At 62.1% G+C, this 112,956-nt stretch carries 115 protein-coding genes, 1 tRNA gene and 2 pseudogenes (2 of these 118 running past the window's edge); 58 read left to right on the top strand and 60 right to left on the bottom strand.

All coding sequences use genetic code 11. The annotated features are described in order from the left end of the window. From J2753_RS06740 to J2753_RS06725, 4 genes are all read right to left on the bottom strand, one after another. A protein-coding gene (locus J2753_RS06740) for an AAA domain-containing protein (RefSeq protein ID WP_209491157.1) crosses the window boundary here: on the bottom strand, positions 1-140 show its 5' portion. Its footprint begins 2,134 nt before the window's first position; the window shows 140 of its 2,274 coding nt (coding positions 1-140); the start codon lies at positions 138-140; its stop codon lies beyond the left edge, outside the window. Positions 141-229: 89 nt separating this feature from the next. Continuing rightward, the gene (locus tag J2753_RS06735) at positions 230-1,312 is read right to left on the bottom strand and encodes a hypothetical protein (protein WP_209491156.1); all 1,083 of its coding nucleotides are present in this window, start codon (positions 1,310-1,312) and stop codon (positions 230-232) included. A gap of 53 nt (positions 1,313-1,365) precedes the next feature. Continuing rightward, a complete protein-coding gene (locus J2753_RS06730) occupies positions 1,366-2,403 on the bottom strand; it encodes a zinc-dependent alcohol dehydrogenase family protein (protein WP_209491155.1) in 1,038 nt (345 codons plus the stop codon). A 127-nt stretch (positions 2,404-2,530) separates the two neighbouring features. After that, positions 2,531-3,508 carry a deoxyhypusine synthase gene (locus J2753_RS06725; protein WP_209491154.1) on the bottom strand — a complete coding sequence of 326 codons (978 nt, stop codon included), beginning with the start codon at positions 3,506-3,508 and terminating at the stop codon, positions 2,531-2,533. Between the two features lie 133 nt (positions 3,509-3,641). Between J2753_RS06725 and J2753_RS06720 the strand changes: the two genes are divergently transcribed. From J2753_RS06720 to J2753_RS06705, 4 genes are all read left to right on the top strand, one after another. Next, on the top strand, positions 3,642-4,142 hold the full coding sequence (locus J2753_RS06720) for a GNAT family N-acetyltransferase (RefSeq protein WP_209491153.1): 501 nt from the start codon (positions 3,642-3,644) through the stop codon (positions 4,140-4,142). 61 nt (positions 4,143-4,203) lie between these two features. Then, complete coding sequence (locus tag J2753_RS06715) at positions 4,204-5,184, top strand: ABC transporter ATP-binding protein (RefSeq protein ID WP_209491152.1); 981 nt, start codon at positions 4,204-4,206, stop codon at positions 5,182-5,184. Then, positions 5,177-5,965, top strand: coding sequence for an ABC transporter permease subunit (locus J2753_RS06710; RefSeq protein WP_209491151.1), 789 nt, complete (start codon positions 5,177-5,179; stop codon positions 5,963-5,965). Before J2753_RS06715 ends, J2753_RS06710 begins: the two co-directional genes overlap by 8 nt. Further along, entirely contained in the window at positions 5,962-6,780 is an 819-nt protein-coding gene (locus J2753_RS06705; protein WP_209491150.1) for an ABC transporter permease, read from the top strand. Before J2753_RS06710 ends, J2753_RS06705 begins: the two co-directional genes overlap by 4 nt. Here the strand turns inward: J2753_RS06705 and J2753_RS06700 are convergent. The 5 genes and pseudogenes from J2753_RS06700 to J2753_RS06680 form a co-directional block, all read right to left on the bottom strand. Further along, complete coding sequence (locus J2753_RS06700; RefSeq protein WP_209491149.1) at positions 6,777-7,172, bottom strand: helix-turn-helix domain-containing protein; 396 nt, start codon at positions 7,170-7,172, stop codon at positions 6,777-6,779. The genes J2753_RS06705 and J2753_RS06700 overlap by 4 nt on opposite strands. 62 nt (positions 7,173-7,234) lie before the next feature. Next, a pseudogene (locus tag J2753_RS14745) lies at positions 7,235-7,473 on the bottom strand (sulfite exporter TauE/SafE family protein); the annotation flags it as partial. A 9-nt stretch (positions 7,474-7,482) separates the two neighbouring features. Next, positions 7,483-7,941, bottom strand: a complete 459-nt coding sequence (locus J2753_RS06690; RefSeq protein ID WP_209491147.1) for a DUF6691 family protein — start codon at positions 7,939-7,941, stop codon at positions 7,483-7,485. Positions 7,942-8,008: 67 nt separating this feature from the next. Continuing rightward, positions 8,009-8,527, bottom strand: a complete 519-nt coding sequence (locus J2753_RS06685) for a YeeE/YedE family protein (protein ID WP_209491146.1) — start codon at positions 8,525-8,527, stop codon at positions 8,009-8,011. Continuing rightward, the gene (locus J2753_RS06680) at positions 8,527-9,705 is read right to left on the bottom strand and encodes an MBL fold metallo-hydrolase (protein WP_379810434.1); all 1,179 of its coding nucleotides are present in this window, start codon (positions 9,703-9,705) and stop codon (positions 8,527-8,529) included. Before J2753_RS06680 ends, J2753_RS06685 begins: the two co-directional genes overlap by 1 nt. Positions 9,706-9,904: 199 nt before the next feature. Here J2753_RS06680 and J2753_RS06675 point away from each other — a divergent pair, with 199 nt between their 5' ends. Further along, complete coding sequence (locus J2753_RS06675; protein ID WP_209491144.1) at positions 9,905-10,147, top strand: sulfurtransferase TusA family protein; 243 nt, start codon at positions 9,905-9,907, stop codon at positions 10,145-10,147. Next, the gene (locus tag J2753_RS06670) at positions 10,144-10,713 is read left to right on the top strand and encodes a DsrE/DsrF/DrsH-like family protein (protein WP_209491143.1); all 570 of its coding nucleotides are present in this window, start codon (positions 10,144-10,146) and stop codon (positions 10,711-10,713) included. Before J2753_RS06675 ends, J2753_RS06670 begins: the two co-directional genes overlap by 4 nt. A gap of 9 nt (positions 10,714-10,722) precedes the next feature. Here J2753_RS06670 and J2753_RS06665 read toward each other — a convergent pair whose 3' ends face one another. Continuing rightward, positions 10,723-11,283: a class I SAM-dependent methyltransferase gene (locus J2753_RS06665; protein ID WP_209491142.1), complete on the bottom strand. Its 561-nt coding sequence runs from the start codon at positions 11,281-11,283 to the stop codon at positions 10,723-10,725. A 90-nt stretch (positions 11,284-11,373) separates the two neighbouring features. On the opposite strand from J2753_RS06665, the gene J2753_RS06660 reads away from it, so the two are divergent. From J2753_RS06660 to J2753_RS06645, 4 genes are read left to right on the top strand one after another with little or no spacing between them, the layout of a single operon-like run. Then, entirely contained in the window at positions 11,374-12,492 is a 1,119-nt protein-coding gene (locus J2753_RS06660) for an MBL fold metallo-hydrolase (protein ID WP_209491141.1), read from the top strand. Beyond that, positions 12,492-13,085 carry a class I SAM-dependent methyltransferase gene (locus J2753_RS06655; protein ID WP_209491140.1) on the top strand — a complete coding sequence of 198 codons (594 nt, stop codon included), beginning with the start codon at positions 12,492-12,494 and terminating at the stop codon, positions 13,083-13,085. Before J2753_RS06660 ends, J2753_RS06655 begins: the two co-directional genes overlap by 1 nt. 46 nt (positions 13,086-13,131) lie before the next feature. Further along, positions 13,132-13,524, top strand: a complete 393-nt coding sequence (locus J2753_RS06650; RefSeq protein WP_209491139.1) for a DUF302 domain-containing protein — start codon at positions 13,132-13,134, stop codon at positions 13,522-13,524. A 6-nt stretch (positions 13,525-13,530) separates the two neighbouring features. Then, a complete protein-coding gene (locus J2753_RS06645; RefSeq protein ID WP_209491138.1) occupies positions 13,531-14,238 on the top strand; it encodes a DUF2270 domain-containing protein in 708 nt (235 codons plus the stop codon). Here the strand turns inward: J2753_RS06645 and J2753_RS06640 are convergent. The 5 genes from J2753_RS06640 to J2753_RS06620 all read right to left on the bottom strand — a co-directional run bounded on the left by J2753_RS06640 (position 14,235) and on the right by J2753_RS06620 (position 17,145). After that, positions 14,235-14,681 (bottom strand): arsenate-mycothiol transferase ArsC, encoded by a 447-nt coding sequence (locus tag J2753_RS06640; RefSeq protein ID WP_209491137.1) that lies wholly within the window; start codon positions 14,679-14,681, stop codon positions 14,235-14,237. The genes J2753_RS06645 and J2753_RS06640 overlap by 4 nt on opposite strands. A 6-nt stretch (positions 14,682-14,687) precedes the next feature. Beyond that, complete coding sequence (gene arsB / locus J2753_RS06635) at positions 14,688-15,740, bottom strand: ACR3 family arsenite efflux transporter (RefSeq protein WP_209491136.1); 1,053 nt, start codon at positions 15,738-15,740, stop codon at positions 14,688-14,690. Next, entirely contained in the window at positions 15,737-16,120 is a 384-nt protein-coding gene (locus tag J2753_RS06630) for an ArsR/SmtB family transcription factor (RefSeq protein WP_209491135.1), read from the bottom strand. Before J2753_RS06630 ends, arsB begins: the two co-directional genes overlap by 4 nt. Before the next feature lie 65 nt (positions 16,121-16,185). Then, positions 16,186-16,731: a hypothetical protein gene (locus J2753_RS06625; RefSeq protein ID WP_209491134.1), complete on the bottom strand. Its 546-nt coding sequence runs from the start codon at positions 16,729-16,731 to the stop codon at positions 16,186-16,188. Positions 16,732-16,833: 102 nt separating this feature from the next. Continuing rightward, positions 16,834-17,145, bottom strand: coding sequence for an ASCH domain-containing protein (locus J2753_RS06620; RefSeq protein ID WP_209491133.1), 312 nt, complete (start codon positions 17,143-17,145; stop codon positions 16,834-16,836). A 158-nt stretch (positions 17,146-17,303) separates the two neighbouring features. On the opposite strand from J2753_RS06620, the gene J2753_RS06615 reads away from it, so the two are divergent. After that, positions 17,304-17,651, top strand: coding sequence for a thioredoxin family protein (locus J2753_RS06615; RefSeq protein WP_209491132.1), 348 nt, complete (start codon positions 17,304-17,306; stop codon positions 17,649-17,651). 78 nt (positions 17,652-17,729) lie between these two features. After that, the gene (hflX, locus tag J2753_RS06610; RefSeq protein WP_209491208.1) at positions 17,730-19,052 is read left to right on the top strand and encodes a GTPase HflX; all 1,323 of its coding nucleotides are present in this window, start codon (positions 17,730-17,732) and stop codon (positions 19,050-19,052) included. Between the two features lie 26 nt (positions 19,053-19,078). Here hflX and J2753_RS06605 read toward each other — a convergent pair whose 3' ends face one another. From J2753_RS06605 to J2753_RS06595, 3 genes are all read right to left on the bottom strand, one after another. Further along, positions 19,079-20,326: an erythromycin esterase family protein gene (locus tag J2753_RS06605; protein WP_209491131.1), complete on the bottom strand. Its 1,248-nt coding sequence runs from the start codon at positions 20,324-20,326 to the stop codon at positions 19,079-19,081. Between the two features lie 99 nt (positions 20,327-20,425). Further along, entirely contained in the window at positions 20,426-20,980 is a 555-nt protein-coding gene (gene moaC / locus J2753_RS06600) for a cyclic pyranopterin monophosphate synthase MoaC (protein ID WP_209491130.1), read from the bottom strand. Then, positions 20,973-22,418: an NAD(P)H-hydrate dehydratase gene (locus J2753_RS06595; protein WP_209491129.1), complete on the bottom strand. Its 1,446-nt coding sequence runs from the start codon at positions 22,416-22,418 to the stop codon at positions 20,973-20,975. Before J2753_RS06595 ends, moaC begins: the two co-directional genes overlap by 8 nt. Positions 22,419-22,502: 84 nt before the next feature. Between J2753_RS06595 and J2753_RS06590 the strand changes: the two genes are divergently transcribed. Further along, positions 22,503-23,345, top strand: a complete 843-nt coding sequence (locus J2753_RS06590) for a hypothetical protein (protein ID WP_209491128.1) — start codon at positions 22,503-22,505, stop codon at positions 23,343-23,345. Between the two features lie 6 nt (positions 23,346-23,351). Here J2753_RS06590 and J2753_RS06585 read toward each other — a convergent pair whose 3' ends face one another. Then, a complete protein-coding gene (locus J2753_RS06585; RefSeq protein ID WP_209491127.1) occupies positions 23,352-24,746 on the bottom strand; it encodes a LamG-like jellyroll fold domain-containing protein in 1,395 nt (464 codons plus the stop codon). 298 nt (positions 24,747-25,044) lie between these two features. Next, positions 25,045-25,923, bottom strand: coding sequence for a fumarylacetoacetate hydrolase family protein (locus J2753_RS06580; protein ID WP_209491126.1), 879 nt, complete (start codon positions 25,921-25,923; stop codon positions 25,045-25,047). An 85-nt stretch (positions 25,924-26,008) separates the two neighbouring features. Here J2753_RS06580 and xacF point away from each other — a divergent pair, with 85 nt between their 5' ends. The 7 genes from xacF (at position 26,009) to J2753_RS06545 (ending at position 32,224) form a co-directional block, all read left to right on the top strand. Next, positions 26,009-27,448, top strand: coding sequence for a 2,5-dioxovalerate dehydrogenase (gene xacF, locus J2753_RS06575; RefSeq protein WP_209491125.1), 1,440 nt, complete (start codon positions 26,009-26,011; stop codon positions 27,446-27,448). 84 nt (positions 27,449-27,532) lie between these two features. Further along, the gene (gfo6, locus tag J2753_RS06570) at positions 27,533-28,612 is read left to right on the top strand and encodes a D-xylose 1-dehydrogenase Gfo6 (RefSeq protein WP_209491124.1); all 1,080 of its coding nucleotides are present in this window, start codon (positions 27,533-27,535) and stop codon (positions 28,610-28,612) included. A gap of 86 nt (positions 28,613-28,698) precedes the next feature. Next, positions 28,699-29,274, top strand: a complete 576-nt coding sequence (locus tag J2753_RS06565; RefSeq protein WP_321168787.1) for an LURP-one-related/scramblase family protein — start codon at positions 28,699-28,701, stop codon at positions 29,272-29,274. A gap of 60 nt (positions 29,275-29,334) precedes the next feature. Further along, positions 29,335-30,204 carry an MBL fold metallo-hydrolase gene (locus J2753_RS06560; protein WP_209491123.1) on the top strand — a complete coding sequence of 290 codons (870 nt, stop codon included), beginning with the start codon at positions 29,335-29,337 and terminating at the stop codon, positions 30,202-30,204. A gap of 80 nt (positions 30,205-30,284) precedes the next feature. Further along, positions 30,285-31,457 carry a mandelate racemase family protein gene (locus tag J2753_RS06555; RefSeq protein ID WP_209491122.1) on the top strand — a complete coding sequence of 391 codons (1,173 nt, stop codon included), beginning with the start codon at positions 30,285-30,287 and terminating at the stop codon, positions 31,455-31,457. A gap of 92 nt (positions 31,458-31,549) precedes the next feature. Continuing rightward, the gene (locus tag J2753_RS06550; RefSeq protein ID WP_209491121.1) at positions 31,550-32,005 is read left to right on the top strand and encodes a ferritin-like domain-containing protein; all 456 of its coding nucleotides are present in this window, start codon (positions 31,550-31,552) and stop codon (positions 32,003-32,005) included. Between the two features lie 33 nt (positions 32,006-32,038). Continuing rightward, positions 32,039-32,224: a hypothetical protein gene (locus J2753_RS06545; protein WP_209491120.1), complete on the top strand. Its 186-nt coding sequence runs from the start codon at positions 32,039-32,041 to the stop codon at positions 32,222-32,224. Positions 32,225-32,740: 516 nt separating this feature from the next. Here the strand turns inward: J2753_RS06545 and J2753_RS06540 are convergent. The 11 genes and pseudogenes from J2753_RS06540 to J2753_RS06495 all read right to left on the bottom strand — a co-directional run bounded on the left by J2753_RS06540 (position 32,741) and on the right by J2753_RS06495 (position 43,708). Continuing rightward, complete coding sequence (locus tag J2753_RS06540) at positions 32,741-33,532, bottom strand: SDR family oxidoreductase (protein ID WP_209491119.1); 792 nt, start codon at positions 33,530-33,532, stop codon at positions 32,741-32,743. 186 nt (positions 33,533-33,718) lie between these two features. Then, the gene (locus J2753_RS06535) at positions 33,719-34,738 is read right to left on the bottom strand and encodes a proline racemase family protein (RefSeq protein WP_209491118.1); all 1,020 of its coding nucleotides are present in this window, start codon (positions 34,736-34,738) and stop codon (positions 33,719-33,721) included. A 47-nt stretch (positions 34,739-34,785) separates the two neighbouring features. Next, positions 34,786-36,855, bottom strand: a complete 2,070-nt coding sequence (locus J2753_RS06530) for an archaea-specific SMC-related protein (RefSeq protein ID WP_209491117.1) — start codon at positions 36,853-36,855, stop codon at positions 34,786-34,788. A 62-nt stretch (positions 36,856-36,917) separates the two neighbouring features. Further along, on the bottom strand, positions 36,918-37,532 hold the full coding sequence (gene rdfA, locus J2753_RS06525) for a rod-determining factor RdfA (RefSeq protein WP_209491116.1): 615 nt from the start codon (positions 37,530-37,532) through the stop codon (positions 36,918-36,920). A gap of 81 nt (positions 37,533-37,613) precedes the next feature. After that, positions 37,614-37,813: pseudogene (locus J2753_RS14740) on the bottom strand (hypothetical protein); the annotation flags it as partial. 416 nt (positions 37,814-38,229) lie between these two features. Beyond that, on the bottom strand, positions 38,230-38,577 hold the full coding sequence (locus J2753_RS06520) for a cupin domain-containing protein (RefSeq protein WP_209491115.1): 348 nt from the start codon (positions 38,575-38,577) through the stop codon (positions 38,230-38,232). A gap of 151 nt (positions 38,578-38,728) precedes the next feature. Further along, complete coding sequence (locus tag J2753_RS06515; protein ID WP_209491114.1) at positions 38,729-39,352, bottom strand: hypothetical protein; 624 nt, start codon at positions 39,350-39,352, stop codon at positions 38,729-38,731. Between the two features lie 63 nt (positions 39,353-39,415). Further along, positions 39,416-40,606, bottom strand: coding sequence for a M24 family metallopeptidase (locus tag J2753_RS14625; RefSeq protein WP_209491113.1), 1,191 nt, complete (start codon positions 40,604-40,606; stop codon positions 39,416-39,418). An 80-nt stretch (positions 40,607-40,686) separates the two neighbouring features. Further along, positions 40,687-41,703 carry an ABC transporter ATP-binding protein gene (locus tag J2753_RS06505; protein ID WP_209491112.1) on the bottom strand — a complete coding sequence of 339 codons (1,017 nt, stop codon included), beginning with the start codon at positions 41,701-41,703 and terminating at the stop codon, positions 40,687-40,689. Beyond that, entirely contained in the window at positions 41,696-42,763 is a 1,068-nt protein-coding gene (locus tag J2753_RS06500) for an ABC transporter ATP-binding protein (RefSeq protein WP_209491111.1), read from the bottom strand. The genes J2753_RS06505 and J2753_RS06500 overlap by 8 nt, the downstream gene beginning before the upstream one ends. A 39-nt stretch (positions 42,764-42,802) precedes the next feature. Continuing rightward, a complete protein-coding gene (locus J2753_RS06495; protein WP_245334494.1) occupies positions 42,803-43,708 on the bottom strand; it encodes an ABC transporter permease in 906 nt (301 codons plus the stop codon). A 178-nt stretch (positions 43,709-43,886) separates the two neighbouring features. Between J2753_RS06495 and J2753_RS06490 the strand changes: the two genes are divergently transcribed. After that, a complete protein-coding gene (locus J2753_RS06490; protein WP_209491109.1) occupies positions 43,887-45,620 on the top strand; it encodes an ABC transporter substrate-binding protein in 1,734 nt (577 codons plus the stop codon). Between the two features lie 118 nt (positions 45,621-45,738). Further along, positions 45,739-46,680, top strand: a complete 942-nt coding sequence (locus J2753_RS06485; RefSeq protein WP_209491108.1) for an ABC transporter permease — start codon at positions 45,739-45,741, stop codon at positions 46,678-46,680. Positions 46,681-46,779: 99 nt separating this feature from the next. Here the strand turns inward: J2753_RS06485 and J2753_RS06480 are convergent, their stop codons facing one another. Further along, positions 46,780-47,469, bottom strand: coding sequence for a DUF1028 domain-containing protein (locus tag J2753_RS06480; protein ID WP_209491107.1), 690 nt, complete (start codon positions 47,467-47,469; stop codon positions 46,780-46,782). 135 nt (positions 47,470-47,604) lie between these two features. Continuing rightward, positions 47,605-48,825 (bottom strand): M24 family metallopeptidase, encoded by a 1,221-nt coding sequence (locus J2753_RS06475; RefSeq protein ID WP_209491106.1) that lies wholly within the window; start codon positions 48,823-48,825, stop codon positions 47,605-47,607. A gap of 384 nt (positions 48,826-49,209) precedes the next feature. Between J2753_RS06475 and J2753_RS06470 the strand changes: the two genes are divergently transcribed. After that, positions 49,210-49,989 carry a 2-amino-3,7-dideoxy-D-threo-hept-6-ulosonate synthase gene (locus J2753_RS06470; RefSeq protein WP_209491105.1) on the top strand — a complete coding sequence of 260 codons (780 nt, stop codon included), beginning with the start codon at positions 49,210-49,212 and terminating at the stop codon, positions 49,987-49,989. 195 nt (positions 49,990-50,184) lie between these two features. Here J2753_RS06470 and J2753_RS06465 read toward each other — a convergent pair whose 3' ends face one another. Both J2753_RS06465 and J2753_RS06460 read right to left on the bottom strand, forming a co-directional pair. After that, entirely contained in the window at positions 50,185-51,366 is a 1,182-nt protein-coding gene (locus J2753_RS06465) for an NAD(P)/FAD-dependent oxidoreductase (protein ID WP_209491104.1), read from the bottom strand. Positions 51,367-51,459: 93 nt separating this feature from the next. Continuing rightward, complete coding sequence (locus J2753_RS06460) at positions 51,460-53,043, bottom strand: aldehyde dehydrogenase family protein (RefSeq protein WP_209491103.1); 1,584 nt, start codon at positions 53,041-53,043, stop codon at positions 51,460-51,462. Between the two features lie 662 nt (positions 53,044-53,705). Between J2753_RS06460 and J2753_RS06455 the strand changes: the two genes are divergently transcribed. Both J2753_RS06455 and J2753_RS06450 read left to right on the top strand, forming a co-directional pair. After that, a complete protein-coding gene (locus J2753_RS06455) occupies positions 53,706-54,491 on the top strand; it encodes an IclR family transcriptional regulator (RefSeq protein ID WP_209491102.1) in 786 nt (261 codons plus the stop codon). A gap of 337 nt (positions 54,492-54,828) precedes the next feature. Continuing rightward, on the top strand, positions 54,829-56,520 hold the full coding sequence (locus tag J2753_RS06450; RefSeq protein ID WP_209491101.1) for a DUF885 domain-containing protein: 1,692 nt from the start codon (positions 54,829-54,831) through the stop codon (positions 56,518-56,520). A 651-nt stretch (positions 56,521-57,171) separates the two neighbouring features. Here the strand turns inward: J2753_RS06450 and J2753_RS06445 are convergent. Beyond that, positions 57,172-57,921, bottom strand: coding sequence for an IclR family transcriptional regulator (locus tag J2753_RS06445; RefSeq protein ID WP_209491100.1), 750 nt, complete (start codon positions 57,919-57,921; stop codon positions 57,172-57,174). 142 nt (positions 57,922-58,063) lie between these two features. Between J2753_RS06445 and J2753_RS06440 the strand changes: the two genes are divergently transcribed. The 3 genes from J2753_RS06440 to J2753_RS06430 are packed head-to-tail and all read left to right on the top strand — an operon-like array spanning position 58,064 to position 62,116. After that, a complete protein-coding gene (locus J2753_RS06440) occupies positions 58,064-59,140 on the top strand; it encodes an ABC transporter substrate-binding protein (protein ID WP_209491099.1) in 1,077 nt (358 codons plus the stop codon). 34 nt (positions 59,141-59,174) lie between these two features. After that, a complete protein-coding gene (locus J2753_RS06435; RefSeq protein WP_209491098.1) occupies positions 59,175-60,266 on the top strand; it encodes an ABC transporter ATP-binding protein in 1,092 nt (363 codons plus the stop codon). A 41-nt stretch (positions 60,267-60,307) separates the two neighbouring features. Continuing rightward, positions 60,308-62,116 carry an ABC transporter permease subunit gene (locus J2753_RS06430; protein WP_209491097.1) on the top strand — a complete coding sequence of 603 codons (1,809 nt, stop codon included), beginning with the start codon at positions 60,308-60,310 and terminating at the stop codon, positions 62,114-62,116. Between the two features lie 126 nt (positions 62,117-62,242). On the opposite strand, the gene J2753_RS06425 is transcribed toward J2753_RS06430, so the two are convergent. Genes J2753_RS06425 through J2753_RS06415 form a run of 3 tightly spaced genes read right to left on the bottom strand, consistent with a single transcriptional unit; the run spans position 62,243 to position 65,760 of the window. Next, complete coding sequence (locus tag J2753_RS06425) at positions 62,243-63,415, bottom strand: metal-dependent hydrolase family protein (RefSeq protein ID WP_209491096.1); 1,173 nt, start codon at positions 63,413-63,415, stop codon at positions 62,243-62,245. After that, entirely contained in the window at positions 63,415-64,578 is a 1,164-nt protein-coding gene (locus J2753_RS06420; RefSeq protein ID WP_209491095.1) for a M24 family metallopeptidase, read from the bottom strand. The genes J2753_RS06425 and J2753_RS06420 overlap by 1 nt, the downstream gene beginning before the upstream one ends. Before the next feature lie 3 nt (positions 64,579-64,581). Further along, complete coding sequence (locus tag J2753_RS06415; RefSeq protein WP_209491094.1) at positions 64,582-65,760, bottom strand: M24 family metallopeptidase; 1,179 nt, start codon at positions 65,758-65,760, stop codon at positions 64,582-64,584. 137 nt (positions 65,761-65,897) lie between these two features. Here J2753_RS06415 and J2753_RS06410 point away from each other — a divergent pair, with 137 nt between their 5' ends. Genes J2753_RS06410 through J2753_RS06400 form a run of 3 tightly spaced genes read left to right on the top strand, consistent with a single transcriptional unit; the run spans position 65,898 to position 68,124 of the window. Then, positions 65,898-67,004 carry a M24 family metallopeptidase gene (locus J2753_RS06410; RefSeq protein WP_209491093.1) on the top strand — a complete coding sequence of 369 codons (1,107 nt, stop codon included), beginning with the start codon at positions 65,898-65,900 and terminating at the stop codon, positions 67,002-67,004. A gap of 59 nt (positions 67,005-67,063) precedes the next feature. Further along, on the top strand, positions 67,064-67,903 hold the full coding sequence (locus J2753_RS06405; RefSeq protein ID WP_209491092.1) for a proline dehydrogenase family protein: 840 nt from the start codon (positions 67,064-67,066) through the stop codon (positions 67,901-67,903). Between the two features lie 50 nt (positions 67,904-67,953). Next, complete coding sequence (locus J2753_RS06400; RefSeq protein WP_209491091.1) at positions 67,954-68,124, top strand: hypothetical protein; 171 nt, start codon at positions 67,954-67,956, stop codon at positions 68,122-68,124. A 283-nt stretch (positions 68,125-68,407) separates the two neighbouring features. Here the strand turns inward: J2753_RS06400 and J2753_RS06395 are convergent, their stop codons facing one another. The 11 genes from J2753_RS06395 to J2753_RS06345 all read right to left on the bottom strand — a co-directional run bounded on the left by J2753_RS06395 (position 68,408) and on the right by J2753_RS06345 (position 78,813). Next, entirely contained in the window at positions 68,408-68,845 is a 438-nt protein-coding gene (locus J2753_RS06395; RefSeq protein WP_209491090.1) for a type II toxin-antitoxin system VapC family toxin, read from the bottom strand. Next, positions 68,846-69,109, bottom strand: a complete 264-nt coding sequence (locus J2753_RS06390; protein WP_209491089.1) for an AbrB/MazE/SpoVT family DNA-binding domain-containing protein — start codon at positions 69,107-69,109, stop codon at positions 68,846-68,848. It abuts the gene before it with no gap. A 251-nt stretch (positions 69,110-69,360) separates the two neighbouring features. Beyond that, positions 69,361-70,725 (bottom strand): geranylgeranyl reductase family protein, encoded by a 1,365-nt coding sequence (locus J2753_RS06385; RefSeq protein WP_209491088.1) that lies wholly within the window; start codon positions 70,723-70,725, stop codon positions 69,361-69,363. Positions 70,726-70,805: 80 nt separating this feature from the next. Further along, positions 70,806-72,014, bottom strand: a complete 1,209-nt coding sequence (locus tag J2753_RS06380) for an ABC transporter permease (RefSeq protein WP_209491206.1) — start codon at positions 72,012-72,014, stop codon at positions 70,806-70,808. Between the two features lie 56 nt (positions 72,015-72,070). After that, on the bottom strand, positions 72,071-73,162 hold the full coding sequence (locus J2753_RS06375; RefSeq protein ID WP_209491205.1) for an ABC transporter permease: 1,092 nt from the start codon (positions 73,160-73,162) through the stop codon (positions 72,071-72,073). Between the two features lie 35 nt (positions 73,163-73,197). After that, positions 73,198-74,760 carry an ABC transporter ATP-binding protein gene (locus J2753_RS06370; RefSeq protein ID WP_209491087.1) on the bottom strand — a complete coding sequence of 521 codons (1,563 nt, stop codon included), beginning with the start codon at positions 74,758-74,760 and terminating at the stop codon, positions 73,198-73,200. Positions 74,761-74,825: 65 nt separating this feature from the next. Next, positions 74,826-75,911, bottom strand: coding sequence for a BMP family lipoprotein (locus tag J2753_RS06365; protein ID WP_245334493.1), 1,086 nt, complete (start codon positions 75,909-75,911; stop codon positions 74,826-74,828). Positions 75,912-76,234: 323 nt separating this feature from the next. Next, the gene (locus tag J2753_RS06360) at positions 76,235-77,215 is read right to left on the bottom strand and encodes a PLP-dependent cysteine synthase family protein (RefSeq protein WP_209491086.1); all 981 of its coding nucleotides are present in this window, start codon (positions 77,213-77,215) and stop codon (positions 76,235-76,237) included. A gap of 68 nt (positions 77,216-77,283) precedes the next feature. Continuing rightward, positions 77,284-77,577 (bottom strand): DUF5798 family protein, encoded by a 294-nt coding sequence (locus J2753_RS06355; protein WP_209491085.1) that lies wholly within the window; start codon positions 77,575-77,577, stop codon positions 77,284-77,286. 47 nt (positions 77,578-77,624) lie between these two features. Next, positions 77,625-78,551 (bottom strand): D-2-hydroxyacid dehydrogenase, encoded by a 927-nt coding sequence (gene ddh, locus J2753_RS06350; protein ID WP_209491084.1) that lies wholly within the window; start codon positions 78,549-78,551, stop codon positions 77,625-77,627. 31 nt (positions 78,552-78,582) lie between these two features. Continuing rightward, the gene (locus J2753_RS06345; RefSeq protein WP_209491210.1) at positions 78,583-78,813 is read right to left on the bottom strand and encodes a hypothetical protein; all 231 of its coding nucleotides are present in this window, start codon (positions 78,811-78,813) and stop codon (positions 78,583-78,585) included. An 80-nt stretch (positions 78,814-78,893) separates the two neighbouring features. Between J2753_RS06345 and J2753_RS06340 the strand changes: the two genes are divergently transcribed. Continuing rightward, positions 78,894-79,136 (top strand): hypothetical protein, encoded by a 243-nt coding sequence (locus J2753_RS06340; protein ID WP_209491083.1) that lies wholly within the window; start codon positions 78,894-78,896, stop codon positions 79,134-79,136. Positions 79,137-79,165: 29 nt separating this feature from the next. Here the strand turns inward: J2753_RS06340 and J2753_RS06335 are convergent, their stop codons facing one another. Next, the gene (locus tag J2753_RS06335) at positions 79,166-80,422 is read right to left on the bottom strand and encodes a CobW family GTP-binding protein (RefSeq protein ID WP_209491082.1); all 1,257 of its coding nucleotides are present in this window, start codon (positions 80,420-80,422) and stop codon (positions 79,166-79,168) included. A gap of 89 nt (positions 80,423-80,511) precedes the next feature. Between J2753_RS06335 and J2753_RS06330 the strand changes: the two genes are divergently transcribed. The 3 genes from J2753_RS06330 (at position 80,512) to J2753_RS06320 (ending at position 83,758) form a co-directional block, all read left to right on the top strand. Continuing rightward, positions 80,512-80,808, top strand: coding sequence for a hypothetical protein (locus J2753_RS06330; protein WP_209491081.1), 297 nt, complete (start codon positions 80,512-80,514; stop codon positions 80,806-80,808). Next, the gene (locus tag J2753_RS06325; RefSeq protein WP_209491080.1) at positions 80,808-81,800 is read left to right on the top strand and encodes an ArsA family ATPase; all 993 of its coding nucleotides are present in this window, start codon (positions 80,808-80,810) and stop codon (positions 81,798-81,800) included. Before J2753_RS06330 ends, J2753_RS06325 begins: the two co-directional genes overlap by 1 nt. An 80-nt stretch (positions 81,801-81,880) precedes the next feature. Then, entirely contained in the window at positions 81,881-83,758 is a 1,878-nt protein-coding gene (locus J2753_RS06320) for a carbon starvation CstA family protein (protein ID WP_209491079.1), read from the top strand. Positions 83,759-83,804: 46 nt separating this feature from the next. Here the strand turns inward: J2753_RS06320 and J2753_RS06315 are convergent, their stop codons facing one another. Further along, positions 83,805-84,431: a hypothetical protein gene (locus tag J2753_RS06315; RefSeq protein ID WP_209491078.1), complete on the bottom strand. Its 627-nt coding sequence runs from the start codon at positions 84,429-84,431 to the stop codon at positions 83,805-83,807. 116 nt (positions 84,432-84,547) lie between these two features. On the opposite strand from J2753_RS06315, the gene J2753_RS06310 reads away from it, so the two are divergent. Further along, positions 84,548-84,769, top strand: a complete 222-nt coding sequence (locus J2753_RS06310) for a hypothetical protein (RefSeq protein WP_209491077.1) — start codon at positions 84,548-84,550, stop codon at positions 84,767-84,769. Between the two features lie 30 nt (positions 84,770-84,799). Here the strand turns inward: J2753_RS06310 and J2753_RS06305 are convergent, their stop codons facing one another. The 3 genes from J2753_RS06305 to J2753_RS06295 all read right to left on the bottom strand — a co-directional run bounded on the left by J2753_RS06305 (position 84,800) and on the right by J2753_RS06295 (position 86,252). After that, positions 84,800-85,117, bottom strand: a complete 318-nt coding sequence (locus J2753_RS06305; protein ID WP_209491076.1) for an antibiotic biosynthesis monooxygenase — start codon at positions 85,115-85,117, stop codon at positions 84,800-84,802. Between the two features lie 25 nt (positions 85,118-85,142). Then, positions 85,143-85,874 carry a fumarylacetoacetate hydrolase family protein gene (locus J2753_RS06300; protein WP_209491075.1) on the bottom strand — a complete coding sequence of 244 codons (732 nt, stop codon included), beginning with the start codon at positions 85,872-85,874 and terminating at the stop codon, positions 85,143-85,145. A 90-nt stretch (positions 85,875-85,964) separates the two neighbouring features. Then, the gene (locus tag J2753_RS06295; RefSeq protein ID WP_209491074.1) at positions 85,965-86,252 is read right to left on the bottom strand and encodes an acylphosphatase; all 288 of its coding nucleotides are present in this window, start codon (positions 86,250-86,252) and stop codon (positions 85,965-85,967) included. 91 nt (positions 86,253-86,343) lie between these two features. Here J2753_RS06295 and J2753_RS06290 point away from each other — a divergent pair, with 91 nt between their 5' ends. Next, positions 86,344-87,771 (top strand): phosphomannomutase, encoded by a 1,428-nt coding sequence (locus J2753_RS06290; protein WP_209491073.1) that lies wholly within the window; start codon positions 86,344-86,346, stop codon positions 87,769-87,771. Positions 87,772-87,810: 39 nt separating this feature from the next. Here J2753_RS06290 and J2753_RS06285 read toward each other — a convergent pair whose 3' ends face one another. After that, positions 87,811-88,233, bottom strand: a complete 423-nt coding sequence (locus J2753_RS06285) for a CoA-binding protein (protein ID WP_209491072.1) — start codon at positions 88,231-88,233, stop codon at positions 87,811-87,813. Between the two features lie 38 nt (positions 88,234-88,271). Continuing rightward, on the bottom strand, positions 88,272-88,880 hold the full coding sequence (locus J2753_RS06280; RefSeq protein WP_209491071.1) for an RAD55 family ATPase: 609 nt from the start codon (positions 88,878-88,880) through the stop codon (positions 88,272-88,274). A gap of 272 nt (positions 88,881-89,152) precedes the next feature. On the opposite strand from J2753_RS06280, the gene J2753_RS06275 reads away from it, so the two are divergent. The 3 genes from J2753_RS06275 to J2753_RS14735 all read left to right on the top strand — a co-directional run bounded on the left by J2753_RS06275 (position 89,153) and on the right by J2753_RS14735 (position 90,004). Beyond that, positions 89,153-89,227: transfer RNA gene (locus tag J2753_RS06275), tRNA-Arg, on the top strand. A gap of 175 nt (positions 89,228-89,402) precedes the next feature. After that, positions 89,403-89,648: a hypothetical protein gene (locus tag J2753_RS06270; protein WP_209491070.1), complete on the top strand. Its 246-nt coding sequence runs from the start codon at positions 89,403-89,405 to the stop codon at positions 89,646-89,648. Then, complete coding sequence (locus J2753_RS14735; RefSeq protein WP_209491069.1) at positions 89,648-90,004, top strand: hypothetical protein; 357 nt, start codon at positions 89,648-89,650, stop codon at positions 90,002-90,004. The genes J2753_RS06270 and J2753_RS14735 overlap by 1 nt, the downstream gene beginning before the upstream one ends. 161 nt (positions 90,005-90,165) lie before the next feature. On the opposite strand, the gene J2753_RS06260 is transcribed toward J2753_RS14735, so the two are convergent. Further along, entirely contained in the window at positions 90,166-91,449 is a 1,284-nt protein-coding gene (locus J2753_RS06260) for an amidohydrolase (protein ID WP_321168786.1), read from the bottom strand. Positions 91,450-91,558: 109 nt separating this feature from the next. Between J2753_RS06260 and J2753_RS06255 the strand changes: the two genes are divergently transcribed. Together J2753_RS06255 and J2753_RS06250 are read left to right on the top strand one after the other, a co-directional pair. Then, the gene (locus J2753_RS06255) at positions 91,559-93,106 is read left to right on the top strand and encodes a Na+/H+ antiporter NhaC family protein (RefSeq protein WP_209491067.1); all 1,548 of its coding nucleotides are present in this window, start codon (positions 91,559-91,561) and stop codon (positions 93,104-93,106) included. Beyond that, positions 93,103-93,342 (top strand): DUF7513 family protein, encoded by a 240-nt coding sequence (locus J2753_RS06250; protein ID WP_209491066.1) that lies wholly within the window; start codon positions 93,103-93,105, stop codon positions 93,340-93,342. The genes J2753_RS06255 and J2753_RS06250 overlap by 4 nt, the downstream gene beginning before the upstream one ends. Positions 93,343-93,393: 51 nt before the next feature. Here the strand turns inward: J2753_RS06250 and J2753_RS06245 are convergent, their stop codons facing one another. Then, positions 93,394-93,720, bottom strand: a complete 327-nt coding sequence (locus J2753_RS06245) for an uS10/mL48 family ribosomal protein (RefSeq protein ID WP_209491065.1) — start codon at positions 93,718-93,720, stop codon at positions 93,394-93,396. Positions 93,721-93,840: 120 nt separating this feature from the next. Between J2753_RS06245 and J2753_RS06240 the strand changes: the two genes are divergently transcribed. The 16 genes from J2753_RS06240 to J2753_RS06165 all read left to right on the top strand — a co-directional run bounded on the left by J2753_RS06240 (position 93,841) and on the right by J2753_RS06165 (position 111,941). Continuing rightward, the gene (locus tag J2753_RS06240; protein ID WP_209491064.1) at positions 93,841-94,299 is read left to right on the top strand and encodes a bis(5'-nucleosyl)-tetraphosphatase; all 459 of its coding nucleotides are present in this window, start codon (positions 93,841-93,843) and stop codon (positions 94,297-94,299) included. 3 nt (positions 94,300-94,302) lie between these two features. Next, on the top strand, positions 94,303-95,376 hold the full coding sequence (locus tag J2753_RS06235; protein ID WP_209491063.1) for a DUF5787 family protein: 1,074 nt from the start codon (positions 94,303-94,305) through the stop codon (positions 95,374-95,376). Between the two features lie 233 nt (positions 95,377-95,609). Then, a complete protein-coding gene (locus J2753_RS06230; protein WP_209491062.1) occupies positions 95,610-96,545 on the top strand; it encodes an HNH endonuclease in 936 nt (311 codons plus the stop codon). Positions 96,546-96,746: 201 nt separating this feature from the next. Beyond that, positions 96,747-97,760, top strand: coding sequence for a tyrosine-type recombinase/integrase (locus tag J2753_RS06225; RefSeq protein ID WP_209491061.1), 1,014 nt, complete (start codon positions 96,747-96,749; stop codon positions 97,758-97,760). 192 nt (positions 97,761-97,952) lie between these two features. Then, positions 97,953-100,049, top strand: coding sequence for a hypothetical protein (locus J2753_RS06220; RefSeq protein ID WP_209491060.1), 2,097 nt, complete (start codon positions 97,953-97,955; stop codon positions 100,047-100,049). 588 nt (positions 100,050-100,637) lie between these two features. Continuing rightward, positions 100,638-101,150: a hypothetical protein gene (locus J2753_RS06215; protein ID WP_209491059.1), complete on the top strand. Its 513-nt coding sequence runs from the start codon at positions 100,638-100,640 to the stop codon at positions 101,148-101,150. Continuing rightward, a complete protein-coding gene (locus J2753_RS06210) occupies positions 101,147-103,222 on the top strand; it encodes an ATP-binding protein (protein ID WP_209491058.1) in 2,076 nt (691 codons plus the stop codon). Before J2753_RS06215 ends, J2753_RS06210 begins: the two co-directional genes overlap by 4 nt. Then, the gene (locus J2753_RS06205; RefSeq protein WP_209491057.1) at positions 103,219-103,365 is read left to right on the top strand and encodes a hypothetical protein; all 147 of its coding nucleotides are present in this window, start codon (positions 103,219-103,221) and stop codon (positions 103,363-103,365) included. Before J2753_RS06210 ends, J2753_RS06205 begins: the two co-directional genes overlap by 4 nt. A gap of 111 nt (positions 103,366-103,476) precedes the next feature. Continuing rightward, positions 103,477-103,665, top strand: a complete 189-nt coding sequence (locus J2753_RS06200; RefSeq protein ID WP_209491056.1) for a hypothetical protein — start codon at positions 103,477-103,479, stop codon at positions 103,663-103,665. Positions 103,666-104,212: 547 nt separating this feature from the next. Then, positions 104,213-105,757, top strand: coding sequence for a PKD domain-containing protein (locus tag J2753_RS06195; protein WP_209491055.1), 1,545 nt, complete (start codon positions 104,213-104,215; stop codon positions 105,755-105,757). Between the two features lie 80 nt (positions 105,758-105,837). After that, the gene (locus J2753_RS06190; protein WP_209491054.1) at positions 105,838-107,394 is read left to right on the top strand and encodes a hypothetical protein; all 1,557 of its coding nucleotides are present in this window, start codon (positions 105,838-105,840) and stop codon (positions 107,392-107,394) included. Continuing rightward, on the top strand, positions 107,391-108,251 hold the full coding sequence (locus J2753_RS06185; RefSeq protein WP_209491053.1) for a hypothetical protein: 861 nt from the start codon (positions 107,391-107,393) through the stop codon (positions 108,249-108,251). The genes J2753_RS06190 and J2753_RS06185 overlap by 4 nt, the downstream gene beginning before the upstream one ends. A 2-nt stretch (positions 108,252-108,253) precedes the next feature. Next, positions 108,254-109,189, top strand: coding sequence for a hypothetical protein (locus J2753_RS06180; RefSeq protein WP_209491052.1), 936 nt, complete (start codon positions 108,254-108,256; stop codon positions 109,187-109,189). After that, positions 109,186-110,313, top strand: coding sequence for a helix-turn-helix domain-containing protein (locus J2753_RS06175; protein ID WP_209491051.1), 1,128 nt, complete (start codon positions 109,186-109,188; stop codon positions 110,311-110,313). Before J2753_RS06180 ends, J2753_RS06175 begins: the two co-directional genes overlap by 4 nt. 147 nt (positions 110,314-110,460) lie before the next feature. Continuing rightward, the gene (locus J2753_RS06170; protein WP_209491050.1) at positions 110,461-111,375 is read left to right on the top strand and encodes a hypothetical protein; all 915 of its coding nucleotides are present in this window, start codon (positions 110,461-110,463) and stop codon (positions 111,373-111,375) included. Positions 111,376-111,632: 257 nt separating this feature from the next. Next, a complete protein-coding gene (locus J2753_RS06165; RefSeq protein WP_209491049.1) occupies positions 111,633-111,941 on the top strand; it encodes a hypothetical protein in 309 nt (102 codons plus the stop codon). A 32-nt stretch (positions 111,942-111,973) separates the two neighbouring features. Here J2753_RS06165 and J2753_RS06160 read toward each other — a convergent pair whose 3' ends face one another. Next, positions 111,974-112,956, bottom strand: the 3' portion of a protein-coding gene (locus tag J2753_RS06160; protein ID WP_209491048.1) for a helix-hairpin-helix domain-containing protein. Its footprint extends 295 nt past the window's final position; the window shows 983 of its 1,278 coding nt (coding positions 296-1,278); its start codon lies beyond the right edge, outside the window — the gene reads right to left on this strand; its stop codon occupies positions 111,974-111,976.

Below are 112,956 nucleotides of genomic sequence, written 5' to 3'. Positions count from 1 at the left end.
GCTTCGAGGCGTTCGCGGGCGGCCGCGACGGGTGGTTCGTCGACGCCGGCGGGCAGCGAGCCGATACCGGGTGACGCGAGGAGGGCGGGGTCGTCGACGGCGAGGAACGCGGAGACGGCCGCATCGAGCAGGTCCGACATTCGTGTCACACTGCGCCGTCATCGGTGAAAAACTATCCGTCGCCGGCGACCGCCTCCGAAGGGCCGTCGATGGCCGCTTTCGCGGCGCCTCAGACCCCGAACCCCTCGTGTGCGTCGGACGCGGGACTCGCGATGGGGCTTCGTGGAAGCTCGGGGGGCAGCGACGACTCGTTGTAGACGCTCGGCGCCAGATCGTTCGGGCCGTCAGGGTAGAACAGCGCGGCGAGCTCCTGGGCCTGCCCGCGGCCGACCGAGAGTTCGAACTGGCCGCCGCCGTAGAGGGTGATTCCCTTCGCCAGCGCCCAGTGGATCGTCCGGAGCAGCGACTCGACGGTTCCGAATCGGGAGGGTTTGACGTTGAGCCACGACGGCACCCACGGCCGGGAACGCACGTCGTCGAGGCCGTGGATCGGGCTATCCCACGAGACACGCCCCTCCTCGCCCGCGAAAATCGGCCGCGTTTCGTCGGTCAACCGCGGGTCCTCAACGACGGCGTCGGGGAACCCCTCGACGATCCGGCGGTAAAAGTCGGGGTCGGCCTCAGTGTCCACGTCGGTGCCTTCGTAGTGGCCCTTCAGGTCGACGATCCGGACGGCGTCGCGGGCCCGGAGGTCGCGGATGAGGTCGTCGCTCCAGTCCTCTGTCGGATCGAGTTTGAAGCCGATCCCGGGCGATCTGGCCCGAATATCGTCGACGCGGTCGGCGCTCGGCGGGGTGCCCAGCCGCGTGCTGGCGACGAAGCGAACCGGCTGGAGTTCCCGTTCGAGGAGCGCCGGCAGCGTGGTGCGGTTCTGCCGGAGCGCGAGATCCAGCGCCGCGGACTCGACGGCCCAGCGCCGGTAGTCGTGTGAGTCGGCCCGTTCAGGTCCCTCGCCCGGGAACAGGTCCACCTCGTCGAGCGCCGCGGAGAACTTCCCGAACGTAAACGAGCCGGTGGGGACGTTGAACCGCCCGTCGGCGATTGCGTTCGCGAGGCGGTGGTGGTCCTCGGCGTCATAGGTTACGTCCTCGCCGCGACCGGTTTCACCCTCGCCCGAGAGCGCGAGCACGGTCGTGAGGCGGGTGAAATCGGACGACGTGTCCTGCTCGAACTGCTCGAACGCCAGCCCCTCGACCGTGAGTGGGAGATCGGCGACGTGGCGGTACGCGGGCGGGACGGGGGAGTCGGCCATATCCGACGGTAGGCGCAGGCGGACAAAACTCCGGCGGCGATAGGGGCCTCGCCTTAGGCCGTCACCAGCACCTTCACCGCCTCTCGCTCGTCCATCGAGCGGTAGCCCTCGTCGATATCTTCGAGATCGACCTCCTTGGTGAACACCGGCGAGGGGTCGAGCGTGCCCTGCAGTACGTCGTCCATCAGGTCCTCGATGTACGAGCGAACCGGGGCGACGCCGCCCACGAGGCTGACGTTCTTCCGGAACGCGGTAGTGAGGAACTCGGCGTCCTCGACGCCCTCCGGGACGCCGACGTAGCCGACGGTGCCGCCCGGCCGAGCGACCTCGAAGGCGGTTTCCATCGACGACTCGGCGCCGACGCACTCCAGCACGTGGTTCGCGCCGCCGTTGGTGAGTTCCGTTGCCTGCTCGATGGCTTCCTCGCCACGGGCGGCGATGGTGTCGGTCGCTCCCAGCTCTTCGGCGATTTCGAGGCGGTCCTCGTGGTGGCCCATCGCGATCACGCGCTCGGCGCCGAGGCGTTTGGCGGCGGCGACGCCACACAGCCCCACCGCGCCGTCGCCGATCACGACCGCGGTGTCGCCGGCTTCGACGCCCGCGCTGACGGCGGCGTGGTGGCCCGTGCACATCACGTCCGTCAGCGGGAGCAGTGAGCGCAGCGTCTCCTCGTCGTCGGCGTGGCGCTCGGGCACGCGGACGAGCGTCCCGTCGGCGTGTTCGGTGTGGACCTTCTCGGCCTGCGCGCCGCTTTCGGGCCCGGTCCATCCCCCGCCGTTCACACAGGAGGTGTGCAGGCCCTTCCGGCAGAACTCACACGAGCCACAACTGGTCGAGAAGGGGCCGAGCACGCGGTCTCCGGGTTCGATGCTGGTCACGTCGTCGCCGACGGCCTCGACGATGCCCATCGGCTCGTGGCCGATTCCGGTTCCCTCCTCGCGGTCCTGATAGCCCCGGTAGGGCCAGAGGTCCGAGCCACAGACCGCGGTATGGGTGACGCGTACGACCGCGTCTGTCGGGCTCTCGATTTCGGGTTCGGGGCGGTCCTCGACCCGGATGTCGCCTTCGCCGTAGAACACTGCGGCGTCCATGCTCGTTGGTGGCGTCGGCGCGCGCAAAAAGTCGTCCCTACCGGGCCACCTGAGACCTCACACAGTCACGGCAACACGCTCGGTGCTCGCGACACGCAGGTCGCGAGCGCTCGCGAGCCGTGACTGGCTAGTTGTCGGCGAACGCGCCCGCCACCAGCAGTGGGAACACGAGCGTCGCCTCGGCCTGCACCTGCGTGTAGTTGGTCTCCTCCTCCTTGATCTTCCCCCAGGAGACGGCCTCGTTCGGCGGCGCGCCCGAGAGCGAGCCGTCGCCCTCCATCCCGGTGGAGATGTAGACGGCGTAGTCGGCGCCGCCGCGGAAGAGGTTCGTCATGATCGCGTGGTGTTTGGGGACGCCGCCGCCGACGACCAGCAGGCCCGTGGTGTCCGCGAGCATGCCGTTCTCGATCAGGTCGTCGTAGTCGGCCATGATCTCGATGCCGATGTCGGTGTCGTGCTGCTTGCGGTAGTAGTAGAGGAAGTTCCCGACCTCGGCGTCGTTGAGCGCCGGGCAGTAGATCGGCACGTCGTTGTCCGCGGCCTGCTTCAGCACGGAGTCGGGGTCGTCGAGGGTCTTCCCGAGTTCCCGCGAGAACTCCGTCGGCGTGCGGACCTTCTCCTCGGCGAAGAAATCGTCGAAGAAGTCATACAGATACTCCTCGAGCCAGACGTAGCGGTCCGAGGGGACATAGATGTTGCCGAGGCGGTTGATCCCCTCCTCGCGGAGTTCGGCCTCGTCGGCGTCCCACTCGCCCATCTTGAACGGCTTCTGGGTCTTGATCACGTCCTCGGTCAGCGACCCCGAGGTGGTGATGAGCACGTCGACGTACCCCTCACGAACGAGGTAGGCGACGACCTCGCGCAGCCCCGAGGAGATGATGTTCGAGGTGAGCGTGAGGTAGATCTGGGCGTTTTCCTCCTGCATCTGCTTGGCGATGTCGACGGCTTCTGCGAGGTGGGTCGCCTGGAAGCCGGTGGTCGCGTAGGCCTCGAGCATCTCGCCGAGGTCGAACTCGCCGCGGAAGTCGTAGCCGCGCACGTCCTCGCCGGTGATGTCGGCCTCGCTGCCGGGGACGACGTGTTCGTGGCTCTCGTCTTCGTCCATACCGACGGTAACTGGGGCGGACTCTTGAACTGCGTGGGTTGGCCCGGCGTCGACGCCACACCCTCGCTAGCGCCCACCTGTGTGCTGCTGCCGCGAAGGGAACGCCGATAGGCGCCAGCCCCCTACCCCGGGTGTGAGCCTCTCCATTCGCCGTTTCGAGCCAGCCGACCGCGACGCCGTCGACGCGACCATCGAGGCCGCCCTCCGCCACGCCGACGCCTACTTCGAAGACGTGCCCGAACTGGAAGATGACGACATCCTCGCGGAGTACGTCGATCCCGGCGGGGAGTTCCTCGTCGGCGTCCTCGACGGGGAGATCGTCGCCACCGCCGCGTTCCGCCCGCCCAAAGGCGTCGTCACCGAGTTCGTCGACGCCGAGGGGACGGCCGAACTCAAGCGGATGCACGTTGACCCGGATTATCACCGCGAAGGGATCGGCCGGTCGATGTATGACGAACTCGAGGCCCGCGCCCGCAAGCGAGGCGTCGAACGGTTCGCACTCTCCACGACCGGCCGGCAGGAGCCAGCCCACGCGTTCTACGAGGCAAACGGTTTCGAGCGCGTGGGATCGACGACCGCCGACGTGGTGGCGACGACGCTCGAAATCCACGTCTTCGAGAAGTCCTTCGACTGAGCCGCCGGCTGTGGCACGCCCGGCGGTATCTTGATGCCGCTGCTGGCCCGAGTTCAGCACGATGCCGGCGATCAACACGGACGACCTGACCAAGTCCTACGGCGACGTACGTGGGATCGAGGACCTCTCGTTCGACGTCGAGGAGGGCGAGGTGTTCGGCTTTCTCGGCCCCAACGGCGCCGGGAAGACGACGACCATCCGGACGCTCATGGGGTTCCAGTCGCCGACGAGTGGGTCGGCGACGGTGCTCGGTGCCGACGTGACGGACGTAGACGCCCTGCGCGAGGCCCGCTCCCGAGTGGGCTACCTCCCCAGCGAACCCGGCTTCGACGAGCGCGTCACTGGCCGTCGACTGCTGGAGTACCACGGCGCGCTCCGGGGCGACAGCCGTAGCGACGAACTGCTGGAGCTGTTCGACCCGCCGCTCGACCGCCCCGTCGGCGACTACTCACGCGGGAACCGCCAGATGCTCGCCATCGTCATGGCGTTCATGCACGACCCGGATCTGCTGATCATGGACGAGCCCACCTCCGGGCTCGACCCGCTGAAACAGGAGACGTTCCTGGAGTTCGTGCGCGCCGAGCGCGAGCGCGGGACGACGTTTTTCTTCTCCTCGCACGTGCTGAGCGAGGTCCGGAAAGTCTGTGACCGCGTCGGGATCATCCGCGAGGGGCGCCTCGTCGAACTGTCGACCGTCGAATCGCTGCTCTCCCGCAGCGGCAAGCGGGTGCGCACCACCGTCACGGGCGGTCTCGAGGACGGCGCGTTCGAGATTCCGGGCGTCCACGACCGCACGATCAGCGGCCGGGCGTCGACGCGCGAGGGAAGCCGGGAGTCGACGCGGGGGGACGAACGGGCATCGACGACCGTCTCGTTCACCTACACCGGGGCGTACGACCCGCTGCTCGACCACCTCCGGCAGTTCGATCTGCAGGACCTCTCCATCGAGGAGGCGCCACTGGAGGACGTGTTCATGCGGTTCTACGACGCCGAAGCGGACGAGGCCGTCGAACGCGTCGAGGGGGAGACCGAGGATGTTTGACACCGCACGCTACGAGGCCGAACGGCGGTTTCCCGGCTCGCTGGTGCTCGCCGGCGGATTCGCGGCGTTCGCGGGCATGATGACGCTGATCGCGCCGGGGCTGCTGGGCGACGTGGATCTCGAGGCGATCATGGAACAGCTACCGCCAGGGATGGCCGAGGCGTTCGATCTCACTGCGATGGGCACCATCGAGGGGTTCCTCGCCATCGAGCTGTACGAGTTCCTCTGGCTGGTGGGCCTCGGCGCGTACATCGCGTACAGCGCCGGGAGCACCATCGCCGGCGACGTGGAAACGGGCCGGATGGATACGCTGCTCGCGGCGCCCATCTCCCGGGAACGACTCCTCACCGAGAAGTATCTCGCACTCCTGACGCCGATTCTGCTGGCCAACGTCACGGTGTTCGTGACGGTATTCGCCGGTTCGCGGTTCGTGGGCGAACCGATTGCCGCGGCGGACCTGCTTGCGGTCCACGCGCTCTCGATCCCGTACTTCTGCTGCTGTGGCGCGTTCGGGATGCTGGCGTCCGTCCTGACAACTGAGCGTATCGTCGCCGAAGGCGTCGCCGCCGGCGGCGTCGTGGGTGCGTTCCTGCTCGAAACGGTCGCCTCGGGCGCCGGCCAGTCGTGGCTGGGGGTACTCTCCCCGATGCGCTACTACGACCCGCTCACGATTCTGACCGTGAGCGAGTACGACCTCTCGGGTGCGGGGGTTCTGGTGGGCGCGACAGCCGTGCTACTAACTGCTGCCGCCGCATGGTTCCGGGAGGTGGATCTCCCGTGAGCGCCGGCGGCCCCAAGCGACAGTCAGCGCTCCTCACCGTCACACGCTTCGAAGCCGAGCGCCGCCTGCGGACGACGGCTATCGCCGGCGCCGCGCTCGCAGCATACGGCATCCTCTTTGTCTGGGTCGGCCCGGATCTGGCCGGCGGCGAGGGGATGCAACAGCTACTGGACGCGATGCCGCCGGTGCTGAACGCGCTGCTGGGGTTCGAGAGCCTCGCCTCGCTGGAGGGGCTGCTCGCCGGCGAGTACTACACGTTCGGCTGGCTCGTCGGCCTCGCGGGCTACATCGCCTACAGCGCCGCTGGGTCGGTGGCCGGCGACGTGGAAACGGGCCGGATGGACACCCTGCTCGCGGCACCCGTCTCGCGGTCGAGCGTCCTGCTCGGGAACTATCTCGCGCTACTGGTGCCGATAGTCGGCGTCAACGTCATCGTCGCGCCCATCCTGTACGTTGCGTCGGCAATCGTCGGCGATCCGCTCGCCGTTGATCGGCTGGCGGCGCTGCACGCGCTCTCGATCCCGTACCTGCTCTGCTGGAGCGCGATTGGACTGCTGCTCGGGGTCGTGTTCCGGCGGAGTCGGGTGGCCGGCCGGATCGCGCTGGGGCTCGTGTTCGGCGCGTGGCTGGCAGAATCAGTGCTCGCGGTGTCGGACTTCTCGGTGGCGGGTGCCGTGCTCCCGGCGTACTACCTCGACCCCTCGGCCGTGCTCGTCGACGGCGAGGTGGACCTGCTCGCCGCGGGCGTGTTGCTGCTCGCGACCGCGGCGTTCGTCGGTATCGCTCGGCAGCTGTTCACTCGGCGTGATCTCTAGCTCTCGGCGGCCGCTGGCTCGTCGGCGTACTTCTCGCCGAACTCGCCGATGAGTTGGCCCATCTTCGCGTACCAGTCGTTGAGCGTGCGCTGCATCTCCCCCGCGATCTCCTCGGCGTCGCGCGGATGGTAGACGTGGTGGTACCCCCCCTGCTCGTAGTTCACCTGCTCCTTCTGGAGGAAGCCGGCGGTGAGCAGGCGCTGGACCGAGCGATAGGCCGTCGAGCGCTCGCGGTCGACGGCGTCGGCGATCTCGTCGACGGTCAGCCCCTCCCCGCGCTCGTTCAACAGCCGGAACACTTCCTTGTCGATCGCCTTCAGGTCGTGGAAACACTCCAACAGCCCCTCACACTCCATGTCCGAACGGAGCATCTCCTGCATCGAGTCGGCCATTCTTACCGGAGCGTAGCGGTCCGGCACTCAAAAACGTTTGCAAAATTGGCACAATACTGCCCTTACGGGGTCGTCAGCCGGCACCACGTGCCGGTTTCGTCCCCGCGGAGCCGACACACCGCCGCGAGCACTACCGCGACGCTAACCAGCAGCGCCGCGCCGGTGATGAGCGCGGTGCTCAGGGTGTTGAGCGCCTCGATTCCGTCCACGGACCGAGCTTGTTCGCGGCGACAGCGACGCTGCCTGCGAGCAGCATCGCGGCGAAGTAGCCCCCGATCTCGCTTTCCTCGACGAGATTCGTCACGGGGGATCAGGCAGTAGAGCGGCGCGAGCGGAGGTAACCCTGGGCGTACGCACCGAGGAACATCCCGGCGATGGCCCAGAGGATCGGCAGGTTCCCGATCCCGACACTGGCGTAGGCGGCGCCGGGGCAGATACCCGAGATCCCCCAGCCGACGCCGAAAACGACGCCGCCGACGACGACGTTCCGGTCGAACTCCTTCACGCGGCGGGTGTACTCGCTGCCGGTCAGCGGTGCAGTGCTGTCGAGTCGCGTCGCGACGGCGAAGACGATCCCCGTCACGACAGCGGCGCCGCCCATCACGAACAGCAGGCCGAAGTCCTCGAACTGGAGGAAGTCGAGGACGACTTCCGGGCGAGCCATCCCGCTGATCGCGAGGCCGAGTCCGAAGATCAGCCCGCCGGCGTAGATGACCGGCAGGAACAGCGGGTGTCGGTCGTCCGGTCCGCCGTCAGTCGCGTCGCTCACGTGTCGCTCCCTCCGGTCGCCCCCGTTCGCGCGTTTCGAGACCCTCGCTCCGCTCGCGTCTCGCGGCTCACGGCGCCACCCCCGTGGCCTGCACCAACTGCGCCGTCCCGATAGCGAACGTCAGGAACGTTGCGACGTTCACCAGCGACGTGTTCGACATGGAGCCGACGCCACAGACGCCGTGGCCGGACGTACAGCCCTTGCCGAGCCGGGTGCCGACGCCGACGAGGACGCCGCCGCCGAGCAGCCGCCACCACTCGACATCCGTCGTCCACACGCCGGGGTCCATCGTGGGAACGACGGCCGGCCCGAGCGCGAACGCCCAGAGTGCGGCGCCGCTGACGATTCCGGCGGTGAACACCACCCGCCAGCCGCGCGACTGGATGTACTTGAACCGATTGAAGCGGTCCACGTCAGAGACGTACGACAGCGACGACTCGAGGAAGGTGCTCGCGCCGGCGATGATCCCCGTCGCGAGGTAGATCACCGAGGCGCCGGCGCCGACGAGGAGGCCGCCGAGCAGATACGGCAGCATCCCTCGGGGGAAGAGATCACCGACCGCGAGCAGCGGTGTGAGCGCCGTCATCAGTCGGTCATCGCCTCCTCGCTCGCGGCGCAGTTGTTCGGCCCGAGTTCGAGTTCGAACGCCGTCTCGTCGTCGGGCGCCTCGCGGCCGAGGTTGGCGGCGATGATCTCCTCGTAGTTGGCCGGGCGGGGCGGCATTCCCTTGACGATGAACTCGACGAAGGGCTCCTCGTCCATCGTGAGTGCGTCCATGCGATCCACGAGGTCACCCAGTTCGGCGGTGTAGCTGCCGTCGTCGTTCGCCGTCGCCGACTCGCTGAAGTGAGCCGGCGCGATGACGGTGTCGTCGGGCAGCGGCAGCACCTGCTCCTGCAGACTCTCGTAGAGCGTGCGGGCGGCGTCTTTGGCGGCATCGGGATCCTCGAGGTCGGGGCGGGCGACGCTCTCGGTGAACAGGCCGTCGCCGGTGAACAGAACGTCCCCCACCTTGTAGGCGGTCATCCCGGTCGTGTGGCCGGGCGTGTGGAGCACCTCGATATCGGTGTCGCCGACGGTGATGGTGTCGCCGTCGCCGACCGTCTCGTACTCGCGGTCGTACTCGACGCCGCGGTCGTCGGCCGCCTCCGGGAGCACCGGCGTCGCACCCGTCTCGGCGGCGAGGGCGCGGATCCCGGAAACGTGGTCGGCGTGGATGTGGGTGTCGAGCGCGTAGGTGAGGTCGACGCCGAGGGCCCGGGCGTCCTGTACGTACTCGTCGGTGAACGCCCGGAGCGGGTCGATCACCGCGGCCTCGTCACCGTCGGCGACGAAATAGGCCAGACAGCCACTCGACGGCCGGCGGTACTGCGCGACCGTAGCGTCCGCGTCGACGTCCAGTTCCTGGTACTCGTAGATGCGTGCCCAGCCCTTCATCCCGCGTTCGAGGTGGTCCACGTCGTAGCCCGCCTCTTGGAGGTTCTCGGCGATCATCTCGCTGGAGCCACCTTTCGCACAGAGGACGGTGATCTGTCGATCTTCGGGTAGCTGCTCGGCGAGCGCTTCGGGGATCCCGTCGAGGAGCTCGAAGTACGGGTAGTTCACGGTCTCGGCGCCCTCGATGCGCCACTCCGCGAAGTCGCTCTCGGAGCGGACGTCGAGGAGAAACACGTCCCCGTCGGGCTCGTCGATGCGGTCTTTCAGCGCTTCGGGCGTGATCGACGCGACCGTCGCGTCGGTCGTGGGTTGATCGGACATCGTCACTCACGACTATTCGACTGCCCCAGATAAGGATTTGGATAGAAATTCGCAAACCAAGCAAGACCATTTCGGACACGAGACGGGGAAAGACGCGTATACGTGAACTCAGTTCGTTTATCGCTATACAGTAATGCCTCGTTCACGAACATTCACCGATGTGCTTTTACCGCCGAACACAATATTGGGCGATGAAGTCAAAACCATGACCGAGTACGAGATCACCGAGACCCTCGACGTGAAAGGAGAGAACTGCCCGATGCCCGTCGTCAAGACCAAACAGGCCGTCGACGACCTCGACGGCGACGAGGTGCTGGAAGTGCTCGCCACCGACCCGGGGAGCATGAGCGACCTCGGCGGCTGGGCCGACAGCACGCCCGGCGTCGAACTCCTCGAGCAGGAGGAGGGCGAGGACGTGTTCAAGCACTACGTCCGGGTGGCCGAATGAGCGCCGAAGAAGCCGGCGGCGACGCCGACGACACGCCCTCGCGCGCGGAACTGGCCGCGCGCGTCGAGGAGTTAGAGGAGTCCCTCGCAGCCATCGAAGACGACGGCGGCAAGAAGATGTCCATCATCGCCACGAAGGGGACACTGGACATGGCGTACCCGCCGCTGATCCTCGCCAGCACCGCGGCCGCGTTCGGCTACGACGTGACCGTGTTCCACACGTTCTGGGGGCTGGATGTCCTCCACGAGGAGCACTCGAAGAGCCTCCAGATGAGTTCGGTCGGCAACCCCAACACGCCGGTTCCCAACGCCATCGCGGCGCTGCCCGGGATGGATCGCCTGACCACGCGCATGATGGAGGGCCGCATCGAGGACAACGACACGGCCACCATCGAGGAGCTGCTGGAGACGAGCCTCGAGATGGGTGTCGAGTTCCAGGCCTGTCAGATGACCATCGACCTGATGGACTACGACGAGGACGACTTCTTCGACGGCGTCACCACCGGCGTCGGCGCGGCGACGGCCGTCCAGGACATGGCCGAGGCCGACATCCAACTGCTGATCTAGCGACTCCGTTCACGGCGCCCGAACGACGAGCAGGAACGTCTCGGGCCGACTGGCCCTGAACTCCACCTCGAAGCCGCCGGCTTCGAACCGTTCGACTGCTTCCTCGAGACTGTAGCGCTCCGCCAGCGGCGGCCCCGCCGCGCCTTCGCCCTCGGCGGTCCAGTCGGCGACGGCGACACGCCCGTCAGCGGCGACGACGCGCGCGAGTTCGTCGATAGCCGCCTCGCTGGCGAACTCGTGGTAAGTCATCGTCGAGAACGTGCCGTCGAGTTCGCCGTCGTCGAACGGGAGGTCGGCGACGCCCGCCGTCACCAGTTCGACGTTCTCGGGGAGCCCCTTCTCCCGGTAGAACTCGTGCATCTCCGCCTGCACGTCGACGCCGTACACTGTCCCGGCGCGGGCGGCGATCTCAGTGGTGTAAAAGCCCGTGCCGCTCCCCAAGTCCGCCAACGTCTCCTCGCTTCCGGGGTCGACGGCCCAGACGAGTTCCTCCAGCGAGAGATATCGGTAGCGCGTGGCGGCCTCGTCCAGCGACGCCGCCCGCTCGTGGTCGAACGTGTGGAATCCCATGGTTCGTGGGCGGCCCGCGAGCGATAAATCACTGCCGAAGGGGCCCACAGGAACAGATTTATAGATCCGTCTTGCATAGTCTTCTACGAAATGAACAATACTGTCTCGCCGGACGAAGTCGCTCGCCGGATTCAGGACCCCGACGACGACCTGTTCGTCCTCGACGTCCGCAACGAGGCGGACTACGAGGAGTGGCGGATCCCGGGAAGCACGAACGTCCCCGTGTACGACGACCTGCTCGACCACGAGTTCGGGTCGCTCGAAGCCCATCTCGACAACCTCCCCGAAGACCGCGAGATCGCGATCATCTGCGTCGGCGGCGTGACCTCCTCGCGGGCCGCGGCCGTGCTGCAGGACCACGGATTCGACGCGAAGTCGGTCGCTGGCGGGATGAACGGCTGGGGCCGCGTCCACCAAGCCTACGAGATCGGCGACGCGGACGGCGTCGTTCAGATCGTCCGGCCCGGGACTGGCTGTCTCTCGTATCTGGTCCACGACGGCGACGAGGCGGTCGTCGTCGATCCGAGCCAGTTCCTCGACGTGTACGTCGACGCCGCCGTGGCGCGTGACCTCGACATCGTCGGCGTCGCGGACACGCACGCCCACGCGGACCACGTCTCCGGTGGCCCGGATCTGGCCGCGGAGCACGAGGTGCCGTACTACCTCCACGAGGCCGATATGGCCGAGCGCGACGACGTGAGGAGCGTCGCCGACGGCGACTCGATCCCTGTCGGCCAGCGTGACCTCGACGTGGCCTATACGCCCGGCCACACGCCGGGTAGCATCTCGTTCCGGTTCGGCGGGACAGTTCTCTCGGGGGACACGCTGTTCCTCCGGAGCGTCGGCCGGCCCGATCTCGAGGACAGCGCCGAGGACGCCGTCCGGGCGGCCGCGGGCGAACTGTTCGACAGCCTCACCGGCCTGCTCGCGCTCCCGGACGGCACACTCGTGCTCCCCGGCCACTTCTCCGAGGAGACGCACCGGCCGCTCGCGACCGAGTTGGGCGCCCTGCGGGATGAGGCGACCAACGAACTGTTCAGCTACGCTGCCGAAGGCGACCGGACGGCGTTCGTCGAGACCATCGTCGAGAGCCTCGCCGACGAGCCGGCAAACTACAACCGGATCAAGCAGATCAACTGGGGCCGAGAGGAGGCGGGGGAGGACGCCGAAGCGCTCGAACTCGGCCCGAACAACTGCGCAGCCAACTGATGTCCGACCGGTTCCAGAACACCGCCCAGCCGGATCGGGACTGGTGGGAACAGCTCTGGCCCGGCCCCGAACGCGTCGTCGAACGACTCGGCGTCGAACCGGGCGACCGCGTCGTCGATGTCTGTGCGGGCGACGGCCTGTTCACGCTGGCGCTGGCCGAGCGGACCGACGGAGCCGTGTACGCCGTCGATATCGACGCCGGCCTGCTTGCGTCGGTGTCCGAGCGCGCGGGGGAGCGCGGTTTAGCGGTCGAGACCATCCGCGCTGATGCGCGGGACCTCGGCGACGCCCTCCCGGTGCCGGTGGAGTTCGCCCTGCTGGCCAACACGTTCCACGGCATCTCGGAGCAGGAGGCGTTCGCCGAGACTGTCCGCGAGGTGCTCACCGACGACGGACGCTTCGCCGTCGTGAACTGGCGGGACCGCCCGCGGGCCGAGACCACCGTGCTCGGGGAGGAACGCGGACCGCCGACGGAGCGACGGATGAGCGCCGAAGCGACACTCGAGGTCTGTGCCGCAGCAGGGTTCACGCTCGATGAAGTCGTTGACCTCCCACCGTACCACTACGGCGCGGTGTTCCGCCCCGAACCCTGACCGGTCGGACGCAACACCTAAGGGGCCAACCGCAGTATTGTGCGTTATGTCCTATACTCTGGACGTGACGGTCGACGGGACGTTCGACAACGTGGTCGACGAGACGGTCGACGCGCTGGAAGAGGAGGGGTTCGGCGTCCTCTGTGACATCGACGTTCAGGCGACGTTGGCGAAGAAACTCGACGCCGACTTCCGCAACTACCGGATCCTCGGCGCCTGCAACCCGCCGCTGGCCAAGCAGGCCCTCGAAACCGAGACGCGACTCGGCGCGCTGCTGCCCTGTAACGTGATCGTCTACGAGACCGACGACGGCGACGTGGGCGTGAGCGCCGTCGATCCGGGGGAGCTGCTCTCGGTCGTGGACAACCCCGAACTGGACGAGGTTGCCACGGACGTGGGCGAACGCTTCGAGCGCGTGCTCGGGGAGCTCGGCGCCTGATCGACGATGAGCGACGACGCCCCGCCCGAGGTCGATCCGACCGATCCCGAGTACCGCAACGTCGGCGAGGGGCTGTTGGACGAGGAGATGGGCCCGAGTTCCGCCATGGCCCACCTCTACCGCGGGGAGGTCCACCGGATGAAGTTCTGGCGCGAACGGCTGGACCGCACCACGCGCTGGGCGGTCATCGTCGTCGCGGCCATCGTCACCTGGGCGTTCTCCAGCCCGGACAACCCCCACTACGTGCTGCTCGTCGGCGTCGCCACGCTCGGCATCTTCCTGACTATCGAGGCCCGGCGCTACCGCGGCTACGAGATCTGGCGCAGCCGGGTCCGGATCATGCAGGAGAACGTCTGGGCGTACGGCCTCGACCCCTCGGTCGGCGTCGCCGACGAGGCCTGGCGCGAGAAGCTGAGCCGTGACTACCGGACGCCGACGCTGAAGATCAGCGCCGAGGAAGCACTCGCCCACCGCCTGCGGCGGATCTACCTCCCGCTTTCGGGGGTCGTACTCGCCGCGTGGTTGATCCGGGTGACGGCCTTCTCGAGCGAGCCGTTCCCGGCGAGCGCCGCGGTCGGGATGATCCCCGGCACGGCGGTGACCGCGGCCGTGGGACTCGTCTATCTCGCAGCAGTCGTCGTCGCCTGCCGCCCCCGGACGTGGCACGCGAAAGGGGAGCTTCGGGCTGAAGAGCTCCGAAAACGGAACCGTTAGTCCGCGAGTTCGTCGAACAGCGCGGCGACCCGTCGCTGGATCTCGTCCCGAATTTCTGCGACCGCTTCTGGCGAGCGACCGTCCGGGTCATCGAGCCCCCAGTCCCGGCTCTCGCCGCCCCAGCCGGCGGGACAGACGTCCTCGGCGGAACAGCCCATCGTGATAACGTAGTCACTCGCCCGCAGATCGTCGACGGTCACCTCTCGGGGCGTACGGTCGGCGAGGTCGATCCCCACCTCGGCCATGGCGTCGACGACTTCGGGGTGGACGTGCTCGGCGGGGCGGGTGCCGCCGGTGAGCAGGTCGAACTGGTCCGCAAGGCCTCGCTCGGCGTGCTCCCGCTGGGCAAAGGCGTAGGCCATCTGGGAGCGACCGGCGTTCTGAACACAGACGAAGCCGATGCGGGTCGGTTCGGCAGTGGGCTCAGTGGTGGTGTCGGACATGATGGATCAGTCGCCCGTGACGGGAGAAGTGACGGTGGCGCTCTCGGGGAACAGCCGGGACTTCGTCACCAGCGCGACGCGGACGAGTGCGAGCATCACCGGCACCTCGATCAGCGGGCCAACGACCGTCGCGAGCGCCACGTCGCTGGCGACGCCGAACACCGCGACGGCGACGGCGATGGCGAGTTCGAAGTTGTTCGAGGAGGCGGTAAACGCCACGCTGACGCCCTCGGTGTAGGAAAAGCCCAGCAGCGCGCTGGCGCCGTAGGCCAGCGCCCAGAGGCCGGCGAAGAAGATCAGCAGCGGCACCGCGATCAGCACGATCTCGCCGGGGTTGGCGACGATGTAGTCGCCCTTCAGCGCGAACATCACGACCACCGTGAACAGCAGGCCGAGCAGACCGAGCGGGCTGATCCGTGGGATCAGCCGGCCGTAGTACGCCTCCCGGCCGATGGTCCCGAAGGCCACCTTCTGGGTCAGGTAGCCCAGAATCAGCGGCAGGCCGAGGAACACGCCGACCATCTGGGCGATCAGCGACATCGAGACGTCGACGGCCGTGCCGCGCATCACCGTCAGGAAGAGGAAGGCGTAGGGGACAAACAGCGCGATCTGGAGCAGGCTGTTGACGCCGACACAGACCGCACAGAGCTCCTGATTCCCCGCTGCGAGTTCGTTCCAGATCAGCACCATCGCGATACACGGCGCGATCCCGACCAGAATGAGGCCCGTGATGAACTCCGGGCGCCCGCCGAGGAACGTCGTCGCGAGGCCGTACATCACGAACGGCGCGATCAGCCAGTTGAACGCCAGCGTGAGCGCGATCTCCGTGCGCGCGGTTCGGGTGACCGTCGGCACGCGCTCGTAGTCGATCTCGGCCATGATCGGGAAGATCATCACGAACAGCCCCACGGCGATGGGGAGGCTGGTGCCGTGCCACGTCACGGCGTTCAGCACCTCGACCGCGCCCGGGGCGAACCGGCCGACGGCGACGCCAAGCACCATCGCCAGTCCGATCCAGACGGTCAGGTAGCGGTCGAGAACGCCCAGTGAGTCGCTCACGCGTCGCCCTCCTGATCGACGACGGCGAGCAGGTCCTCAGCGAGGTCGGTGCTGCGGTAGTAGCGCCAGTTGCCCTCCTTGCGTCGGCTGGCGAGGCCGGCGTCGACGAGGTCCGCGAGCGCGTGACTGACCGCGCTCTCGCTCACGTCGACCAGCGGGTCGAGTTCACAGACACAGAGGTCGCCCTCGGCCGCCGAGAGCAGGCGGGTCAGTCGGTGTCGGGTGTCGTTGCCCAGCGCGGCGAAGGCGTCGACGCCGCCGTCCCCCGCGGCGTCGGCCAACTCGTCGAGTTCGGCGAGTCGCTGCTCCACGTCGGCGTCACAGCACTCGCCGACCTCCGCCTCGATGCGGCGCCGCAGGCGCGGTCTGGACTCTGTCATCGAACGCTGCTTGAGTGACTATTCAGATAACCGTTCCGGTATGAAAGGCTGTTCAGATAGCGTCGTCAGTTCCCCAGTTCGAACGCCTCAGCATTGGCGGCCAGCCACTTCGCCTGCCCGACCTGCCGGTTGAACGCCTGCAGGTGTTTGGAGACGTCGCCGCGGTGGTTCGGGCCGCCGGCGCCGGTGGCCTCGACGATGTCGGCGTAGCTGAGCCCCCGTTCCCGGAGCGCGACGATTTCGGCGCGGCGCTCGGGGACGCCGTGGTCCCGGAGTTCCATCGCACGCTCCTCGGGGTGCTGCTCGCGGACGAGCACCGAGTGCGCGTCTGACTCGGTGTCGTGGACGTGAAGCACGGTGTAGCCGTCGAAGAACCACCGGTTCACGTAGACGCCGCCGTCGGGGTCGTGGCGCTCGTGGTCGGCGCCGTAGTCCTCGACGGGGTACACCTCGAAGCTGAGGCGCCCCTCTGGCGTCTCCACGTTGAGACCGTTCGACTCGGCGTGGGCGTCGTCGCCCACGTCGACGGCGAACTCGCCGTGCTCGGCCAGTGCGTCCAGCAGATCGGTGTCCGGCCCGCCGTCGGGCTGGACGGGTGGATCGTCGCTCATGATGTGTTGGCCTTTCGACCCCAACACAAAAGATGTTGGGGTGGATTGGCCAACATCCACACGCCGGCTGTCAGGGAGGCGTTCGTCGACAGAAGCGGCGGTTCAGGCCCGCTCGAAGCGGTGCCGGACGATCCGGCTGTCGTCGTCCCACTCGAACTCGTCGTGGGCGCGCTGGAGGATCTGTTTGTAGTGTTCAAGATCCCGGGCACCCTCCGCCCGGGCGTCCTCGTCAGTCATCTCACCCAGCGTTCGCTCGGTCACGTCGACGACCTCGAACGTCTCACCGTCGATCTCGAACGTGTCGCCGGCGGTAGCGTAGGCCTGCCCGCGGTGGATCTGGGTCACCTCGCCCTCGAGGGCCTGTTCGCGCATGTGCTCGCTCGGAATCAGTCTCGCAGAGTGGTCGTCGCTCATCGGCGGAGGTGGGGGCTCGCAGCGTAAATACCTCCGGACAGCGGTGCCCCAGACAGCGGCGTATCGCCGCAGTCGCGACGGTCGACGGCCGCGTCGACGCCGCGGCCCTTAGCTGCCACGGGCGCGGGGCATATCCGCGTCGGGCGCCTATTTTGGGTATGAACGGAGCGTTCGAGAAACCCCACCGACTCGACACCGGCGACGAACTCGACGACCTCGTCGCGGACCACGACGTGGTGCTCGTCGACTTCTACACCAAGGGCTGCACGCTCTGCCAATCCATCGAACCGGTCGTGGGCAACGTCGCCCGCGCGACCGACGCAACGGTAGCGATGCTGAACCCTCAGACGGATCTGGATCTGGTCGAGGAGTACGACATCCAGAGCGTCCCGACGCTCCTGCTGTTCGAAGGCGGTGAACCGGTCGCCCGGATGGCCAGCGGCTTCGAGGGCACGGAGTCGGTCGTGGTGTTCGTGACCGAGAACAGTTCGGCCGAGCGCCGATAACCTACGTAAACCACCGCGGGATTCATGCCTGCGGACCACCTACACGAGGTATGAACGAAACCGGGGTGTTCGAAAGCCATCGCTGAGGATCGTGCCGTCGTCGCCAAGCGCGTCGACGAAGGCGAGGCTGACCTCTCGGAGATCGCGGAGCTAACTCGCGCGGCCGGCTACGAGGTCGTCGGCGAACTCACCCAGCGGCGCACGCAGGACGCCGCCTACCACTTCGGTGAGGGGAAAGTCGCCGAACTCGCGGCTCTCGTCCGCGAGACCGAGGCCGACACCGTCGTCGTCGACAACGAGATGGGGCCGTTCCAGACGTACAACGTCGGCGGGAAGCTTTCCGAAGGCGTCGACGTGCTGGACCGCTTCACCCTCATCCTCGAAGTGTTCGGGCAGCGCGCCCAGACCCGCAAGGCCCAGCTACAGGTCGAACTCGCGGAGCTACGCTACGAACTCCCGCGAGCCGAGGCCAAGGCCAGCCTCGCGAAACGCGACGAACGCCCCGGCTTCATGGGCCTGGGGGAGTACGACGAGTCCCGCGAGCAGGACATCAAGAACCGCATCTCGCGGATCTCCGAGGAACTCGACCGCATCGCCGAGAAGGAGGAGAAGCGCCGCGCCCAGCGCCGCGATCAGGGGTTCGACCTCGTCGCGCTGGCGGGCTACACCAACGCCGGCAAGTCGACGCTCCTCCGGCGACTCGCGTCCGAACTCGGCGTCGACGAGAACGAGGACCGCCATCCGGACATCGAACCCACCGCCGAGTCCGAGGACCGACTGTTCACCACGCTCGGCACGACTACTCGGAAGGCCGACACCGGCACTCGGGAGGTGCTGCTGACCGACACCGTGGGGTTCGTCTCTGACCTGCCCCACTGGCTCGTGGAGTCGTTCAAGTCCACGCTGGATTCGGTGTACCACGCCGACCTCGTGCTGCTGGTCGTCGACGCCTCCGAGCCGGTCGAGGCGATGCGCGAGAAGCTCGTCACCAGCCACGACACGCTCTCGGACCGCAACGAGGCACCCATCGTCACGGTGTTCAACAAGGCCGACAAGCTGAACGAGCCCGAAATCGAGCGCCGCAAGCGTGCGCTCTCGGCGCTGGCGCCCAACCCCGTCATCGTCTCGGGGAAGACCGGCGAGCACGTCGAGGCCCTCCGGGACCGCGTCGAGCGCGAACTCCCCGACTGGAAGCAGGAGCGACTGCTCCTCCCGGTCAGCGACGACGCGATGAGCGTCGTCTCGTGGATCCACGACAACGGGAACGTCCACGAGGAGAGCTACGGCGAGCAGCAGGTGGTCGTCGAGTTCGAGGCGCCGCCTGCAGTGGTGTCGAAAGCCCGCGCGAAGGCCGCCGACGTGGAGCGGCCGACCGTCGACGCCGAAGCCGGCGAAGCCTGAGCCGGCAACAGCGGCGGTTTTTCCGCTCAGTCGATACTGACCATCGGTGATGTCTCCCGGACGAAGCAGAACCAGTCGAACTCGGAGAGGTCGGAGCGGGAGTACCGCACGGGGTCGTCGCCGTCGGAGTGACCGCCCCAGATGGTGTGGTGTTGGGGCTCTGTGCCGAGCCAGTCCCGGATCGTCGGATCCTCGTGGAGCTCGTCGACCGACAGGCAGAACAGCGGCTCGTCGACCTGCCGGAGGACGGCCGGAACCGACTCGGACGGTGGGTTGGGGATCGGGTAGTCGATTCGCTCCCCGGTCTCACCGTCCAGCGCAGTCACGTCACCGCCCCCGAGCCCGAACGCGACGGGACAGTACTGTTTCCCGTAGGCGTCCGCGAGCCACTCACCCATCGACGGTACGTCGACATCCCACTCCTCGAGAACGTGCCGTCCTCGGTTGAGGTGCCCGTTGTGACCCCACAGAACGACTGGGCCAGTCGATAGCTCCTCCATCCACTCCACGTTCTCGGCCATCGTCTCGTCTCTCAGTGCCATCCGCCCCTCGTGGTCGCGTTCGTGGGCTTCGATCTGCCCCTCGATAAGGTTCAGCCGGTGGCGGACGTGCTCGTACGCGCGGCGCGAAGTCGCTTCGACCCACGGCGACTCGTGTTCGTCGACTATGGGCTGGAGCGTTGACAGCGCCCGCTCCGCGCTCTCGAGCATCGCCTGCCGCTCCGCGTCGTCGTCGTAGCCCGCGGCCATCGTGTCGAGGTCTTCGCGCAGCGACGCGTCGATATCGGCGCCGACTCGGTCGAGGAACGGTTCGATCTCGAGGGCGGCGTGCTCGATGATCGTCATGTCGAAGCCGTAGAGACGGACGCGATCCGCAGGCGGGCGCGAGGCGTTGAACGACCGGAGCCACCCGAAGAAGTCAGCCATCGCCTCGACCTTCATCGGCTCGTACACGTCTATTTCGGCCAACAGCGGGCGAATGTCCCCCTCGCCGGCGTCGATGCGGTCACCGACCCGGCACAGGGGGTCGAAGCCGGCTTCCAGCCCAACCGTCCGGACCCCAAACTCCTCGACGAGTAGTCGGGTGAGCCGAAACCGCTGTTCGACGAACTCCCGGGTTCCGTGTGAGGCTTCGCCCAGTCCGAGGACCGTCGCATCGTCGAACCGGGAGCGCAGCCCAGCGGGCAGTTCCGCGGCCGTCAGTTCGTCCGTTCTAGGGAGAGGGCTCGCGAGTTCCGATACCGACAAGACGAGGTCTGGGTCCGTTTCAGACATGGAACAACATCCAGTCAGGACGATTACCTAAACCTGTCGGAATACGGACTACCGCACCGTCCATTTTTCGCAATCAGGGCCGAACAGAAGCCAGATTTACTACTGTAGCTCGCGTTTCTCCTTGCTCACGACCTCAACCCCCGAAATCTCCGTGCCCGGGTAGCCGCTGGCCTCCATCTCTCCCGATTCCTCGACGACCTCCTTCTCCGCGGCTTTCACCATGTCCCAGACGACGCCGAGGCCCGTCGTCACGCCCTGAATCGCCTCCATCTCGCAGCCGGTCTTCCCGGTCGTCTCGACGGCTATCTCGAGTTCGATCCGGTCGCCCTCTACTGAGAAGTCGGTCTCGACGTTCGTGATCGGGATCTGGTGGCACATCGGGATCGTCTCCCAGGTGTGTTTGACCGCCTGAATCGCGCCGATCCGGGCGGTTGCGAGCACGTCGCCCTTCCCGATCCCGTCGTCGCGGACGGCCGTGGTCGTCGACTCGGTCAGGTGGATCTCGCCGCGAGCCACCGCGCGCCGGCCGGTGTCGGGCTTCTCGCCCACGTCGACCATCTGCACGTCGCCGTCGTCGGTGGTGTGGGTCAGTTCGGTGTCGGAAGCGGCGCCGGTGGCGTCACCGGCGTCGTCGGAATCGGCGTCCTCACTCATCGTCGCCCCCTTGGAGCGCCACCGGGATGGTCTCTTGGAGTTCGGTCGCGCGCAGGCCCGCCCCCCTGTCCAACAGTTCAGCCGCGCGGCCGTTGACGTAGCTTCCGACGCAGGCCGCCTCGAACGGCTCCGCGCGGGCCAGCAGCGCGGCAACGACGCCCGCGAGCGTGTCGCCGGTGCCGCCGACGGTCATCCCCGGCGTGCCGGCCCGACAGCGCCGCACTCGCTCGCCGTCGGTGATCACGTCGTGTGGGCCTTTCGCCAGAACGGTGTGGCCCAGATCCGCGGCGAGGTCCCGGATCTCGTCGGTGTGGGCCGCGAGATCGTCCACATCGGGCCCGCCGAGTTCGGCCAACTCCGAGCGGTTCGGCGTCAGTACGAGGGTGGCGTCGGTCTCCACCTCCGGCACCAGCGCCAGCGCGTCGGCGTCGACGACAGCCGTGCCCGAGAACTCGGCGAGGAACTGGCGGGCCGCCGCTTCGGTCTCCGGATGCCGCCCGAGTCCCGGGCCGAGGACGACAACGTCGTCGTGGCGTTCGGCGACATCGACGAGGTCCGGCACCTGCTCGGGCGTGAGGTGGTCGGCTCCGTCCGCCCCGTCACCGTACGGCTGGACGATCAGGTCCTCGGAGTAGCCCGCGATGGGGTCGAACACCGACTCGGGGCAGGCGACGAACGCCAGATCCGCGCCGGCCGAGAGCGATGCGCCGCCGGCGAGGGCAGGCGCGCCGGTGTAGGGCCCGCCGCCGATGACGTACGTGCGGCCGCTTTCGCCCTTCTGGCTGCCGCCGGCTCCCAGCACCTCTACGTCGCCAGGGCCGACCAGTTCCTCTGCTGCAGCAGGAATCCCGATGTCCGCGACGGTCACGTCCGGATGGTCGGCGATTCCCGGCTTCAGGTCGTGGAACGTGACGACGTGATCGGCCCCGACGCTATCGGCCTCTGCTGCTCCCGAGTCCGCGTCGACGCCCGAAGGCACGTCGACCGCGAGCACGGACGCCGCGGCGTCGTTGATGGCTCGGGCGACGCTGGCCTCTGGCTCCCGAAGGTCGCCCGTGATCCCCGTGCCGAGCATCGCGTCGACGACCAGATCCGGGTCGTCGAGCGCGAACGCGCGGGAGTCGGCGACGGTTCGGATGCCGCTCTCGACCTGCTCCAGCGCCTCCCAGTTCGCTCGGGCGATGTCGGTCGTGATACTCTCGGGGCGGCCCAGCAGATAGACAGTCACCTCCCGGTCGTCGAGGAACCGGGCAGCGACCAGCGCGTCGCCGCCGTTGTTTCCGCGGCCGCAGACCAGCGCCACGCTGTCGGCGGGGTCTGTGAGTTCCTGCACCCGCCGGGCGACCGCGTTGCCCGAAGACTCCATCAGGACCCGGAGGGGGATCCCCAGCGCCGCGGCGTTGTGGTCGACCGTGGCCATACGCCTGCTCGTGATCATGCCGCCGGCTTCGGGGTGCCCCGGATTAAGGGTGGTGGCGTGGGGTGCCGGAACGCATACCCGCACGGCGGGCCGAGGCCAACTGTGAAGCAGTTCCCGCCGATCCCCGCCATCGACGACGCGTCGGCGTCCGCGCTCTCGGGCCATCTCTGGCTGTTGGAGGCCGTCGAGGGGTCGATCCTGCGGTTCCAACTCCGGGACGCGGGGCGGCTCCGGTTCGGCAGCGCTCGCGGGACCTATCGCGACTTCGACGCCGTTCCCCCGGAGTGCCGGCGCGCAGTCCGGCACGTCAGGGAGCGATTGGACCGCGAGGCGCTCCGCGGCGCCGTCGACGAGGTTTCCGACCTCACGTTCGTCGGCTGGGCGACCCACCGGGAGCGTATCGACTACGACTGGGCCCGCCTGCCGCCGTTTCTCGGACTCGGCGTCTGGTCGGCCGAGTCCGAGGCGTTCCGGCCGCCCGATGCCGTCGAAGGGATCTACGAGCGACTCGGCCTCCACCCGGCCAACGCGTTCGAGCGCGAGCGCAACAGCCGCGATTTCGACCCAGAGGGCTACACGATCCCCGAGTCGGCGTGGTCCGACGGCCCTGCCGCTGGCGTCGTAGTTCGTGACAAGTCCGGCGGGCGTGTACAGCGCAAAAATTCCGGGATTTCCACAGAGTCTCGAGGGTCCGGAGAGTTCGCGGGAGCCACCGACGCCGAATCACTCGCCGCGGCGGTCGCGACCGACCAACGGTTCCAGCGCGTCGCCGACCGACTCCGTGGCCGGGGGTGGGAGCTATCCGTCGACGTGCTGCAGGAGCGCACGCTGGACGACATCTACCGAGAGGAGCACGGGCGACTGTTCGCGAGTGAGCACGACATCGACCGGGCTGGGTTCCGTGCGGCCATCGCGACACGTGCCCAGCAGTTCCTCGGTGACTGACGCTGCTCACTCGGCGTCCCACGCCACCGAAGCGGGACCCGTCGTCGTCACCAGACGCTCTATCGCCTCCTGAGAGAGCGCCGAGCCGTAGAGCCGCGCATCGTACAGCCGTCCCTCGTAGGTCGGCTCGTGGACACCCGTATCGCGCTCGTTGTAGTGGTAGCCCAGCGCGGCGCCGATTTCGTCGATACGGAGCGGGTAGTCGTCCTCCGTCTCGTCGACGAGCGCGCCGTCGAGGTACAGGCGGGCGCGGGACTCGTCGTAGCTGTAGGCGACGTGCTGCCAGCGGCCCCCCGCGAGGTCATCGGTCGGGACCGCCGTGTACGCGCGGCGCTGCTCGCGGTCGGGGTTGTACACCATCCCGTGGAGTTCGCCGCGGCGCAGGGCCAGCGCGAGGTAGTCCCACTTCAGCAGGATCTGCCAGCCACCCTCGAGGTCGGTCGGCCGCATCCAGAACGCGACCGTCGCTGACTCCCTGGTCCCGACCGCCGGGGTCCGGAGTTTTCCGCCGTCGATTGCGTACCCACTGGCGAGTAGCGCCTCGCCCTCTCTCGCCTCGGTTGACCCCTGTGGGACCGCCGAGGCCTCGCCGAACGGCGGCGTGGTGCCGTCGACGCCGCCGAACCCCGAGCCGCCCGCGAGCCCATCGATGCGTTCCTGCTGGTCGGCCGCGTCCGCCCGGATCGACGCGATGCGCTCGTCGGCCCAGACGGCTGCGTCGCCATCGTTCCGGAGTACGCCGTGGAGGCGGCCGTCGTCGTAGGTGAGCAGGAACGCCTCGCGCTCGTCGCCGGCGCCGCAGACGACCAGCGCGTACTCCGGCACCGGGCCGACCGATATTTGCCCGCTTCCGGCAGTCAGATCCTGGAGCCACCCGGGGAACGTCGACGCCAGCGTCTCGAACAGCGAGTCCGAGACGACGAAGTCGACCGCGGCCCCGGCGTCGGCCCGCGCGTGGAACGTCTCCAGATTCGACGGGCGGGTGATCTGCGGGAACATCCCGCGAATCTCGTCGGCGTTCCGGATCGCCACACCGAACGCCCCGATCAGGCGCACTCCCGAATCCTCGCCGACAAGGGAGAGGTCTGCACCGCGGAGAAACGCGACGTCGATGTCGCTCTCCTTCCAGAGCGGTGCCAGCGCGGGCGCCGCCGCCTCGATAGCGTCGGCGTCGCGGTCGAACGCCCGGACGCGTTCGAGCGCCAGCACCCCCGCGAGCGTGGCCTCGTAGCCGCCGTCGACCGCACGAGCCAGCCCCTGCTCGATCAGTTCCTCGATGGCGCGGTCGACGGTCGAACGCGAGGCGGCGACGCGGTCCAACAGCTCTCGCTTGTCGAACGGGCCGTCCCGCAGGTAGTCGAGGATGGTTGCCCGTCGGCGTGCGATTGTGAGCGTCGTCATGTTGGACGTACCTGAATGAGGGGATCGGAGGACGCGAGAGACATAAGCACGTCGGGCACTGGTCACGCCGTGACGAACTCCGCCAGCCCGTGAGCTATCGGTGCCGAAGCACCGAGAGCCGACTGCCAACCACGGCCGGAGCCGTTCCGCGGTCGACACCCGACGGACCAGTCACGCGCCGTGATTGCCGACAGACGGCTCCGTGCTCGGGGCACCCCTTCTCCGCGAGCCGCGGCTTGGCCGGCCTGCTCGCCGCGCCCGGTCTCACCGGGAAGTCTGGGCGCCCGGAGAACCGTAGTCAGACCTCCACGACCGAGTTGCGGAGTTCGCCGATCTCCTCGATCTCGATGGTCACCTCGTCGCCCGGCCGGAGGGTGAACTCCCCCTCAGGGACCAGCGACGTGCCAGTGAGCAACACGCCCAGTTCCGGGACGGCGTTGTGGGCCTGCCAGTAGTCAGCCAGTTCCTCGCAGGTGCGGGCCATCTCGGCGGTCGAGGTGACGTCGTCGTACACCGTCTCGCCGTCGCGGTCGATCCGCATCGACATCGCGAGGTTGTGGGGGTCCTCGACGCCGCCGGCGCCGACGACGCAGGGGCCAAGCGCACAGCAGCGGTCGTACACCTTCGCCTGCGGGAGGTAGAGCGGGTTCTCTCCCTCGATAGCGCGACTGCTCACGTCGTTCCCGACCGTGTAGCCGACGATCTCGCCGTCGTAGAGGACGAGTCCCAGTTCGGGTTCGGGGACGTTCCAGTCGGAGTCGCCGCGGACGCCGACGGCCTCGCCCGGGCCGACCGTTCGGCTCGGGGTGGCTTTGAAGAAGATCTCTGGGCGTTCGCCGTCGTACACGTCGAGGTAGACGTCGGCCATGCCGCTCTCCTCCTCGCGGGCCTGCTCGCTGATCTCGTAGGTGACGCCCGCGGCCCAGACCTCCTCGGGGATGAGCGGGAGCGCGGTGTCGCCGTCCGCGGGGGCGTCGACGCGCGGCGCCTCGGCGGCGAGATTTGTGGCGATGTCGTCGACTCCCTCGTCGGCCACGTCGGCGGCCGCCGCGAGGTCACGGAACGTCCGGAGCCGGGGTTTGACCGCCGTGAGGTCCCGGGCATCGGCGTCGTCGCCCTGATCAGCGACGGCGAGTAGCCGCGGGCCGTCGTCGCCCGCCTGTCGGTAGTAGCGCATGGGCTACCCCCGTCCGTGGGGCGCATAAAGCTCCGGCCGTGTGGTGGGCTAAAGGATTATCCCTCGACCGGGACAAACCCGGGATATGGCGACCAACTACAGCAACTACGTCGGCGGCGAGTGGGTCGCCGCCGAGAGCGGCGACACGTTCGACACACACGACCCGGCCCACCCGGATCAGGTGGTCGGAACCTACCCCAAGTCGAGCGCTGCGGACACCGACGCGGCCGTCGCGGCGGCTGTCGACGCCAGCGAGGAGTGGGGCGACACGCCCGGGCCCGAGCGCGGCCGGGTGCTCTCACGAGCGAGCGCGCTGCTGGCCGAGCGCAAGGACGACATCACCGAACTCCTCGTGCGCGAGGAGGGGAAGACCCGCGCCGAAGCGGGCGGCGAGGTCCAGCGGGCCATCGACATCTTCGACTACTACGGTGCGACGGCCCGCGACCTCGGCGGCACCGTCAAGAGCGCGAGCGCCCCGAACACCACGCTGCGGACGAAAAACGAGCCGCTGGGCGTCGCCGGCCTGATAACGCCGTGGAACTACCCCATCGCGATTCCGGCCTGGAAGATCGCGCCCGCCCTGGCAGCAGGGAACGCCGCGGTGATCAAGCCCGCGACGCTGGCTCCCGGCTGTGTCCACGAGATCGCGACGGCGCTCGAGGAGGCTGGACTCCCCGACGGCGTGCTCAACGTCGTCACCGGCCCCGGCAGCGAGGTCGGCGACCGACTCGCCAGCCACCCGGCCGTCGACGCCGTCTCCTTCACGGGGAGCACCACGGTCGGCAGCGCCGTCTACGATGCCGCGACTGAGGACGGCAAGCGCGTGCAGTTGGAGATGGGCGGGAAGAACCCGACCGTCGTCTCGGACAGCGCCGATGTGGCGGAGGCCGCCGACATCGTCTCCGCAGGCGCGTTCGGCGTGACGGGACAGGCCTGTACGGCCTGCTCCCGGGCCATCGTCTACGAGGACGTGTACGACGAGTTCGTCGACGCCGTCGCCGCGCGCGCCGAGGCTATCGACCCCGACGAGGGGTTAGCGGATTCGGATATGGGCCCGCACGTCAGCATGGACGAACTGGAGAGCACCCTCGAGTACGTCGAAGTGGGGCAGGAAGAGGGTGCGACGCTCGAAACGGGTGGCGACGCGCTGGACCGCAAGGGCTACTTCCTCCAGCCGGCGGTGTTCTCGGATGTCGAGTCGGATTACCGCATCGCACAGGAGGAGATTTTCGGGCCGGTGCTTTCGGTGATCTCGGTGAGTGACTACGAGGAAGCCCTCGACGTGGCCAACGACGTGGACTACGGCCTCTCGGCCAGCATCGTCACCGAGGACCACTCCGAAGCGAACCGCTTCGTCGACGACATCGACGCCGGGGTCGTGAAGATCAACGAGAAGACGACGGGCGTGGAACTCCACGTCCCGTTCGGCGGGATGAAGGCCTCCTCCAGCGAGACCTACCGCGAGCAGGGCGAGGCCGGCCTCGACTTCTACACCATCAGTAAGACGGTGTACGACAACTACTAAGCCGCGCCTCGGCCGTCGACCCCGTCGGCGCCCCGCAGTTTTCCTGGCACAACGCCTTTGCCGTCGCCGTGAGAGCACGACGGCATGGATATCGAAACGCTCACTGACGAGTTCGACCGCCGGGACTGGCAGGACGTGGAGGCGACCGACGATCCGATCCGGATCGCCATGATCGGCGTCGGCTGGTGGACCCGCGAGCAGGCGATACCCGCGGTTGCGAGTGCCGACCTCTGTGAGACGGCCGTACTCGTCAGCAGCGACCCCGAGAAGGCCGGCGAGGCCGCCGCCGACTCCGAGACCGTCGAGCACGCGATCAGCTACGAGGCGTTTCACGACGGCGCCGCCAGCGACGCGTACGACGCCGTCTACGTCGTGACGCCGAACGCGCGCCATCTCGAGTTCGTGGAGACGGCCGCCGAGATGGGGAAAGCGATCCTCTGTGAGAAGCCGATGGAGGCGACAATCGAGCGCGCCGAGCGGATGGTCGAGGTCGTTGAGGCCCACGACGCGACGCTGATGGTCGCCTACCGGATGCAGACCGAGCCAGCGGTCCGGCGGGCCAAGGAGTTCGTCGACGAGGGGCTGATCGGGAAGCCCGTGTTCGTCAACGGGAACATGACCGAGCCGATTCTGGACCTCGTGCCCGACCCGGATCAGTGGCGCCTCGACGGCGAGCTCTCGGGTGGGTGTGCGACGATGGATATCGGCATCTACCCGCTGAACACCGCGCGATTCCTGCTCGATGCGGATCCCGTGCGCGTGCGGGGGACTGTCGCCTCCGTCCAGCCGGAGTTCGACGACGTACCGGACGAGCACTCGGCGTTCCAACTCGACTTCCCGGACCACGTGTTCGCGGTCTGTACTGCCAGCCAGAACGCCCAGATGGCCAGCCACATCGAGGTGATCGGCACCGAGGGGCGGGTCCGCGTGGAGCCGGCGTTCTACCCGTGGGACGACCGCGCGCTCACCCTCCAGCGTGGCGAGACGAGCGTCGACGTCGCGTTCGAGCAGGTCGACCAGATGGAGGAGGAGTTCGAGTACTTCGCGCACTGCCTGCTCACTGGCGAGGATCCCCACCCCGACGGCGAGCACGCGCTGCGGGACATCGAGGCGATCAAGGCGGTCTACGAGGCCAGCGAGCGCGAGGAGACGGTCGAACTCTGAGCGCGGCGCCGTCAACACCGGCCCAAGTATTCGTTCCGATACTCGGGTGCGAGCATTTAACAACAACCGGGCAGCAGCCGCCGAGCGTGACCGACGACTACGACCTCGACGGGATCGAACTGACCGACGACAGCTACACGGTCGAGCAGGGGCTGATCCGGAACAAGTTCCGCGCGCTCGACGCCACGGGCGACGTGGTGCTCCGCGGGAAGCAGAAGATGCTGAAGTTGAAAGAGCAGTTCCCGTTCGTCGACGCTGACGGCGAGGAGGTGTTCGAAGTCAAGGCCGGCGGCATCGTCGACGTGGCCGGCAACTACACGCTCACCGACTCCCAGACCGGCGAGGCCGTGGTGATTCTGGACAACGACTACTCGATCATGCAGGACACGTGGAAGATCCGCGACGCCGACACCGAGGCAAAACTCGCGGAGATCACCTCCCGCGGCGCGCTCACGACGCTCGCGCGCAACGTCGTCCCGTTCGGTGGCTGGATCCCGCAGAAGTACGAGATCACCGACGTCGAGGGCGACCACGTCGGCGACATCGACGGCCAGTTCTCGCTCCGTGACCGCTACGAGGTGACCGTCGACGACGCTAGCGGCGTGCCGACTGAGCCGGTGGTGGCCGCAGCGATGGTCATCGACGCGATTCAGGGCAACTGAGCCCGCAGCGTCGCCGACTCGGCACCAACGCTTTGCCCTCCCCGGCCGAACGACCCGGCTATGGTTCACGCGACGTGGGGCGACTGGTTCGTCCGCGAAGAGGTCGAAGGCGCCGAACCCGGTGACGGCGTGATCGGCTGGTACCTCGGCTGTAACGGCTTCGTGCTGCGGTCGGCGTCGACGACTCTCTACATCGACCCGTACTTCGGCGACGGCGACCCGCCGAAACTGATCCGGCTGATCCCGGTCCCCATCGACCCGGCCGATGCGACGGACTGCGACGCCGTGCTCGCGACCCACGAGCATATCGACCACATGCATCCGCCCTCCTACGGCCCGCTCGTGGAGGATCTGGGCGCGGATCTCTACGCGCCCGAAGCGGCCTACGAGTCGCCACAGTACGACGGGAAAATAATCGCGCCCGAAGAGCAGAAGCACGTCATCGCGACCGGCGAGGCGTTCGAAGTGGGCGACTTCACCGTCCATGTCCGCGGCGCCCACGACCCGGACGCCATCGAACCGGTGAGCTACGTGATCGAACACGACGCGGGGACGTTCTTCCACGGCGGCGACAGCCGGCCGGCCCCGGGCGCGTTCGCGGGCGTCGCCGACGTGTTCGACATCGACGTGGGTGCGCTGGCGTTCGGCTCCGTCGGGGAGATTTACGAGCCAGATTCCGGCCGCCCGGAACGCACGCGCTGGTACATGGACGAAAACGAAATCGTCGAGGCCGCGAACCAACTCGAACTGGATAGACTCCTCCCGACCCACCACGACATGTGGCAGGGCGTCGGCGCCGACCCGAAGGTGCTCCACGAGCACGCCGTCTCGCACGCCTACCCGCGCGTGCTGGAGGTTCCGTACGTCGGCTGCTCGTTCCGCCTCGACCAACACGGGATTCGTCGGTTGGGTGCGCTAGGCGGGGAGTAGACTGGGGTGAGCGCAGCAACATCGGCGTCGTCGCCCCATCGGGCGGAGCTTTTTACGCACTCCCCGCGCAGGACGAGGCTATGGCACCGACTATCACGAAAATCGAGAGCCGGGAGTTCGAGTACCCGCTGGAGGACGTGGGCACCGACGAGCACGGCTTCAACCTCGTCTACGAGCCGGGTGAGACGACCTACCGGAAGCTGTTCGGGGTGAAGATCCACACCGACGAAGGGGTCACGGGCGAGTACGTCGGCGGGAACTCACCGGCGGCGGCCCAGTACAACATCATCGCGAAGTATCTGATCGGGAAGAACCCCCTCGAACGCGAGAAACACTGGTCGGAGATCAAGCGCGCGCTCCGGAAGTACGACCGGATGGGGATGGGCCCAATCGACATCGCGCTCTGGGACTTCGCTGGCAAGTACTACGACGCGCCGATCCACGAACTGCTGGGCACCTACCGCACCGAGATGCCCGCCTACGCGTCGACGTATCACGGCGACGACGCCGGCGGCCTCGACTCCCCGGAAGCGTTCGCGGAGTTCGCCGAGGAGTGCCGGGATCAGGGCTTTGGCGGCTTCAAGATCCACGGCTGGGGCGGCGGCGACGCCTCCCGGGACCTCGGCCGGGAGAAGGAGGCGGTCCACGCCGTCGGCGAGGCCGTCGGCGACGAGATGGACCTGATGCACGACCCGGCCTGTGAGTTGGAGACGTTCGCGGACGCCCTCGAACTCGGGAAGGCCATCGACGAGGAGGAGTTTTTCTGGTACGAGGACCCGTTCCGCGACGGCGGTATCTCCCAACACGCCCACCGAAAGCTCTCCCAGAAACTCGAAACCCCCATCGTCCAGACCGAGCACATCCGAGGGCTGGAGATCAAGTCCGACTTCGCCGCCAACGACGCGACGGACTTCCTGCGCGCCGATCCGGAGTACGACGCCGGCATCACGGGCGCCATCAAGGTCGCGCGCGTCGCCGAGGCGTTCGGCCTCGACGTGGAGTTCCACGCGCCCGGGCCCGCCCAACGGCACTGTATCGCCGCCTGCCGCAACTCAAACTACTACGAGATGGCACTGGTCCACCCCGACTGTCAGAACACCCAGCCACCCGTCTACGAGGGCGGCTACTCGGACATGATGGAGGCCGTGGAGGGGGGGACGGTCTCGGTGCCCGAGGGTCCCGGCCTCGGCGTCGACTACGACTGGGAGTATATCGAGGACAACACGACCGGACAGGTCCACGTCTACGACTGATCGACGAGGGGAGGTGACGGCGGGGGAACGTCGGCGTCAGATGCCGAGAACCGCCGACGGTTATTTTGTCGGTCCGGCACAACACGAACTGTATGAGTTCCGAGAAAGTCATCGACCTGCTGCGCAAGGCCTACGGCGACGAGATGGAGACCGTGATGAACTACCAGACCAACGCCATCGTCCTCGACGGCGTCCGTGCCGAGGAGATCAAGGAGAGCCTCAACACGGACATTCAGGAGGAACTCGGCCACGCCGAACAGTTGGGGAACCGCCTCAAGCAGCTCGACGCGCGCCCGCCGAGTTCCGCGGAGTTCGTCGCGCGACAGGACTCCCTCCAGCCACCCGAGGACTCGACGGACGTGCTCTCGGTGATCCGCGGCGTGCTCGACGCCGAGGAGGACGCCATCGACACCTACCGGGCGCTCATCGACGCCGCCGAGGCGGCCGACGACCCGGTTACTGAGGACCTCGCGGTGACGATTCTGGCCGAGGAAGAGGCCCACCGGACGGAGTTCCGCGGGTTCGAGAAGGAGTACGAGAACGAGTAGCGACGGGCTGAGCGACCGCAGGCAGCCCAGTCAGTGCTCTCGGCGGTCGAGGTCGGCGCCGGGGTCGAAGCCGTACGCCGAGAGATTCTCCTCCCGGAGCACGTCGATGGGGTGTCGAAGATGTCGAACATCCCCTCGACGTTTTCGGGCGGTTCGGTGAATAGCGAGACGCCGACGAGCACCGACGCCGAGATAATGAACGCCGGGAACAGCCCGTAGACGCCGACGACTCCGACCAGAAGCCCGACTGGGGCGCCGCTGAACCGAGCAGCGTGGGGAGCTGTGGCCAGACGAGCATGCTCACCGTACCGACGGCCATGCTGGCGACGGCGCCCTGGACGGGGACGTGCTTCCACCAGAGCGCGGCCACCAGCGTCGGGCTGAGCGCGGCGCCCAGCCCCCCGAACGCCTAGGAGAGCACGAGCGTGTAGGCGGGACTACAGCGGGGACGAGGGCGATGTGCCGGTATGTCGAGGCCTGCCAGGAGGCTGACCATGCAGACCGCTCCCGAAGTTTGTGAATGTGGTCGCCTGACGCGCGGGACGCGTTCCGTAAAATACCGTAGCGTTTCACCGGAGGCGACCGCGACGACGGGAAGCGCGTCGAACAGCCGTGTGACTCGGTCGCCAAGGCTGTGGCTTGCCATTCTACCCCAATATTCAAAAAGGATACACATCTGTATGCCCTATCGGGGTGGCGGTCAGCAAATTGCGATGGGTAGCGGAGTCGATGAACCTACAGATTGCTCGCTCCCGCTCCCCCTTCGATGGGGAGCGAAACACCGTTAATGTAGGAGGACTTGGGCGAAGAGAGGAACGCCACGGCGTCGCCGAGTTCCATCGGGTCGCCGATGCGCCCAACCGGAATACCCGACCCTCTGGCTTCAACTCCTTCCTCGTAGTTCTCGTACTCACCACGCTCGACGGCCTGCTCGACGAGTTCCTCGATCCGGGAGGTCTCGTGGGGGCCCGGCAGCACCGCGTTCGAGCGGATCTCCGGACCCAGTTCCTTCGAGAGGGTCTTCTCGAGGCCGATGACGGCCATCCGGACGGAGTTCGAGAGCACCAGCGAGTCGATAGCCTCCTTCACGGATCGGGAGGTGACGAACGTCATCGTCCCCTGATCGGACTCCTTGAGGTGGGGCGCGGCCTCTCGCACCGTCCGGACCGCGCTCATCACCAGCAGGTCAAACGCTTGGTACCAGTCCTCGTCGGTGGTTTCCTCGAAGGGTCCGCTGGGCGGGCCGCCGGCGCTCGTCACGAGCGTGTCGATGCCGCCGAACTCTTCGACGGTTCGCTCGACGAGATGCTCGATGTCCGCCTTCTCGGTCAGGTCGCCCTGTACGCCGACGACCTCGCCGTCGCCGACCGCGTCGACCTCCTCGACGGCCTCGGCGAGTCGCTCCCCGTCCCGGCCGTTGAGCACGACGTTCGCGCCCTCGCGGGCCAGCGCCGTCGCCGACGCCTTCCCGAGGCCGCTGCTCGATGCGGTCACCAGTGCGCTCGTGTCTGCGAGTCCGAGATCCATACCGCTGAGGTGGGAGGGAGGGCCCTTAAACCCGACTCGCTCCGGAAACGTCCGGGGGGTTCTGCGTCGCAGCGACTGCGGGATGCCTTCGGGATCGGAAACGGATCCCGTGGCGGACAGGACAGAACGGGATCAGTGGTGGTCACCGCTCCCGACGTTCCACGGAGTCCGCCTCGACTGTCCATCTCACCGAAGAACAAAGCCCTCCTTGAAGGGGTCGGCCGGATCGATGGTGAACTCACTCGTTCCCGTGATGTACGCTTTTCCTTCGATGACGGGAACCACGGCATCATATCCGTGGAACGTGGTTCGTTCGGCTATCCGCCCGATGAATGTCGAATTAATCAGGCTCTCGACGACGAACTCCTCGCCGGGTTCGAGGGCCCCTTTCGCATGCTGAATTGCGAGGTGCCCGCTGACACCCGTTCCTGTCGGGCTCCGGTCGATCTCGCCGTCCGCGAAGATACAGACGTTTCGGATATTCGCCTCGTTTTTCGGCTCCTCGGTAAGAATGACGCCGTAGAGGAACCCGAGATCGTCGTCGGCTGGGTGGGTGAGCGAGATGTCTTCGGCAATAGCGGCTTTCACCGTTCGGCCGATATCGACGAACTCCCGTTCGGTCGTGTCCCCGAGTTCGATATCGAACTCACTAGCGTCACAATAGGCGTAGTAGGCGCCACCGAACGCCACATCGTACGTGACCGGTCCGTATTCCGGGATAACCGTTTCCTCGTCGAGCCTCTCGACGTACGAGGGGACGTTTTCGAAGGCAACCCGTTCGATCTCGCCTTCACTTCTCTGGGGGTGTGCTGTTACACGTCCTGCAGGAGTGTCCATCTCGATTGTCGGGGTGGCAGCCCTCACATCGACGGCATCGATCTCCGGAAGCACGACGCCGAGGGCGATCACGCCGTGTCCACACATCGTGCTGTACCCTTCGTTGTGAGTGAACAGGACGCCAATATCGCCATCTGGAGTCACCGGTTCCGTGAGAAGCGCCCCGTACATGTTGGCGTGCCCGCGAGGCTCCAGCATCAGCGCGCTTCTGAGCTGGTCGTGGTTGTCACGGACATACCGTCGCTTCTCGAGAATCGTGTCTCCGGGTATTTCGGGAAACCCGTCGATGACGACTCTGAGTGGCTCGCCACCAGTGTGCGATTCGACCGTCGTTATCCGTGGCCAGTTTGGTGGTGGTTCCCAACCCATATCCGGGCAGTCGTACCGGGGTGGGAAATAGTCTCCCCCCTGTCGTACTACGACGGGGTCAGCATATCCGCAGTCACGCGATCATACGCGTCAGAGAACGCCGACGCGTCTTCCGGCAGTAATGCAACGTTGAGGAACACTGCGTGCTCGGCGAAGTACTCTACGAGTTCGACGAGCCGTTGCGAGTCCACTGCCTCCACCGAATCAAGGAGGAGGAACGGAACGGATTCGTCGATATCGTGCACGAGATATCCGGCAAGCGCGACGATCAATCCGATAACTTCCCGTTCACTTTCCGAGAGTGTGTCGACGATATCTTCGTACACCCCACCCTCCGACTCGCGCACGATGTGCAGTTCGAACTCACCCGTCTCCATTCGGGTAGCCGTCTCCGATACCTTCCGTTCGATCCACACACGGGCGATGTTCTCGTAGCGGAGCCGATCCAAGATATCTTCCATGTGTGAGTTGAACGAGTCGACAGCGTTCCGTTCCAAGTCAGCAACGTGGGTACGGAGATCTTCCAACTCCTCCCGAATCGACTCGATTTCGGTTTCGATGTCGTCGCGTTCCTCTCGGACGTCCTCGATATCCGCTAACTCGGATTCGACGTCCTCTATTTTCGCCGCGATCTGTCCGCGCTCGTACTCCAGCTCGTTCAACTCTTGGTACGCATCGAGGAGATCGGATTCGCGTAACTCCGCAGTCGCTTCAATCTCTTCCTGCAGTGTCTCGATCTCTCCGCGTTTCGCATCGAGGGCTGCTTCCGTTTCTTCGATTTCCTCCACGATCTCATCTTGCTCTTTACGGACCTGTTCGAGCCGCGACTGGACACGCTGGCGTTCACGCCGTGTTTCCTGTAACGCCTCAAGGCGGTCTTGAACCGTCCCCAATTCAGCAGTGATGTCCGTCACTTGCTCGCGTTTCTGTTCAACGAGTGATTGGAGCTCCCGGGTACGAGACTGAATCGTGTTCTGTTCGACAGTGCTCCCGCAGGTCCAACATTCGACAGTCTGCGATTCCGGGGCCAGCTCCGCTGTTACCGATTCCGTCCCGTCGTCGGGCGTCACTCCGGGGAGGTCGGCTGCCTCGTCGACGATCCGTTCGTTGAAGTTGATGATCCGCGTGAGATCGTCGATGGTGTTCGTGAGTTCGTCCTTTCGTGCCTTCAGTGACGAAACGCGCTCTTTCAGATCGGAAATAGACTCTCCATCGTGTTCGGGATCCCGGTCGATCTCAGTCGGATCGATATCGTCTCGATTCGAAACATCGGTCGGCCCCGAACTCACTGCGTCATGGTACAACTCGGTAGCATCCTCTTTCAACTCCGTTTCTTCCTCACGAACTGCTTCGAGTTCGGCCTTCAGGACTTCAACCTGGTTTTCGAGGTCCCGAGCATCTTCCCGGGCAGATTCGACATCGTCGACGAGTTCCTCGGCCTCGGCAGCCATATCCATATCGGCTTGGTACTCGCTAACAATACTGCGTTTCTCCTCGATTTCGGATTCGATGTCTTCGAGTTCGGCTTGTAGCGCTTCTTTCCGGTCACTGAGCGCTGCTTCCTGATCGACTTGCTGGTCGATATTTCGTAACCGTGATTGCAGTTCATCGCGGTCGCTGGTTTTCTCGCGTATTTGCCGGCGGATCGCGTGAGTATCCACGGGCCGCATCAGAACATCCCGTAAGTTTTCGCCGCGTTCGACAGCATCACGCGCGTCGTTGTGTTCCAGTAGCGTACAGAACGCGTCGACGAGATCTTCGTCCTCGCAGTAGGGGTCGCCAGACGTCGTAATCTGCCCATGGTCACGTTCGTACGTTCGCGTGAACGTGTCTGTGTCGTTGAACGAGAGTTCGATATGACCAGAGTCGGCATCGCTCCGCAACGTCGCTTCACTCCCACCGAGTACACCGTTCAATGCGGTAAGGAGCGATGTTCGGTTCGTCGCGTTTTCACCTGTGAGGATCGTAATGCCAGGCGAGAACGGGACCGTACACTGCGTGATGCCTCCAATATTCTGGACATGCAGTGTTGCTTCAAGGGATTCGTCTATGACAGAGTCGACCCGATCGCTGAGTGCGGCTGCCGGGTCACCGCGGAGTTCGGTCTCGGACGACATTATAAGTTAGTGAAGGGTTCTGGAGTAATAAATACCACCGGTGTTCATCGCAAAGTTACCGTTCACTCCGATTGGCCCGAAGCACAACGGCACCCCTCGCTTTGGATAAATTCCCTCACGGTATATGTTGAATTACAACCATGACATGTGATGCGTGGGGAAATATTGACCGTGAAGTCGTCACCGATCGTTGCTTCGTTGGCGTTCGAAAGCCGCTCGATAGTCCGTTTGATAACGCTCGTGCATCTGGTTTCTGCCCACTCAATGATACTTTCTGCGGAGTCCAACGTAATCGTTTCAGTGCGTGATGTATCGACTCCGAGATGGTCGTTGAGATGCGTTTTGACGGTGCGGAACGAAACATAATCTTGTTGTAGCTGTTCGACGTCGATCCCGGCTTGCTCTAATTCGGTTTCTAATCGGGCTTTTTCTCGCCTCGATTCCCCGTCACCGTCGAGGATCGCGGTGATCTCGGCTGGATCCCGGTCGGTAGGAGATCCAGCGTTTTCCAGAGCCGTTGCGGTGAACCCGTCGTTGATTACCTGTTCGAGATCGCGGAGACTGGCGTCACCTTCCCGGTACTCGTGGGCGAGTTTGTCGTTCAAGCCGTCGCACTCATATTTCTCAATCCCGCGGCCGATTTTACAGCAGGCTGCATTCGACGAGCGAGTTCCCATTACTCACCGTGTTCGCCTGCTGTGTCATTAATTCGTCCATTGATTGGTGCGGTCTCTGATGGTTGTAGTCATGCATGAACTGTACATCGCTTGATGCGGGCGTTCAACTAGATAGCCGGATGATTTCTTTCGTTTCCCGAAGCGAACAGCCGGTCGCGTGGAGTCGGACGGCAACGCTCTGACGGGCGTCCCCAGAGCCCGAAGGGTTCTGATGTGCGGACGAGACGCTTCACGTTCGTCAACGTCGCCGTCCGCTCACGCTCCCAACATCCAAGATTCACCGTGTCAACGTCTCTTTGACCGGGTTCTGGTTGCGCATAGACACTAAAACCAACGAACTGCTCACTTCTTAGGCTGACTTAACTGGACAGTGGCCAGCGAATCGACTATTCGAAATACATGAAATACCAGTATAAGAGGTATTATTGAAATATAATAGTAAGGAGGCTACAGACGAGTTGAGAATAATATCTCAATATTTTAGTTGGGTTTAATAAGAAATAGCTAATAGGAATCTATATAGTTCGTATCTGGATCTATCATGGCTGTTTTTAAATCTAGATGCATCTCCGGCTTTCATAGTTTATCCGGTACAATAAATCACACACTAGTATTTATACATGTCTATGAGCAGAGGGGAAGGCGGTCTAGATACGACTAGAACGTTGAGAAAACTGCACTCAGGTCAGATCGGTGGCTACTCTCGGCTAGTCCAGAAGTCGAAAGACCGGCCGGGTGCGAACACGTCCAGCCCAACAGCTGTTTCGTCGCCCGTGTTCTCCACTGCGTGGGTCTCCCACGACTCCAGATGCACGGAGTCGTACTTTTCCAGAGTAACCGACTCCTCGTCCTCAAGGTGGATTGTCAGTTCACCTTCGAGACAGAGACAGACCTGCTCGTTCTCGTGGTCGTGCATCGGTGAGGAGTGGCCCGGCGGTTTCTCGAACCACTCGAAGGTGAACTCGTCGCTCCCGGCGAGGGCACGCCGTTGCCATCCTTCGTCGGGTTCGTACGTCTCTGCGTCGTCAGATGGGACGAACTCCATGCTGGATCGGTGTGGCGACGACGCCTTTACTGTTTGGGAGTTCCGTAGGCCGACGAAGGAAACCATACGGCTGAGCGACAGTACGGTCTCATAGACGGGGTCAACAGGTAGCATTGGGGGCCAGCAGTAGCAGGAAACTCGTTCACGGGAATCAGCCGGGACAGTCACAGCTTTTCGAGGCCGGTTCCCACCGGACCGCACAGCCACCGTCACGGCCACACATCGTGATCTGGACCTCGTCAGTCGAGATGCCTGACGGGACGAGTACTGCTTGCCACACCGACACACGCTCCTCGGGGGAGAGCTGAATCTCACCCGAGGTGAGATGTGTCCCGGATCTGCCCTCGATCCGGTTTACGTCAACCGATCCCTGTTCATCGTCCGAACTCGGCGTCGTTACTGGCCGAAACAACTGATCGGACGCAACCACGGCCAACGAGATGTTCACGATCCCACCGAGGTCCAGCCGTGAACCCGTGGTGTTCTCGATCTCACCGGAGAGTATCGCGAGTTGGGTATCGGGCGGGATCGCGTCGTCCGGGGTTGACGCTGTCTCGAGCGTTCGCCTCGTCGAGATATCCGTCACCGTCACGTTCACCGACTCCGCCTCGTACCAGTCGCCGTACGCCAACGTAGTCGACGCCGCCGGCGCGGTCTCGGACTCGACGCCACCGGTTCGCGTGCGGTTCTCCACGTCAGATCCCGGCGACGAAGCACTCCCGAGACAGCCTCCGAGCGCGACCGTTGTCGTCGCGATGAGTTCTCGTCGGTACATCGTGTGAGTTGTGAACCGGTTGAAAGAGCTGATAATGGTTGGATGGGTATGGTCGTAGAGCGGTCAGTAGCCGTCCGGCGCCTCCCCGATCTCCCGTTCGACGGGCGTCAATCCGTACGGATACTCCATCAGGTTCTGGTATCCGTCCTCTTCGACGACGATGACATCCTCGAGCCGGACCCCCCCGCGGTCGGGATCGTACAGCCCTGGTTCGATGGTGATGACGTTGCCGGCACGGAGTTCCGCGTCGGCGTCTCTCGACTGGAACGGTTTTTCGTGGATTCGGACGCCGATCCCGTGCCCAGTTCCGTGATAGAGGCCGACTGCATCATCCCGTGACTCGTGAAGCCCTGTTTCGTACCCATACGATTCGATCACCTCCGCCATCGATAGATAGAGTTCGTCTGCCCCGACACCGGCGCCCGCCGAGAGGACATCGAAGGCCGAATCGAGGGCTTCCCGGACCACCTCGAACGCCTCCTGTTCCCAGTCGCGTATTTCGCCGGGAACGAACGTTCGAGAGATGTCACCGAAGTATCCGAACGGGCCACGCGGGCCTAGATCGATCAGGACCGTCTCATCCGGGCGAATCGGGGCATCGCCCGTGAAATGTAGCTCGGCACAGGACTCACCTGCGCCGATTACGACGTTGCCCATATCACGGAGTCCGAGACTCACAAGTTCCTTCTTTACTTCACGCCGGAGTCGTTCCGTGGTCAACGCGTCTCCTTCCCACCGCACCTCGTCGGCGGCGACGACTGCTTCCGCCAGGACGGTTTCCGCACGCGCGATACCGCGCTGCACACCATCGGCCATGTGTGCAGCGATCCGTTGTTCTGCGTCGCTCTTCTCACACCAAATTGTATCCGGTTCCGAGACCACATCGACGGATGTCAGTGACTCGAGATCCCGAGCAATTCCGACCGATGTCGTGTGCGGGATGCGGACCACTCCGTCGGTTTCGATGATGTCCGAGACCGCCTCGACGATCCCACGTTCGGCGTCCGTTTCCAGGATGCTGTCGCCTGGGAACTTTCGCTCCGCCTCCGGGCGATACCGTGGACGGAGACACACTGTCGCCCCATCTGCTGTCAGGACGAACGCCGCAAGGTTGTCTTCGGTGTCGACCCGGGTGAGGTACCGGAGGAGGTCGTCAGTGCCATCGCCGATGTGGACGTAGGCGTCGGCGTCCGCCGATCTAACTGCGTCTGCTAGCCGAATGTAATCAGTATCGAGAGTTTGTGGAACGGTCACATCTAACACTCCACGACGGGTTCCTTAACTTTTCAGGTGGTGATTCTTCCCAACTACGTTCGAAAATATCGGTCAGTGCCTCACGTGCTGCCGGAGTAGTGGTGGCAGGAGCAGTATCGACCCGCAGACGGTTCAGTGAACTGTGGTTCGTCGGTTTCACAGATCTCTCCGATGTACTCCTGACAGCGAGTGTGGAAGCGACAACCCGACGGCGGGTTTTCCGGACTCGGTACGTCGCCCTCCAGGAGGATCCGGTCGGTCATCGATTCTGCGGACGCGTCCGGGACGGCTGACATGAGCGCTTTCGTGTACGGATGCTTCGGATCGTCGAATATCTCCTCTGTCGATGCGACCTCTGCCAGTTTCCCGAGGTACATCACTGCAACGTCGTCACAGATGTGCTTGATGACGCTCAGATCGTGGCTGATGAAGAGGAAGGTGAGGTCGTAGGTGTCCTGTAGATCACTCAGTAGATTGAGTATTTTTGCCTGAACGCTCACGTCGAGTGCGCTCGTTGGCTCGTCGGCGACGATCAGTTTCGGATTGACGCTCAGCGCCCGTGCGATTGCGACTCGCTGCTGCTGGCCACCACTGAATTCGTGGGGGGCACGCTGCAGATGTCCCTCTTGGAGTCCGACCTCGCTGATAAGTTCGAGCGTCCGGTCTCGGCGTTCCTCCTTCGACCAGTCGGTCAGGGTTTTCATCGGCTCCTGGATCAGTTCGGCGACAGACATCCGCGGATTGAGGCTGGACGCCGGGTCCTGAAAGATGATCTGCATGTTCCGTCGAATCTTCCGCATTCGTGATTTTCCGGCGTCGGAGATATCTTCGCCATCAAAGTAGATATTCCCGTCCGTCGGATCGTGGAGCCGCATAATCGTTTTCCCGAGCGTCGATTTTCCACAGCCGGACTCGCCGACTAGCCCGAGCGTTTTCCCCTCCTCGATGGCCAGACTGACACCATCGACAGCCTTGACATCTCCCACTTTCCGATTCAGAATCCCGCCCTTGACCGGGAAGTATTTTTTCAGGTCTTTTGTCGCGAGTAGCCCGTCGTCCTGTGCAACTCCGTACGTCGACTGGATTGATTCACTCATACTTGTCCCCCTGGGTAGCCTTGTTTGTGACAGCCTGTGCATCTCCTTCCTCGACATCCCACGGCGGCGACGCCTCGCTCACGTCCGTGTACAGGTGGCATGCGACTTTGTGGGCGGCGTTCTCCTCGATCCGTTTGAGCCGTGGGTCGACCATCTCACACTCCTCACCGAGGTGCTCCGGACATCGGGAGGCGAACCGACACCCGGTCGGTGGATTGTAGAGGCTGGGAACTTGCCCCTCGATCGTCGGAAGCCGATCCACCGTTGAATCCAGACTGGGTATACTCTCGGAGAGTTTTCGCGTGTACGGATGCAACGGGTTTGTGAAGATATTCCTCATCGTGGCGGATTCGACGACACGACCAGCATACATCACGGCGATCCGATCGGAGATCTCGCTGATGACACCGAGGTCGTGGGAGATGAAGACCACGCTCATCCCGAACTCCTCCTGAAGGCTCTTGAGGAGTTCCATGATCTGAGCCTGAATAGTCACGTCCAGCGCAGTTGTGGGCTCGTCGGCGATCAGCAGGTCTGGTTCCGTGACGAGTGCCATGGCGATGACGACCCGTTGCCGCATCCCGCCACTCAACTCGTGTGGGTACTCGTCCATCAGTCGATCAGCGTCGGCCAACCCACAGGACTCCAACATGTCGATCCCCTTCTGCCGTGCCGCCGCTTTGCTCATGTTAGTGTGTCGGAGCAACGGCTCCATGACTTGGTGGCCGATCGTCAGGACGGGATTCAGGGACGTCATGGGGTCTTGGTAGACCATCGAGATCTGGTCTCCCCGGATCTCGTTCAACTCCGTATCCGAGATCGAGAGCAGGTCGGTTCCCTTGTACTCGATCGTCCCGTCGACGATGTCGGCAGGCGGCGACTGGAGGAGTCCCATCACGCTCAGCACGGTGACGCTCTTTCCGCAGCCGCTTTCGCCGATAACGCCCAGCACTTCGTCGTAGCCAACTTCGAAGGAGATGCCGTCGAGCGCGTGGACTGTCCCCTCCTCGGTGTGGAAATCGACTTTCAGGTCTTCTACGGTGAGGATATTGTCGGTCATTGTTGGATTTCGAGGTGTTGGTGAGATGTCTGTGGTTGATTACTCCTGTTTCGGGTCGAGAGCGTCCCGAAGCCCGTCTCCTAGCGCGTTGAATCCGATGACGGTGACCATGATCGCCAGACCCGGGAACGTCGACACCCACCACTGCTCAGCGAGTTGGCTCCGGCCGATCGAGATGATCGCCCCCCACTCCGGTCTGGGCGGCTGAACCCCCATCCCGAGGAACGATAGCGCTGCGCTCCAGAGGATGACCGTCGGGATCGTCAGGGAGGTGTAGACGATGATGCTCGACATCGAGTTGGGGAGGATGTATCGTGTCATGATCCGGATGTCGCCGACGCCGGCAGACTCAGCGGCGTCGATGTACTCCTCCTCCATGATGCTCTTGACATCCCCTCGAACCAGGCGTGTGAACCCACGCCAGCCGACGAGGCTGACGGCGATGATTAACGATTCGATTCCCCCACCCAAGATCCCCGCGATCGCGAGTGCCAACACGATCCCGGGTATCGAGAGGCTGATGTCGACCAGCCGCATGATGATCGACTCCGTCCAGCCGCCGTAGTACCCGGCGATCAGACCGAGTAAGACGCCGATCGCCATCTGTATGCCGACGATAACGATCCCGAGAAACACCGTGTACCGGGAGCCAAACACGACTCGGGAGAAAATATCACGACCGAGGTTGTCCGTTCCGAACGGATGATCGAGGCTCGGTGCCTCCCTGATCGAATTGTAGTCCGCTTCGGTTGGGCCGTAGGGCGCAATAACTGGAGCGAAGATTGCTGTCAAAACGAGAGTGACAGCGACGACCGCGCCGAACACGGCGAACCAGTTTCTGGACAGTCGCCTCAAAACCATCCGGAACCGTGCTCCACGGCTGATGTCGGTCGCGCCTTGACCAGTGGTACCGGATGACGCTGACTGCGTGCTACCCTGTGCCATGATACCTATCATTTCGCTCAGTCATGTTAAGGTTGTGATTCAGGGGCCTCTTTCTTCTTATTGTTGCCCATCTCGAATACGGGTTCCCCGTTGTAGATGGTCAAATTCGGCGGGTTCAGCCGGATTGAAACGTCCCGATCTGCGGAATCTTTATTAGGGGTCATTCACACATGCTGGTATGGCAAAGCATGCCAAAAAAGACGGGGAGCGTGTCGACCGGCGGAGCTATCTCCGTCATATCGGAGCCGGTGCAACAAGCGTCGTCCTCGCCGGGTGTACCGGTGGAGACGGCTCAGAAACAGGGAGTCCGACGACCAGCGGAGGGCCGGACGACACGGACCCAGACACCGAAACGCAGGCACCAGACACGAAACGCAGCGACGAGACGCTCGTTATCGGGATGGCGTCGGCTCCGGATACCCTCGACCCGCACAATATAAACCGCCTGTCTGCACAGGAGATCATCTCGAGTTTCGCCGAACCGCTATTCCGCGATAATCCAGAGGGTGAACCCACGCCACACCTCGTGAGCGAGTGGGAACAGAACGAGGACGCATCGCGGTTCGACTTCGTTCTGGAGGAGGGGATCACGTTCCACGACGGGGAGACGTTCGACGCCGAAGCCGCGGTCTGGAACCTCAAACGCATCCGGGAGAACTCGTCAGTCGCGAGCGACATCTCCGCGAGCACCATCACCACCGTCGAAGCCACTGGCGACTACGAGTTCTACGTCGAGTACGAGGACCCGTTCCCGCTGCTGCCGCGCCGGCTCACCATCTGGAACTTCAGCATGGTGTCGCCGGCCGCCGTCGAGGAGGCCGGTGAGGAGTTCGGCCAGTCGACAGTCGTCGGCACCGGTCCGTACCAGTTCGATAGCTGGAACCGCGGGACCGCGGTCACGGTCACGCGGTTCGATGACTACGATTGGGGAGCGGACTGGCTCACGACCCAGGGGCCGGGGTACGTCGGCGAGATACAGTTCGAACATCACCCGGAGGGATCGACGCTCCGAAACGAGCTGACAAACGGCGACGTCCACGGCTCCAAGTCGGTTCAGCTCTCCTACGCGAAAGAGATCGAGAACCATGAGAACACCCAGCTCGCGCGCAAGGAGTTCACCCGGCAGTCGTACCTCTGTCCCAACTGTCAAAGCAGCACGTTCAGCGAGGTCGACGTCCGGAAGGCCGTGGTCCACGCGATCAACAAGGAGGCAGTCATGCGGTCGACGGTGTCGGGCGAGGGCTACCCGATCTGGAACTGCGTAACTCCGAATCACAGCAACTCACTCGGCGAGAAAGAGTCCAAAGAGCTCGGACAGCAGTTCAATCCCAAACGCGCACGGGAACTACTCGAGAACGCCGGCTGGACGAACTCACAGCAGAGCGAAGTACGCAGCCGGGACGGCGAGGACCTCAGCATTGACTTCTTCACGTACACCATCGAGCGCGAGAAGCGCGCCGGCCGCGCGGTGGCGCCGATGCTGGAACGCGTCGGCTTCGACGTGAACCTGGAGATCCTCGAGGCGGGGACCCTATACAACAAGGTCGAGTCAGGTGAACATGATCTACTCATGATGGCGCTGGGCGGGACGTACGGCCTCAGCTGGCTCGAGAATGCCTTGCACAGCTCGCGGTGGTTCACCGAGGACAGCTGCTGTAACTTCTCGATCTGGGAGAACGAGGAGTTCGACCAGCTCATTGACGACACGAAGTCCGAGCCCGACCCGGAGGTGCGTGCCGAGAACGTGAAACAGGCACAGCGCATCGCCCTGGAAGAGGCACCGGTCGCTCCGATCTTCGGCTATAACAAGATCTTCGGCTACAAGAACGAGGTCAGTGGCGTGGACAATTGGACGGAACACGCCTGGTGGCCGGTCGAACAGTACGACCGATATATGGAACTGTTCCTCTGACGGGCGGGGATGCTGGGAAGTCATACCGTAAATCAACGTTCGACCGACGCGATCAGCCAATCGGGTGCAACACAGATTGACCGTTCACAACACGACAAAGGCACTGCCGAGGTGACAGATGTATAAATACACTATCCGGCGCTTCCTCGTGACGATCCCGGTCCTGTTCGGGGTCTCGATCGTCATTTCCTCGCTGATGTATATCGCACCGGGGAACCCCGCCCAAATCGCGCTGGGACGGAACGCGCCGGCGGACGCGATCGCCGAACTGGAGCGCGAGCTCGGGTTGAACCAACCGCCACACATCCGCTACATCGACTGGGTCTTCGGTGTGATGCAGGGCAACCTCGGGGAGTCGCTCCGGACGGGCCGTGAGGTCTCGGCGATGATCGCCGAGCGAATCGTTCCGACGATGGAACTCGCACTCGTCGCGATGGTTATTACCCTCGCCATCGCGCTCCCGCTCGGAGTCATCAGCGCCGTTCGTCAGTACACCTGGGTCGACAACGTCTCGATGGTCTTCGCGATCTTCTGGATCTCGATGCCGTCGTTCTGGTTAGGGCTGATCCTGATCCTTCTGTTCTCCGTCCGGATGGACGTGTTCGCCATCTCCGGCCGGCAGGGTGCGATATTCTCCGGGATCTGGCTCGCACACATCACGCTGCCAGCCCTTGCTACCGGGACACGTCGGGCAGGGTTACTGACGCGGTTGACACGGTCGTCGATGCTCGAAGTCCTCAACGAGGACTACATCCGCACAGCGAGAGGGAAGGGGCTCAAACGGCGCACGGTCATCTACACCCACGCCATGAAGAACGCGATGATCCCAGTCATCACCATCCTCGGGCTACAGATTCCGGCGATCTTCGGCGGTACGGTCATTATTGAAACCGTGTTCTCGTGGCCGGGAATGGGCCGGCTACTGGTGAATTCCGTGCTCCAGCGGGACTATGAGGTGGTTCAGGGGTTAGTGCTCGTCTACGCGATCATCGTGATCGCGGCGAACTTCCTCGTCGACATCGCTTACAGCTACCTCGATCCGCGGATCACGTACGACTGAACCCTTCCCGGTTTTTGCGTTTTTCTGGGTCAGCGGCGCCGCGTTCGCTCTCTTTTCGACACGAACGGTCGGGTAAGCCGTTGGAAGGGTAAGTTCGGATCAGTACTTGATTCGGAACGTCGAGACTGAGTCGGGGACCGGCCCGCCCCACTGCGCCTCTAGCTCCGAACGGTCAGTTTCAGACTCTGCCTCCCGGGCGTTCTCGTACCCGTCTCGAAGACCCGCAATCGGGTTTCCGGGGTCGTCCACGCGAAGGTTGTGGTACAGCTGTGGGGTCGGTGCGTGCACGAGGAGGGCAGCGCTCCAGTTGTCGCCTCGTTTGTCACCTCCAGCCTGCTCACCCGCTTCAAGCGCGGAGATGAGGCGTTCTTCGAGCGGGCCTTCCGCCGATCCAAACGTCTCGCTCATCGACTCAACCACCTCCGGACCAACAAGCAGGTTGCCGGCAGTCGTGTGATCTCCGCCGTCGACGTGGCCGGCCCACTCGTTGCACTTCTCACCGGTGTACGTGAACGACCGACCGTCTTTCGTGACTCCGTGGAGCTGTGTCCCGATCCCCCCTTCCCGATCCGTAATCAGCGATTCGGCCGCCGTCTCAAGGGGCACACCGCTGTTGAGCATCTGTAGAACGGGTTCACCGTAATCTGCACCGGAGTCCCACGCCTGGGTGGAAATTCCGCCGTGTTCGTTCACCCACGGGCACACGGCCCCGACGGCAGGGAACACGGAGGCAATCGCGACGCCGACCTTGTTCGTCTCCAGATCAACAGCAGTAATCGAGAACGTCATACGGTTTTAATCACCAAGATACGGATAGCTCCCCACCCCCTTTTAGATTGTGCAACACCGGACGTCGGCAAAGAATATGCGCCGAGGATCGCCGCACCAGCCCAGTTCTCCGTCGATCCCGCTTCAGTCGTTGGATCAGATGTTGATGATGTTGCTCTCGAGGTCCTTCGGGTAGTACGTGAGCGACCGGGTCCCGTCTTCAGTGACGAGGATCGTATCGGAGTGGCGGTAGCCCGCGACATCCGGGATGAACAGCGCCGGCTCGACAGTGTAGAACTGGCCGGAACGGAGCACCTCCTCGCTGCCACGGTCGAGGAACTCCCGCTCGTGGACACCGAGGCCGACGTTGTGGCCGGTGTGGTGCTGCGTGTAGTCGAGGAGCCCTTGTTCCTTGCAGTAGTCGTGGACCGCCTGGTCGACCGTCGATGCTTTGACACCCGGGCCCATGGCGTCGATGGCAATCTCCTGCATCTCCACCATGTGGTCGAAGTACTCCCGGTGATGATCGGGCGCGTCGCCGATGAACATCGTCCGCTCGAGTTCGGTCGTGTAACCGCCGATGTTCGCGGACGCGCCGGTGATGATGATGTCGCCGTACTCGAGCTCTCGGTTCTCCGTCAGGCCGTGAGGAAGCCACGTGTTCGACCCCGAGAGGAAGCCCGCGTGAGCCGGGAACCCACCGCGGAGGTGCGAGTCGTAGCGATCACCGAGAGCGTCAAGCATCGACATCGACGCGTCGAGGCTGGCACGCTTGGCGACCCAGAGCTCGTGTTTTCCGGGTTCGGCGTACTCTTCGAGCTTCTTGTGCGCGAGGTTGCCCCATTTCGCGGACTCCTCCATGAGCTCGATCTCCACGTCGGATTTGGCCTTCCGGAGGTCGGTGATCCACTCGACCGTTTTGGCCACGTCGACATCGGCGAACTCGTCGAGCGCAGGGCCGCTGTACCCCCAGTAGCCCGGCGCGCCGTTCATATCGGCGACGGCGGTCTCGACGCCCAGGTCCGAGAGCATCTCGGCGATCTTCTCCTCGGGCGTCACGGAGGAGTGCTGGTAGTACGTCGTCCCCTCGTGGGTTCCGCCAGGGTAGTCGTAGTAGTTGTACACCGTCTCCAGCAGCGGGAACTCGTCGTCGACAGCCCGATCGAGTTCGAGCCGCGGGACGGTAATCGCGGTATGGTCGTCCGTCACAGCCAGACAGACGGGGCGCTCGGTCTGAAGGTGGTGGAACCCGCTGAGCCACTCGATAGACGTGGACGAGAACAGAACGAGTGCGTCGACGCTCGCATCAGCGATCTTCTCCCGAACGGTTTTGATTCGATGTTCGAACTCCTCGGTTGGCACGCTAGTCAATGCCATACAGTATCGGTGGAACCATCTACAATAAATGTTTGCCAACCAGAGATAATCTCTTGGTCCGGCGTATCGGGGACAAATGGCTGCCGCCCGGACGGGAGTCCGTCTGATCGGTGGTGTTGAGCAATATCGTCTCAAACGACTGGATAGAGAAGTTCGTTGATTTCGAGTTTCGGCTTTTACTTCGGAGAGAACGTGGAGTCCGTACCCGATTACGGGGTCGACGGCAGCAACGACATCGATCCCTCCGGCCCTGGCAACAACATCGATCCCTCCAGCCCTGGGGTTCAACACGTGATCGTATCGCCGCTTCCGCGCTGAGTCGGGCGTGACCGTTGATTGCGTCGAGCCCAACGTTCTTTACAGACTGTCTCCCATACCGGGACGATGCAGACCGGAATCGCAGCCCGACTCGACCGAATCGGCACAGACGGAAAGATGCTGAACGTCCCGATGGACCACGGGATCACCATCGGCGCCACCGACGGACTCAAAGACATCGAATCGACGATAGATCAGGTGACGGCTGCTGGCGCGGACTCCGTCCTGACACAGAAGGGGTTAGCGGATCGCGTTCACCCGAACAAGAACGGCGCTGGGTACGTCATTCACCTGAACGCGTCGACGACGCTCGGGCCTGATTCGAACGATAAACGCCTCACCGGGACGGTCAAGGAGGCCGTTCAACGAGGTGCTGATGCGGTCTCGCTCCATCTCAACGTGGGAAGCGACTACGAGCCAAAGCAGATCGAGGATCTTGCAGGGGTTGTCCAGTCGGCCGCCGAACTTGGGGTTCCGGTGTTGGCGATGACCTACGCTCGGGGGCCCGGGATCGACGAGGAGAATCCCGACCAGCTTGCCCATGCAGCCCGGCTTGGGGAGGAGCTGGGAGCAGACATCATTAAAACCGGATACTCGGGCGACCCGGAAAGCTTCGAACAGGTCGTTGACGCGACGGCACGCCCGGTTATCGCGGCGGGTGGATCACCGCGACCGGACCGCGAGATGTTGACCCAAGTTCGCGGAGTCATGGATGCGGGCGCGGTCGGGGTTTCGATGGGCCGCTCGGTCTTCCAGCACGAGGACCCGGGCGCGATGACGGCCGCCGTTTCTGCGATCGTTCACGAGGACGCATCGCTCGAAGAAGCGGTGGCCGAACTAGAGTGACCAGAGGCAGGGACTGATCCTCTATCGGGTCGACGTGCCTCGCAGGCGTTGGCTCACTTCGGGCCATCCCCTCTATAAGTACCTCGGTCAGCAATCGGCGACGAGCGGAGGCCGACCCGGACGGGATTTTTGACAGCGATCCAGTGGACGCACATCTGGATTGCGTTACCGAAGCACGGTACGGGATCGCCCCGTTCAGTCGATCACTGTCCCTTCCCGCAGGTGACCACCGTTGGCGAACCGGTCTGCGGTCAGGGACGAAACATCCACGAGCGATGGCGACCCGTTAGTGACTATTTCCGCCACGATTTGGCCCGTCGCCGGTGACTGCATGAACCCGTGTCCGGAGAACCCAACGGCGTTGATGAACCCCGGGATCGTCTCCTCGAGTATCGGGTGGTGATCCGGTGTCACGGCATAGAGTCCGGCCCATCCCTGATTTACTCGGGTTTCGGGCCCGAAGTAGCTCGCAACCTCTGCTCCCCGCTCGATAACTTCGGCAGCCCAGTCGATTGATGTCGAAGTTGAGAAGTCATCCGGGTCCTCCTCGGGATCGGCGTCGCTGAAATGTCCACCGGCGACAGCAGCGCCTTTCCGTTCTGGTCTGAAGTGGAACCCGTGATCGCTGTCAACCGTGAACGGAACGTCTTCGCTGACCGGCTCCTCAGGGTCGACAACCATCAGTTTCCGGCGTTTCGGATCAACAGGGAGATCGATATCGACCATCTTTCCTACCTGTTTAGCCCAGGCGCCGGCGGCGTTGACGACGAAATCAGCGGGAATCGTTTCTGCCTCGGTTTCGACGCCGGTCACTTCCCCCGAACCGTTCTGCAGGACATCGACGACTTTGGTTTTGGTTCGGATTTCGGCGCCGGATTCGCGTGCAGCGTCCGAAAACCCCTGGAGTGCGAGATGCGGATCAGCGATCCCATCGATTGGACAGTAAGTTCCACCGACGAACTCCTCGTGGTAGAGTCCCGGGCAGAGCTCTTTTGCCTCCTGTGGCGTAACGAACCGACTGGGTATGTCTTGCTCGTTCTGTTTCGCCACGTTCTCCCTGAACTGTTCGGCCGTCGATTCAGTGCGAGCCAAGAACAGATAGCCCGGTCGCCGATATTTGATGTCGACCCCGAACTGTTCGTCGAACGACTCCCAGACTTCGATACTTTCCTTTGACAGTGCCGAACTGACTGGGGACGTGAACTGCGCTCGGATGCCGCCGTTCGCACGACCCGTGTTCCCCGCCCCGATACTGGATTTTTCGAGGACGGTCACGTCGGCGCCTCGCTGCTCCAAGTAGTACGCGGAGGCAAGCCCGATGATGCCGCCGCCGACAACGACGACGTTCTCCGGGTCCCCGCCATACTCGTTAGTCATTGACCTTGCCCTTGCTGTCGGTTCGTTTTGGCCGCTCTTGCAGCCACCGGTTGTTCCGTTCCATTCAATATCTTGACTGTTGTCCTTGGCTACCTACTTCACGTGGGTTCGGCTCTGTTCGCGCATGAACTGTTGCAGGTACCAGTACCCGCCCGCGAACTTCCCTGTCGTCCCTGAGAACTTCCAGCCGCCGAACGGCTGGGCTTGGACCAGTGCCCCGGTCGTCGCACTCTGGGACCGGTTCACGTAGCACATGCCGGACTCGACATCGGTAAACCACCGGTCGATCTCGTCGTCGTCCGTCGAGAAGAGCCCAGCACACAGTCCGTACTCGCTATCGTTCGACTTCTCGACCCCCTCATCGAGGTCCGAGACCGGGTGAACGGTAAGGAACGGGACGAAGTGCTCCTCACGCGCGAGTTCGTGCTCGTGGGGGATGTCCGTGACGACCGTGGGTTCGACGTACCGGGCATCCGGGAGATCCGGGTCCGAGACCTCTGCTCCGCCCGTCAGTACCGTCCCGTCCTCGCGTGCCTGTTCCGAAATCGTGAGGTAGTGGTCCAGCGCACCGTCGTCGATCAGCGGCGAGATGAACGTCTCGCGGTCCTCCGGGCGACCGACGTCCAGCTTTTCGGTCTCTGCGACGAGTCGATCGGTGAACTCGTCGATGATGTCGTCGTACACGTAGACCCGCGACGTTGCGGAGCATTTCTGGCCGCTGAAGGAGAACGCTCCCTTCATCACACCTTCGACGGCGTCGTCGAGATCGGCCTCGTCGCTGACGATGACCGGGTTCTTCCCGCCGAGTTCGGCGATCACGGGTCCGCGCTTCCCGAGGTCCATGAACGTCTCCTGGATGCCGAGACCGACTTCCCGCGAGCCCGTGAACGCGACACCTTTGACGTCCTCGTGCTCGACGAGCGGCTGGCCGACGTCCCGGCCGCTGCCGAGGACGAGGTTGATAACGCCGTCAGGGATTCCCGCCTCGTCGAGGATTTCCAGGTATTTCTGGGCAACGAGCGGGGTGACGCTTGCCGGTTTGACCACCGCGGTGTTCCCGGTGAGTAGTGCACCGGTCGACATCCCGACGAGAAGGGCCATCGGGAAGTTGAACGGGGAAATGACGGCAAAGACCCCGTACGGCCGCAGCAGGTTCGTCGTATGTTGGCCGGGCGTTGGTTCCCCCGTGTCGAACTGATAGCCGTTCGACCGGGTGAACTCTCGACTGTAGAAATCGAGGAAGTCGATCGCTTCGTCGACGTCAGCCATCGCCTCGGTTCGATTCTTCCCGTTCTCGAGCGAGAGCGCGGCCGCTAGTTCGAACTTCCGCTCCCGCATGATTTCGGCCGCCTGCGTGAACACTTCCGCCCGCTCCTCCGGATCTTTCGCCTCCCAGTCGGGGAACGCATTTTTGGCGGCGTCGACCGCTGAGTCAACCTCCTCTTCGCCGCCCGAGGCGAACTCCCCGATCGTCACGTCAGTATCGCCCGCGGCCTCGACAGGGAAATGGTCGTCAGTCTCGACCGATTCCCCGTCGATTTCCAACGTGTAGAACTCTCCCAGTTCGCGTTTCACCGATTCGACTGCTGCCTCGTAGGATCGATGAAACTCATCAAGAGAATCGTTCTGTTTGTGTGTGAGGTGCGTCAGTTCGTCCTCATACTCGACGGGTTGCACGCCTAGATGAATATAGTGGATTCACTTATAGCTTCGTCCTGATCAACTTTCTACATACCGCGGTTGAATCCGTTAGATCGCCAAGTTTCGTGGCTCTCGTGGGTTGATAACTTGATTCGCGTGGTTGGATGACGCTTGCTGATCCTCTCCACGGCGTTCTCGTGATCAACCTCGGTAGGAACGAACCTGAGCTGGAGCCCCATACAGTACTGCCACTCAGTTGGTGGCGATGTTCGAGTAATTCGAACATTGAGGCTCTCTATAGTTTTCCACGAATGTGAGCCGTGTTGCACCCGGTATTCCACGTTGATAGCATTCGTTCATGATATACAAAGTGTATTTCACATCAGCCATCTTCATAATTACTATCTCTAAATAAGGTAATATGGATATTACAGGTACAGTAGGGCCGATAGGATACGATTTCCAATAATAGGCCGTTTATATGGGCACTAGAATATGAGAAGATACAATAAACGGGCATCGAGGCGCGGTACCACTAACCATATATCGTTGTGTGTTAGCTCAAACTGATTGAATCGACCAATATCAGGGGTTTCGAGGGCGAACGAGGATCGATCACGCTCAGCCCAAACAGACACCTTCATATAAACAGTTAGGAAATACGGACATTAAAGTGATAGCAGTGCTATGTGAGCACCATGCCAACGAACAACACAAATTCGGTGCATAAAACGACGGACCGAGCGATCGAAATACTCGATTTCATTAGGAGATCGAACGGCGCGACCCTAGGCGGAGTCCAGGAGCACTTCGATCTCTCCCGAAGCACCGTGTATATGCATGTTAATACGCTCAATCAGCAAGGCCTCGTCATTCGTGAGAACGGACAGTACTGGATCGGACTCCGATTCAGAGAGTTCAGCGAGAGCGCGAGGAGGCGGAAGCCGGGGTATCAGATAATCGAAAAGAAGGTGCGTGAACTCACATCGGAGACGGAGTCGGAGGTCGAATTCCTCGTTGAAGAAGTTGGCCGGATCAACCTCGTGTTCCACTCTGAGAGCGTGAGCCATGATCGGGTGCGGTTGTTTGCGCATAATACGGCAGCAGGGAAAGCGATCCTCTCTGAATACTCTGAGGAGGAGGTTCAGACCATACTGGATCGGTGGGGGCTCCCCAAACAGGCGCCGAATACGATCACTGATGAGGAACAGTTGCACGAACAACTTGAAGCCGTCTCGGAGAAGGGCTACTCGTACAACGACGGGGAGTGCTTCGAGGGATATCACGGGATTGGGGCTCCGATCGAAGGGCTGGACGGGTCAGTCATTGGTGCACTCACTATCGGCGGACCGGTGTACCGTGTGACGGAGGAGACACTTAAAAACGAGTTAGCTGACGTTCTCTTGGATGCTGTCGATGCAATCAAGGAATCGCTTCGCTCCCAGCAGGAGGCGATCTATTCGGAGTACGCGAACCGATCATAAGTTTCCGACGCCACCCACAACTTTGCACAATAAATTTACTGTGCAATCATTCATGGCACCAGATTGCCAACCCGTTTACCGAAGAGTACCTTCAGGTTTAAGTGAAAGGGCATACTCTAAACCAACAGGGTTCTCTTTGTCTTTCCAATTTTTGACTATATCATAACGTTTCGTTTCATCTAATATCGGTGACTAGGGTCGACTTGGGAGTATCATCTTCGTTGCTGTGGGCACGGTTAACAGAGAATTTCCTGTGAAATACTCACATCACCCGTCGAAAAACCCCAACAATATCCGGTATAATCGGCCTTTTGAAGGAGTACGTTACTGAATTAGCATGAGCACGGGCGCCGCTGGAACGGCCGATGATCAGTTCGATGAACTACGCGCTGAGGTCGAGGAGTACGAGGGGGGACTCGACGAGGCGTTCCCGGATGTGGGCCTCGGGTGGGAAGCGGAGAAGGCTGACCAGTGGGAGGAGTTCGCTGATCGACTGTCGGATGTCGACAGGTCGCAGCTCTCTGACCATGCCCAAGCGGATTACGACGTCCTTGAGCGGGAACTAGAGTTCCGCATTAAGCGGTACGACTACCAGATTCACCTCATGCCGGTCAATCACGAGGGGGGTCCTCACTCCGCGTACGTTCGGTATCCGTCACAACACTCCTTCGAGGAGTTGGACGACTACGAACGATATCTCCATCGGCTGGAGCACGCCGATGAGTACTTCGACGAGGCGCGGACCCTCCTGATCGAGGGGATCGAACGTGGATTCACACCCCCGCGATCAGTCCTTCACGGTCACGGTGAGATGATCGAGTCGTATCTCGTCGACGATTCAACCGAGAGCACCCTCTACGAGCCCTTCGAGGAGATGCCGGCTACTATCGACGAGACGGACCGTGAACGACTTCGGGACGCCGCCACCGCAGCGATCACCGACGCTGCCCTCCCCGCACTCGAACAGTTCCGCACGTTCCTCGTCGATGAGTACATCCCCGAGACGCGAGAGACGACTGCTTACGCCGATCTCCCGGACGGCGAGGCGTACTACGAGCACCTCGTCCGGTACTACACCACCCTCGATGTGACGCCCGACGACGTCCACCAGACCGGGCTGGAGGAGGTTGAGCGCATTCGCGAGGAGATGCTCGAAGTCATCGACGACGCCGGCTTCGAGGGCAACTTCGACGAGTTCGTTGAGTTCCTGCGGAACGACCCGCAGTTTTACCCCGACTCCGAAGAGGAACTCCTCGGCGAAGCGAAAGCCGTTGCGAAGGATGTCGACGGCCGGCTTCCGTCGCTATTCACGCTCGATGCGATGCCGACACGGCCGTACGGAGTTGAGCCGGTGCCAGAGGATATCGCCCCGAGCTACACGAGCGGACGCTACGTTTCGAACCCGACTGAGAGCGATTCCGGGACGTTCTGGCTGAACACGTATGGTCTGGACAGCCGCCCGCTCTACGCGCTCCCCGCGCTGTTCCTTCATGAGGCCGTTCCCGGCCACCACCACCAGATCGCCCACACGACGGAAAACGAGAAAGTCTCCGAGTTCCGCCGGGACAACCTCGTCAACGCCTACATCGAAGGCTGGGCCTTGTACGCGGAACGACTCGGTTTGGAGCTGGATGTGTATGAGACGCCGTACGAACAGTTCGGGCGGTTGAGCAACGAGATGTGGCGTGCCTGTCGGCTGGTCGTCGACACCGGGATTCACACGAAAGGATGGAGCCCAGAGAAGGCCCGAGAGTTCATGGCTGAGAACACCGCGCTGTCGATGCATAACGTCCGGACGGAGGTCGACCGATACGTCGCATGGCCCGGCCAGTCGCTTGCCTACAAGATGGGCGAAATTAAGGTTCGGGATCTGCGGCGGGAAGCGGAGGACGAACTCGGGGCCCAGTTCGATGTGCGAGCGTTCCATGAGACGTTCCTAGAAAGCGGGCCAGTGCCGCTCCCGACGCTGGCAGCGAACGTGCGTGAGTGGATCGACGGCTTCGAACGGGACACAAGCACGGAGCAATAGAACAGTGTACGAACAGATGATGACGGCGCTGTATCCCCGCCCTACTGCGCTACTCGGTCGCTTCGCTCCGTGCGTTGCTCCTTGAGGACGGGGAAGTAGCGCCTGATTTCAGGTAAATCGTCGCCAGATGGACATCAAGATTTGGCAGTTCTTTTTCCTAGCCACATTGCCGTCTGTAAGCTACAATGGCCTGTAGGCTTATTCAGTGTGGACTCCCGCTCCAGCCGAATACTCGCCGTTTGCGGTCTTCAGCGCCACTTGCTCGACAGCGATACCGTGAACTTCTGCAACCAACTCGTTGCTGATAGTATGAAGCGTCTGCTTGAGTCGACCGTTCTCTTTGTGACTGGATAGTATTCTCGTACGCCCGCGTGTGTTACATGGAAGTCGCCACGGCGCTTCCCATCGCCGCTACGCCAATGGCCGAACCTTACAGGTACAGGACGTGCCCGTTGCGGTGACGGCAAGCCGGTTTACCCCGAGGCATAATCCAATTCGTTGATCAGGTGGATACCGATATATGACAAAACACAGCCATTTACTCACGGTAATATGCTTATAACGGGGCGTTCTCAAACCACCAGACAGGGCATATAAAGGCGTATGATATAATAGACCATGTATACGAAACTATATTCGGGATTAGGCGATTTACGAAAGCGATTCTGTGATCTCTGAAGTAGTATTACACACTAGTTCTGAGAAATCATCCTCCAACCGAGCACGGTCGACCCGATAGGCGGGACCGCCGATGCTGATCGCGCCCAAAACAGAGTCGCTTGGGTCCATGATAACCGAACCGACGGAGCGATACCCTTCAATGCACTCCCCATCGTTCAGCGCATACCCTTTCTCCCGGATAGATTTGAGCTCAGATTTAAGCTTGGAGCGGGACTGAATCGTTTTATCTGTCCGTAGAGGTAAACCGTGCCTGTCGAGAATAGCGTCGACACGATTATCGGAGTACGACGCAAGGATCGCCTTTCCAGCTGCCGTGTTGTGGAGATAGAACTCGTTTCCGGGAACGAAGATCGACTCACTCATTGTTCGGGTGGCTTCCGACACGAGAATCAGTCGCCCATTCTCCTCTACAGTGAAGTCTATGTCCGCCTCAGTCCGATTTCTGAGTTCGTCGATCTTCTTCTCTACGAGTCGGTAGGAGTCGCGCATCTCAACTGCCCGCTTGCCGAGTGTGAGGTGGTGTAATCCAAGCAGATACTGCTCCCCCTTTTTTATCAGGAGATTGTTCGCCTGGAGCGTCGATAGGTGTTTATAGACCGTGCTTTTCGCCAGATCTGTCTCTTTGACGAGGCTGCGGAGCGTTGCCCCCTCCTGTTCAGAGACTGCCTCTAGAAGTCGGATTGATGTTGCGGTCGTGGTCAGTTTTTCATCCCCTGCCATATCGTAGCATATTCTCTAGGACCCTTAGTAGTTCGGGTATTAGAAACCCACCCGGAGAATATCGGGTTCACAATCGCCAATATGGGAGTGACTTTTGCCTATTCCCGCAGATATATTATACAGCTCCTCCGCTTGACTACCTATGCCAGATGATACCAGTCAGGGGCTACTGCGACGAGAATACCTCAAACGTGCAGGTGCTGGCGCTGCCGGAGCAGCAGGGCTAGCGGGTTGTCTCGGAGGTGGTGGGGATGGGCCCAACTCGATCGTTGTCGGTATCTGGGGCGGCAGTTGGCAGGAGACGATGATTGATGCGGTTTGTGATAGATACGAGGAAGACACAGGAATCAGCCTGGAGTACGTAGTCGGGGACAACACTGACCGTTTCAATAGGCTGATCTCCCAACGGGATGATCCGCCGGTAGACGTCTCACAGCAGGACGGCGGTGGGTTAGTTCGCGGGGAAAACGAAGATCTCTGGCTCGAGCTGAACGAAGAAATCGTCCCTCGAATATCCGAAGTACCGAGCCAGTTCAAATCCGACTACTGGACGCTCCAGATTTTCGCGGCGAGTTCCCTACTCTACAACACAGAAACGATGGACTCCGCCCCTGAATCCTGGGGCGCGTATCTCAATCCCGAATACCAGGGCCGTGTTGGCCTGTACACTCAGGACCCGACTCACGACCTACTTGCCTTCGCACTCTATCAGACGGACGGCGAGGACCCGACTGCTATGGATCAGGCGTTCGATATGTATGAAGAAGTCGTTGCAGAAATGGACCCCGTCTATATCACGTCCAGTGACGAGTACGGGAACCGATGGCAGAACGGTGAGTTAGACATCTCACGGTACTGGAGCGCGCGTGCTGCCTCATGGGCAGACAGTGGTGCACCAGTCTCGTTCTCGATTCCGAGCGCTGGTGCGTTCACAACGAACTTCGGAAACGCGATCCCGCGGAACATCCCGGAGGAGAAAGTCGATGCGGCCGGTGAGTTCATCAACTATACTCTTCAGCAGGAAGGGGCACAGGTTATCGCCGAACAGATGTACTACACCAACCCCATTCCCGACATTGAGTATCCCGAGGATGTCCAGGATAAGCTAATCCAGCAGGAGGACCTTGAACTACTTCAGGTCCCGCCATTCGACTTTATCGCGGAGAATCGGAGCGACTGGCAGCAGCGCGTTCAGGAAATCATCGACGAACACAGCTAAATCGGCCAACTACAGTCAAATTTAACACCAATCAATGTCTGATAATGTCGTCAATCTCCGGCAAGTCACGAAGAAGTTCGGTAGCCTTACGGCCGTTAACAATGCGGACCTCGAGATCGAACGTGGAGAGCTCATAACGCTGTTGGGACCGAGTGGTTGCGGGAAAACCACGACACTACGCATGATCGCGGGGTTCGAGACCCCGACCGAAGGCGTCGTCGAACTCAACGGGAACGATGTGAGCGATGTCCCTCCATACGAGCGCGACATCGGCATGGTCTTCCAGTATTTTGCGCTGTTCCCGCACATGACCGTCGCCGACAACATCGCGTTCGGGCTGAAAATGAAGGGCGTCGACCAGTCAGAGATCGACGATCGCATCGAGGAGGTACTAGAGATGGTTTCCCTCCCGGAGGTCGGCGACCGATACCCGGAGAACCTCTCCGGTGGGCAACAACAGCGAATCGCCCTCGCCCGTTCCTTGGTTGTAGAACCCGACGTGTTGCTCCTCGACGAACCGCTCTCTAGTCTCGACAAGAAGCTCCGCGAGGAGATGCGCATGGAGATCATGCGCCTCCACCGTGAGCTCAACGTCACGATGGTCTATGTGACACACAATCAGACAGAGGCACTCGCGATCTCAGACCGGATGGCGGTGATGAACGACGGGGAGATCAGACAGGTGGGTGCTCCGACAGAGGTCTACCAGGAACCGGCCGGCGAGTTCGTCGCTGACTTCATCGGTAGCGCAAACCTCGTCGACGGAACGATCACGTCGAACACAGATTCGTACGAGATAGCCACGGAACTCGATGTCGACATCACTGCCGGCCCGGATACGTCGGTTCACGACGGGAATCTAGAGGATGGTAACTCGGTAACGATCTTGCTCAGACCAGAACGGCTGTCGCTCCAGTCTGGGTCGGGCAACGGCACGAATACACTGTCGGGCACACTCCGGGAAGTCACGTATCTCGGATCTTCGGCGGAGTACTTCGTTGAACTCGCTGACGGAACGGAGGTACAGGTAACGAGTCCGGTCCGTGGCACGATCGATGTTTCCCCAGGGGACGAGGTCACAGTTTCGTTCGATCCGGATGCCCCGATCCTTCTCGGTGATCAATAATGGCTGCGTCATCACAAATCGGATCGACGGTGTTTAGCAAGATGAAGACGTGGCTCAACCCCCTCTTCGAGCCGCTACACGAGCGACTGCTATCATTCGTTCAGGAACACAAGGACTCGAAATGGGCTCCAATCTTCATCATGAGCCCATACCTTCTCTACATGGGGGTATTCTTCGCGATTCCGGTGGTTTACATGTTTGCTGTGAGCTTCTTTACCAACGTCGCCACCGGGACGATGGAGGCCACACTCACACTGGAGAACTACGTTGAGGTCTTCACGACATCGTTATACGTGGATACACTACTTCTCACGGTCGAAATCAGCCTAATCTCGACACTCATCGCGATCCTCGTCAGCTACCCCATCGCGTACTTCATCGTCTTCTCGTCGTGGAAGTACTCAAAAGTACTTATCCTCGCGGCAGTAGCTCCGATGCTGGTCGGGAACGTTGTTCGCGCGTTCGGTTGGTACGCGCTCCTCGACACAAGTGGCCTTGTCAACCAGATCATCAGCGTGTTCGGGATCGAGTACACATTACTTAACACGAAACCCGGACTCATAATCGCTATCGCGTCGGTCCTTATGCCGTTCGCAGTTCTCATCCTGCTGAGCAACCTTTTTTCGATTGACCAAGATCTCCTACAGGCAGGACAAAGCCTCGGCGGGAACCCGCTTCAGACCTTCTGGTACGTCACGTTCCCACTGTCTATGCCTGGTATTGTCGGGGCGACCTTGATCTCGTTCGTGCTTACGATGGGGACCTTCTCCACTGCCGTATTCATCGGTATGCCGCAAGTTCCGATGATCGGCCCTCTGATTTATCAGGCGGCCGCAGCGGGTCTAAACTGGCCGCTCGGTGCTGCGATGTCGTTCGTCCTACTCGCAGTGGCACTTGCCCTCATCACGATATACGGCCGCGTCATGGAGGTTGGGTCAAGCAGGCAAGGAGTGCAGTACAGCCTCGTCTCGGACGAGTCCGCAGAAATCGGTCGGGAGCGTGCGTTCTCCTTCGCTGGTCTGCTCGAAAAGCTTCCGTTCGATAAGCGAGTCGTGGGAACCCAGACGCTCGGAGCGCTGTTGTTGCGTGTGGGCCTCGTGGCAGCGTTCGTCTTCCTGTTGATTCCCGTCATCTTCGCAGTCCTGATCAGCTTCAGTCAGGGACTCTATGTGATTCCGCCGGAAACGCCCACGCTTCAGTGGTACATTGAGGCCGTCAACAGTGGCCGGTGGATCTCGTCGTTCGTCGTGAGTTTCCAGTACTCTATCATCGCGACACTCATCTCCCTGACGTTGAGTTTCAGTGCGGCCTACACCATCGGCCGCTACGACTTCCCGATGAAGCAGGCGATCAACTCGGCGACGTTCCTCCCCCTCATTATCCCGCAGCTCATCCTGGGGATCGCGCTACTGATCTTCTTAAACCAGTTCGGACTCGTCGGGAACATCTTGGGGCTCTCGATAGCTATCGCCGTGTACGCCACGCCGTTTGCGACGCAGTCGATGCTCATCGCGATGGAGAACTTCGACGAACACCTCGAAGAGGCGGCACAGATGTTGGGAGCTGACGAGATCCAGACGTTCCTCCGGGTGACGGTGCCGTGTCTGCTCCCGGGAATCATGTCGGCCGGGATTCTGGCGTTCATCATCAGCTACAGTAACCTGCAGATCGCTGTATTCATGCAGGGTCCGGGGATCGTTCCCGTTCCCGTCCGCATCTTCTCACAGATGCAGTTCGGTGCGACACCGATTATCGCGGCCATCGCCACGATCAATATCCTGATCACGCTGATCGCGATCATGGTCGTCGAGCGCCTCTTCGGTGCGGCCGAGGCGCTCGGCTACGCGTAGTCCTCCGACTGCGCTGACGCGTCGCTTTTTCTTCGCCGAGCCGGCAGTCGCTTCGAGTGAAAAAGACGGGGCGGCCCTCAACTGACCGGCCGGTGGTTCTCTGTCCGTCCGTGCCCTGTTGGGGTCTCAGTCGACGAGGACGCCATCCTTGACGACATGCTTGGGAGTGGCGACTGCGGTCACATCCGAGCACGGGTCGGCATCGAAGCAGACGAGGTCGGCCGTCGTGCCAGCCTCAACGACGCCCAGATCCGGTCTCCCAAGCTCTTTAGCCGCCGCAAGCGTCGCCGCCTCCAGTGCTGCCGACGGGTCCATCCCTTCCGCGACCATCTGCTGCAGTTCGAGGTGGAGTCCCGGATGAGGAACGTCCGGCGACCCGGCGTCGCTACCGACGAGGAGGCGGGTATCCGTATCCAGCGCTGTCCGGAATGCCTCCGCATGCTGTTCGTACACACGCTGGGCATTCCGTTTGGCGTAGCTCGGAATATTGCCGTCGCCGCCCGCTGCGATCCGCGCGTAGACGTACAGTGTTGGGTCGTACGCGGCATCGGATGCGGCTAAAGCCTCGACCAGGTCTTCGTCAAGTTGGTTACCGTGTTCGACTGTGTCGACGCCCGCTTCGATGGCGTTCGCGATGCCCTCGTGGCCGACTGCATGGGCTGCGACATCCATCTCGAACCTGTGAGCTTCATCGACGACGGCGGTGAGTTCCTCGAGGGAGAGTTCGGCGACGCCAGGGTCCTCGCCGACCGCTTGCCCGTAGACACCGCCCGTAGCGCTTACCTTGATGAGATCTGCGCCCGCGCTTCGGAGCTTGCGGACGGCTTGCCGGCACGCGCGGGGGCCGTCACTTTCGATCCCCCAGAATGGGTCGTGGCCGCCGGAGATGATGATGGTTCGGCCGCTCGCGTACGTTCGCGGCCCCTCGGTCCAGCCGTCCTTCACGGCCCGGCTGACGGCTATCGCGATGTCATCGACGCTCCCCACGTCCCGTACCGTTGTCACTCCGCCGTGAAGCTGTTCACGAGCGTTGTGGACGGCTCGGAGTGTGGTCTCCTGTTCGGACTCGTTTCGGAGCGTCTCGACAGGATCGCCCGACCCATCCCACACGAGGTGGACATGCATATCACAGAGACCGGGGATGATCGTCCCCGCCGCTCGTTCGACGACCGCCTCGCCGGGCTTCTCAGCTGAGACGTCGACAACGGCGCCCTCCTGTACTGCAATCCAGTGGTCCGGCCGCCGGCCGTTCCGAGCATCCCATACGTCCCCGTTGAGGAGGAGATCATACGTCGACATCAGTTGACAGTGAGAACGTCAGCGTCTGTCTCGGTGATTCGCTCTGCACCGTTCTCGGTCACGATCAGAGTGTCGGAGTGCCGGAGTGCGTTCCCTTTCTCGTGGAAGTAGAGGCCAGGTTCGACGCTGATCACCATTCCCGGTTTCAGCTCACCGGGCGACTGCGCGTTCAGCGCCGGATTCTCGTGGATCGTGATCCCCTCGCCGTGGCCAGTCCGGTGTTGAACCTTGTCGGCGAGCCCGGCCTGCTCGATCTGATCGAAAGTCCAAGCGTCGATCTCTGCGACGCTCTCACCCGGCCCGATCCGGTCGATTACCTGCTCACGGACGTTGACCAGCGTCTCCATCGCGTCGGTAACTTCGTCGTCGACGTCTCCCACGAGGAACGTCCGCTCCTCCTCGCAGATGTAGCCCTGAATCGATGGCAGTGATATTCCGACAACGCTATCGCCAGACTCGATCTGACGGGACGATGACAGGCTGTGGGGCTCCAGTGCATGTGGGCCGCTGAGGACGCTTGCAAACCCGTACTGGCCCAGTTCGTTCGCGGTGCCGATGTCGAACTCGGAATGCTGCTCCAGATACGTCCGGTAGTAGGCCTGCTGGACTTCCTCGACCGCCTCGATTTCGGGAACACCCGAGCGAATGGCGTCGAACATCGCCTCACAGCCCGCGTTTGCCAGATCCTGTGCCCGTCGGATTTTGTCGAGCTCCCAGGCGGTTTTGACGATACGGAGCGAAAGGAACTGATCCGAGGCGTCGACAAATTCGGGCTCAACACGTCCTTCCAGTTCGTTTACCCACTCAGGGCGGGCGTGGTCAGCATCGTATCCGAGCACATCCACGTTCTCGGGGACTGCCTCGGCCAGCACCTCGAAAGGACTGTCACTGTCTTCATAGAAGAGCGCGCGGTCGGTCCATGCAGTGCGGTCTGCCTTGCGCTCCTCTAGCCGCGGCCCAACGAAAACGCTCTCCTCGAGCGTGACGAGACCGATGACCGGCCGTGAGTACATTCCCGCGTAACAGCCGCTGAGATAGTAGGAGTTCGGCGGCGAGAACGCAACGAACCCGTCGAGGTCGGTCTCTGCGATGTGGTTACGCACCCGACCAAGCCGGTCGTCGTCGACGAATCGGTCGTGGGGGCTAGGGCTGATATCTTTCATTATCTAGAAATTAACCGTGAGCGCGTCAATGTCTCGTTCGTAGTACGTCAGCGGCTCAGTTCCATCCTCGGTGACGACTACTGTATCAGAGTGCCGGAACCCGCCGACACCGGGAACATAGAACCCCGGCTCAACGGTGTACAGTTCGCCCTCACGAACTGTCCCGTCGTAGTCCACGTCGAGGAAGGGACGCTCGTGGCCCTCGAGTCCGATATTGTGTCCAACGTGGTGTTTGGTGTATTCCGAAACGCCCTGTTCCTCGAAGTAGTCGACTACTGTCTCTTCGACGGCTGCATACTCTACACCGGGCGCGATGGCTTCGATGGCTAGATCCTGTGCCTCCGACATAATATCGAAGTACCCTCGCTGCTCCGCCGAGGGCTCCCCGACGAACATGGTTCGTTCGAGTTCCGTGGTGTAGCCACCGACGGTGGGTTTAACGATGGAGACGATGTTGTCTCCCTGCTGGATGCGGTTCGTCTGGTCCACGCTGTGGGGCTCGGCGGTCACGTCGCCCGTCGTGAACTTACACATTACCGGAGCACTCCAGTCAGTCATCTCGAATCGGTCACCCAGCGTATCGAGCATGACTTTCGTCCCTTCGGCTTCGACCTCGCTACTGATCGTGACCGGTCGCCGTCCCGGTTCGATTTTCTCTTGCAGGAGGCGGTGGGCGTAGTTCGCCCATACGCTAGCCTCCCGGATCAGATCGATTTCGGCCGCAGACTTGACTTCGCGCATGTCGGTGATGTACTCAGTCACGTCGACAGAGCCGGGGATCACGTCCGATAGCGCGGGGCCGGAGTACCCGTTGCGTGCTGGGCTCCCATCAGCATCAGCCGCGATGGACCCGTCGGCGATCCCGAGTCGTTCGCACATCTCGGCTGCGCGTTGCATCGGGTCCCCTTGCGGATAATCGAAGTAGGCGGTTACATCGTCGAAGGGGAACTCCTCGCGCTCGGCATGCTCCTTCTCCAGTCGGGGGACGACCGCCTCAACCCGTTCCCGAGTCATCCCGACGATACAAGGACGCTCTGTGGGCAAGTGGTACATCCCGGTCGCGTACTGGATATCCAACGCGCCGAACAGGACGACACCGTCGTGCCCATCTGCGGACGCCCGGTCGAGGAGTTCGGTGCGTCGACTTTCGTGTTCCCTGCTGCTTATGGCTAGATCTGCCATGCTATTCGGTCACTATCTACAACCTAATACCCCTGAGAAAGAGGTATTGATTGCCGGAAGCTCCCGCCGCAATCGCTTGATCCGGCGAGATCATCGCATTCACACAGATTTATACTGGTCATGACGATTGAACTACCATGGCAAGCCATAGCAATAGCGATAGAGTCACACGACTATTCGGGACCCTCCCAGGCAACGTCGACGTGGTTGCGCTGTCTCCCGGTGAAACTCTGCGGTATTTCACGGGGTTGAAGATGCACAAGAGCGAGCGCCCGACGCTCGTGTTTCTGTTCCGAGACGGCTCTCCTGTGGTCGTTCACCCGGAACTGGAGGGCGACCGTATTGAGGAATCGCTCCCGGACGCAGAGCGGTACACGTACGAGGACGCGACCGATCCTGTCATCGCGGCCCAGGGCGCGTTCGAGCGGCTCACGGACGAGCGAACGATCCCCGAGCCGATCGGCGCCGAGTTCCGCTCGACGCGGCTACTCGAACGGGAAGTGTTCGCCCCTGATGGTGAGGAGGTTGTCGATGTCGAGAACGCTGTCGCGGCCGTCCGGTCCCGGAAGGATGATGGCGAGATTGAGCGGATGCGTACCGCTGTTGAGATTATCGAAGGGATCTTCCAGGACGTTTTCGAGCTGATCGAGCCCGGCATGACCGAGATCGATATCGAGACGGAGATCAAGAAACGTGTCATGGAGAGTGACGCGGACGCGTACGGGGTCGGTATCGTCACGAGCGGTGAACGGACCGCCCACGCCCACGCGAATACAGGGTCCCGTGCTGTGGAGGACGGCGACCTCGTGATGATCGATGCGGGGGTCATCTACGAAGGGTACTACTCGGACATCACGCGAACCGTGGCCGTTGGCGAACCGGAATCGGAGCTAGTCGAGATTTACAACGTTGTTCAGGAAGCTGCCGCGGCCGCCCGTGACTGTGTCGAGCCCGGCGTCGAGTTCCAGGAGATCGACCGTGCTGCCCGGACTGTCATCGAGGATGCGGGATACGGCGAGTACTTCCCCCACCGTGTTGGACACGGGCTCGGACTCGAAGGTCACGAGCCTCCGTATCTCGTTGAAGGGAACGACGGAACGCTAGAGCCCGGGCATGCCGTCACGGTCGAGCCCGGCATCTACGTTCCCGGCCTCGGAGGCGTCCGGATCGAGGACGACGTAGTCGTGACTGAGGACGGATCGGCCGTACTCTCTACCAGCTCACGGGACCTTCGAATACTCTAGGTTCGAAGCCGCGCCAATTTCGACACCTGTCCAACACATCAATCCACATCCATCAACATATGATTCCACCTATCGCAAGCCGGTTCGTCGCCGGTGAATCTCCCGAATCAGCGCTCGACCACACTCAGTCGATGAACGACGACGACGTTGGTGTCATCCTGAACCTCCTCGGTGAACACTACGATGAGACTGATCCCGCCCGGAGTGATGCTACCTCGTACGTCAACCTGATCTCAGAGATGGCCGCTCGTGATATCACGGCATGCGTGTCAGTCAAGCCGTCACAGATCGGGATCGATATCTCGGACGACCTCTTCGCCGAGAACCTCCGTCGCATCGTCGACCACGCCCACGAACACGACGTGTTCGTCTGGTGTGACATGGAGGATGCAGACACGACCGACGCCACGCTCGATACATTTGTCGACCTCGCAACGGAGTATCCTTGGACAGTCGGACAATGTATCCAGGCGAACCTCAAGCGTACTGCTGAGGACCTCAACCGAACTGTCGACGTGCCTGGCAAAATCCGACTGGTAAAAGGAGCCTACGACGAGCCGGGGTCTATCGCGCATACCGATAAGGCGCGTATCGACGAAGCGTACGAAGAGGAACTGGAGTACTTGTTTGAGCACAGAGATCGAGGCATCGCAGTCGGTAGTCATGATCCGAAAATGATTGAGTTAGCCCATCGGCTTGGGGCGGAGCATGATACCGACTACGAGATTCAGATGCTGATGGGCGTTCGTGAGGACGCCCAGCGCCGTCTCGCCGCCGAGGACGTCCCAGTATGGCAGTATGCGCCGTATGGCGACAAGTGGCTCTCGTACTTCTACCGGCGCGTCCGCGAACGTAAGGAGAACGCGCTCTTTGCGGCGCGGGCAGTGATCGGTATCTGAATGCCGTCGCTGGACTCGGCTGGATCGTCGGCGAGTACCCGAATGTCGCGATGGACATCGTCGAGGACCTGGTGACGTCGACGTTCACCGAGTTGCCCGAAGACGACCACCCAATCGTTCGTGAGAACGCCTGCTGGGCGCTTGATTACCTCGCTGCGCGTGAGACAGAACCGACGTTGCGGAAACGCGTTGATGAGGACGACCTTGCGGAAACGCGTTGATGAGGACGAGAACGTCGACGTCCGGACGCGTGCGTCGTGGACGCTTAGCCGAACGGGTCGGTAGCTCCTGTAGGGTGTTCGTCTGCGGAAGCGTAAAGCCGGTCGGACCAGTCTAACTCCAGTGCCCGCCTCTTTCGAAGGAAATCTTCACCCCACGCTTGTGCGTACTGACCGATGGCCGCGTAGTACGACACGTCATCGACAGACTAGGCGGGCGAGAAGCCACAGACATGGGCTGTACTCGATAGGTCTGGCAGAAGGGGTGGCCGACGACAACTCCCAGCTACGGCGTGAACGGGTCAGTTGCAGTATTCAGTCGGGTTATCCCGTCAAACGCATCGAAGTCGTCGTCGAAAGAATAGACGTACTCGATGTCGTTGGACAGCATATATGCGGCAATGACCGAGTCTACCCACTCGGGGCCGGACGACTCGTGGAGGCGGAACAGCCGCTCGCCCTTCGAGTGGATCCCTTTCGGGATGTGGACGAACTCAAAGCCGCGGCTCTCTTGGAGGAGTTCGAGTGTCTCTGTCGCAGTTGACTTGCTGATCCGCTTCTGAATCGGGTGGAGAATCTCGGGGACGACGTAGTTTACCAGCCTCGCACGAGGCAACTCACCCCTGTCGATTCCGCCGAAAATCTCCGCTGCGATGTCGTGACGCTTGGCGTTCGAGTTACGTGCGTCCAGTACGACATTCGCGTCGATGATGACTTCCGGCATCTACTGGATCCACGTGCCTTCGGCAACTTCCTCGCCGTCCCACTCCGGGCCGTCGAACGGCGCTGCGTCTTCGAACGCTCCGTAGCGTTCGTGGACGATCTCCAGTGAGAGCTCCCCATCCGAAACAACCCATCGAACTGTGTCGCCTGGTTCGATCTTCTCGCCCAACGCCTTTCGGATCTCCGACGGAATCGTTGTCCCGTAGCTGTCGTTGACGGTCGACTTCGCTTCGATCCGATTCTGGTTCTCCGACCCACTCGACATACATGGAAGTGAGTGCTCCAATAAGGTAAATTTCCCGCCTAATTGGGGCTGGGTTCTGCCATCGGCACCCTCTCCGAACTACAGCGTGAGGATTCCTTGAGTGGAATATTCTGCTCTGTTGAATAGCGGTGTCTTCGTGGACAGCTACAAGTTGGCTTGCCTTATGAGCCTCTAACAGTAGTGGTCTCGAACCCGGTTCGGCTTCATCTCATCTCAGAGGCCGCTATTCAACACGGCAGAAAAAGGCGCTCTCAGTACTTGGGGTCCGCACCGGTCTGCTCGTAGACGCGCTCCATGATGGAGTCGCGCTGGTCCTGCCAACGCGGCAGCGCCGAGGGTCGGTCCGGGTAGGACTCGTAGTGGTCCAGCAGTTCCTCGGCAAGGTTCCGGACCTGATAGATCTCCCATAGCTGGTCGAGGTGGCCGATTGCCCCGCGCAGCGTCTGGAGCGCGGTCCGCGGGCCGATGGAGGCTTTCCCGGAGTAGAGCGCCTCGGCGATGGGTTCGCCCGGCAGCGAGGCGAGCATCGACGTGAGTTCGTCGACCTCGACGGCCGTCGAGAGGATGTTGTACACGTCGAGTGCGGCGTAGCGCGCGCCGAAATGCTCCATGACGCGCTCGTTGTAGCGCCAGAGCTCCTCGTCCGTGCGACCGCCCGAGATGGCCGCGATGGCCTCTTCGGCGGCGTACTGCCCGGAGTAGGCGGCGCCGGCGATGCCACCCCCCGTTGTGGGGTTGACGAGGCCGGCGGCGTCGCCAACGGCGACCATCCCCGGCGCCGTCGCGGAGTCGTACGGCCGGCGGGTCGGGAGCGCGGCGCCGAGTTTGTCGACGACCTCAGCGCCCTCGAACTCGGGGCGGTTCCGGAGGTCCTTCTTGAGGTCCTGTACCAGCTTCATCGGCTCCTCAGTCATCTGGAAGCCCAGCCCGACGTTGATGGTCGTCGGCGTGCGCGGGAAGTACCAGAGGTAGCCCGAGGCGCGGTCGGTCGGCTTGAAGACGAGGGCGTCGTCCCAGTCGACTGGCTCCGGGACTTCGACGATTTCGCGGTACGCCGAGCAGAACTGCGAGTAGGAGACGTTGGTGTCGAAGGTGGCGTTCGAGAGGTCGGCGTTGTCCTGCAGCACCGAGAGCGCGCCGGCGGCGTCGATGGTGATGTCGGCGTGGAACGTCTCGACCTCACCCTTGCGCTTGCCGCGGACGCCGGTGACACGGCCGTTCTCCTGGAGCACGTCGCTGACGACCGTGCCGTAGTGGAACTCCGCGCCGGCGGCCTCGGTGGCCTCGATGATCTTCCGGCCGTACTCCCAGCGGTCGATGACCGCGAGTTCGCCCGGCACGGGGATGTCGAGCACCGTGTCTTCGGAGGGGATCTCGAAGCGCCCGTGGTCGACGCCGGTGTTGGTGAACGAGGACTCGATCTTGGATTTGGGGATCGCGTCCGGGAACGAGTCCGCGCCCTTCAGGGCGTCGCCGCAGGCGATGTGGCCCGCCTCCGTCTCGTCCTTGCGCTCGACGACGGCCACGTCCAGACCCTCGTGGGCGGCCGTCGCGGCCGCGTAACAGCCGGACGTGCCCGAGCCGACGACGACGATGTCGTACTCGTGTGTACTCATTTGCCAACTATCGGGTGGGAGGGTGCAAAACTCTTTATCACGACGGCGGGGGGTGAGAACCGTCGAAAAAGGCCGCGCGCTCAGTCCTCGTCGCTCTCGTAGTGTTCGCCGGCCGCGTCGGGGGTTCGGGTCCGCCCGACCAGCGCGAGCACGATGATGACCGTGACGTACGGCACCGTCTGCATCAGCGAGTCCGGGACGGCGTAGTTGAGCTGCTGGAGGCGGAACTGGAGTGCGTCCAGCGCCGCGAACAGCAGCGACGCGCCGAACGCGCCGAAGGGGTTGTAGTTGCCAAACAGCATCGCGGTGATGCCGATCCAGCCCCGGCCGTCGATCATCGTCGTGCCGCTGCCGACGAAGCTCCCCACGCGGCCGAGCGAGAGGCCGGCGCCGCCGATGCCCGAAAACACACCCGAGAGCAGGACGGCGGCGTAGCGCACCCGGCGCACGTCGACGCCCGCGGTGTCGAGGGCTTTGGGGTTCTCCCCGCTCGCACGCACCCAGTAGCCGAAGGAGGTGTGGGCGAGCACGTACCACGAGAGCGGCGTCGCCAGCAGCAGGAAGTAGACGACCGGACCGGCATTGAACAGCACCGTTCCGAGGACGGGTAGCTCCGAGAGCCCCGGCACCGTCCACGTGCCGAGCGTGTCGACGCCCGGGGAGTTGACGGCGCCCCAGATCACGTTGCTGGCGAACGGCGCCACGCCCAGCGCGATCAGCCAGACTGCCAGCCCCGCGATCACCTGGTCCGCGCGGTACTCGATGGTGACCACCGCGAACAGCAGCGCGAACGCGGTACTGACCAGCACCGCGGTGTAGAACGCGAGCCACGTGGCTGCGAGTGTCGGCCCCGCGAGCGCGACCGTGAGACCGGCGAGCGCGGCCGTCGCGAGCACGCCGCCACCCGCGCGGACCGCGATTTCCCCCGTCGTGTCACCGAGCAGCCCCAGCAGGGCGCCGGCGACCGCGAGCAGCACCGCGATCACGAGCAGTAGGACGATCCCCGGACCGACCGCGGTGGTGCCGTCGCCGGTGAGCCAGTGGGCGACCGCGACACCGGTGAACGCCGAGAGGATCAGGAGCCCTTCGAGGCCGATGTTGATCACGCCGCTGCGTTCCGCGAAGATGCCCCCGAGCGCGGCGAAGGCGATGGGGACCGAGAGTCGGAGCGCCGAGGCGGCGTAGGCCGAGTCCATGATCCCGAGAATCGACCCCGCCGTAGCCAAGGCCCCGCCGATGGCTGCCCCGACGACGGTGTTCGGGAATAGCTCGACGATAGCTGTGAGCATGATGACGGCGAGCACGAAGGCACCGAGACCGGCGAGCCGCCGGGTCGGGCTCGGTCTCATCGTACACCCCCCATACCCCAGCGCACGCCGAGCGTCCGGAAGAGCTCCGGCATGGCGACCAGCAGGATCACCAGCCCCCGGATGACGCCGACGAGCTGTCGGGGCACGCCCAGTTGGAAGTCGATAGAGAGGCTGCCGGCCTGCATCGAGCCGAACAGCGGCCCGGCGAACAGCACCCCGAGGGGGTTGTTGCTCGCCAGCACCGAGACGGTGATGCCGTCGAAGCCGAGCGCGGGGACGCCGTTGACCCAGCGCCCGACCGACATCAGCACCCAGACCGCGCCACCGAGGCCGCCGATGGCCCCCGAAAGGGTCATGCTCGTGACCATCATGCGCTTGGCGTCGACGCCGGCGTAGTCCGCGGCGTCGGGCTGGATCCCGGCGGTCCGGAGGTCGTAGCCGAACGCGGTGCCCCAGAGCAGGTAGGTGACCGCGAGCACGAGCAGCACCGCCATCGCCAGCGCGAGTCCCGGGCCGAACGTCGCGGCCGCGGGCACGTCACGCGTCTCGACGCTCCCGCTGCCGGGCTTCTGGAAGTACGCCGAGACGAGGAAGAACGCCACGTCGCTCGCGATGAAGTTGAGCATGATGGTGGTGATGACCTCGTTCGCGTCGGCGTAGGCTTTCAGCGCGCCCGGGATGGCGGCGTAGAGCCCCCCGACGACGGCGCCTGCGAGCATCGCCACGCCCGCGATCAGCACGCCGCCGACTGCGCCGTCCGGCGCTGCCGGACCGACCCGGACGGCGACCAGCGCGGCCGCGAGCGCACCGAGCACGAGTTGGCCCTGCGTCCCGATGTTGAACAGGCCCGCGCGAAACGAGACGGCGACGGCCAGCCCCGTGAACAGCAACAGCGCGGAGTTCTTCAGCGTCTCCTGGAGCACGAACGGGTCGGACAGCGGCGCCAGGAACAGGTAGCGATAGACGGCGAGAGGGTTGTAGCAGAACGGCCCGAGAATCGGGTCCGAACAGGTCGCGAACACGCCCGCGACCAGCGTGACGACGCCCCCGATCAGGATGGCGGTCAACAGCGCGGCGACACTGACTGCCAGTCGCTCGCCCGCGGAGGCGTCGACCAGCCGGCCCATGAGGCCCGCAATCGGGCCGGGGAGCCGGTCGGGGTTCACTGCGCCTCACCCCCGACACGGCGGGTCGCTTTCGGCACGTCCGGCGGCCGCTCGCCGGCCATCAGCAGTCCTAACTCCTCCTCGGTGATTTCCTCGGGGTCAACCACGTCGACGAGTTCGCCGTCGTGCATCACGCCGAGTCGGTCCGAGAGCCCGCGCACCTCGTCGAGTTTCGAGGAGACCAGCAGCACCGCGGTCCCCTCCTCGCGCAGGCCCAGCAGTTGGTCGTGGATGAACTCCACGCTCCCCACGTCGACGCCGCGTGTCGGGTGAGAGGCGACGACGGCGTCGGGATCGCGGGCGAACTCCCGCCCGACGATGAACTTCTGCTGGTTCCCGCCCGACAGCGAGTGGGCGGCCGCGTCGGCGTCGGCCGGGCGCACGTCGTACTCCTCGATGATGTCGTCGGCGTGGGTCTCGGCGTCGTCCCACCGGATGCGCCCCGACGAGGCGAACTGCGGGTCGCGCTGACTGCCGAGCAGGCCGTTCTCAGTCAGATCGTAGGACATCACTAGCCCGCGGGCCTGCCGATCCTCCGGCACGTACGCCATGCCGTCGTCGATGCGCTGGCGTCGCGGGGCGTGGGTCACGTCCTCGTTCCCGAGGAAGACCTGCCCGGCCGCGGGCGTGGCCATGCCCGTGAGCGCGTCGACCAGTTCGGACTGGCCGTTGCCGTCGACGCCGGCGATGCCGAACACTTCGCCCTCGGCGACCTGGAGGTCGACGCCGTCGACGGCGCGGACGCCACGGTCGTCCTCAACGACCAGGTCACGCGTGGCGAGACCGATGTCGCCGAGTTCGACGGGCGGTTTGTCGGTATCGAACAGCACCTCGCGGCCGACCATCAGCTCCGCGAGTTCGGTGTCGGTCACGCTGTCGGCGTCGACGGTGCCGACATCCTTCCCGTCGCGCAACACGGTGACCGCGTCGGCGGCGGTGGTCACCTCGCTCAGCTTGTGGCTGATGAAGATGATCGTCTTGCCGGCCTCGGTGAGTTCGTCGAACACGCCGAACAGCTCCTCGACCTCCTGGGGGGTGAGGACGGCTGTCGGCTCGTCGAGGATCAGCACGTCGGCGCCCCGGTAGAGCGCCTTCAGGATCTCGATACGCTGCTGTTCGCCGACCGAGAGATCCTCGACCGTCGCCGTGGGGTCGACGTCGAAGCCGTAGCGATCCGCGAGTTCGGCAACCGCCTCGCGGGCACGCTCGCGGTCGACCGCGAGGCCGCCCCACTTCTGGGGCTCGTTGCCGAGGACGATGTTTTGGGTCACGGTCATCGGCTCCACGAGCATGAAGTGCTGGTGGATCATGCCGATACCGGCGTCGATAGCGTCCCGGGGGGAGTCGAACGTCCGCGGCTCGCCGTCGATGACGACGGTGCCGCCGGTGGGCCGGTAGAGCCCGTAGAGGACGTTCATCAGCGTCGTTTTGCCGGCTCCGTTCTCGCCGAGGAGGGCGTGGACGCTCCCGCGTTCGACGGTGAGGTCGACCTCGTCGTTCGCGAGGACGCCCGGGAACTGTTTGGTGATCTGTCTGAGATCGACCGCTGGGGCGCTCATCTGGTTGTGAGAGTGGGGGGTGGAGGGTGGTTCACCCGGCGACGCCGGGGAGACAGGCTGGTGGCTCAGTTCTCGGGCTCGGTCGGGACGTCGATCTCGCCGTTCTGGATCTCCTCCCGCGAGGACTCGAGTGCGTCGAGCACGTCCTGTGGGATCTCGCCCTCGTAGTCGGTGCCGATGACGGCCTCGACGCCGCCGTCCTCGAGGCCGAGCATGACCGTGGAGCCGCCCTGGAACTCGTCGTTGACGACGTCCTTCGTCGCGTTGAACACGGCGGTGTCGGCGTGTTTGACCATGCTCGCGACGATGGTGTGGCTGGCGTCGCTGCTCAGCGACTGGTCGCTGTCGACGCCGATGGCGAGGCGGCCGCGCTCGCCGGCCGCGCTGAACACGCCGCTGCCGGTGGCGCCCGCGGCGTGGTAGACGATGTCGGCGCCGGCGTCGTACATCGAACTGGCGATCTCCTGCCCGCGGCCCGGATCGTTCCAGGAGCCGGCGTACGCCGAGCGGACCTCGATCTCCGAGTCGGCGTGGTGGACGCCGGCGATGAAGCCGGCCTCGAACTTCTTGATGAGGGGGTTCTCCTTGCCGCCGACGAAGCCGACCGTCTTCGCCTCGGGGTCGGTGGAGAACGTCTTCTCGGTGCCGCTGTAGCTGCCCTCGTGGCTGAACTCACGGGTCGACAGCAGACCGGCGAGATGGCCGACTTGGAACGAGCCCTCGTGCTCGCGGAACCGGTAGGACGCAACGTTGTCGGCGTCCAGTTCGGAGTCGATCAGCATGAAGTCCTGCTCGGGGTACTCCGAGGCGTTCTCCTGCAGCGCGCTCAGTTGGGAGAACCCGATACAGGTCACCAGGTCGTAGTCGGGGTCCGTCGAACTGGCGAACTGCTGCTGGAACGTGCTGAACTCGCTCTGGCCCTCGGGTTCGGTGTTGTCGTAGGCGATACCCAGTTCCTCCTCGGCGCGCTGGATCCCGGCGTGAGTCATGTCGTTGAACGCCTCGTCCCCCAGTCCACCGAGGGAGTACACCATCCCGACATGGGCTGGGGCCTCCGAGCCGCCGCCGCCGCCGAGACAGCCAGTCAGTCCGGCCAGCGTTGCGCCGGTCGCGCCCCCGATGAACGTCCGCCGATCGATCTGGTCACGCATCGTTGTGCGCCACTCTCTGTGAGCGGGGGTTAAGCCCATCGCTTCCCGGAAGGGTTCGCTCCATGATCTGACGTGTTCGCCGGCGAATCGACGGATTTCTGTGCGAATCACTGTCGAATCGTCGGCGCGCCTCGCCGGAGCTATCCACGTTCGTGGGTGGCGACCGGGCCGGCGTTACGAACCCCAACGTCGATTTCGGACCCGCCTGTACGAGCGCGCACCGATGGGCAGCGCTACCACGGATTGTGCGAGAGTAGACGGCATACTGTTGGCGCTCCGGCCCGTCGACATGGCGTCGACGGTGAGTCGTGTGCCGCGACTGATTACCCCTCCCACTCTTCGTACTCCCCATAGATCCCCTTGGAGAGGTACCGCTCACTCGAGTCGGGGAACACGGTCACCACCGCGTCGTAGGGCGCGTCGACCTCGCCATCGGCGATACGCTGGGCCACCTTCTTGGCCGCCACCGCGTTCGCGCCGGCGCTGGAGGCCACGAGGTGACCCTCCTCGGCCGCCAGTCGCTGGACCTCAGCGTGGGAGTCCTGATCCGGGACGGCGTGAACCGTATCCACCAGTTCCGGGTCGAATAGCTCGTTGGTACTGGTGTCGTGGGTGCCGATCCCCTCGGTCTTGTACTCGCCCTCCTCGCGCTCCTGGCCGAGCAGGGTGCCGTAGAGCGAGCCCTCCGGCTCGACGGCGACGACGTGGGTGTCCTCGTGCTGCTCGCGGCCGTAGCGGGCCATCCCCATCAGGGTGCCCGCGGTGCCACAGCCAGCGACGAGGGCGCCGACTTCGCCGTCGAGGGCGTCGTAGATCTCCGGGCCCGTCGTCTCGTAGTGGGCCTCCGCGTTGAGGGGGTTCGAGAACTGCTGAGGAACTGCGGCGTTGTCGAGTTCGTCCGCGAGTTCGTGGGCGCGCTCGATGGCGCGACCCATCCCGTCCTCGCTGGGCGTGTTGATCACGTCGGCGCCGAGCGCGCGCATCAGCGTCTGCTTCTCGACGGAGAAGCGCTCGGGCACGACGAAGACGGCGTCCAGATCCAACTGGCCCGCGGCGACGGCGATGCCGATACCGGTGTTGCCCGCGGTGGGTTCGATAATGGTGCCGCCGGGGGCGACATCCCCGCGTTCGAGCATCCCTTCGAGCATGTACTTCCCGATTCGATCCTTGATGCTGGCGCCGGGGTTGAACGACTCCAGTTTGGCGTAGACGGGGACCTCGTCGGGGCTGTCGTGGACTCGTACCAGCGGCGTCTCGCCGATGGTTTCGAGCACCGAGTCGAGGGGCTCCCGATACGTCGTCATACCCGAAGGTGGGGGCTGGCGTTTGTGTAGCTTACCATCTCCGAGGAACGGGCCGATGTCTCGGACGCTCAGTCGTCGCCAGCCGCGGCGTCGTCAGCGTCGTCCTCGGCCTCAGCTTCGCTGATGTGGACCTCGGCGGCGACGGCTTCGACGTCGATGTCGTGCTCCTCGGCGATGGCGTCGAGCACCGCGCGCTGCTCGCCCAGTTCTTCCTCGATGGTGCCGACGCGCTCCTGGGTCGCCTCGACGGTCTCCTGGGTCTGTTCGACCTCGTCCCGGAGCTTGTTCAGCCGCTTGTACACCTTCTCCGCCTGTTCGGCGACGGTCTGGAGCTTCTGTGCGGTGCTGCCGAGTCCAACCATAAACGAGAGATGGGGACGAGGGTTTGTGTCGCTTCCGGTGGCCGGAGTCAGACCACGTGGTTCGCCAGTCGCTCGCCGGCGTCGATCCGGCGGACGTTCTCCCGGACCAGCGCCGCCATCCGGTCGGGGTAGTCCCGCGTCGCCGCCGCGGCATGGGGCGTCACGATCACCTCGTCCATCTCCCAGAGCGGCGATGGCTCGGGCAGCGGCTCGGTTTCGAACACGTCCAGTGCGGCACCCGCGAGACTGTCGGTCTGGAGCGCGTCGACCAGCGCCGGCTGGTCGACGACGGCGCCGCGCGCGACGTTCACGAGAACGGCGTCGTCCCGCATCGCCGCCAGTTCCTCGGCGCCGATCAGACCCTCCGTCTCGTCGGTCAGTGGCACCGCCAGCGCGACAAATTTTGCGTCGGAAATCGCCTCGTGGAGCTCTGAACTCGGATGAACTGTCTCGACGTGATCGACGGGCGTCGGCGTGCGCTTGACCCCAGTCACGTGCATCCCCAACGCGTCGGCGCGGGCGGCGATACCGCGGCCGAGCGTCCCCAGACCGACCACACAGAGCGAACACCCCGACAGGGTGAACGGTGCGTCCCACTCGGCCCACGCCCACTTCGTGCGCTCCTGCTGGCTGCGGTACTGGTGCAGGCGCCGGGCGAAAGAGAGCATCATCCCGGCGACAGTCTCGCCGACGCTGTCGCCGTGGGTCCCGGTGCTGTTGGTCAGGCTGATCCCTCGGGCCTCGAGTTTGTCGAGCGGGAACCGGTCGATACCGGCCTGTACGGAGTGGATCCAGTCGAGGCCGGCGTCGAGGAACGCCTCGTCGTACTCGAAGGTCACCAGCGCGTCGACGTCATCTACTTCATCGGTGCCGACGACGCGGGTCGTGGCGTCGATGTCGGTCAGCCGCTCAGCGAGTACAGTCGGCGGGAACAGCGCGGCGACGGAGTCGTGAATCCCGATTGCTCGAACCATGCGACGGCGTTCGGCGGCGGGTCCCAACAGTTTATCGCAGGGTCATCAGGTAGGCGGCGGTGAAGATGACGACGGCCACGGTGGCGACGTTCACCGGGGTGAACGCCATGCTGCCGACGTAGTTGAGGCCGCCAACGATGGTCAGTGCGAACACCGTCGACAGGATGGCGTTGAGGCCGTGGACCACCAGCGGGTGACCCGATTCGTGCTCCGCCGCCGCCTCGAACCCCTCCTGGCCCGTCGCGCCGCGATCATCGCTCATACCCGATAGCCCGGGACGAGGGCACTTAGCTATTGGTCGCCGCCGGGAGAGCTAAGTCAGTCGAGCCGAAACCAACAATCATGGGTATAGTTAGCACGATAGAGCGCGCGCTGACCCGCGAGTCGAACCGGAGCGACGAGACAGCCGAGACCGGGACCAAATCGACGGGTGCGTACTGGTGTGACGACTGCAATGTCAGGGTCCGTAATGTCGACGTCGAGGCGGAGGGCCTGGACCGCGACGACGAGGGGACGCCCGTCTGTCCCGACTGCGGGACGTCGATGCGTTTCGAGCGCTCCCATGCGGACGGCTGTGCCTGCTGACACCCGTCCGACTCCACCCTCGGCCCCTGTTACTCGGCCGGCGCCGGCGTCGGCTCCCGGAGCGCGGTTTCGCCCTGATTCTCCGTCGGGAACGGCCCTGCCGGAAGGTCCTCGACGCGTGCCCACTCCTCGTCGGTGACCAGCGCGTCGTCGAGCCGTTCGCGAAGTAGGTCTTCGTCGAACTCCGTCCCGATTACGACGTACTCCGTCCGGCGGTCACCGTGCTCTTCGTTCCACTCGAGGTTGGGCCGGTTCGAGCGGTAGAGATTCTGTTCGACCTCCGGGAGCGAATCGATCCACGGCCCGCGGGCCTCCACTCGCACGGAGGGACCTGCCTGGCCGACGGTCTGTCGGAAGTCGTTGCCCGCGATCCGGAGGGTTCCCTTGGAGCGAATCACGCCCTCAGGGAGGTTCCGGAGTACGTCGGCGACGCGCTCGGGGTGGAACGGCCGGCGCTGGCGATACGTGAACGAGGAGACGCCGTACACCTCGTCCGGGTGGCGGTGGCCGTGGTGGTCGGCGTGGCCGTGTTCGTCGCCGTGGCCGTGACCGTGTCCTGCCCCTTCGTCCTCACCATCCGCCAGCGCGCGCTTCCAGCCCGGGAGGTCGCTCACTTCGGTCTCTTCGAAGCGCTCCACGTCGAGCAGCCACGCGGGATCGACCTCGGAGAACTGGGTGCGGACTGTCTCAGCACTCGGCTGAAGCGCGCGAACCAGCGCCTCGGCCTCGTCCAACTCCGCGTCGGTACAGAGGTCGGCCTTGTTGAGCACGACGGCGTTCGACACCTCGATCTGTTCGACCAGCAGGTCCGAGAGCGGGCGGTCGTCCTCTTCGGCGGCGACCCGTGCCGGCGTGCCGTCGCCGCCGAACGTGTCCACCAGCAAGCGGGCGTCGACGACCGTCACGAGGCCGTTCACGCGGTAGCGCGCGGCGGCGCGGGACTCCGCGGTGAACAGGCGCGCGACCGGTGCCGGTTCGGAGATGCCCGAGGACTCGACGACGAGATGGTCGAACGCGTACTCGCGCGCGAGGCGGACTACTGCGCTCTCGAGGTCGTCCTGTAGCTCACAGCAGATACAGCCGTTCGATAGCTCCTCGACGTCGCCGGCCACGTCGGTCTCCGAGCCCTCAGCGACCAACTCCGCGTCGACGTTCACGTCGCCCATGTCGTTGACGAGCACGGCGATGTCGCGGTCGCCCGCGCCCGCGAGCAGGTGGTTCAGCAGCGTGGTCTTCCCGGCGCCGAGGCTCCCCGAGAGCACCGTGACCGGGATGCGTTCGCTCATGTGTGTCACTCCGTGCCAGCCGCCTATCAACCCCTCGGACGCCGCGGCCACGACAGCTTTTAACGCGAGAAGGTCTACCACCCCGAGAGATGGATCTCCCCGAACGGATCGAGCGCTATCTGGATATCGTCGACGAGTGGGTTCGGGGGCTCTACCACGGCATGATCAGCCACCCCGCCTACGAGAAAATCGAGAAGGAAGCCGAGGACCTGGAGGACGCGTTCATGCTCGCCTGCTTCCCCGACGCCTTCGGCATCCCCTCGCCGGTGTCGTACTACACCGCCGAGATTCTGCCGTACATCGAGGACGAGTTCGAGGCGTGGGAGCGCCGGCTCTGGGACCGGAACAGCATGATCGAACGCAAGGGCCAGCAGTACCACTTCTGATGGAGCCGTTCGTCTTCTTCGGCGGGAAGGGCGGCGTCGGCAAGACCACCGTCTCGTGTGCGTACGCCCGCAAGTGCGCGGAAGCGGGCGTTGACACACTGGTGGTCTCGACGGACCCGGCCCACTCCGTCTCGGACGTGTTCGACCAGCAGTTCGGCGACGTGCCCGAACCCGTCGACGGCGTCGACGGCCTCGACGCGCTGGAGATCGACCCCGAGGACGAGGTGACGGCCCACCTCGACGACATCCGGAACCGCCTCTCGGATCAGGTGTCGGCCGCGATGGTCAACGAGATCAACAAGCAGTTGGAGATGGCCCATCAGACCCCCGGCGCCTACGAGTCGGCGCTGTTCGACCGCTTCGTCGAGGTAATGAAGCAGAGCGATCCCTACGACCGGGTGGTGTTCGACACCGCGCCCACGGGGTCGACGCTCCGACTGCTCGGCCTCCCTGAGTTCCTCGAGGACTGGGTCGACCGGCTGATGCACAAGCGCCGGCAGAGCATCGACCTGTTCGAGAAGGCCGCTATCGGCAACAACGAGCCACGGCGCGTGATGGACGGCGACCCCGTGCTCGCGCGCCTGCAGGAGCGCAAGGAGTTCTTCGAGTTCGCGGGCGGCGCCCTGCGCAACGACGCCGCGTTCTTCCTCGTGTTGAACCCCGACCAGCTATCGGTCAACGAGACCGACCGCGCCATCGGCGACATGGCCGAGCAGGGACTCCCCGTCCGAGGGTTGGTGGCGAACAAACTCACCCCGGCGCCGGACGACGAGGAGAACGGTCGCGGGGCGCGCTACCTCCGGGATCGAATCGAGACGGAGGCCGAACGTCTCGATCAGGTCCGTGAGTCGCTCGATGCGCCGCTGCTGGCGGAGATCGAGACGCGTACCCGGGAGGTGAAAGGTGATCTGCTCGGCGAGGTCGCCGACGAACTCGCCGTCGATACAGACGTCGAGGCACCGACGTTCGTCGCCGGCTCCGCTGGCGATTGATTTCCGATCCCTTCGGGTGATTCAAACCCCCAATAGTTAAGTGACCCACGACAATCTCTATCACGAAGGTACGTTACAGAATGACACAAATCATCTGGATCGTGGCGGCGGTGTTTATCACGTTCTCCGTGGGGTACGTCGGTTACTCGAAATACCTCTCGCAGTTCGTCGATCTCGACGACGAACGTGACACGCCGGCCCACAAGTACGAAGACGGCCAGGAGTACGTCCCGTCCAAGAAACCAGTGTTACTCGGACACCATTTCTCGAGCATCGCGGGCGGTGCGCCCATCGTGGGCCCCATCACCGCCGGCGCCATCTGGGGGTGGGCACCCGCCCTCGCCTGGATCGCCATCGGCAACCCACTGATGGGTGCCGTCCACGACTTCGTCTCGCTGTCGGGGTCGATGCGACACGAGGGGAAGTCCATCGGCTACATCATCGGCGAGTACGTCGGGGAGCGAGGGAAGAACCTCCTGCTGTGGTTCGCGTTCCTCACCATCATCCTCGTCGTCGCGGTGTTCGCACTCGTCGTCGGTATCGTGCTGAACGCGTTCCCGTCGGCGGCGACCGCGAGTTTCGTCTACATCGCACTCGCCGTCGCGTTCGGGGTGTACCTCTACCAGCTCGATGCCCCGTTCATCCCCGGGACCATCGTGTTCGTCGCGGGCGTGTTCGGCGGCGTCTGGTTCGGGATCAACAACCCCGTGGCGCTGTTCCCGGCCATCGAGGCCGGAACGTACCCGGAGGGGACGATCATCCTGCTTGGCTTCCTCGGCGACGGCGCGTGGCTGCCCGGTGCCGTGATGGAGTCGAGTGCCATCCTGACGCCGAACGTCGCGGGCTGGATCCCGGTGATCCTGATCTACGCGGCGGTCGCGAGCGCACTCCCGGTCTGGACGCTGCTCCAGCCGCGTGACTACCTGTCGTCGTTCCTGCTGTACGCGGGCGTCGGCGGCGCGCTGGTCGCCATCATCGTCGGCACGGTGTTCAGCACGTCCGCCGAACCGCTGGTGGTCGACAGCAGCATCGCCGCGTTCGAAGGGTTCCTCGGCGTCGAGAGCCGAGCCCCGTTCCCACTGTTCCCGATGCTGTTCGTGACCATCGCGTGTGGGACGATCAGCGGGTTCCACTCGCTGGTCTCCTCGGGGACGACCGCCAAACAGCTGAACCAGGAGAGTGACGCCCGCCTGATCGGCTACGGCGGCATGCTCGGCGAGGGCCTGCTGGCCTCCGTGGCGCTGTCGACGCTCGCGGTCGCCGGCTTCGCGTCCGACGCCGCGGGCGGCGGCATCGGCGGCGCGCTGCCCAACTTCGCGTCGGGCGGCGGCGTGATCCTGACCAGCCTCGGCATCCCGGCCGCCTACGGCGCGCCGTTCATGGCGCTGGTGCTCGTGAGCTTCCTGCTCACGTCGACGGACACCGCGGCCCGGCTGGGTCGCTATATGATGGAGGAGATCATCGGTACGCCCGGTAGCGGCACCGACACCGGGCTCTCCGGTGACTTCACCTCGTTCGCTCGCGGGCGCTACACCAACCCGATCATCCAGTGTGGGATCGGCTACGTGCTCGTGATCTCCGGCGAGTGGGCGACGCTGTGGACGCTGTTCGGCGGCGCGAACCAGCTCCTCGCGGCGCTGGCGCTGCTGACCGCGACGGTCTGGCTCGCCAACTGGGACGACTCCAAACAGCTCGTTAGCACCGGCATCCCGATGGCGCTGATGGTCTCCATCACCGTGCTCGGGCTCTCGTGGGTCGCGTTCAAAGAGCAGCTCTACGATCAGCTGATCATGGGCGGGGCGAGCGGGCTCGGCGCACAGATCTCGGCCTCGGTCCGGATCGTGCTCGCGCTCGTGTTGATCTATCTTGCGCTGTCGCTCGTGAAGATCGGCTACGAGAACATCAGCACCGTCCGCGGCGGCGGCGGACAGCCGGCAGCGGAACCGTCCGACGACTGACCAGCCGTACCCTGGTCCCCCACGGTCCTTTCCTCCGTTCGAACGACTACTGCCAGAAACGCTTCGCGAACCGCGAGAGCAGCCCTTCCCGTTCCTGCTCGATCTCACCCCACAGCGCGAAGGCGTCGGCCACGTCGGCCTCCTGACTGGCGACGGCGTGCTCGGCGTTGGGGGCGACGACGACGAGATTGATCTCGTAGTGGCCGTAGTAGCCGAACTTCAGCAGTTCGCGCTCCCGGAACCCCTCGACGAACGACGCCACCTCCTCGGGGATCTCGTCGGCGACGACGATGAACGTGAACACCGTCTCGAAATGTTCCTCGCTCGGGACGATCCAGTCCTCGGCGAGGCCGTGGCCCAGATCGACGAGCGACTCCAGTTCGCGGGGGGTCGGCCGGTCGATCCGGCGGGCGAACAGGTGTTCTTCGGTCTCGTGGTCGCCGTAGGAGAGCGCCGGATGGAAGAACTGCTTCTGGCGACGCATCCGGTACTCGCCGTAGAGGTCGAAGCGCTTGCCGTCGACCGTGTAGTCCCGTTCGAGGTCGTAGCTGTACATCAGGCGGTCGCTGACCCGGTCGAAGTACTCGTCGTCCCAGGTCGGGACCGCCTCGCGGATCTCCGCCGGTAGCTCCTCGGGCGCGCGCTCGCCCTCGTCGCCCGCGGCGTCACTCATGGTCGCTCCTCGGGCGGGCGGTTCGCAGGTCCATGCCCGTAGATGCCACACGACCGGTAAAAGCCCGTCGCGTGCGCGCCGTGAGAACTATGCACGTGGACCACTAACGCTCGGCCATGTCCGACGAGGGGCCGACCGAGGCGTGCGGACGCTGTTCGATGACCACCGTCGTCGACGCGGTCAACGCCGACAGTGAGGACGGGCCGCGGGACCCGTTCGGCGACGAACGAATCGAGGTCGACGAGTCCCAAGTCCGGCGTGTTTCCCCCGTCGCGTGGATGGGCAACGTGACCTCGCGGCTGAACGCCGCAGTCCGGAAGTTCACGTACGGTCGGTAGGCGCCGACCGCCACGACGCGCGCCTCCTCCTCAGACGCGGTCGCTCGCCCGCTGTTCGTAGTGGACGGCTTCGTCCTCCCAGCGACTGAGCAGTTCGCGTGCCGTCGCAGGGATGTGGGCCTCCTCGTAGTTCTCGCCGGCGAACTCGGCGACGGCGCCGTAGTCAGCAAAGCGGATCTGGGTCACGAACTCCACCTCATCGCCGGCCGCCCGGCGGAGCAGGTCGTAGCCCAGATACCCCTCGCCCGACATCGTCGCGAGCAGGCCATCCGCCTCGTCGGTGAGGAACGCCTCGTAGGCGTCGGCGTCCTCCGGGGCCGTCCAGCCGTGCCAGACGCGGACGATCATCGGCGACCTCCCGCTTCTCGCCGGCTCAATCCTGTCGCACCTCGTGTTCGAGCACGCCGACGCCCTCGACCTCGATCTCGACGGTGTCGCCGTCGTCGAACGGACCGACGCCCTCGGGCGTGCCTGTCGCGACCACGTCGCCCGGTTCCAGCGTCATGTAGGTCGTGATCTCCTCGATCAGCGTGGGCACGTCGAACACCATCTGGTCGATGGTGGCGTCCTGCTGGACCTCGCCGTTCACGCGCGTCTGGATCGTCGCGTCCTCGGGGACGTGCTCCGGGTCGGCGATGCAGGGGCCGACCGGGGCGGCGCCGTCGAACGCCTTCCCGCGGACCCACTGGGACTCGCTGCGCTGGTCGTCGCGGTTCGACACGTCGTCGACGCAGGTGTAGCCCGCGACGTACTCCATCGCGTCCGCGGCGTCGACGTGTTTGGCCTGTTTCTCGATGATGACGCCGAGTTCGGCCTCCCACTCGACCTGTTCCTTCCCGGTCGGGAGCGTGACGGTGTCGCCATGGCCGGCGACGGTGTTCGGTGGCTTCAGGAAGAGTAGCGGCCGGTCAGGAACGTCGGTGTCGTGCTCCTCGGCGTGGGCGACGTAGTTGCGCCCGACACAGACGAGTTTGTTCGGTTCAGTCGGCGCGAGCAGATCGACCTCCTCGAGGTCGTACGTCTCGCCCGCGAAGGAGACGCTGTCACCGTGCCACTCGCCGCGCCGTACCGCGCCACTCGGGTCTCGGAAGCGTGCGTGTCGCATCAGGGTGTGCGTTGCACCCGCATGGTTAAATCGTTCCGACTGCGGCGAACTGGGTGCCTCCGCGGACGCCCCACCGCCGTGGCCTCAGAATCAGCCGGACCAGCGCACGTGGAAGCCATCTGCGCTGCGTGGCTCCTCGTACTCGACGTCGACTGACTCTACCTCGGCGTGGGGGCTGCCGGTGTGACACCAGCCGATCATCGACTCGACGGTCCGGGGACTGCCCTCGAAGACAGCCTCGACGCGGCCGTCCTCCATGTTCCGGACCCAGCCGTTCACCCCGCGGCGCTTGGCCGTCTCCTCGGTGTTGGCCCGGTAGGCGACGCCCTGCACCTTTCCAGCGACGTGGACGCGCGCCCTGACGTACTCCTCGCTCATGTCGGTTCGGTCGGCTGAGCGCAACTTAAGCGCGGCGTCGGCGGCGACCCGAACCGGGCAGGCAAAGTAGCCCCGTACCGACCGGTAGCGTATGGACCTGTTCGGAACCGCCGGTATTCGCGGCGACGCCCGGGAGACGGTGACGCCGTCGCTCGCCCTGCGCGTGGGGCAGGCGGCCGCCGCCGACGCCCGCGAGGAAGCCGAGGACGGCGATGTCGAGTTCGTGGTGGCCCGCGACGGCCGCGAGACGGGCCAGGCGCTCGTCGACGCGATGGCGTCGGGGCTGGCCTCGGCCGGCGCCGACGTGGTCGAGGTGGGGCAAGCGCCGACGCCCGCGCTCGCGTACGCAAGCCAGGGTCGCTACGGCGTCGCCATCACGGCCTCGCACAACCCTCCTGAGGACAACGGGATCAAACTGTTCGTGGACGGCGAGGAGTACGGCGGCGAGTCCGAGGCCCGGATCGAGGGCCGCATCGCCGACGGTGTCAAACCCACCGTGTGGGACGAGTGGGGCGACCGCGAGAGCGCCAGCGTGCTCCAGAACTACCGCGACGCCGTCGTCGAGTACGCCGAGCAGTTCGGCGGTCCCGAATCGCGCAGCGATTCGGAAGCCAACCAGAACGCTTCGCGTTCTGGTGACGCCGACCTCGACGGCCTCCGGGTCGTCGTCGACTGTGGCAACGGGATGGCGTCGCTCGCGACGCCGCAGGTGCTCCGGGAACTGGGCGCACACGTCGTCACGCTCAACGGCAACGTCGACGGGCACTTCCCGGGTCGCGGGAGCAAGCCCACAGGGGACACACTCGGTGACTGCATCCGCTTCCTGCAGGACGGCGACTTCGACCTCGGCATCGCCCACGACGGCGACGCCGACCGCATCGTCGTGCTCACGGGCGACGGCGAGGTGGTCCACGAGGACACCGTGCTCGCGATGCTGGCCGAGGAGTACGTCTCGGCGGCCGACTCGGAGGACCCGGCCATCGTGACGACGCCCAACGCCTCCGCGCGCATCGACGAGCGTGTCCGCGCTGCGGGCGGCCGCGTCGAGCGCGTCGCGCTGGGCTACCTCCACGACGGCATCGCCGACGCCCGTGAAGGCGGCGCCGACGTTGCCTTCGCCGCCGAGCCCTGGAAGCACGTCCACACCCGCTTCGGCGGCTGGATCGACGGCGTCGCCTCCGCGGCCGTGCTGGCTCGCCTCGCCGCCGAGATATCGCTTTCCGAGCGCCGCCAGCCGATCCGGGAGCGACCCTACCGCAAGGTGAGTGTTCCCTGTCCTGATGACGCGAAGGTCGACGCGATGGCGCGCCTGACTGAGACGCTCCCCGAACGGTTCCCGGAGGCCAGCGTCGACGACGAGTACGGGGTTCGGCTGGAGCTCCCCGACGCTTCGTGGACCCTGGTTCGCCCGAGCGGGACGGAGCCGTATCTCCGGATCTACGCCGAGAGCGACGACGTAGAGACGCTCTCGGCGGCCGCGAAGACGGTGGTCGAGGATGCCATCGCGCACGTCGAATAGCTGGACTGCGACGGTCTGCGACCTGATTTCTACTGCCGCTTACGCCACCAGCCGGTCGTGTTCGATCTTGATACAGCGATCCTGCACGAAGTCGAGTCCTGCGTCTTCGGCCAGTTCGGCGGCCTCGTCGCTCTCGATCCCTAACTGGAGCCAGACCGCGCCCGCATCGCCGCGGGCCTCGTGGCGCGCGATCACGTTCTCGACGACGCCCGGGGTCTCCTCGCTGGGACGGAACACGTCGACGAGGTCGATATCCGTCTCCACGTCGGCCAGCGAGTCGTACGCCGTCTCGCCGAGGATCGCGTCGGCGAAGGGGTTGATCGGGATGATCTGGTAGCCGTGCTCCTGGAGATACTTCGGCACGTCGTGGGCCGCCTTCCCCTCGGTCGTCGAGCAGCCGACGACCGCGATGGTGTCTGCGTCGAGGAGACTGCGGAGGCCGTCGTCGTCGGTGATGGGCATGGCTGGACGGTGGGACGCCGCGGGCAAAAGTGGTCGGCTCAGGAGTCGGCGAGTCGGACCGACGTGACGCCCTCCTCGTCGAGTTCGACGACGCCGTCGAACAGCTGTTTGAGGGTGTTGAGCGTCTGCTCGTCGTGGGCCGACGAGTCGATACAGTAGACCCCCAGGCCGTCGACGCTCTGGACGCGGCCGGTGAACACGTGGAGGAACCGGAACACCGTCTGGAGATCCGAGTACATCAGCAGCGTCGTCAGCGAGTGGAGCATCACGCGGTTCTGGGCGATGTTCCGGTCCTGGTAGAACGCCTGCAGGAACTCGGAGAGTTGGATCCCGATCCCGGTCATGTCCACCGGCGAGGAGGCGTACTTCACCCGGTTGCGCTCGGGGACTTCATCGCCCTGCTGTTTGGTGACGCAGTCGACGACGGCGACGGGCCGGCCCTCGTAGCCGGTTCGCTTGGCGAACTGCTTCAGCATGCGGTCGCCGCTGTCTTTGGTGGTGACGATGATGGAGCCCTCGCCGTTCTCGGTTCCCGACGCCAGCAGGTCGAGACAGAGCGCGCGCTTTCCGGCGAGCGGGGGGCCCGTCAGCAGGATGTTGGTCCCAGGCTCGACCTCCGCGTCGAGATGTGGATGGAGGTCGTACATCACGCGACGTAGGGGCGGGGGAGACGGGATCCTACAGTCGCGCGATACGCTTTCGGCCCAGGAGTCATTGGACGGGTGGAGAATACCTTGACGCGCTATTATTCTTTGTGATTACCAGATGACCCTCGACGCGTCGACGCCGATGTCAACGCGGCGGGAACCGATCTGGCTGATCGCTGACTCTAAAAGCGGGTCGGGGACGCCGCCGTCGGACGGAACCACGATGAGGAACCGAGGGGCTTAAGTGCGACTCGGCGATACGAACTAGTACAGGGCGCTTAGCTCAGCCTGGACAGAGTACTTGGCTTCGGACCAAGCTGTCGCGGGTTCAAATCCTGCAGCGCCCACTTGGAATAAACCCGAACCAGTTACAACTGGGTTCGGGAGATAACTCGCTTCTCTGCAGTGTTTTCGACGGAATTCGGTTCTCTCAGAATCCGATATATTCTGATACCAACACGGTTCGGAACGCGCCCTCCGCGCGTCGGGAGATCACGTTCGCAAACGTAGGAGGTGGTCGTCTTGTCGCTTGATCGTTCCTCAGCCTCCAGCCGCTCGCTCGAGGAACTGATCCGCGACCAGATTCGCGGCACGCTCACCACTGACCTCGACGCTGATCTCGTTGAGTACGGCTGCGACCGTTGCCAAGAGCGGTGCATCAACCCGCGCCGCTCCGTGCTCGAGGAAGCCGGCGTCTGTCTGGAGTGCCACGTCCACTACGCCGCACACGGTCACGTCCGCGGCCGGATCTCCTCGCGCTGGGACTGATGTCGGACGATCTTATCGAGGGACTCACCGGCTCGGACCCGTGTCAAGATGTGGGGGGTGAACCCCCGTTTGAGCCGTTCGACTGCTTCGTCGACGACGACCGCGGCCACGACAAGAACCGGCTTACAAAGTTCCTCACCCACCACCCGGAGAGCGTCCCTATTGCCCGCTGCGTGGAACCGCTTTTGCTCACGTGTTCTTCACCGAACTACGCGAGAAACACGGCATCGACGACGCCGTATTTCCCGTTGATGGCGCTGCACCGATCCAAGACGCCTGCTCTCGTCACGGCCCCGGTTGCAAATACAAGAAATACGACAGTTGGAGTAGCGCTGAACGTGTCTTTCGTGAGGTAAAATTCAGCACTACCTGTTTCTCAAGCTGTTTCAGAACGCAAGTCGCGTAACTGCTGATGAGTGGCTGCGACCTTCGCATGGAACCAGCTTATCTGAACACAACCACGAGAGCGAGTTAGAACCGCGTTCACGCTGAACCGACGAGCGATGCCGCGGCGCCCTCAGGCCCGATCCTTGCCGATATCCGCAATCGCACCAGCGAGCGTCTCGACGCCGATGACCAGCGACTCCTCGTCCACGTCGAACTCCGAGGTGTGGTGGCCGCCGGGGTGGTCCGTGCCGAGGCCGACGTAGCAGGCTTTCCCACCCTGCTCCTGCACGCGGTTCATCAGGTAGGTGGCGTCCTCGCTGCCGCCGAGGTCGTCGTGATCGAGAACGGACTCTACCCCTTCGACGTTCTCGGCCACGTCGGCGACGACCGCCGAGAGTGTCTCGTCGCTCTCCGCGGAGGGCGCTCGGGAGTTCAGGGAGCGCTCAGCCTCGACATCGTGCATATCCGCAGCAGCGTCGACGACGCGGCCAGTCTCCTCCCACATGTACTCCATCAGTTCCGTGGTCGCGCCGCGCACCTCACACTCCATGGCGGCGTGTTCGGCGACGATGTTCGACGCTGTGCCGCCCTCGACGACGCCGGCGTTGACCCGGGTCGGGCCGTCAGCGTGGCGCGGGGCGGCGTACATGCTGGAGATGGCCTCAGCCATCGCCTGAATCGCGTTGTCGCCCTGCTCCGGATGGGCGCCCGCGTGGGCGGGCGAGCCCTCGAACTCGACCTCGAAGCCCGAGACCGCGAGGAAGCCGCCCATCCCGGCGACGATCTCGCCGGTCGGGTGATCGAGGCCGATGTGGACCGCGTAGAGGTACCCCACGTCGTCCAGCAGGCCGGATCGGGACATCGGGCCGCCGCCGGCGACGCGCTCCTCGGCTGGCTGGAAGAACACCTTCAGCGTGCCCGAGAAGTCGCTATGGCGCACCGCGTCGAGCACGCCGAGGCCGAGCGTCGCGTGGGCGTCGTGGCCGCAGGCGTGCATGTACCCCTCGTTCTCGGAGCGGAACCCCTCGGCGGCGGGGACGTGGTCGTCGGCGTCGGCCTCGCGGATCGGTAGGCCGTCGATGTCGACCCGGAGGCCGACCGTCGGGCCCTCGCCCTGTTCGACGACGGCGACGGCGCCGGTGTTGCCGCCGTCGAGGCGTTCGACCAGATCCGGGTCGGCGCCCGCGGCTTCGGCGCGCTGGCGCCACTCGTCGCGGGTGGCCTGATCGGGCAGGGACATGCGTTCCTCGTCGGACTCCTCCAGTGCGTCCGGGCCGACGTGGAGTTCGTCCACGTCGCGGGCACGGAGTTCCTCGACGATGCGGGCGGTGGTGTAGAACTCACACCACGCGGGTTCGGGGTGCTGGTGGAGATCGCGGCGGAAATCAGTCAGAGCGTCGGCGTCTACGTGCACAGCGGGGAGGAGGGCTGGCGACGGCTTAAACCTCGGCGTGGCGGCAGTCGTTCGTTCCGCCCGCGCTGGGAGGCGCAGTTTTATCACAGTCCCCCCGCCAGCAGTGGCCATGGTTGAGGAACCAACGAGCGATTCAACAGGCGGGACGGGACTGGAGTTCCGCGGCGGGCCGGCCGCCAGCGCCGTTCCGATCACCGTCTTCATCATCTGGGCGGTGTTCCAATCGGGCATACTAGGCATCGGTGATACTTCCGGCCTCGTCGTCGGGATGCTGGTCGGACTCATTGCCGGCCTCCCCCTCGTCCGGGGCAACTGGAAGGCCTACGCCGACGCCATCTTCGAGGGAATGACCCAGGAAGTGGCCGCGACGGCCGCCGTCGCCTGGCTCTGGGCGGGGATGTTCGCGAACACGATTCAGGTCGGCGGCTTCGTCGACGGCCTGGTCTGGGCAGCCAACGCCGCGAGCGTCGGGGCGGCACTGTTCCCGGCCGTGACGTTCCTGCTCGCGGCCCTGCTCGCGACGGGTATCGGCACCGGCTACGGGACGACAATCGCCTTCGTGACGCTGGTGTTCCCGGCGGGGCTGGTGCTCGGGACGAACCCGATCCTGCTGTTCGGGGCCATCCTCTCGGGCGCCGTGTTCGGGGACAACCTCGCGCCCGTCTCGGACACCACCATCGTGAGCGCGGTGACACAGGACGCCGACATCGGCGGCGTCGTCGCCTCGCGGATCAAGTACGCCGTCGTCGCCGCGGTTCCGGCGTTCGGTGCCTACCTGCTCGCCGGGACGATCCTGCCTACCTCGAGTCCGATCTCGGGCACCGGCGGCGGCGCCGGCGCGGCGTGGGGGCTGCTCCACCTGATCCCGGTCGCCATCGTCATCGCCACCGCGATAAACGGCCGCCACATCGTCGAGGCGGTCTCGTGGGGGCTGGGCACCGCGTTCGTGCTGAACGTCCTGCTGGGCTTCTTCGATCTCGTCGACGTCGGCGTCAGCGACGTGCTCGTGTTCGCCGCACCCGAGAGCTCCGACCTCGCGGCGACGTTCGCGAGTACGCCGGTGGTCGGCGCGTTCGTCGAGACTGTGCCGGCCGCCGAGGCCGGGATCGGCGGCAGCCTCTATACGGGCGCGGTCGGTTTCTTCCCGCTGATCGTGCTGACGCTGCTGATCGTCGCCGGCGCACAGATCATGCGTCAGGGCGGCGGCTTCGAGGCGCTTCAGACGTGGCTGCTCGAGACGGTCGCCACCTCCGTGCGCCGTGCTGAGGTGACGATGGTGCTCGGGACCGCCGCGGTCAACGCGATGGTCACGATCAACACCGCCGCCGAGATCGCCATCGCGCCGTACATCCGGACGCTGGGTCGACGCTTCAACATCAACGGCTACCGCCGCGCCAACATCCTCGACGCCAACACGTCGGCGCTGGGGTACATCTTCCCGTGGGGCGGCGGCGTGCTCGCGGGCTACTCCGCGATGCAGACGCTGCCCGGCGAGTACAGTTGGTTCACCGCCGAGATGGTCGTGAACCCCGCCGCGGTGTTCCCGTACGTGTTCCACGGCTGGTTCCTGGTGGCGGTGTTCCTCATCGCCGCGCTGACTGGCTTCGGCCTGGAGTACATTAGTGACCGCGAGAGCAAGGAGGTGAGTCGCGTATGAGCCGCTTCGACGCCTTCTTCGAGGGAGCGAGTTTCCGGTCGGCGACGCCGCAGTACGAAGCGGGCGATGAACTCGACGTGATCGTCACGGGCCGCGACGGCGACGACGCGCTGGTCCGGATCGGCGACACGATCCTCCGACTGCCCGAGACCGACGTGGTCGCCGACAGCGAAGTGCGCATCCGCGTCACCGAGTTCGACGCCGGCGAGTCGACGGGCACGGCCGAACTGCTCTAAGGCGCCGCTCACCGTTTTTTGACGCGCGGTAGGAGAAACGAGAGTGCCCGACTAGCGGTAGGCCTGCGTCGCGCGACGCTGCACGTCCACCTCGACGTGGATCTGATCCGGGAGGTCGGTCGCGACGACTTCCCGCGCGATGTGGTCGGAGCCGTGAATCTCCAGCCAACGGGTGTAGACCGTGTAGTTCCAGGCGTCGAACTGCTCGCCCGGCTGACACTGGCTGTACAGCGGGACGGCGTGGTGTTCTGGCTGTTCCTGGTGGGGACCCTTACACTCGGCACCTTTGCGTTCGACTTGGTCTTTGAGGCCCGTGACCGTGTCGTCGAGGACGGCCCGGTCCCCGCTCCGGAATGTGAGCGTCGTCACGAAGGTCATACTCGGAGATCGGGTTCGAAGGTGAAAAGCGCATCTACCGGCGTGCGCGCTCGGAGGGGTCGATGACCTCGTTCTATCCCACCGAAGCCAATTTAAGAGCACGACGCTTACCCGAATGCAATGACGGTCGAAGCGACGTCCGCTGGAGCCATCCTCTTCCGCGATACCCGCGGCGAACGGGAGTACTTACTCCTGAAGAGCCGACCCGGGGACTGGGAGTTTCCCAAGGGCGGGGTCGAGGGGGAAGAGGAGCTCCAGCAGACCGCGATCAGAGAAGTGACGGAGGAAGCCGGTATCGAGGACTTCAGACTCATCGACGGCTTCCGCAAGGAGTACGACTACGTGTTCGAGGCCAACGGGAAGACCATCCACAAGACGGTCCACCTGTTCATCGCCCGCTCGTTCGAGGCCAGCGCCGAACTCTCCTCGGAGCACCGGGACATGCAGTGGCGCGACTACGAGCAGGCGCTCAACACCATCACGCAGGACGGCCCCCGCGAGATTCTCGAGGACGCCCACGACTACCTCGAAGACGTGAAGGAGGCCGACGGCGAGGGGTACGTCGGCACGCCGGCGTAGGCCGTGCCCGCCCCAGCTATCGATTCGGAGTTCACGTTCGAGCTACTGGTCTGTCGCTGGGCGGAACTGGGCTGGCCGCCTGGCGACGACGCGAGCGGCGTCGACGGAAGCGACACCGAGGGAAGCGACGCCGCTGGCACCGCCGGCAGCGCCCATTCTCCGGCCCAAGTGATCGTCTCGCGCCAACTCGGTACCCAGCAGCGCCGCTGGGACACCATCGTCATCGAGTGCGATCCGGAGGGACTCGCCGCGCGGCGAGAATTCGGCGACCGAACCATCGACGGCGACCTACTGCCGCTCGTCAGGCACGCGCCCAGAGAGTGGGCGTACTACCGCGACGCGCTGCCGGATCCGGGCTACCCGTGGCGCTACGTCCGGGAGGCGATCCACCGCGGTGCCGCCCGGGGGCTGGTCGACAAGCGCAAGAACGGCAACCGGATCGAGATTCGCCGGAAGCGACCCTATCCCGACTGGGTGCGCCGGATCGTCGCCATCGAGAACAAGCCCGACCTCGACGCCAGCGCCGCCGCGGCGCTCTCGGACCAACTGGAACACGACGTGGAGACGGCGCTCGCTGACGAGGTGTGGCTGGCGACCGGGCGAACAGGAGAGAGCATCGAGCCAGCGCTGCTGCGACAGTTCCCCGTTGAAGCGGGCGTGCTGACGTTCGACTTCGAGGGCGAGGACGGCCTCGGCGTCGACGCCGACGCGGCGACGGTCGACTGGCTGCCGTCGACGCTCGACCCCGCGGCCGGCGGCGAGCGCTTCGACAGCGACGAGAAGGCACGCCGTCGACGCCTGATCGCCGAGCGCGCCTACGGCAAGGGCTGGCGCTCGTTCACCGAAACAACCCGGCCGGACTGCCGGTGGTTCGATGTCGAACGCGTAAGTCGGGGGTTGGTCCCGGTCTGTGGCGCGAAAGGGCGCTGTCAGAACGAGGCGGAGTGTGGCAGCCGCTGTGGCTCGTTCGAACCGGAACCACCGCAGTGGCGGACGAAAGGCTGGCCCGTCGAGGGTGGGCCCGGGCAGGGCGTGCGAGAACTGCTGGAGCGGCGACGTGAGCGCGCCCGGGACTAGTCCTCGTCGGGTTCGAGGTCGTCGGGATGTATCTCGTACACCCGTTCGCCGTCAGTCGGGGCGTTTTCGGCCAGCCGACGGAGCACTCGGCGGATTATGGCTGTGGGTACGTGAGAGAGTCGGATAGTGGCAGGGGTGCCACACAGCCGCGGCGGTCTCGGTCGGTCGGAGACCGCCTCACCCCGTCGCTATACGGTGATTTATGTATCCGAAACGCGTCCACTCCTCGGTAGATGGGCGATCGGTACCCCTCAGACTGGGACACCCGGCGGAAGAACGTCTACAGTCGGGACAACCATCGCTGTCAGCGCTGCGGCGCGCGCGGCGGGCGACGCGGGGACGCGGAGCTACACGCACACCACCAGACGCCGATTTCGGAGGGTGGCTCACACCGCTACAGCAACCTCACGACCGTCTGTAAGTCCTGCCACGAGGACATCCACGGCCACGGCGTCGGTGGGCGGAGTTCCTCGTCGACGTCGTCGCAGTCGACCGGCGGTGAAGAGGTCGATCCAGTCGCGATGGCGATATCCGTCGCACTCGTCCTCGGCGTGGTGTTTCTGGCAGTCACCTACGGCGCCGCGATACAGGCGCTTCCCGCGGGGCAGACAGTCAGCGAGGAGTACACAATCGAGTACGGAACGGTGACCGACGACCCCGACGGCTACGGGCGGGAGTACGACTACGACGTCGGCCCGCCGCTCCTGCTCCGGTACGAACTGGCCGACGATGTCATCTCCGAGACGGGCGAGACCCGGTTGCGGGTAATACTCCATAATCCGAGTGACAACCACCTCAGGGGCCGGCTGAAGCTGATCGGAAGAACGAACTACCGGCTGAAGGGTGAACTCGCGACGTTCAACTTCGACCTCTCTGCCGACGAGACGGTCGCCGCGAACGTCACCCTCGACGGGGAGACGATGGTCGCAGATGGCGGCTTCAACCCCAGAACGACGAAGTTCAACGCGGAGGCCCAGATCTTCAACGATCCGTACATGGCGATCAGCACCGACCAACGGGACATACTGGCCGACAAGATGACGCTGAGAGTGCGCAAGCCGCTGTTGGAACGACTCGGGTTCTACTGGCTCAGTTTTCTGGGCCTCTGTGTCGTCGGCGCTGGCGTCCTCGTCTGGAAACGGAGAGACGGCAGTTTGGACTTCCGGTAGGGCGTGGATTCGCGGAGGAAGACGGAAGTCGTCGCTCTATTCGGTGTAGAACGTAGAGAAATGCACCGGCCGGGATTTGGAACCCCAAGGTTTTCACTCCTACTTCGACGCCTCGCGGCGTCTCCGTAGGAAAAACCTTGACCAAAACACTGGAAGGCAGGGTCTCGCCCACGGTTCCGACCATCAGAACATTACCAACAGATGACGGAACCCAAACTGGAACCCATCGAACCCCGAACCGCCAAAGAATTCTACCTCGAAGACCGCCGCGGCGAAGTTAGCAAACAGACCCACCGAGCCCACAACAATCGACTCGAATACTTCGTGTCTTGGGCAGAAGAGAACAACATTACCAACATCAACGACCTGACTGGGCGAGACCTCAAGCGATACAAAATCCACCGCGCCGAGGATGTCAAGCCTGTCACCGCCAAATCCTACATGGACACACTACGCGTCTTCCTCAGGTTCTGCAAGGATATCGACGCTGTTCACCCCGAGCTACCCGATAAAGTCCAATCCCCCGAAGTGCAGAAAGGAGACGGAGCAAAAACACGACACATCAACGCCGACAGAGCCCGAGAAATCCTCGAACACCTCCGCAAATACTCCTACGCAAGCGTCAAACACACCGTCTTTGAACTCCTCTGGCACACCAGCATCCGCCGCGGAACGCTCCTATCCGTGGATGTCGAAGACTGGAATCCCGACGACCGCTACATCCAAATCAAACACCGACCCGACACAGGCACACCCCTCAAAAACGGAAACGAAGGAGAGCGCCCCATCGCCATCAACGACAGCGTGGCCACCGTCATCAACGACTGGATTACTGACCAACGCCCCGAGGTTGAAGACGAATTCGGGAGGAAGCCCTTGATTGCCTCTCAATACGGTAGGATGCACGGTCAAACCATCCAAAAATACATCTACGAACTCACTGCACCCTGTTACACCGGAGACTGTCCTCACGACCGAGACCCCAATAACTGTGAAGCCACCGAAAACCATAGTGCATACCATAAGTGTCCCTCCAGCGTCGCCCCACACGACATCCGACGCAGTAGCATCACACACTTCCTCCGGGAAGGAGCGAGCACGGAGCAAGTCGGAGACCGAAGCGATGTCTCCGCCGATGTCCTTGAGAAGCACTATGACCAAATGACGGACGCAGAGAAGATGGAACAGCGTCGAGAATTCTTCGACAATATTTAACGCGAGTGCAACTGCCTGAATAGCTTCTCTCTCCCACTCTCCTCGGCATCATAGGGTTACAACAACGCCAGCGCACCTCCAAAGGCAATTCCTCGAAGCCAACAAACAATCGAGGAGACTACTCTGACAGTGGACGACCTCCCTCAGAATTGACGCCGTGTTTGAAATATCCTCCTGCAATATAGGTACATAATGATTGACGAGGAATTGGAACGGGCGCAACGAGACCCAGAAAAAGACATCTCACTGGCCCATCGACTGAAGAACATTTTCGAGACACTAGAGGAAGGAGCCGACCTGAACCCCTACCAACGAGAGGAAGTAGAGAATGTGGACTACTTCCCACTTTTAGAACTCGTTGAAGCACTCAAGAAGTGGCATACAGAACAAGACTTCGAGAAAGCCCGAGAAGCTCTTACCCTGCTGGATGAACACATAGAGATTGCTTTTGAAGCAGAATGGTACCGCCTCATCACAGTCCAATATTATCGTAAATCAAAGCTGAAGGCGGGTCTATCAGGTCACGACCCCGAAGACGAACTGCAAGATACGCTCGAATTTCTCGATACTTATTACTGTGATGTACTAACACACCAGATTCGCCCAATAATTGAGTTAGTAGATGAGAACGCAAATTCCATCTCTGAAGCTCAAATTGAGGACTGGATATCCCTTTGCGCGGATGTCGCAGAAAAGGAACGAGACGACAATCGCTTAATGGACGAACGAACCTTTCTCTCACTCCAGATTCTACTCAAAGACAACATCAGCGAAGGGGTGGAGGGAGAACGAGAACGGCTTATTGCATCGTTTGAAGAGGAAGCTGAATTTAAAGGAAAGCGAAGCCAGCTTGTCAAAGCGAGTGTCCTCGAACAAGGTCTCACACGATGTGCCGAGTTTTTGAGTGATGAAAAGACAGAGGAATGGAAACGAGAGGCACTGGAAGCCCGGCGGACTGGTGTAGAAGAAGAGATGACATCGATGGAGGTTGATGACGAACTGCACAAAGCGGTTATCGAAGATTCTCAATCGAAATCAGAGGCAATTGCAGAGTGGGTTAACGAGACTATTGAGATGGGGGGTCACCCTACTTACGCCCTTTACTGTCTCCTCTGCTCGGACTGGTATATCCCCAGCTACGAAGAATCAGTAAAAACTGAACAAGGGTTAGCTGTACCTCAAATATTCTCCACTGAATTCACCAGTCCTGAGGGTCACAAAATTGGAACAAACCCGGCGATGCGAGAAGCTGATGAAGACGATAAGCGAATACCGCGAGGATATGTCCGGGAAATCGCCAAATCAAACAACATCGTTGCAGGAGCACTCTACCGTCTAATCGAATCAAATACTATCCGCGAACACGACTTCTATACCCTCCTAGATATAGCTCCACTAACGCCCCACACGCAAGCATTCCTCACAGACGCAGTGATAAACCTCTACGAGGAGAATTATGTAGAATCACTTGCTATCTCGATACCTCACTTCGAAGGTGCTATCATCGACACCTTAGACCAGATGGGACAGTCAATCTCTGCTCTCAAGCCCGATGGCACCCAGCAACGGTCATTCGGAGGCTTACTCAGGTACCTCGAAGGCGACCTTGAATCTGAATATCGCCTCTACTTAGAAACTAATTACACGGAAGGGCGAGGGCCAAACCTCCGTAATAGGTGGTCACATGGGCAGTTCAAGTATTTTAATGCGCATTTTGTCCCCGCCAGCATCACTCTCCTCGATATCCTCAAAACAGTAATTGAGCTACGTCCCACGCCGTACACCGCGGTATTTGGCTTACCAACTCGGACGATTTCAAAGAACGAGGAAAAAGCAATTGATGTTAGCCAATACGCAGACCCCGAAAATGTCCGTGCCTATGGCATCTCAGACGGTATTGCTGTCATCGTCGCTGAGACCGAAGACCGAACAGAGTTCGAAGTAATTAGAGGGCGAATCTCGCAAGACCACGGCCTAACGGATACGGGACTTAGCCGAGGTGAAGTTGAAAGACATATAGACCTGCTCAAAGACCCGACCGCCAATCTCCCGGATGATATTGAACTCACTTGGGTCGAAACCAGTGAAGAAGTCCAAGAACACTTGCGGGATATAATCAACTCCCTCAACGAACGAACTGGTGAAGCCTGTACCAGAGAAAAAATCTGGAAAGCCGCACGGAAATACGGGGTTAGCGAAGAACAGGCCAAAACCGCGCTCGAAGCCTTACTTGACGAGGGAGAAGCTGAAGAGACAGAGAGCAGGATAGCAATTACTAACGAAGAATAGGATACGCACTCAGGTGTACAACGCCTCCTCTCATCGGCGTAGTGGTGGCTACAACGACGCCGACGCATCTCCAAAGGCAATCCCTCACACGAGCCAACGGACAAGCAACGAGACCGAACAAACAAACCGCCGATTTTGGTCTGGCATACCCTCTCAGAAAACACCCCTCCGTTTCCCTTTGTATTATATATAAAATTGGCTTTTGTAATACAATTGGAGTAGTAATACAACAGACCACCAACAAGCGACCAGTAATACAAAATGCTATTGTATATATAATACAGGTGAAAGGGGGTAGGGTTATTTTCTGGAGCCGAACTGGGTCTATCGCTGAATCATACGCAAATACCCTAACTCGCCTACGGCGTTCTTTTACTGTATTTCTGTTAGTCTTATCACCCTCCCAACACCTTTAGTGGTAGAATGTCAACATAGTGGTACAGTATGTCAACAAGACAAGTGAGGATTTCCGAAGAAGTCCTCAAACGGTTGGAGGAAAGGCAAGAAAATGACCCAGCGAATCCATCTCTGCGGCATTTGGTGGATAAGTCGGTAATCGAGTACCTAGACGACTAATCGGTGATAAAAATGAAAGACAAGAACCCTAATGAAAACAACGGAACGCAGACAAATAAGTCTGTTGATAGTAACGAGAAGAAATTAATCTCCTTCCGAGTAGATGAGGAAGCACTGGACGCGTTTGATGCACAGTTTGAGAATCGGTCTGAAGCGATTCGAGAGTTCGTAAAGTCGGTCGCATACGGTGGTGAATCATCTACCGAACTTGAAGCTGAGCTTGCTGATGTCGAGGATGAATTGGAAACAGTTGAGAACCGTATTGAGTCGGTTAAGGCTGAGTTGGCCCATCTAGAAGACGAACGAGATAATCTCCGACAGCGCCGTCGCTTGATTCGAGAGAAACTTGATGATGTGCAGGAGACGGAAGCAGAGGTTGAAGACAAGATTCAGGAGGCCGTGGAATTCCTTGAATATCGAGGAACAGAGCCCGAGAACAAGTACCACGAGATTGCGGCTATCAGTGACATGGAGGTGGATGAAGTCGCTGAAGAAGTCCGTGAGCGTGCGGGTGATAGCCTATGACGGACGATGTTTGGCTCTCTCATAATCCCGATTATCCGAGCGATGAAGTGCTGTATCCTGATTCGGGTATAATCTCGGATGCTGTAGCAAACTTTGAGGAGTACTTAGATGAAGGTGGTCGGTGGTTCCAGATTGAGGAAGCGAGTGGCTACAAAGTAGTCACATTACGCCTCAACACGCTTCGTGGAATCGATGAAGAATTCGTTGACTCACTTCGGCAGTATCCGAACAAGATGTTAAAATCGGCAACTGTCGCGTTTGAACGGTTCTTTGATGCTGACTGCGTACTCCGATTATCAGAGTATTCAGATGGGTATGCTGGCAGGACGATAGAAGGGCTGAGCCATAGAGACCTCGGAACTCTCGTCGTGCTGGATGGGATTGTAGATAGTCAGACTGCTGACCGTCCACGAACGGCGGCCACGATGGTCGTCTGTGATGATGACGACTGTAAGTGGCGTAGTACGCTCCGACAGCACTGGGCGATTCGTGAAATTGAAACTACTGATGAGTGCCCAAGTTGCGGCTCAAGTCGGCTCACTCACATAGATGATATCGAGTCTGCGAGTGGTGGTGAAGAACCTCTCTTAATCGACAGCCAGAGGCTTACTCTCGTCGATATTCCAGAAAATAGAGATGGTGATAATGAGCAAGGTGTACTGGCTGATTTGGTTGGTTCTGACCTCGTTAACGAAGTTGATGCCGGCGAACGCGTGAAGGTGGCTGGGATTGTGCGGATTGACCAGTCTGAGGATATGGATAGGAACATCTGGATTCAGGCTGTCGGTCTCCAATCTGAGAAGGACGATTTCGAATCGGTTGAAGTGACTGAAGAAGACGCGCAAGAAATTCAGGAATTTGAGAGAGAGCAGGATGATGTTATAGGACAACTCTCGAATGCGATTGCTCCGAGTATCGCAGATAGAGACGATATCAAGGAGGGTGCGATGCTTTCTCTGGCGGGTGGCGTGGAGAAGAATGTTGGCGGTGATTCTGTCCGAGATGACAGTCACCTGCTTATCGTCGGAGACCCCTCCGTAGGAAAATCGAAAATATTGAAATCGGTAGCTAAGATTGCTCCGAAGAGTCGGTACGCGTCAGGTAAGGGTATGTCGGGCGTCGGTGTAACGGCCACGGTCGAGAAGGTCGAGCACATGGAGCACAAGGAGTGGGCTGTAAAGCGTGGTACACTCTCTGCGGCGACTGATGGTGTTGCTGTGTTGGACGAACTTGATAAGATGGGGACTGACGACCTTGAGGCTCTAAATGAACCTCTTAGCGACCAGCAGGTTTCGGTGGATAAGGCTTCCATCTCGACAACACTACCTGCAGACACGACGGTTATTGCGGGGGCGAACCCACGCGACAAACGGTTTGATTCGTACGAGCCGATGGGCGAGCAAATTCAGTTTGAACCTGACCTTGTAAGTCGATTCGACTTGGTTTTCGCCGTCCGTGATACGCCCGGTGAGCACGATGAAGCGATAGCGAACCACATCCTATCTGGTGCTGAGGAAGTAGCGACCGACGGTGGCGATATTATTGACCAGAAGTTTGTTCAAAAGTACCTCGCCTACGCACGTCAGAATTTCGCGCCAAAACTCACAACCGACGCTAAGGACGCTCTGGTAGAATATTGGAGTGGACTACGTGAGAAGGGGGATGAGACGATTGTTCCGATTGACTCGCGTAAGCTCCAAGCTCTCCAGCGTCTCACGGAGGCCAGTGCGAGACTCAACCTTCGAGATGAGGCAACGGTAGATGATGCACTACGAGCTATTCGTCTGATGTCGGTGTCGCTTAGCCAGACAGCAACAGATTCGAAGGGGAATTTCGACATCGATGCAGTTGGCGGTGAATCCCGTGAGACACGCCAGAGACGCCAAGATGTGGTACAGAAGGTCGAGCAATTGACCAAGGAGACAGAGACGCCGGGGGCGGCGGTGAAGTTGGTTGTAGACGAGATTGAAGCTGATGATGACACGGTAGAGTCGGATATTGAGTATCTACGAGAGCAGGGAGACCTCCGTGATGTGGAAGGTGTGGATGGTAACAGGGTGATTCAAGCATGACTCCAGAAGAACTAGATGAATTACGCGAGAAGCACTTCGGCGGCGACACCGAGGATGACGAAGAAGATGATGTTGAAGAGTTTGAGAGGTCTCGATTACGATTCCTCCACGGCACGGTTCCGTGGTGGGATTGGGAGGCGTGAAGGGTGCCTCAATCCCTTCTTTCGCTCGGGCTGGTGTATTACTCGGGTTCGATTCCTGAGTCGAGCTTAACCGACTGAAAGTATATTAGTAAAGTAACATGATTTTATGATGTGATGGTTCAGAGAGTTACCATTTATCTTGACGACAAAGAAGAGTTTCAGAGATACATCCACAATTTAGAGTCCGAGCACAAGGCGGCGTTTTCGGCGGATAAGTGGGAGATTTATCAGGCTCTTTTCGAGACCGCGCAGGCCCACGAGGATGAGGTGTTACGGCGACTTCGTGAGTCTGCAGAGTAGTTGTTGGTAATATAGATTTACTTTTGTTAACCACCACCCCAGAGTTAATATTGTCTTATATACTATATTACACATAGATGTCTAATAGTAGATTAGAAAGTACAGTTGGTAAAGTACAGGATGGGACTCCGGGAGTCCTGCTTCGGCGGTTGCAGTGGGTGTTCGTAGCCTTATTTGCTTTCGCTGGAGCGGTGATTTTCAGTTCCAACACGACAATCCAATTCCTCGGGTTTGACTTTGCTCAGCAGGTCTTCTCGGGGTCGAGCACGACACTGACGATAGCTCACGTGCTTACTGATGTATCGTTCGCGGGAGTGATTGTAACTAACTTGAGGCGAGTGCTTGCGATGAGCCAACGGTTGCAGGCTGTTGTTGTTGGCTCCTTCTTGTTCACGGTGCTTATGCCGTTCATCCCGATGCTCAGCAGTTTTGTGCTGGGTTCAGCGTTTATGGCTGGACTTGGGTATACGGTTGCATCATCAGGTGTACTTGCTGTTCTTGGCCCTATCGGGGGTGGTAGCCGATGACTCGACTATTGTCGGTACTGATGGCGTTCCTCGCGTTGTCGGCAGTGGTTGTCGGTGGTTTCGGTGCTGTTGGTAATGCGTCGGCGGCCACCACAACCTACGACGCCGAAGAAGTCACTGTATCAGGTACACAAGCGCCCAGTGACGGGTTCCGAATCATCGAGCTTGAGCACAGTTCGAGTGTTTCCATCGAATCAGTCAAGCTGACGAGTTCTGATGGTACGACACTCAACGCTCCGAATTACGAAGACATCTTCGTAAACTCGATTGCCTCCGACGGTAGCTCAACGATGATTTACAATAAGTCGGATGCAACTCTCGGTACAGTATACTCGGTCGGCACTTCCTCGGCCTCTAATGGGGATACTTCAACCGCAGATACGAACATCGGATTCCGAGGTCTTCAGGATAGCTCCGGGACTAAGATGGCGACTCTGCAGGCTACTTGGGTCGTCCAGTTCAGCGACGGTAGTTCGCTGACGGTGAATTATGACTCTGGTTCCGTGACTTCCACCTCAGTTTCGACGCCAAACTCGGCTCCGAGCGCTTCGACGGCTACGGGAGACCGGACAGTCAACGCTGGTGAGTCGTTCACTATTGATGCTTCTTCGAGTAGTGACCCTGATGGGGATAGCCTGACTTACGAGTACAAGGTTGGTTCGGGGTCGTACACGAGCATGGATGGTTCCAGTACGACCCTATCGTTCAGTGACGCTGGTACCAACAACATCACTGTCCGCGTGACGGATGCTCACGGTGCGACTGATACAACGACCGTCGCTGTCACGGTTAACGCGCCTCCGACAATCTCGCTCGCTGGCACTACGAGTAGGTCGATTCAGGTTGGAGATACCATCAGCATCGACGCTTCTGGGACGACAGACCCCGAAGGAGATGCTGTTACCTACAACTACTACCGTGACACGGACAGCGATAGTACGCTGGAACAAGTTGCGTCTGCGGCGGGAGCGACTTACACTACGGCCAGCTTCGATTCCAGTGGAACATTTGATGTCCGAGTGGACGCTGTTGACTCCAAGGGTGCAGTGTCCTCGAAGACGGTCACAGTAACAGTTGGAACGACAGATAGTGATGGGGACGGAGTAGTGGACTCAAACGACTCTTACCCATCTAACGCTCCCGAGACAACGACTCTCAATAACTCCGCTGACCAGACTGCTAAGGAGGTCGCTGTTGAGTTCGAAAATGGTTCACTCACGCTCCAGAAGGTGGAGGGATATAACTCTACATCTGGTTCGTGGGAAGTAATATCTGATACCTCAACGACGAAGACTTCGAGCGGTTCGGCGGTGTTGGTAACGCAGTCGGTTTCGGACGATTACTCTGGGTATCGAGTGACCTTCGAGACGGACGCTACGGTGACAAGCACGACCGTCATCTACGAGTCGTCCAGCGGCGGCGGTGGGAGCACGACGGAGACTCCGACTGACCCCCTCGAAATTGACCAAGGATGGGGTACACTCGGTGGAGTGCCGTTCGTGTACTTCTTCCTCCCGATTGTGGTTGTGCTGGCTCTGCTCGCTGTGGCTGTTGCAGAAGAATAGCTCGCTAACTACCCTTTAGCTCCGTGCGGCCACGACCGCTTCTGCGGTTTCTGGGTTCAATTCCCGGAGGGGCTTTGACGATGGATAAAATGACAAGCAAAATATGTAGAATAGGGATTGTCGCGCTTCTTCTGGTGTCGTTAGTCGGTGCTCCGTTCTTATCGATGCCAGTTCGCGCGGATAGTTCGGGGGATAGTTTCGGTGAGAATCTAGGAGAGGCGGGTTGCCAGAGTATTGGCCCGTTCATGGTGCTCTTTGACGAGTGTGATGTGGAGTATGGGGATGTGGATGGCGGCACCCCGTCTCAGATACACTGGGATGTGTACTCTGATGCTGTCTTTATGGAGGACAGTCGAGACCAGCATATTACTGAGCAGGAGTCGTTCATCGGAATGACTGAGGGGATGGCAACGGCTCACGCGAAAGAGACGCTTATTGAGTGTCGTAATGCTGGCAAATCCCAGTCCGTTTGTGAAGATAAAGCTCGTCAGGAGGTTGATTCTGTATTCGCAGAGATGCAGAAGTCTATTTACATCTCTCAGAACCGCCAAATCCAGCATTGGAAAATGATGGAACAGCAGGTTAACCAGACGGATAATCTCGCTGTCTCAGAGGTATACCCGTACGAATCTAATTCTGCGGATTGGGAAACCGGGTTCCGTGAGGTGGAGTTGACCCTCTACAACGGTGAATCGATGAATGTGACGAAGGGGTACTACAAGTATATCTCTGGTGATGGCGGAGATACGATTTACAACTACCCCTACTACTATAATGGCAAAACTCAGGGGACACAGGGGGATTCTTTCGGTAGTCAAACGAACGAGCATACGACGCTTAATGTAATCTCTCCTGAAGACAAGACGACTCTCGCTCTGGAAGGTGGAACATACAAGGACACTATCCAGACTATTGACCAGAATCGACAGGATGCTCTCTCTCAGGTACATCCGATGGCGAACGATATCTGGGCTAATTACGAGGTCGGAGAGGTGTCTTCCTCGGAAACTCAATGTGGTCTCGACAGTATTGCTACATCGGCTACAAATGATGAAGCAGAAACCTACCGCGTAAAATCTGCATATTGTACTGGGTTGGCCGTTCAAGAGGAAGGGAAGGATGTTGAGGTACGTGCGGACTTTGATGATGACGGTGAATCTGAAACAAAGTCTGGCGTGATTATTGCTGACCCCGGTGCATTCCCCGATAATACTTTCAAGAGCGGCGTGACCTATAACGGTGAAAACAGCACCGCAACTACGAATGGTTCCGTCTCGCTTATTGCGACTTCTTCGGGCGAACAGCCACAGACCCTTGACTTAACGGGTGAGAAATTTACTATTACGGCGGTCTATGGGGCTGATGGGAAGCAGGTGGAGTCGGCTACTTTATCCAGCAACGAATTTACGACCACCTCCACAGAAGACCTCAACAACCAGATTAACGAAATCGACAAGAAACTCGAAGCAATCGAGAAATCCTACAATTCAAACACTTCTCTGCTTGGTGGGGGTGGAGTAAACCTCAGCGATAGTCTCCTTCAGCAACTCCTCGGCGGCGGTATCGTTGTGTTAATTATTGGTGCATTAGTCGCACTCGCGGTTCTGAAAGTAATAATCTCCATCTACCTACCATGAGCTGGAAAACCCTATTATTGGTGCTATTCGTGTTATCCACTCTCCTCTGTGTTGTTGCACCTGTTTCTGCGGCACCGTCTGATACGACGACTGAGACGCCGAAGGAGGATGCTGAAACCCCTTCAGCAGACGAAATAGTCAGATGGGCGGAGCAAGGGCGAGATATCTCTGTAGACCGTGCTACAGAGTTAATGAGTTGGTTGACCTCTGAGGGTGTCTCCGAGTTATCTGCACAAGAATATCAACAGGTCTCGAAGTGGCTTACGAGTCAAATGAATCCGGGTTCTGAGTCGGGTTCATCTACGACAGATAGAACGACTGTATCCAGTTCAGATGATAGCGATGAGTCGAATTACCAACAGGCACAGGATGCCATTTCGGATGGCCAAGTCTCCGAAGGGGAGCTTGGGGAGGAATGGACTATTACCGACCGTCAAATCGGCTCTATGACGGTTGTATCTAAGGAATTCGAAGGAGACCAAGCAACCTTCATTTATCGCCTCAGCCAGCCGTCGCAGGTCGCGTATAGTGACGATATCCGATATCAACAGGGGCTCGAAACTCCAATTCACACGACAGGGACGCAGACCTCTGGCCTCCATGTTGTGCAACTCAAGACGATGGAGCACAACGGGCGCGAGCAAGTCGGGTTTCAAGTTGGAGGGACGAAGAGATGGGTTTCGAACGGCGTCGAGGGGAATTCCAACATAGTTCAGGAACTCCAGTCTTGGCTGACTGTTGGTAATGTTCTCATCTCGGTGATTCTGGGCGCGGCTTCCTTCTACTCGTTCCTGCGAGTACGGCTGTGGTATAGGAGTTGGAAGCACACATACACGGGATACTCCCGGTGGTTTTGATTATGCAAACAAGAACAGAACTCGAAGAGCGAAGCACCCGAGAAAAGCTCCAAGATGAGCTTGGTTTGCTCGGTACTTTCGCCTATGTCATATTATCGGAGTATAGTACGCTAATCAGCATCTTAGTCGCTGTACCGTTGGTTTTCCTCGGCGGGTTTTGGATGTTGAACGGGACATTACCAACAGTCTCTATCCCGTCGTGGGTATGGGTCTATTCCGCCCTGTTCATCCTTGCTGGCGTTGTCACGTGGGGCAGGCAGTCTTGGGCCATCAAGCAGATGGAGCAGATGGGTGAGATAATCCACGATGTTGCCCCGAAGAGCGGCGACTTCGGCGTCTACGAAGTCGAGCCCGAGCAATTTGAAGAACTCACTGTAATGGCCCCTGCGGGCGTTACAGAGAACGAAGACGGCGAGGAAGAGGTAGTGTACGAAGAGACGAACAAGAGTCAACTGGACACAGTGAACTGTCGATTCGGGGTGGCTTACGAGTGTACAGAGTACGACCCTGATTCGAATGTGGCATATGTGTCGTGGATGGCGGGCGCGTCTCCAACTGAAGTCCGTGCTTCGAAGATGATGATTGAACGGGTGGAGACGAAGCTCAATCTACTCGCTGATGCAGGTCTCGAAGAGGCCGTAAACCGTCCCGAGATTATCCGCAAAGTCGCCGCACAGGTAACTCTCTACCTCGTGAAGTGCCACCAGAAGGCTACTTTGCCCGGAGGTGATGAAGTGGCGGGGATTGTCACGGAATCTCTTCAAAAGCAACTCGATGTGGATGTGATGGAGATAGAGAATCGGGTAGAGGAACAGATGCCCGAGAAGTATGACCAAGTGTACCAAGGAGGTGAAGTCAATCTTCAGGAAGAACACCGTCAGCAGGCCAAGCGTCGTGGTCAAGCTGACGCCTCCCAGTCGGAGGGTGAGAAAGCATGAGCGGACAAGAAAAGCCGATAGAGCCCGAGTTCAAGGAGTATGTTAAGGGGACTCTGCTTGATGATGAAGAACCTGATGTGTACCCGTGGGCTGGGATGGTAGAAGACCCGGAGATTCGCTCGTACTTCGCCCAAATCGCCCGAGTGTGCGACGACAAGGAGTTCCTCGAACAGTTCGAGGATGTGGAGAAAGTCGAAGACCTCGACATCATTACCAACACTCAGAAGGAATACGCGACGGAATCAGCTACGCAGTCTCTCTTAACTGGCCGACAGGGACACTTGTCCTTCTTCTCGGGTCTAGTCGGTTACGAGAAGGATGTTTCAGGGATGCAGGCGTTGATGCAGTTACAGTCCTTCATCGAGGATACGCCCGTCTTCATCGCCTATATCTACGGCCTTATGGGGTCTGGTAAGACCGACTTCGCAAACCTCCTGCGAGAAGTATTCAGGAGCGTTCACGGTGAAGTCCGTGAACTCGCTAACTACCAGACTGACGAAGCAGAGCAAGTCACACGCTATTCGGAGATTGTTGAGGAACTCGAAGAGCGGAACGAGCGGATGCTCGATGGAAAAGACCTCGCTCCATATCTGTTGGTAATGGACGAGGCGGCTCAGTTGTTCACCGGGAGCGGAAGTGACCAACACAAGGCGAAACATCTCGCTAAGCTCCTCAAACTGGCCCGTAAAGCCAACGCCCACGTAATCCTCATCGGGCAGGATGGAAAGGACATCGGGCCGTCACTACGCGCTCTCTGCACTGTCTTTGTTCACAAGGAGAGCCAGAAGAAGGCGTCGCTGTATCGGGATGTGGCGAATCGGCAGGGTGTTGGAAACATTATGGGGCTTAGTAAAATCCCGAAGTCCTCTATCGAGTTCCAAACCTATGACGAGGGGGACTTCATTTTCGACCCCGAGGAAGACGATACGACCGTCGAAGAGCTTGAGAAAGAGATAGATGAACTCCAGAAGACGCACGAGCGGCGGATGATGGCTCTACTCACCGTACAGGACAACGACCACACGCAGGCGGACATCGCGGAACTCTACGGGGTTTCTGAGAAGACTGTCAGGCGGGCGAAAAGTGACTTGGAGGATGAACTTGAAGAAGCCGGGCTCGTCTAACTGTTGGTAATGCTTTTATCAACTCACCAGTTCTGACCCCCGTTTCAATACAGTACGAAGGCTATTGTTCACTTCTCTACCCTACTTATTTACTTTATTGTGGTAGTTGGAAAATATTTATAAGGGTATAACTCATATTACCTACATATGAGTGTTGGTAACTCAGATTCAGACGGAGGTGAAAAGCAAGTCAAACAACAAGCTAAGCAACTCGCCAAGCAACAATTTGCGGACGAGATAGCTCGCCTGAAATCCAAGTACGGCGGAGGTACGGTTGTCGCTAAATGGCAAAACAACGGACAAGACGACGGTCGATACGGGCCATACGCGCACTTCGTTTCCCCACCATCCTCCGACCGAGAATGGGAGTACTTAGGCAAAATAAACGGTGTCAGTAACGATTCCCAAGCTCCGACTTCAAAAGACGCGACTCAGCAGAAGATGGATGCAGAAGAAGTAATCGCAGAATTAGAAATTGGAGAGGAGGTAGCTGAACTCCCGGACAAAGAGCAGGAGAACCTCAAGAAGTTCTTCGAGATGCTGAGCATCGACCCGAAAACTGGAGAACAGAACTTGCTTCCAGAGCTAGGGGGAGTCGAGTTGAAGATTAACCCACTGATGGGCGGTGTTATTGATTTCGAGGATGGGGGGACTATCAAGACGCACAACTTTTTCGACGGACAATCAGTGTCCCGCAAACTCGCTGAAAACCTCCAGTCCCTGACTATCACCTATAATAAAAACCATAACTCATCTTCGTCAAACATCACTTTCCTCCACAAATCAGCAAATCAGTTCGGGGAGCGCGTCGGAATAAAATCTGGTTACTCACATAAGGATGACATCAAAAGCCTCGATTGGGATGACCACCACCCCAAATGGGACTCCAGACACGAGTTGTGGTTTATTGACGCAGACTCAGTTCAAAACGCAAAAGAAGAATTCAGAGAGCAGGGTCTGACCGTTTCAGACAAACTCGATGAAGCAATAGATTACGCAGAAGTGGCGGAAGAGTTGTCAAACAAGTTGGAAGGCGATTTCCCTGTTGAAGTTTCTGAATGAGGCGTTACGCGCACGCGCCCGCCTTTGGTGGGGGGTGGTGTCCGATTGTCCGCTTTCTACACCCTCGCAGTCTCGTAGTTTCTCCTAAACAAGCGGACACTAGTTTTCACGCAAAACGCAGAAACGGACATTCGAGCGACCACAGCTTCTACCCCTCGCATACGCACGATACACGCGTTCGAAACCTATCTGTGGCCCGTGGAGACCTGCGACCCACCCAGAGACTAATAGGATTATAAAAACATAATCTAATTGCTATGACGGAGAATAGTATTGAGAAAATTGATTCACTGCGAGAATCCCTCTTATCATACAGTACTGTAAAAGACGCACAGTTTTCAAACAACGCTTTCGGCGGCTCTGAAATGCTTGACCTGATTCTAGTTGCGGGCGACCCGGGCGACCTCGAAGAACGGTTGAAGCAAGCAAAAGAACGGGGAGCGCGTATCCGACTGAACTGCTTCCGAGCAGAGCATATCCCTTTCAGAGTGCGTCAATTAGCCGATGAAGTGCTCGAAGCCGATAGAGGTGAGTGCTCGTGGGGGAAGCAGGCAGTTGGAGCATGAGTCGGAACAGCCGACTCAGATACGAGTGAAGACTATGCGTTGACCAGCTTCTCCGCTGTCTCTTCTCCGATGTTCTCTAATTCTTGCAGTTCATCAACTTCCGCTGAACGAACAGCTTCGAGAGACTCATATCCATTATCCTGAAGCGTCTGTACCGTCCCATCTCCGATGCCATCGATATCGTCCAGAGTGGTGTTTTTACGCTCTAATTCGACTAGCTCGCTGGGATGGGAGTAATCGGTAAAGATGTCGATAACCATATCCCGGCATCGGTCTCGGATTTCTGCTTTCCGGTCATTATCGAATTTTGTCTGTTCAACTGAACCATCGACTTTCTCGTATCCCTGCTCAACACTGATGTCGAAGCTCCGGCGATTTCCTTCTTTGAATTCAATTAGGACTTCGACCTTCTGCGCAACATCAGTATTGTCGTAATAGAGCTTGGCTGACTTGAAGTAGTAGCCGTTCTTTTTGCACTTTTGCACGAATGCGTTGGCCTGCAGTCCTTGACCAGTTAATACTGCATCCGTAATTCCTTCGAGGTTATCATCGATTTCCTCGCGGAGGTCTTCTTCATCCTCCACACCTTCAAACATTTCCTCGATTTCTTCCCCCTGCTTGATGCCTATCTGAAGCACATCGTCCAAAATCCAGTTGCCGGGGTTATACGAGAGGAGGTCGTTAAACATCGAGATTCGGTCATCCAGTGAGAGGCGGCGAATAGCGATATTGTATCGTTTGACTTCCTCTTCATCGTCATCCTTCCTTTGCTTATTCCAATTTTCAAAAAAGGACGCTACCGCATTATACTCGTCAATCCGTTCATAGCTCTGCTTGACTGTTCGGACACCATCATCCTCTGTATCCGAAATGACTACAGAGGTCTCCTTGTCGTCCTCTGCAATTAGCTCACGACGGCCGATGCGTTTGTTAACATATTCTAAATCCACCTCGATTCCTTCCTCAGTTTCTGATGCGTTTTGGACGCGAAGTTTCTTCTTCCCGTCGAATGTGG

The organism is Halolamina salifodinae (assembly GCF_017874235.1).
GTDB classification, from domain to species: Archaea; Halobacteriota; Halobacteria; order Halobacteriales; family Haloferacaceae; genus Halolamina; species Halolamina salifodinae.
The sequence above is the reverse complement of the archived record's forward strand: the minus strand, read 5'-3'. Positions and strand labels throughout refer to the sequence as shown.

Coding starts and splice junctions, on each gene's coding strand:
- J2753_RS06625 (WP_209491134.1), bottom strand. CDS start 16,731: ATGAGCGACGATCCACCCGTCCAGCCCGACGGCGGGCCGGACACCGAT.
- J2753_RS06340 (WP_209491083.1), top strand. CDS start 78,894: ATGGGTATAGTTAGCACGATAGAGCGCGCGCTGACCCGCGAGTCGAAC.
- J2753_RS06440 (WP_209491099.1), top strand. CDS start 58,064: ATGCCAGATGATACCAGTCAGGGGCTACTGCGACGAGAATACCTCAAA.
- J2753_RS06315 (WP_209491078.1), bottom strand. CDS start 84,431: ATGAGTGACGCCGCGGGCGACGAGGGCGAGCGCGCGCCCGAGGAGCTA.
- J2753_RS06595 (WP_209491129.1), bottom strand. CDS start 22,418: ATGATCACGAGCAGGCGTATGGCCACGGTCGACCACAACGCCGCGGCG.
- J2753_RS06715 (WP_209491152.1), top strand. CDS start 4,204: ATGCCGGCGATCAACACGGACGACCTGACCAAGTCCTACGGCGACGTA.
- J2753_RS14735 (WP_209491069.1), top strand. CDS start 89,648: ATGTCGGACGATCTTATCGAGGGACTCACCGGCTCGGACCCGTGTCAA.
- J2753_RS06465 (WP_209491104.1), bottom strand. CDS start 51,366: ATGACTAACGAGTATGGCGGGGACCCGGAGAACGTCGTCGTTGTCGGC.
- J2753_RS06470 (WP_209491105.1), top strand. CDS start 49,210: ATGCAGACCGGAATCGCAGCCCGACTCGACCGAATCGGCACAGACGGA.
- J2753_RS06445 (WP_209491100.1), bottom strand. CDS start 57,921: ATGGCAGGGGATGAAAAACTGACCACGACCGCAACATCAATCCGACTT.
- J2753_RS06355 (WP_209491085.1), bottom strand. CDS start 77,577: ATGGTTGGACTCGGCAGCACCGCACAGAAGCTCCAGACCGTCGCCGAA.
- J2753_RS06420 (WP_209491095.1), bottom strand. CDS start 64,578: ATGAAAGATATCAGCCCTAGCCCCCACGACCGATTCGTCGACGACGAC.
- J2753_RS06630 (WP_209491135.1), bottom strand. CDS start 16,120: ATGACAGAGTCCAGACCGCGCCTGCGGCGCCGCATCGAGGCGGAGGTC.
- ddh (WP_209491084.1), bottom strand. CDS start 78,551: ATGGTTCGAGCAATCGGGATTCACGACTCCGTCGCCGCGCTGTTCCCG.
- J2753_RS06180 (WP_209491052.1), top strand. CDS start 108,254: ATGCAAACAAGAACAGAACTCGAAGAGCGAAGCACCCGAGAAAAGCTC.
- J2753_RS06325 (WP_209491080.1), top strand. CDS start 80,808: ATGGAGCCGTTCGTCTTCTTCGGCGGGAAGGGCGGCGTCGGCAAGACC.
- J2753_RS06370 (WP_209491087.1), bottom strand. CDS start 74,760: ATGAGCGCCCCAGCGGTCGATCTCAGACAGATCACCAAACAGTTCCCG.
- J2753_RS06225 (WP_209491061.1), top strand. CDS start 96,747: ATGACGGAACCCAAACTGGAACCCATCGAACCCCGAACCGCCAAAGAA.
- J2753_RS06210 (WP_209491058.1), top strand. CDS start 101,147: ATGACGGACGATGTTTGGCTCTCTCATAATCCCGATTATCCGAGCGAT.
- J2753_RS06640 (WP_209491137.1), bottom strand. CDS start 14,681: ATGTCCGACACCACCACTGAGCCCACTGCCGAACCGACCCGCATCGGC.
- J2753_RS06605 (WP_209491131.1), bottom strand. CDS start 20,326: ATGTCTGAAACGGACCCAGACCTCGTCTTGTCGGTATCGGAACTCGCG.
- J2753_RS06405 (WP_209491092.1), top strand. CDS start 67,064: ATGATTCCACCTATCGCAAGCCGGTTCGTCGCCGGTGAATCTCCCGAA.
- J2753_RS06400 (WP_209491091.1), top strand. CDS start 67,954: ATGGACATCGTCGAGGACCTGGTGACGTCGACGTTCACCGAGTTGCCC.
- J2753_RS06425 (WP_209491096.1), bottom strand. CDS start 63,415: ATGTCGACGTATGATCTCCTCCTCAACGGGGACGTATGGGATGCTCGG.
- J2753_RS06665 (WP_209491142.1), bottom strand. CDS start 11,283: ATGGGATTCCACACGTTCGACCACGAGCGGGCGGCGTCGCTGGACGAG.
- J2753_RS06220 (WP_209491060.1), top strand. CDS start 97,953: ATGATTGACGAGGAATTGGAACGGGCGCAACGAGACCCAGAAAAAGAC.
- J2753_RS06495 (WP_245334494.1), bottom strand. CDS start 43,708: ATGGCACAGGGTAGCACGCAGTCAGCGTCATCCGGTACCACTGGTCAA.
- J2753_RS06285 (WP_209491072.1), bottom strand. CDS start 88,233: ATGCCCATCACCGACGACGACGGCCTCCGCAGTCTCCTCGACGCAGAC.
- J2753_RS06375 (WP_209491205.1), bottom strand. CDS start 73,162: ATGGGCCGGCTGGTCGACGCCTCCGCGGGCGAGCGACTGGCAGTCAGT.
- J2753_RS06520 (WP_209491115.1), bottom strand. CDS start 38,577: ATGGAGTTCGTCCCATCTGACGACGCAGAGACGTACGAACCCGACGAA.
- J2753_RS06505 (WP_209491112.1), bottom strand. CDS start 41,703: ATGAGTGAATCAATCCAGTCGACGTACGGAGTTGCACAGGACGACGGG.
- J2753_RS06365 (WP_245334493.1), bottom strand. CDS start 75,911: ATGCGTGACCAGATCGATCGGCGGACGTTCATCGGGGGCGCGACCGGC.
- J2753_RS06710 (WP_209491151.1), top strand. CDS start 5,177: ATGTTTGACACCGCACGCTACGAGGCCGAACGGCGGTTTCCCGGCTCG.
- J2753_RS06250 (WP_209491066.1), top strand. CDS start 93,103: ATGAGCCGCTTCGACGCCTTCTTCGAGGGAGCGAGTTTCCGGTCGGCG.
- J2753_RS06320 (WP_209491079.1), top strand. CDS start 81,881: ATGACACAAATCATCTGGATCGTGGCGGCGGTGTTTATCACGTTCTCC.
- J2753_RS06555 (WP_209491122.1), top strand. CDS start 30,285: ATGGCACCGACTATCACGAAAATCGAGAGCCGGGAGTTCGAGTACCCG.
- J2753_RS06580 (WP_209491126.1), bottom strand. CDS start 25,923: ATGCGCTACTACCGACAGGCGGGCGACGACGGCCCGCGGCTACTCGCC.
- gfo6 (WP_209491124.1), top strand. CDS start 27,533: ATGGATATCGAAACGCTCACTGACGAGTTCGACCGCCGGGACTGGCAG.
- J2753_RS06335 (WP_209491082.1), bottom strand. CDS start 80,422: ATGAGCGAACGCATCCCGGTCACGGTGCTCTCGGGGAGCCTCGGCGCC.
- J2753_RS06165 (WP_209491049.1), top strand. CDS start 111,633: ATGACGGAGAATAGTATTGAGAAAATTGATTCACTGCGAGAATCCCTC.
- J2753_RS06415 (WP_209491094.1), bottom strand. CDS start 65,760: ATGGCAGATCTAGCCATAAGCAGCAGGGAACACGAAAGTCGACGCACC.
- J2753_RS06615 (WP_209491132.1), top strand. CDS start 17,304: ATGAACGGAGCGTTCGAGAAACCCCACCGACTCGACACCGGCGACGAA.
- J2753_RS06380 (WP_209491206.1), bottom strand. CDS start 72,014: ATGCTCACAGCTATCGTCGAGCTATTCCCGAACACCGTCGTCGGGGCA.
- J2753_RS06670 (WP_209491143.1), top strand. CDS start 10,144: ATGAGCGCCGAAGAAGCCGGCGGCGACGCCGACGACACGCCCTCGCGC.
- J2753_RS06655 (WP_209491140.1), top strand. CDS start 12,492: ATGTCCGACCGGTTCCAGAACACCGCCCAGCCGGATCGGGACTGGTGG.
- J2753_RS06540 (WP_209491119.1), bottom strand. CDS start 33,532: ATGGATCTCGGACTCGCAGACACGAGCGCACTGGTGACCGCATCGAGC.
- J2753_RS06215 (WP_209491059.1), top strand. CDS start 100,638: ATGAAAGACAAGAACCCTAATGAAAACAACGGAACGCAGACAAATAAG.
- J2753_RS06725 (WP_209491154.1), bottom strand. CDS start 3,508: ATGGACGAAGACGAGAGCCACGAACACGTCGTCCCCGGCAGCGAGGCC.
- J2753_RS06550 (WP_209491121.1), top strand. CDS start 31,550: ATGAGTTCCGAGAAAGTCATCGACCTGCTGCGCAAGGCCTACGGCGAC.
- J2753_RS06360 (WP_209491086.1), bottom strand. CDS start 77,215: ATGACGACGTATCGGGAGCCCCTCGACTCGGTGCTCGAAACCATCGGC.
- J2753_RS06620 (WP_209491133.1), bottom strand. CDS start 17,145: ATGAGCGACGACCACTCTGCGAGACTGATTCCGAGCGAGCACATGCGC.
- J2753_RS06475 (WP_209491106.1), bottom strand. CDS start 48,825: ATGGCATTGACTAGCGTGCCAACCGAGGAGTTCGAACATCGAATCAAA.
- J2753_RS06305 (WP_209491076.1), bottom strand. CDS start 85,117: ATGATCGTCCGCGTCTGGCACGGCTGGACGGCCCCGGAGGACGCCGAC.
- J2753_RS06530 (WP_209491117.1), bottom strand. CDS start 36,855: ATGTCGTCCGAGACCGAACTCCGCGGTGACCCGGCAGCCGCACTCAGC.
- J2753_RS06735 (WP_209491156.1), bottom strand. CDS start 1,312: ATGGCCGACTCCCCCGTCCCGCCCGCGTACCGCCACGTCGCCGATCTC.
- J2753_RS06560 (WP_209491123.1), top strand. CDS start 29,335: ATGGTTCACGCGACGTGGGGCGACTGGTTCGTCCGCGAAGAGGTCGAA.
- J2753_RS06255 (WP_209491067.1), top strand. CDS start 91,559: ATGGTTGAGGAACCAACGAGCGATTCAACAGGCGGGACGGGACTGGAG.
- J2753_RS06490 (WP_209491109.1), top strand. CDS start 43,887: ATGGCAAAGCATGCCAAAAAAGACGGGGAGCGTGTCGACCGGCGGAGC.
- J2753_RS06175 (WP_209491051.1), top strand. CDS start 109,186: ATGAGCGGACAAGAAAAGCCGATAGAGCCCGAGTTCAAGGAGTATGTT.
- J2753_RS06280 (WP_209491071.1), bottom strand. CDS start 88,880: ATGTACGACCTCCATCCACATCTCGACGCGGAGGTCGAGCCTGGGACC.
- J2753_RS06430 (WP_209491097.1), top strand. CDS start 60,308: ATGAAGACGTGGCTCAACCCCCTCTTCGAGCCGCTACACGAGCGACTG.
- J2753_RS06485 (WP_209491108.1), top strand. CDS start 45,739: ATGTATAAATACACTATCCGGCGCTTCCTCGTGACGATCCCGGTCCTG.
- J2753_RS06410 (WP_209491093.1), top strand. CDS start 65,898: ATGGCAAGCCATAGCAATAGCGATAGAGTCACACGACTATTCGGGACC.
- J2753_RS06645 (WP_209491138.1), top strand. CDS start 13,531: ATGAGCGACGACGCCCCGCCCGAGGTCGATCCGACCGATCCCGAGTAC.
- J2753_RS06535 (WP_209491118.1), bottom strand. CDS start 34,738: ATGGGTTGGGAACCACCACCAAACTGGCCACGGATAACGACGGTCGAA.
- J2753_RS06330 (WP_209491081.1), top strand. CDS start 80,512: ATGGATCTCCCCGAACGGATCGAGCGCTATCTGGATATCGTCGACGAG.
- J2753_RS06390 (WP_209491089.1), bottom strand. CDS start 69,109: ATGTCGAGTGGGTCGGAGAACCAGAATCGGATCGAAGCGAAGTCGACC.
- J2753_RS06300 (WP_209491075.1), bottom strand. CDS start 85,874: ATGCGACACGCACGCTTCCGAGACCCGAGTGGCGCGGTACGGCGCGGC.
- J2753_RS06245 (WP_209491065.1), bottom strand. CDS start 93,720: ATGACCTTCGTGACGACGCTCACATTCCGGAGCGGGGACCGGGCCGTC.
- J2753_RS06585 (WP_209491127.1), bottom strand. CDS start 24,746: ATGACGACGCTCACAATCGCACGCCGACGGGCAACCATCCTCGACTAC.
- J2753_RS06395 (WP_209491090.1), bottom strand. CDS start 68,845: ATGCCGGAAGTCATCATCGACGCGAATGTCGTACTGGACGCACGTAAC.
- J2753_RS06730 (WP_209491155.1), bottom strand. CDS start 2,403: ATGGACGCCGCAGTGTTCTACGGCGAAGGCGACATCCGGGTCGAGGAC.
- J2753_RS06345 (WP_209491210.1), bottom strand. CDS start 78,813: ATGAGCGATGATCGCGGCGCGACGGGCCAGGAGGGGTTCGAGGCGGCG.
- J2753_RS06675 (WP_209491144.1), top strand. CDS start 9,905: ATGACCGAGTACGAGATCACCGAGACCCTCGACGTGAAAGGAGAGAAC.
- moaC (WP_209491130.1), bottom strand. CDS start 20,980: ATGAGTGAGGACGCCGATTCCGACGACGCCGGTGACGCCACCGGCGCC.
- J2753_RS06310 (WP_209491077.1), top strand. CDS start 84,548: ATGTCCGACGAGGGGCCGACCGAGGCGTGCGGACGCTGTTCGATGACC.
- J2753_RS06480 (WP_209491107.1), bottom strand. CDS start 47,469: ATGACGTTCTCGATTACTGCTGTTGATCTGGAGACGAACAAGGTCGGC.
- J2753_RS06500 (WP_209491111.1), bottom strand. CDS start 42,763: ATGACCGACAATATCCTCACCGTAGAAGACCTGAAAGTCGATTTCCAC.
- J2753_RS06700 (WP_209491149.1), bottom strand. CDS start 7,172: ATGGCCGACTCGATGCAGGAGATGCTCCGTTCGGACATGGAGTGTGAG.
- J2753_RS06295 (WP_209491074.1), bottom strand. CDS start 86,252: ATGAGCGAGGAGTACGTCAGGGCGCGCGTCCACGTCGCTGGAAAGGTG.
- J2753_RS06290 (WP_209491073.1), top strand. CDS start 86,344: ATGGACCTGTTCGGAACCGCCGGTATTCGCGGCGACGCCCGGGAGACG.
- J2753_RS06240 (WP_209491064.1), top strand. CDS start 93,841: ATGACGGTCGAAGCGACGTCCGCTGGAGCCATCCTCTTCCGCGATACC.
- J2753_RS06515 (WP_209491114.1), bottom strand. CDS start 39,352: ATGTACCGACGAGAACTCATCGCGACGACAACGGTCGCGCTCGGAGGC.
- xacF (WP_209491125.1), top strand. CDS start 26,009: ATGGCGACCAACTACAGCAACTACGTCGGCGGCGAGTGGGTCGCCGCC.
- J2753_RS06450 (WP_209491101.1), top strand. CDS start 54,829: ATGAGCACGGGCGCCGCTGGAACGGCCGATGATCAGTTCGATGAACTA.
- J2753_RS06685 (WP_209491146.1), bottom strand. CDS start 8,527: ATGACGGCGCTCACACCGCTGCTCGCGGTCGGTGATCTCTTCCCCCGA.
- J2753_RS06205 (WP_209491057.1), top strand. CDS start 103,219: ATGACTCCAGAAGAACTAGATGAATTACGCGAGAAGCACTTCGGCGGC.
- J2753_RS06385 (WP_209491088.1), bottom strand. CDS start 70,725: ATGAGTACACACGAGTACGACATCGTCGTCGTCGGCTCGGGCACGTCC.
- J2753_RS06170 (WP_209491050.1), top strand. CDS start 110,461: ATGAGTGTTGGTAACTCAGATTCAGACGGAGGTGAAAAGCAAGTCAAA.
- J2753_RS06230 (WP_209491062.1), top strand. CDS start 95,610: ATGGGCGATCGGTACCCCTCAGACTGGGACACCCGGCGGAAGAACGTC.
- J2753_RS06455 (WP_209491102.1), top strand. CDS start 53,706: ATGCCAACGAACAACACAAATTCGGTGCATAAAACGACGGACCGAGCG.
- J2753_RS06435 (WP_209491098.1), top strand. CDS start 59,175: ATGTCTGATAATGTCGTCAATCTCCGGCAAGTCACGAAGAAGTTCGGT.
- rdfA (WP_209491116.1), bottom strand. CDS start 37,532: ATGGGAACTCGCTCGTCGAATGCAGCCTGCTGTAAAATCGGCCGCGGG.
- J2753_RS06190 (WP_209491054.1), top strand. CDS start 105,838: ATGGATAAAATGACAAGCAAAATATGTAGAATAGGGATTGTCGCGCTT.
- J2753_RS06650 (WP_209491139.1), top strand. CDS start 13,132: ATGTCCTATACTCTGGACGTGACGGTCGACGGGACGTTCGACAACGTG.
- J2753_RS06660 (WP_209491141.1), top strand. CDS start 11,374: ATGAACAATACTGTCTCGCCGGACGAAGTCGCTCGCCGGATTCAGGAC.
- J2753_RS06195 (WP_209491055.1), top strand. CDS start 104,213: ATGGCGTTCCTCGCGTTGTCGGCAGTGGTTGTCGGTGGTTTCGGTGCT.
- J2753_RS06185 (WP_209491053.1), top strand. CDS start 107,391: ATGAGCTGGAAAACCCTATTATTGGTGCTATTCGTGTTATCCACTCTC.